The organism is Bradyrhizobium sp. 18BD (assembly GCF_054185225.1).
Genome location: NZ_JAVAYL010000003.1, coordinates 108,763 through 221,412 on the forward strand (window position 1 = coordinate 108,763; position 112,650 = coordinate 221,412).

General features: G+C 64.9%; 109 protein-coding genes and 2 pseudogenes (2 of these 111 cut by a window edge). 62 read left to right on the forward strand and 49 right to left on the reverse strand.

Annotated elements, in window-relative coordinates; all coding sequences use genetic code 11:
* A protein-coding gene (locus tag RAD16_RS06595; protein WP_458157070.1) for a hypothetical protein crosses the window boundary here: on the forward strand, positions 1-243 show its 3' portion. Its footprint begins 225 nt before the window's first position; the window shows 243 of its 468 coding nt (coding positions 226-468); its start codon lies off the left edge, out of view; its stop codon occupies positions 241-243.
* A gap of 200 nt (positions 244-443) precedes the next feature.
* Positions 444-824 carry an LmrA/YxaF family transcription factor gene (locus RAD16_RS06600; RefSeq protein ID WP_458157071.1) on the forward strand — a complete coding sequence of 127 codons (381 nt, stop codon included), beginning with the start codon at positions 444-446 and terminating at the stop codon, positions 822-824.
* 164 nt (positions 825-988) lie between these two features.
* Here the strand turns inward: RAD16_RS06600 and RAD16_RS06605 are convergent, their stop codons facing one another.
* Positions 989-1,441, reverse strand: coding sequence for a DoxX family membrane protein (locus RAD16_RS06605; RefSeq protein ID WP_458157072.1), 453 nt, complete (start codon positions 1,439-1,441; stop codon positions 989-991).
* Positions 1,442-1,801: 360 nt separating this feature from the next.
* Positions 1,802-4,114, reverse strand: coding sequence for an NADP-dependent malic enzyme (locus RAD16_RS06610; protein ID WP_458157073.1), 2,313 nt, complete (start codon positions 4,112-4,114; stop codon positions 1,802-1,804).
* Between the two features lie 246 nt (positions 4,115-4,360).
* Here RAD16_RS06610 and RAD16_RS06615 point away from each other — a divergent pair, with 246 nt between their 5' ends.
* A complete protein-coding gene (locus RAD16_RS06615; RefSeq protein WP_458157074.1) occupies positions 4,361-6,331 on the forward strand; it encodes a hypothetical protein in 1,971 nt (656 codons plus the stop codon).
* A gap of 148 nt (positions 6,332-6,479) precedes the next feature.
* Here RAD16_RS06615 and aspS read toward each other — a convergent pair whose 3' ends face one another.
* Complete coding sequence (gene aspS, locus RAD16_RS06620; RefSeq protein WP_458157075.1) at positions 6,480-8,252, reverse strand: aspartate--tRNA ligase; 1,773 nt, start codon at positions 8,250-8,252, stop codon at positions 6,480-6,482.
* Between the two features lie 209 nt (positions 8,253-8,461).
* Here aspS and RAD16_RS06625 point away from each other — a divergent pair, with 209 nt between their 5' ends.
* The 8 genes from RAD16_RS06625 (at position 8,462) to RAD16_RS06660 (ending at position 16,904) form a co-directional block, all read left to right on the forward strand.
* A complete protein-coding gene (locus RAD16_RS06625) occupies positions 8,462-9,934 on the forward strand; it encodes a protein adenylyltransferase SelO (RefSeq protein ID WP_458157076.1) in 1,473 nt (490 codons plus the stop codon).
* A gap of 197 nt (positions 9,935-10,131) precedes the next feature.
* Positions 10,132-11,163 (forward strand): helix-turn-helix domain-containing protein, encoded by a 1,032-nt coding sequence (locus tag RAD16_RS06630; RefSeq protein ID WP_458157077.1) that lies wholly within the window; start codon positions 10,132-10,134, stop codon positions 11,161-11,163.
* Positions 11,164-11,495: 332 nt separating this feature from the next.
* On the forward strand, positions 11,496-11,972 hold the full coding sequence (locus tag RAD16_RS06635) for a hypothetical protein (RefSeq protein WP_458157078.1): 477 nt from the start codon (positions 11,496-11,498) through the stop codon (positions 11,970-11,972).
* Between the two features lie 110 nt (positions 11,973-12,082).
* On the forward strand, positions 12,083-12,559 hold the full coding sequence (locus RAD16_RS06640; protein WP_458157079.1) for a hypothetical protein: 477 nt from the start codon (positions 12,083-12,085) through the stop codon (positions 12,557-12,559).
* Between the two features lie 332 nt (positions 12,560-12,891).
* Complete coding sequence (locus RAD16_RS06645) at positions 12,892-13,743, forward strand: phosphodiesterase (protein WP_458157080.1); 852 nt, start codon at positions 12,892-12,894, stop codon at positions 13,741-13,743.
* A 1-nt stretch (position 13,744) separates the two neighbouring features.
* Positions 13,745-14,695: a carbohydrate ABC transporter permease gene (locus tag RAD16_RS06650; RefSeq protein WP_458157081.1), complete on the forward strand. Its 951-nt coding sequence runs from the start codon at positions 13,745-13,747 to the stop codon at positions 14,693-14,695.
* On the forward strand, positions 14,692-15,561 hold the full coding sequence (locus RAD16_RS06655) for a carbohydrate ABC transporter permease (protein ID WP_458157082.1): 870 nt from the start codon (positions 14,692-14,694) through the stop codon (positions 15,559-15,561). The genes RAD16_RS06650 and RAD16_RS06655 overlap by 4 nt, the downstream gene beginning before the upstream one ends.
* An 11-nt stretch (positions 15,562-15,572) precedes the next feature.
* Positions 15,573-16,904, forward strand: coding sequence for an extracellular solute-binding protein (locus tag RAD16_RS06660; protein WP_458157083.1), 1,332 nt, complete (start codon positions 15,573-15,575; stop codon positions 16,902-16,904).
* A 72-nt stretch (positions 16,905-16,976) separates the two neighbouring features.
* Here the strand turns inward: RAD16_RS06660 and RAD16_RS06665 are convergent, their stop codons facing one another.
* Entirely contained in the window at positions 16,977-17,966 is a 990-nt protein-coding gene (locus RAD16_RS06665) for a zinc-dependent alcohol dehydrogenase family protein (protein WP_458157084.1), read from the reverse strand.
* A gap of 104 nt (positions 17,967-18,070) precedes the next feature.
* Between RAD16_RS06665 and RAD16_RS06670 the strand changes: the two genes are divergently transcribed.
* Together RAD16_RS06670 and rnd are read left to right on the forward strand one after the other, a co-directional pair.
* Entirely contained in the window at positions 18,071-18,970 is a 900-nt protein-coding gene (locus RAD16_RS06670) for a LysR family transcriptional regulator (protein WP_458157085.1), read from the forward strand.
* Between the two features lie 353 nt (positions 18,971-19,323).
* Complete coding sequence (gene rnd, locus RAD16_RS06675; RefSeq protein WP_458157086.1) at positions 19,324-20,472, forward strand: ribonuclease D; 1,149 nt, start codon at positions 19,324-19,326, stop codon at positions 20,470-20,472.
* A gap of 295 nt (positions 20,473-20,767) precedes the next feature.
* On the opposite strand, the gene RAD16_RS06680 is transcribed toward rnd, so the two are convergent.
* From RAD16_RS06680 to RAD16_RS06700, 5 genes are all read right to left on the reverse strand, one after another.
* The gene (locus RAD16_RS06680) at positions 20,768-22,150 is read right to left on the reverse strand and encodes an aspartate aminotransferase family protein (RefSeq protein ID WP_458157087.1); all 1,383 of its coding nucleotides are present in this window, start codon (positions 22,148-22,150) and stop codon (positions 20,768-20,770) included.
* A 185-nt stretch (positions 22,151-22,335) separates the two neighbouring features.
* Positions 22,336-22,506 carry a hypothetical protein gene (locus RAD16_RS06685; protein ID WP_458157088.1) on the reverse strand — a complete coding sequence of 57 codons (171 nt, stop codon included), beginning with the start codon at positions 22,504-22,506 and terminating at the stop codon, positions 22,336-22,338.
* A 30-nt stretch (positions 22,507-22,536) separates the two neighbouring features.
* On the reverse strand, positions 22,537-23,103 hold the full coding sequence (locus tag RAD16_RS06690; RefSeq protein ID WP_458157089.1) for an isochorismatase family protein: 567 nt from the start codon (positions 23,101-23,103) through the stop codon (positions 22,537-22,539).
* 25 nt (positions 23,104-23,128) lie between these two features.
* Complete coding sequence (locus RAD16_RS06695) at positions 23,129-23,749, reverse strand: GNAT family N-acetyltransferase (protein ID WP_458157090.1); 621 nt, start codon at positions 23,747-23,749, stop codon at positions 23,129-23,131.
* Positions 23,736-24,347 (reverse strand): hypothetical protein, encoded by a 612-nt coding sequence (locus RAD16_RS06700; protein WP_458157091.1) that lies wholly within the window; start codon positions 24,345-24,347, stop codon positions 23,736-23,738. Before RAD16_RS06700 ends, RAD16_RS06695 begins: the two co-directional genes overlap by 14 nt.
* A 77-nt stretch (positions 24,348-24,424) precedes the next feature.
* Here RAD16_RS06700 and RAD16_RS06705 point away from each other — a divergent pair, with 77 nt between their 5' ends.
* Positions 24,425-25,465 carry a LysR family transcriptional regulator gene (locus RAD16_RS06705; protein ID WP_458157092.1) on the forward strand — a complete coding sequence of 347 codons (1,041 nt, stop codon included), beginning with the start codon at positions 24,425-24,427 and terminating at the stop codon, positions 25,463-25,465.
* A gap of 116 nt (positions 25,466-25,581) precedes the next feature.
* On the opposite strand, the gene RAD16_RS06710 is transcribed toward RAD16_RS06705, so the two are convergent.
* On the reverse strand, positions 25,582-26,790 hold the full coding sequence (locus RAD16_RS06710; protein WP_458157093.1) for an autotransporter outer membrane beta-barrel domain-containing protein: 1,209 nt from the start codon (positions 26,788-26,790) through the stop codon (positions 25,582-25,584).
* A 374-nt stretch (positions 26,791-27,164) separates the two neighbouring features.
* Here RAD16_RS06710 and RAD16_RS06715 point away from each other — a divergent pair, with 374 nt between their 5' ends.
* Positions 27,165-27,371, forward strand: a complete 207-nt coding sequence (locus RAD16_RS06715; RefSeq protein WP_008129967.1) for a cold-shock protein — start codon at positions 27,165-27,167, stop codon at positions 27,369-27,371.
* A 90-nt stretch (positions 27,372-27,461) separates the two neighbouring features.
* On the opposite strand, the gene purN is transcribed toward RAD16_RS06715, so the two are convergent.
* Positions 27,462-28,115, reverse strand: a complete 654-nt coding sequence (gene purN / locus RAD16_RS06720) for a phosphoribosylglycinamide formyltransferase (protein ID WP_458157094.1) — start codon at positions 28,113-28,115, stop codon at positions 27,462-27,464.
* Positions 28,115-29,188, reverse strand: a complete 1,074-nt coding sequence (gene purM, locus RAD16_RS06725) for a phosphoribosylformylglycinamidine cyclo-ligase (protein WP_458157095.1) — start codon at positions 29,186-29,188, stop codon at positions 28,115-28,117. Before purM ends, purN begins: the two co-directional genes overlap by 1 nt.
* 156 nt (positions 29,189-29,344) lie before the next feature.
* Between purM and RAD16_RS06730 the strand changes: the two genes are divergently transcribed.
* The 4 genes from RAD16_RS06730 to ppx all read left to right on the forward strand — a co-directional run bounded on the left by RAD16_RS06730 (position 29,345) and on the right by ppx (position 34,513).
* Positions 29,345-29,887, forward strand: coding sequence for a CDP-alcohol phosphatidyltransferase family protein (locus RAD16_RS06730; protein WP_458157096.1), 543 nt, complete (start codon positions 29,345-29,347; stop codon positions 29,885-29,887).
* 95 nt (positions 29,888-29,982) lie between these two features.
* Positions 29,983-30,660, forward strand: coding sequence for a chromosomal replication initiator DnaA (locus tag RAD16_RS06735; RefSeq protein WP_458157097.1), 678 nt, complete (start codon positions 29,983-29,985; stop codon positions 30,658-30,660).
* A 145-nt stretch (positions 30,661-30,805) separates the two neighbouring features.
* A complete protein-coding gene (locus RAD16_RS06740; RefSeq protein WP_458157403.1) occupies positions 30,806-32,995 on the forward strand; it encodes an RNA degradosome polyphosphate kinase in 2,190 nt (729 codons plus the stop codon).
* A gap of 15 nt (positions 32,996-33,010) precedes the next feature.
* Positions 33,011-34,513, forward strand: a complete 1,503-nt coding sequence (ppx, locus tag RAD16_RS06745) for an exopolyphosphatase (RefSeq protein WP_458157098.1) — start codon at positions 33,011-33,013, stop codon at positions 34,511-34,513.
* An 85-nt stretch (positions 34,514-34,598) separates the two neighbouring features.
* On the opposite strand, the gene RAD16_RS06750 is transcribed toward ppx, so the two are convergent.
* The 4 genes from RAD16_RS06750 to ndk all read right to left on the reverse strand — a co-directional run bounded on the left by RAD16_RS06750 (position 34,599) and on the right by ndk (position 39,816).
* The gene (locus RAD16_RS06750; protein WP_458157099.1) at positions 34,599-35,789 is read right to left on the reverse strand and encodes a PepSY-associated TM helix domain-containing protein; all 1,191 of its coding nucleotides are present in this window, start codon (positions 35,787-35,789) and stop codon (positions 34,599-34,601) included.
* Between the two features lie 86 nt (positions 35,790-35,875).
* Positions 35,876-37,921 (reverse strand): TonB-dependent receptor, encoded by a 2,046-nt coding sequence (locus RAD16_RS06755; protein ID WP_458157100.1) that lies wholly within the window; start codon positions 37,919-37,921, stop codon positions 35,876-35,878.
* Between the two features lie 566 nt (positions 37,922-38,487).
* On the reverse strand, positions 38,488-39,348 hold the full coding sequence (locus RAD16_RS06760) for a TerC family protein (protein ID WP_458157101.1): 861 nt from the start codon (positions 39,346-39,348) through the stop codon (positions 38,488-38,490).
* A 45-nt stretch (positions 39,349-39,393) separates the two neighbouring features.
* A complete protein-coding gene (gene ndk, locus RAD16_RS06765; protein WP_458157102.1) occupies positions 39,394-39,816 on the reverse strand; it encodes a nucleoside-diphosphate kinase in 423 nt (140 codons plus the stop codon).
* Positions 39,817-40,139: 323 nt separating this feature from the next.
* Here ndk and RAD16_RS06770 point away from each other — a divergent pair, with 323 nt between their 5' ends.
* The 3 genes from RAD16_RS06770 (at position 40,140) to RAD16_RS06780 (ending at position 42,701) form a co-directional block, all read left to right on the forward strand.
* Positions 40,140-40,400 carry a sulfur globule protein precursor gene (locus tag RAD16_RS06770; protein WP_326901600.1) on the forward strand — a complete coding sequence of 87 codons (261 nt, stop codon included), beginning with the start codon at positions 40,140-40,142 and terminating at the stop codon, positions 40,398-40,400.
* Positions 40,401-40,618: 218 nt separating this feature from the next.
* Positions 40,619-40,792, forward strand: a complete 174-nt coding sequence (locus tag RAD16_RS06775; RefSeq protein ID WP_458157103.1) for a hypothetical protein — start codon at positions 40,619-40,621, stop codon at positions 40,790-40,792.
* A gap of 46 nt (positions 40,793-40,838) precedes the next feature.
* Complete coding sequence (locus RAD16_RS06780; RefSeq protein ID WP_458157104.1) at positions 40,839-42,701, forward strand: ABC-F family ATP-binding cassette domain-containing protein; 1,863 nt, start codon at positions 40,839-40,841, stop codon at positions 42,699-42,701.
* A 10-nt stretch (positions 42,702-42,711) separates the two neighbouring features.
* Here the strand turns inward: RAD16_RS06780 and RAD16_RS06785 are convergent, their stop codons facing one another.
* The 7 genes and pseudogenes from RAD16_RS06785 to RAD16_RS06815 all read right to left on the reverse strand — a co-directional run bounded on the left by RAD16_RS06785 (position 42,712) and on the right by RAD16_RS06815 (position 52,729).
* On the reverse strand, positions 42,712-44,163 hold the full coding sequence (locus RAD16_RS06785; protein ID WP_458157105.1) for an HlyD family type I secretion periplasmic adaptor subunit: 1,452 nt from the start codon (positions 44,161-44,163) through the stop codon (positions 42,712-42,714).
* Positions 44,150-46,282, reverse strand: a complete 2,133-nt coding sequence (locus RAD16_RS06790; protein ID WP_458157106.1) for a type I secretion system permease/ATPase — start codon at positions 46,280-46,282, stop codon at positions 44,150-44,152. Before RAD16_RS06790 ends, RAD16_RS06785 begins: the two co-directional genes overlap by 14 nt.
* Positions 46,283-46,437: 155 nt before the next feature.
* Positions 46,438-49,287, reverse strand: a complete 2,850-nt coding sequence (locus RAD16_RS06795) for a beta strand repeat-containing protein (protein WP_458157107.1) — start codon at positions 49,285-49,287, stop codon at positions 46,438-46,440.
* Positions 49,288-49,757: 470 nt separating this feature from the next.
* Positions 49,758-49,868: pseudogene (locus RAD16_RS06800) on the reverse strand (efflux RND transporter periplasmic adaptor subunit); the annotation flags it as partial.
* Between the two features lie 28 nt (positions 49,869-49,896).
* A complete protein-coding gene (locus RAD16_RS06805) occupies positions 49,897-50,772 on the reverse strand; it encodes a class I SAM-dependent methyltransferase (RefSeq protein ID WP_458157108.1) in 876 nt (291 codons plus the stop codon).
* A gap of 201 nt (positions 50,773-50,973) precedes the next feature.
* Positions 50,974-51,774: an SDR family NAD(P)-dependent oxidoreductase gene (locus RAD16_RS06810; RefSeq protein WP_458157109.1), complete on the reverse strand. Its 801-nt coding sequence runs from the start codon at positions 51,772-51,774 to the stop codon at positions 50,974-50,976.
* A gap of 61 nt (positions 51,775-51,835) precedes the next feature.
* Entirely contained in the window at positions 51,836-52,729 is an 894-nt protein-coding gene (locus RAD16_RS06815) for an NAD(P)/FAD-dependent oxidoreductase (protein ID WP_458157404.1), read from the reverse strand.
* Between the two features lie 211 nt (positions 52,730-52,940).
* Here RAD16_RS06815 and RAD16_RS06820 point away from each other — a divergent pair, with 211 nt between their 5' ends.
* Together RAD16_RS06820 and RAD16_RS06825 are read left to right on the forward strand one after the other, a co-directional pair.
* Complete coding sequence (locus RAD16_RS06820; RefSeq protein WP_458157110.1) at positions 52,941-53,618, forward strand: TetR/AcrR family transcriptional regulator; 678 nt, start codon at positions 52,941-52,943, stop codon at positions 53,616-53,618.
* A gap of 225 nt (positions 53,619-53,843) precedes the next feature.
* Positions 53,844-54,194, forward strand: a pseudogene (locus RAD16_RS06825) (IS5 family transposase); the annotation flags it as partial.
* Between the two features lie 155 nt (positions 54,195-54,349).
* Here RAD16_RS06825 and RAD16_RS06830 read toward each other — a convergent pair.
* From RAD16_RS06830 to RAD16_RS06840, 3 genes are all read right to left on the reverse strand, one after another.
* Complete coding sequence (locus tag RAD16_RS06830; RefSeq protein ID WP_458157111.1) at positions 54,350-54,847, reverse strand: hypothetical protein; 498 nt, start codon at positions 54,845-54,847, stop codon at positions 54,350-54,352.
* Between the two features lie 166 nt (positions 54,848-55,013).
* On the reverse strand, positions 55,014-55,466 hold the full coding sequence (locus RAD16_RS06835) for a DNA polymerase III subunit chi (protein ID WP_458157112.1): 453 nt from the start codon (positions 55,464-55,466) through the stop codon (positions 55,014-55,016).
* Between the two features lie 6 nt (positions 55,467-55,472).
* Positions 55,473-56,972 carry a leucyl aminopeptidase gene (locus RAD16_RS06840; protein ID WP_458157113.1) on the reverse strand — a complete coding sequence of 500 codons (1,500 nt, stop codon included), beginning with the start codon at positions 56,970-56,972 and terminating at the stop codon, positions 55,473-55,475.
* Between the two features lie 340 nt (positions 56,973-57,312).
* On the opposite strand from RAD16_RS06840, the gene lptF reads away from it, so the two are divergent.
* From lptF to RAD16_RS06880, 8 genes are all read left to right on the forward strand, one after another.
* Positions 57,313-58,482: an LPS export ABC transporter permease LptF gene (gene lptF, locus RAD16_RS06845; protein WP_458157114.1), complete on the forward strand. Its 1,170-nt coding sequence runs from the start codon at positions 57,313-57,315 to the stop codon at positions 58,480-58,482.
* Positions 58,479-59,576 (forward strand): LPS export ABC transporter permease LptG, encoded by a 1,098-nt coding sequence (gene lptG, locus RAD16_RS06850; RefSeq protein WP_458157115.1) that lies wholly within the window; start codon positions 58,479-58,481, stop codon positions 59,574-59,576. The genes lptF and lptG overlap by 4 nt, the downstream gene beginning before the upstream one ends.
* Complete coding sequence (locus RAD16_RS06855) at positions 59,576-62,059, forward strand: LPS-assembly protein LptD (RefSeq protein ID WP_458157116.1); 2,484 nt, start codon at positions 59,576-59,578, stop codon at positions 62,057-62,059. Before lptG ends, RAD16_RS06855 begins: the two co-directional genes overlap by 1 nt.
* Before the next feature lie 70 nt (positions 62,060-62,129).
* Positions 62,130-63,062, forward strand: coding sequence for a peptidylprolyl isomerase (locus RAD16_RS06860; protein ID WP_458157117.1), 933 nt, complete (start codon positions 62,130-62,132; stop codon positions 63,060-63,062).
* Positions 63,062-64,075 (forward strand): 4-hydroxythreonine-4-phosphate dehydrogenase PdxA, encoded by a 1,014-nt coding sequence (pdxA, locus tag RAD16_RS06865; protein WP_458157118.1) that lies wholly within the window; start codon positions 63,062-63,064, stop codon positions 64,073-64,075. Before RAD16_RS06860 ends, pdxA begins: the two co-directional genes overlap by 1 nt.
* On the forward strand, positions 64,075-64,932 hold the full coding sequence (gene rsmA, locus RAD16_RS06870) for a 16S rRNA (adenine(1518)-N(6)/adenine(1519)-N(6))-dimethyltransferase RsmA (protein WP_458157119.1): 858 nt from the start codon (positions 64,075-64,077) through the stop codon (positions 64,930-64,932). The genes pdxA and rsmA overlap by 1 nt, the downstream gene beginning before the upstream one ends.
* A 95-nt stretch (positions 64,933-65,027) precedes the next feature.
* A complete protein-coding gene (locus RAD16_RS06875) occupies positions 65,028-66,086 on the forward strand; it encodes an alcohol dehydrogenase (RefSeq protein ID WP_458157120.1) in 1,059 nt (352 codons plus the stop codon).
* 171 nt (positions 66,087-66,257) lie between these two features.
* Positions 66,258-66,488, forward strand: a complete 231-nt coding sequence (locus RAD16_RS06880; protein WP_458157405.1) for a hypothetical protein — start codon at positions 66,258-66,260, stop codon at positions 66,486-66,488.
* Positions 66,489-66,801: 313 nt separating this feature from the next.
* On the opposite strand, the gene RAD16_RS06885 is transcribed toward RAD16_RS06880, so the two are convergent.
* On the reverse strand, positions 66,802-67,041 hold the full coding sequence (locus RAD16_RS06885; RefSeq protein ID WP_458157121.1) for a hypothetical protein: 240 nt from the start codon (positions 67,039-67,041) through the stop codon (positions 66,802-66,804).
* A gap of 232 nt (positions 67,042-67,273) precedes the next feature.
* On the opposite strand from RAD16_RS06885, the gene RAD16_RS06890 reads away from it, so the two are divergent.
* The 4 genes from RAD16_RS06890 (at position 67,274) to RAD16_RS06905 (ending at position 70,335) form a co-directional block, all read left to right on the forward strand.
* Positions 67,274-67,465 carry a hypothetical protein gene (locus tag RAD16_RS06890; protein ID WP_458157122.1) on the forward strand — a complete coding sequence of 64 codons (192 nt, stop codon included), beginning with the start codon at positions 67,274-67,276 and terminating at the stop codon, positions 67,463-67,465.
* A gap of 37 nt (positions 67,466-67,502) precedes the next feature.
* Positions 67,503-67,679, forward strand: coding sequence for a hypothetical protein (locus RAD16_RS06895; protein WP_458157123.1), 177 nt, complete (start codon positions 67,503-67,505; stop codon positions 67,677-67,679).
* Between the two features lie 61 nt (positions 67,680-67,740).
* Positions 67,741-67,974 carry a hypothetical protein gene (locus tag RAD16_RS06900; RefSeq protein WP_458157124.1) on the forward strand — a complete coding sequence of 78 codons (234 nt, stop codon included), beginning with the start codon at positions 67,741-67,743 and terminating at the stop codon, positions 67,972-67,974.
* A 1,095-nt stretch (positions 67,975-69,069) separates the two neighbouring features.
* A complete protein-coding gene (locus RAD16_RS06905; RefSeq protein WP_458157125.1) occupies positions 69,070-70,335 on the forward strand; it encodes a hypothetical protein in 1,266 nt (421 codons plus the stop codon).
* On the opposite strand, the gene gmk is transcribed toward RAD16_RS06905, so the two are convergent.
* From gmk to RAD16_RS06950, 9 genes are all read right to left on the reverse strand, one after another.
* Positions 70,268-70,927 (reverse strand): guanylate kinase, encoded by a 660-nt coding sequence (gene gmk / locus RAD16_RS06910; protein WP_458157126.1) that lies wholly within the window; start codon positions 70,925-70,927, stop codon positions 70,268-70,270. The genes RAD16_RS06905 and gmk overlap by 68 nt on opposite strands.
* A 3-nt stretch (positions 70,928-70,930) precedes the next feature.
* On the reverse strand, positions 70,931-71,818 hold the full coding sequence (locus tag RAD16_RS06915) for a YicC/YloC family endoribonuclease (RefSeq protein ID WP_458157127.1): 888 nt from the start codon (positions 71,816-71,818) through the stop codon (positions 70,931-70,933).
* Positions 71,819-71,970: 152 nt separating this feature from the next.
* On the reverse strand, positions 71,971-73,245 hold the full coding sequence (gene mltG, locus RAD16_RS06920) for an endolytic transglycosylase MltG (RefSeq protein ID WP_458157128.1): 1,275 nt from the start codon (positions 73,243-73,245) through the stop codon (positions 71,971-71,973).
* Between the two features lie 125 nt (positions 73,246-73,370).
* A complete protein-coding gene (gene fabF / locus RAD16_RS06925; protein WP_458157129.1) occupies positions 73,371-74,636 on the reverse strand; it encodes a beta-ketoacyl-ACP synthase II in 1,266 nt (421 codons plus the stop codon).
* Positions 74,637-74,744: 108 nt separating this feature from the next.
* A complete protein-coding gene (locus RAD16_RS06930; RefSeq protein ID WP_008130699.1) occupies positions 74,745-74,984 on the reverse strand; it encodes an acyl carrier protein in 240 nt (79 codons plus the stop codon).
* Positions 74,985-75,296: 312 nt separating this feature from the next.
* Positions 75,297-76,034: a 3-oxoacyl-[acyl-carrier-protein] reductase gene (gene fabG / locus RAD16_RS06935; RefSeq protein WP_458157130.1), complete on the reverse strand. Its 738-nt coding sequence runs from the start codon at positions 76,032-76,034 to the stop codon at positions 75,297-75,299.
* Positions 76,035-76,046: 12 nt separating this feature from the next.
* The gene (gene fabD / locus RAD16_RS06940; protein ID WP_458157131.1) at positions 76,047-77,006 is read right to left on the reverse strand and encodes an ACP S-malonyltransferase; all 960 of its coding nucleotides are present in this window, start codon (positions 77,004-77,006) and stop codon (positions 76,047-76,049) included.
* 175 nt (positions 77,007-77,181) lie between these two features.
* The gene (locus tag RAD16_RS06945; protein WP_458157132.1) at positions 77,182-78,207 is read right to left on the reverse strand and encodes a fatty acid desaturase family protein; all 1,026 of its coding nucleotides are present in this window, start codon (positions 78,205-78,207) and stop codon (positions 77,182-77,184) included.
* A gap of 3 nt (positions 78,208-78,210) precedes the next feature.
* Positions 78,211-78,912 carry a TetR/AcrR family transcriptional regulator C-terminal domain-containing protein gene (locus tag RAD16_RS06950; RefSeq protein ID WP_458157133.1) on the reverse strand — a complete coding sequence of 234 codons (702 nt, stop codon included), beginning with the start codon at positions 78,910-78,912 and terminating at the stop codon, positions 78,211-78,213.
* 346 nt (positions 78,913-79,258) lie between these two features.
* Between RAD16_RS06950 and rpsF the strand changes: the two genes are divergently transcribed.
* Positions 79,259-79,762: a 30S ribosomal protein S6 gene (gene rpsF, locus RAD16_RS06955; RefSeq protein WP_326901663.1), complete on the forward strand. Its 504-nt coding sequence runs from the start codon at positions 79,259-79,261 to the stop codon at positions 79,760-79,762.
* A 5-nt stretch (positions 79,763-79,767) separates the two neighbouring features.
* Entirely contained in the window at positions 79,768-80,007 is a 240-nt protein-coding gene (rpsR, locus tag RAD16_RS06960; protein ID WP_007592020.1) for a 30S ribosomal protein S18, read from the forward strand.
* Between the two features lie 281 nt (positions 80,008-80,288).
* On the opposite strand, the gene rpoH is transcribed toward rpsR, so the two are convergent.
* The 3 genes from rpoH to RAD16_RS06975 form a co-directional block, all read right to left on the reverse strand.
* On the reverse strand, positions 80,289-81,251 hold the full coding sequence (gene rpoH / locus RAD16_RS06965) for an RNA polymerase sigma factor RpoH (RefSeq protein WP_458157134.1): 963 nt from the start codon (positions 81,249-81,251) through the stop codon (positions 80,289-80,291).
* A gap of 390 nt (positions 81,252-81,641) precedes the next feature.
* Positions 81,642-81,821 (reverse strand): hypothetical protein, encoded by a 180-nt coding sequence (locus tag RAD16_RS06970; protein ID WP_458157135.1) that lies wholly within the window; start codon positions 81,819-81,821, stop codon positions 81,642-81,644.
* The gene (locus tag RAD16_RS06975) at positions 81,818-82,045 is read right to left on the reverse strand and encodes a hypothetical protein (protein WP_458157136.1); all 228 of its coding nucleotides are present in this window, start codon (positions 82,043-82,045) and stop codon (positions 81,818-81,820) included. The genes RAD16_RS06970 and RAD16_RS06975 overlap by 4 nt, the downstream gene beginning before the upstream one ends.
* Before the next feature lie 327 nt (positions 82,046-82,372).
* Between RAD16_RS06975 and RAD16_RS06980 the strand changes: the two genes are divergently transcribed.
* The 5 genes from RAD16_RS06980 to rplI all read left to right on the forward strand — a co-directional run bounded on the left by RAD16_RS06980 (position 82,373) and on the right by rplI (position 86,065).
* Positions 82,373-82,834: an Hsp20 family protein gene (locus RAD16_RS06980; protein ID WP_458157137.1), complete on the forward strand. Its 462-nt coding sequence runs from the start codon at positions 82,373-82,375 to the stop codon at positions 82,832-82,834.
* Between the two features lie 83 nt (positions 82,835-82,917).
* Entirely contained in the window at positions 82,918-83,409 is a 492-nt protein-coding gene (locus RAD16_RS06985) for an Hsp20/alpha crystallin family protein (protein WP_458157138.1), read from the forward strand.
* Between the two features lie 78 nt (positions 83,410-83,487).
* On the forward strand, positions 83,488-83,814 hold the full coding sequence (locus RAD16_RS06990; RefSeq protein ID WP_458157139.1) for a hypothetical protein: 327 nt from the start codon (positions 83,488-83,490) through the stop codon (positions 83,812-83,814).
* 623 nt (positions 83,815-84,437) lie between these two features.
* Entirely contained in the window at positions 84,438-85,415 is a 978-nt protein-coding gene (locus tag RAD16_RS06995) for a hypothetical protein (protein WP_458157140.1), read from the forward strand.
* Between the two features lie 50 nt (positions 85,416-85,465).
* Positions 85,466-86,065 (forward strand): 50S ribosomal protein L9, encoded by a 600-nt coding sequence (rplI, locus tag RAD16_RS07000; protein ID WP_458157141.1) that lies wholly within the window; start codon positions 85,466-85,468, stop codon positions 86,063-86,065.
* A gap of 36 nt (positions 86,066-86,101) precedes the next feature.
* On the opposite strand, the gene RAD16_RS07005 is transcribed toward rplI, so the two are convergent.
* From RAD16_RS07005 to RAD16_RS07015, 3 genes are all read right to left on the reverse strand, one after another.
* On the reverse strand, positions 86,102-86,569 hold the full coding sequence (locus RAD16_RS07005; protein ID WP_458157142.1) for a PaaI family thioesterase: 468 nt from the start codon (positions 86,567-86,569) through the stop codon (positions 86,102-86,104).
* A gap of 14 nt (positions 86,570-86,583) precedes the next feature.
* On the reverse strand, positions 86,584-87,177 hold the full coding sequence (locus RAD16_RS07010; RefSeq protein WP_458157143.1) for a TetR/AcrR family transcriptional regulator: 594 nt from the start codon (positions 87,175-87,177) through the stop codon (positions 86,584-86,586).
* A 107-nt stretch (positions 87,178-87,284) separates the two neighbouring features.
* Positions 87,285-88,259 (reverse strand): hypothetical protein, encoded by a 975-nt coding sequence (locus RAD16_RS07015; RefSeq protein WP_458157144.1) that lies wholly within the window; start codon positions 88,257-88,259, stop codon positions 87,285-87,287.
* 279 nt (positions 88,260-88,538) lie between these two features.
* Here RAD16_RS07015 and RAD16_RS07020 point away from each other — a divergent pair, with 279 nt between their 5' ends.
* Entirely contained in the window at positions 88,539-89,789 is a 1,251-nt protein-coding gene (locus tag RAD16_RS07020; RefSeq protein WP_458157145.1) for a class I SAM-dependent methyltransferase, read from the forward strand.
* Between the two features lie 3 nt (positions 89,790-89,792).
* On the opposite strand, the gene RAD16_RS07025 is transcribed toward RAD16_RS07020, so the two are convergent.
* Complete coding sequence (locus RAD16_RS07025; RefSeq protein ID WP_458157146.1) at positions 89,793-89,999, reverse strand: transcriptional regulator; 207 nt, start codon at positions 89,997-89,999, stop codon at positions 89,793-89,795.
* 548 nt (positions 90,000-90,547) lie between these two features.
* Between RAD16_RS07025 and RAD16_RS07030 the strand changes: the two genes are divergently transcribed.
* Positions 90,548-92,059 carry a replicative DNA helicase gene (locus tag RAD16_RS07030; RefSeq protein ID WP_458157147.1) on the forward strand — a complete coding sequence of 504 codons (1,512 nt, stop codon included), beginning with the start codon at positions 90,548-90,550 and terminating at the stop codon, positions 92,057-92,059.
* A gap of 46 nt (positions 92,060-92,105) precedes the next feature.
* A complete protein-coding gene (gene alr / locus RAD16_RS07035) occupies positions 92,106-93,383 on the forward strand; it encodes an alanine racemase (RefSeq protein ID WP_458157406.1) in 1,278 nt (425 codons plus the stop codon).
* A gap of 93 nt (positions 93,384-93,476) precedes the next feature.
* On the opposite strand, the gene RAD16_RS07040 is transcribed toward alr, so the two are convergent.
* The gene (locus RAD16_RS07040) at positions 93,477-93,698 is read right to left on the reverse strand and encodes a cysteine rich repeat-containing protein (RefSeq protein WP_458157148.1); all 222 of its coding nucleotides are present in this window, start codon (positions 93,696-93,698) and stop codon (positions 93,477-93,479) included.
* A 39-nt stretch (positions 93,699-93,737) separates the two neighbouring features.
* Between RAD16_RS07040 and RAD16_RS07045 the strand changes: the two genes are divergently transcribed.
* A complete protein-coding gene (locus tag RAD16_RS07045) occupies positions 93,738-94,508 on the forward strand; it encodes an exodeoxyribonuclease III (protein WP_458157149.1) in 771 nt (256 codons plus the stop codon).
* Between the two features lie 29 nt (positions 94,509-94,537).
* Here RAD16_RS07045 and RAD16_RS07050 read toward each other — a convergent pair whose 3' ends face one another.
* The 3 genes from RAD16_RS07050 to RAD16_RS07060 all read right to left on the reverse strand — a co-directional run bounded on the left by RAD16_RS07050 (position 94,538) and on the right by RAD16_RS07060 (position 96,225).
* Positions 94,538-95,350, reverse strand: coding sequence for a DUF4886 domain-containing protein (locus RAD16_RS07050; RefSeq protein WP_458157150.1), 813 nt, complete (start codon positions 95,348-95,350; stop codon positions 94,538-94,540).
* Between the two features lie 111 nt (positions 95,351-95,461).
* Positions 95,462-95,830 carry a GFA family protein gene (locus RAD16_RS07055; protein ID WP_458157151.1) on the reverse strand — a complete coding sequence of 123 codons (369 nt, stop codon included), beginning with the start codon at positions 95,828-95,830 and terminating at the stop codon, positions 95,462-95,464.
* Positions 95,831-95,907: 77 nt separating this feature from the next.
* Positions 95,908-96,225 (reverse strand): hypothetical protein, encoded by a 318-nt coding sequence (locus tag RAD16_RS07060; RefSeq protein WP_458157152.1) that lies wholly within the window; start codon positions 96,223-96,225, stop codon positions 95,908-95,910.
* A 195-nt stretch (positions 96,226-96,420) separates the two neighbouring features.
* On the opposite strand from RAD16_RS07060, the gene RAD16_RS07065 reads away from it, so the two are divergent.
* The 9 genes from RAD16_RS07065 (at position 96,421) to RAD16_RS07105 (ending at position 103,266) form a co-directional block, all read left to right on the forward strand.
* Positions 96,421-97,158 (forward strand): FadR/GntR family transcriptional regulator, encoded by a 738-nt coding sequence (locus tag RAD16_RS07065; RefSeq protein ID WP_458157153.1) that lies wholly within the window; start codon positions 96,421-96,423, stop codon positions 97,156-97,158.
* Positions 97,159-97,164: 6 nt separating this feature from the next.
* Positions 97,165-98,112 carry an NAD(P)-dependent oxidoreductase gene (locus tag RAD16_RS07070; protein ID WP_458157407.1) on the forward strand — a complete coding sequence of 316 codons (948 nt, stop codon included), beginning with the start codon at positions 97,165-97,167 and terminating at the stop codon, positions 98,110-98,112.
* 10 nt (positions 98,113-98,122) lie between these two features.
* Complete coding sequence (locus tag RAD16_RS07075) at positions 98,123-98,806, forward strand: amino acid ABC transporter permease (protein ID WP_458157154.1); 684 nt, start codon at positions 98,123-98,125, stop codon at positions 98,804-98,806.
* Between the two features lie 7 nt (positions 98,807-98,813).
* Positions 98,814-99,482, forward strand: coding sequence for an amino acid ABC transporter permease (locus RAD16_RS07080; protein WP_458157155.1), 669 nt, complete (start codon positions 98,814-98,816; stop codon positions 99,480-99,482).
* Between the two features lies 1 nt (position 99,483).
* Positions 99,484-100,242: an amino acid ABC transporter ATP-binding protein gene (locus tag RAD16_RS07085; protein WP_458157408.1), complete on the forward strand. Its 759-nt coding sequence runs from the start codon at positions 99,484-99,486 to the stop codon at positions 100,240-100,242.
* A gap of 19 nt (positions 100,243-100,261) precedes the next feature.
* Entirely contained in the window at positions 100,262-101,056 is a 795-nt protein-coding gene (locus RAD16_RS07090) for a transporter substrate-binding domain-containing protein (RefSeq protein WP_458157156.1), read from the forward strand.
* A gap of 67 nt (positions 101,057-101,123) precedes the next feature.
* Entirely contained in the window at positions 101,124-101,570 is a 447-nt protein-coding gene (gene rpiB, locus RAD16_RS07095; protein ID WP_458157157.1) for a ribose 5-phosphate isomerase B, read from the forward strand.
* Between the two features lie 9 nt (positions 101,571-101,579).
* Complete coding sequence (locus RAD16_RS07100) at positions 101,580-102,497, forward strand: ribokinase (RefSeq protein WP_458157158.1); 918 nt, start codon at positions 101,580-101,582, stop codon at positions 102,495-102,497.
* Between the two features lie 43 nt (positions 102,498-102,540).
* Complete coding sequence (locus tag RAD16_RS07105; protein ID WP_458157159.1) at positions 102,541-103,266, forward strand: sulfite exporter TauE/SafE family protein; 726 nt, start codon at positions 102,541-102,543, stop codon at positions 103,264-103,266.
* Between the two features lie 6 nt (positions 103,267-103,272).
* On the opposite strand, the gene RAD16_RS07110 is transcribed toward RAD16_RS07105, so the two are convergent.
* Together RAD16_RS07110 and RAD16_RS07115 are read right to left on the reverse strand one after the other, a co-directional pair.
* The gene (locus RAD16_RS07110) at positions 103,273-105,333 is read right to left on the reverse strand and encodes a putative bifunctional diguanylate cyclase/phosphodiesterase (RefSeq protein WP_458157160.1); all 2,061 of its coding nucleotides are present in this window, start codon (positions 105,331-105,333) and stop codon (positions 103,273-103,275) included.
* Positions 105,333-106,490 (reverse strand): ABC transporter substrate-binding protein, encoded by a 1,158-nt coding sequence (locus RAD16_RS07115; protein ID WP_458157161.1) that lies wholly within the window; start codon positions 106,488-106,490, stop codon positions 105,333-105,335. The genes RAD16_RS07110 and RAD16_RS07115 overlap by 1 nt, the downstream gene beginning before the upstream one ends.
* A gap of 203 nt (positions 106,491-106,693) precedes the next feature.
* On the opposite strand from RAD16_RS07115, the gene radA reads away from it, so the two are divergent.
* From radA to RAD16_RS07145, 6 genes are all read left to right on the forward strand, one after another.
* Entirely contained in the window at positions 106,694-108,139 is a 1,446-nt protein-coding gene (gene radA / locus RAD16_RS07120) for a DNA repair protein RadA (protein WP_326901723.1), read from the forward strand.
* A 167-nt stretch (positions 108,140-108,306) separates the two neighbouring features.
* On the forward strand, positions 108,307-108,936 hold the full coding sequence (locus tag RAD16_RS07125) for a CvpA family protein (RefSeq protein ID WP_212286129.1): 630 nt from the start codon (positions 108,307-108,309) through the stop codon (positions 108,934-108,936).
* Between the two features lie 28 nt (positions 108,937-108,964).
* Positions 108,965-110,488, forward strand: coding sequence for an amidophosphoribosyltransferase (gene purF / locus RAD16_RS07130; RefSeq protein ID WP_458157162.1), 1,524 nt, complete (start codon positions 108,965-108,967; stop codon positions 110,486-110,488).
* 13 nt (positions 110,489-110,501) lie between these two features.
* Positions 110,502-110,642, forward strand: a complete 141-nt coding sequence (locus tag RAD16_RS07135) for a hypothetical protein (RefSeq protein WP_458157163.1) — start codon at positions 110,502-110,504, stop codon at positions 110,640-110,642.
* 66 nt (positions 110,643-110,708) lie between these two features.
* Entirely contained in the window at positions 110,709-111,449 is a 741-nt protein-coding gene (locus tag RAD16_RS07140) for an SDR family NAD(P)-dependent oxidoreductase (protein WP_458157164.1), read from the forward strand.
* 90 nt (positions 111,450-111,539) lie between these two features.
* Positions 111,540-112,650: the 5' portion of a hypothetical protein gene (locus RAD16_RS07145; RefSeq protein ID WP_458157165.1), read on the forward strand. 38 nt of this gene lie beyond the right edge of the window; only the first 1,111 of its 1,149 coding nucleotides appear in the window; it begins with the start codon at positions 111,540-111,542; its stop codon lies off the right edge, out of view.

Here is a 112,650-nt window from a genome sequence, read left to right on the forward strand (position 1 = left end):
CAGCAGGCTCTGCTGTACATCGCCACGCAATTCCACGGTGCGCCCATCCAGCGATTTTTGCCCTTGCCAATGCCACCGGCGCAAGTCTCCGGAGGAATCAATACGACGAGCGTCGAATCCCAAGTGGATTGGCTCGTCGGCCAATCCAGATTTCCGTTCGTCGTAGTCAGCACCATCACGAGCGCAAGCAACATGAATGCGTCATGCACCCTGCGCGGGGAGCTGATTGACCCCGTCCAGTGAACCGCCTGAGTTGCGGTGACAGCCATGGACTATCGCCGTGACTCCCGGCTGCCGTTGGCTTGTCGTCTGCCGGGACGTCCATCCTTTGAGATCGAATTACGGTGACACTGCACTTAATTATTCGGCTGGGCTCGAAGCGGAGCGACCAATTGAGTGCACTGTCACCGTAATTCCGTAATTCCGAACGGCTGGATGCGATCATGCGGGAGAAGCTTGACGATGAGAGGCTCGAACCGGCGGAGCGGCTAAGGTCGTATTTCGGTCGCATCTCCACAACTGCAGCCGAGGCGGAGTGGCAGCGCGGGTGCATGGTTCCTGATCTTGCCGCGGAAATCGCAGCTCATGGTGAGGCCCTCCGCGCGCGGCTCTGCATGGTGCTCGCGCAGCACTCTGCGCGGTTCGAGGCGGTCGCTCGTCTGCTCCGGCCTGGCGACGAAGACGCGGCAGCCGATCTCGGCGCCTTCCTGCTCGCGGCTTGGCACGGCACGCTGCTCAGGATGAAGGTCGAACGGAATTCGGCTGCAGTTGATCGCTTCCGCCGTATGCTCGAAAGCTTCCTCCATCCGGCTTCACAGCCATAGCCGCGCCTCATCAACGGGCTTGTGGCCCCTAGCCAACATGGCCAAGCGGGCCTTTTTTGTCTGTTGCCGATGGTCATGCGGACCGTCGTCCGGCGGGCGGATTTATGGGTAAACGCCCTAGCGGCGGCAGCGCGGACGCCGGGGCCAATCCCCCCTACGAGACCTTACACGTCCCCATAGGCCGACTCGGCCGGGCGCGTGGTGCGGCCGTAGCCGATGATCATGCAGAGCGCGCCGATGATCGAGAGGTTCTTCAGCGCGTCGACCAGCATCTTGGCGTTGTCGGGCGCTGCCATATTCCAGAAATCGTAGAACAGCACGGTCGCGACCGCGACGTAGACGATCAGCAGCATGGCGAAGAAGCGCGCGCCGATATTCAGCGCAATCATCAGGCCGGCGGTGATTTCGAGCGCCCCGACCGCGATCGCCAGCAGCTGCGGCGTGGTCATGGCGGTGGCGGTCTCGATCTGCTTGGCGTAGGGCGCGACCACATCAGGCACCACGACCTTGGTGGCGATGAAATCCGCCGTCGCCTGGATGGCGAAGAGCTTGGTGGCGCCCGTGTAGATGAACAGCACGGCGAACAGGATTCGCCCGAAAGTCACGAACGCTGGCATGATCGGCCTCTTGGCTCAGGCTTTTTGAAATCGGAACTTGGACGAAGGGACCGAGGGATTATGGAGAGTCGTGCGCCGGTTTACAAACGGGGAAATGGAGAACTGAAAGTAATTCAAAACTGGCGGCGGTGACGGCGCCCCTTCTCCCCCTTGTGGGAGAAGGTGGCATAGGCGGCCTCCAGCCGCCGTTCTTAGAAAACGCCTAAGCGAAGCTTCGGCTATGGCGCCGGATGAGGGGTATCTATCCGCGAATTCAACAAGCAGTTTCGTGCGCGGATAGATACCCCTCACCCGTCTCGCCGCTACGCGGCGAGCCACCCTCTCCCACAAGGGGGAGAGGGAAGAGCGAAGCGTCGCCCCTTACGTGAATAGCGTCGGCTGCTGCCTCGCCGCGCGCTCCTGGGCTTCGACCACCGCGACCGCCGTCATGTTCAGGATGCCGCGCGCGGTCACCGAGGGGGTCAGGATGTGGGCCGGGCGCGCCGGGCCGATCAGGATCGGGCCGACCGGCAGCGCGTCCGCCAGCGACTTGATCATCTGGTAGGCGACGTTGGCGGTGTCGAGGCTCGGCATGATCATGATGTTGGCCTCGCCCTCCAGCTTGGAGTGCGGCAGCACCATTTTTCGCGCCGCGGCCGAAAGTGCCGTGTCGCCCTGCATCTCGCCGTCGGCCTCGATCTCCGGATGCTTCTCCTTCAGCAGCTGGGTCGCCCGCCGCATCTTGCGCGAGGAATCGGTGTCGTAGCTGCCGAAATCCGAATGCGAGACGAAGGCGATCTTCGGCTTGATGTTGAAGCGCTGGACGTGGACCGCCGCGAGCGAGGCGATCTCGGCGAGCTCTTCCGCGCTCGGATTGGGCCTCACCTGCGTGTCAGCGATGAAGAACGCACCCTTGCTGGTGATCAGCAGCGCCAGCGCGGCGTAGTCGCTGATCCCAGGCGAGAAGCCGACGATCTCGCGGACATGGCGCAGATGGCTCATGTAGCGGCCCTCGACGCCGCAGAGCATCGCATCCGCCTCCCCGCGCGTCACAGCAAGCGCCGCGATGACGGTGTTGTTGGTGCGCACCACGGTGCGCGCCGCGTCCGGCGTCACGCCGCGGCGCCCGGCGACCTCGACATAGGACTGCACATAGGAGCGGTAGCGCGGATCGTCCTCGGGATTGACGAGATCGAAATCCTTGCCCGCCTTGATCGACAGACCGAAGCGCTTGATACGCGCCTCGACCACCGAGGGACGGCCGACCAGGATCGGCGTCGCCAGCTTCTCTTCCAGCACCACCTGCGTGGCGCGGAGCACGCGCTCGTCTTCGCCTTCAGCGTAGATCACGCGCACCGGCTGGGTCTTGGCCTTGGCGAACATCGGCTTCATGACGAGGCCGGAGCGGAAGGCGAAGCGCTCGAGCAGCGCGCGATACTCGTCGAAATTGGTGATGGGGCGCGTCGCGACGCCCGATTCCATCGCCGCCTTGGCTACGGCCGGCGCGATCCGGAGGATCAGCCGCGGATCAAACGGGCTCGGGATCAGCGAGCCGGGGCCGAAGCCGCCTGTCTCGCCGGTGTCCAGACTGCTCTGGGAGACCGCATCGGACGGCGCCTCGCGCGCGAGCTGCGCGATGGCCTCGACGGCGGCGTGCTTCATCTCCTCGTTGATGGCGCTGGCACCGACGTCGAGCGCGCCGCGGAAGATGAAGGGGAAGCAGAGGACGTTGTTGACCTGGTTCGGATAGTCCGAGCGGCCGGTGCAGATCATGGCGTCGGGGCGCACCTTGCGCGCCTCCTCCGGCATGATCTCCGGGGTCGGGTTGGCGAGCGCCATGATGAGCGGCTTCTCGCCCATCGCCTTGGCCATCTCCGGCTTGAGCACGCCGGGGGCCGACAGGCCGATGAAAATGTCGGCGCCGCCGATGACGTCGCCGAGGGTGCGCTTGTCGGTCTTCTGCGCATAGACCGCCTTCCAGCGGTCCATCGAGGTGTTGCGGCCCTCGTGCACGAGGCCGTCGATATCGCAGACCCAGATGTTCTTGCGCTGCGCGCCCATCGATACCAGCAGGTTGAGCGTCGCGATCGCGGCGGCCCCTGCCCCCGACGCCACGATCTTGACCTCCGACAGCTTCTTGCCGTTCAGCCGGAGGCCATTGGTGATGGCGGCGGCGACGATGATGGCGGTGCCGTGCTGGTCGTCATGGAAGACCGGGATCTTCATGCGCTCTTTCAGCCGCGCCTCGATCTCGAAGCACTCCGGTCCGCGGATGTCTTCCAGATTGATGCCGCCGAAGGTCGGCTCGAGCGCCGCTACCGTCTCGACCACGCGGTCGATGGTGTCGGCGGCGATTTCGATGTCGAACACGTCGATGCCGGCGAACTTCTTGAACAGGACGGCCTTGCCCTCCATCACCGGCTTGGACGCCAGCGGGCCGATATTACCGAGGCCGAGCACCGCGGTGCCGTTGGAGACCACGGCGACCAGATTGGCGCGGGTCGTCAGGGTCGCGGCCTCCGCCGGGTTCTTGGCGATTTCGGTGCAGGCCGCGGCGACGCCCGGAGAATAGGCAAGCGCGAGGTCGCGCTGGTTGGCAAGCGGCTTGCTCGCCTGGATCTCGAGCTTTCCGGGGCGCGGCAGTCGGTGATAGGCCAGCGCCGCCTGGTGGAGATCATCAGAATAGGACGACATGCGGTCTCTTGCCTCGCGTTACCGGCCTCAAAATGCATCATCCGGAGCGGCCATCCAAGCGGATGGTATTTCCGGGTCGTGGAAACGGGATGAAGCACGGCCGAAGGCCCGGTGGCAACATCCGATTGCGGCCCCATCAACAGGGCGGCTGGTCAAATATCTGATAGCGTTAGCTTTCCCTAGACCGCGCGACGTTTCCCGAATATGGCAGGTTGCGCAGTGCAAAACGGGCAACTGGAGCTGGGAATGAAGCGCATCCTGATCGGCCTGATCGTGGCAGCCATGCTCGCCGCGGGCGGATGGTTCGGCTTCAATTTCTACGCCAAGCACCGCGCCATCGCCGAGGTCGAGACGGCGTTCGAGCAGATGCGCGCCGGTGGTGGCAAGGCGAGCCACGGCAAGGTCGCGTTCGACCTGATGAGCCGGACGCTGACCATCGAGGACATCGCGGTCACGCCCGGCAGCCAGCCGCAAGCGCAGGTCAAGATTGCCGGCATCAAGGGCACCGGCGTTCGCCAGATCGACGACAGCAGGTTTTCCGCCGACACCATCGACATCACCGGCCTCGACGTCGCGCTGGACCAGGTCGGTCAGGCCAAGGTAAAGGCGTCCTACAAGATCCCGCAACTGACGATGCGCGACTATGCCGGCCCCCTTCACACCGGGACGGCTCCGGCGAACGGCTCCCTGATCGACCTTTACCGCTACGTGCTCGGTCAATATGCGAGCGTCACGGCAACCTCGCTCACGGCGCCGACACTGACGATGAGCTTCGATTCCGGCAACGGTCCCGGCGGCAGCGGCGAGGTCACCTATTCCGGATTGGCGATCCAGAACCTGAAGCGCGGCAAGATCGATGCGATGAAGGCGGACCGCGCCGCCGTCTCGGTCGACGTCAAGCAGCCAGGCAAGCCGGACAAGCTGACCGGCGAGCTGTCGAACGTCATCGTCAACGATTTCGACGCGACCGGGATCATCGCCGCGCTCGATCCGCAGACCAGCAGCGACGAGACCTATCATCGCGTCTACCGGCAAGTCTCGGCCGGCCCCTATGCGCTCAAATCGGCTCAGGGAATGCGTGTCGATATCGACGGCTTCGTGATGGAGAACATCGACGTGCAGCCGTCGAAATTCCGGCTGGCCGAGCTGTTTGCCGCGCTGCCGCAGGATCAATCGGCTATTCCGACGCCGGCACAGTCGCGCGAGATGCTGGAGAAGATCGCCGGAGTCTACGAGGGTCTTCGCATCGGCAAGGCCGAGGTCAGCAAGATCTCGATCGGCACGCCGCAGGGGACCGGCAAGGTCAACGCAATCAGATACCGCGAGGGCGAGTTCGCGGTCGAGGGCGTCGATACGCCGGCCCCGCAGGGACAGTTCAAGATGGAGCGTTTCGCGCTGAAGTCGTTCAGCGCAGCAAACCTGATGCGCTGGGCGGCCGGCCTCAGCAATCCCGGACAGGCGCCCTCGCCGGATCAGGTGCTCGGCCTATTCCGGGTGCTCGAAGGCGCCGAGATCAAGGGCGTGGTGTCGCCCTACAAGACCACGCGGCAGCTCGTCACCATCGACACGATCAGCCTGAACTGGGGCCAGCTGGTCGGATCGATCCCGAGCAAGGCCAACCTGGTCGTGAAGATGGTCACGCCCACCGATCCCGCCAATCCGGCGCAGCGGCCGCTGATCATGGCCGGCGTCGACAAGCTCGCGATCGATCTCGACCTTGGCGCGGCCTGGACGGAATCGTCCGGCGCGTTCGCGCTCGCGCCCGCCACCATCGATCTCGGCAATCTTGCCAGGGCGCAGGCCCGCTTCGCGCTCGCCAACGTGCCGCGCGGCCTGTTCACGACCGACCCGGTGCAGGCCATGGGCCAGGCGGCGCAGGTCGAGACCGGCGCGATCGAGCTGTCCTTGCGCGATAGCGGCGTAGTCGATCTGGTCGTGGCGCAGTTTGCCCGCCTGCAGAATGTCCGAAGCGACGCCGCGCGCAGCGCCATCGTCGAGATGATCAGGGCGCAAGGCGAGAAGATCGCGGCGTCCAATCTCGATGCCAAGGCAGCCGCGGGCGCGCTGGCCGACTTCGTCGCCACGTCAGGGCAAACGCTGAACATCAAGCTGACGCCGCTCGGCAAAGTGCCGGTGCTTCAGCTCATGGACGCCCTGAACAGCGAGCCGATCGTCGCGCTGGCGCAGTTCAGGATCGAGGCGTCGACGGGGTTGTAGGACGGGCTGCCTCGTGTCCCGGACGCGCTGCGGCACGCAGTGACGCTGCGCAGAGCCGGGACCCAGAAAGCTCACTGGTCGGGGAGACGTGGGCCCCGGCTCTGCAGCGCACCGCTAAGAAGCGCTGCGCTGCGTCCGGGGCACGAGATCACTTCTGCGGCAGGTTCACCCGCACATGCAGCTCGCGGAGCTGCTTTGTCGTCGCTTCCGACGGCGCGCCCATCAGCAGGTCCATGGCCTGCTGGTTCATCGGGAACAGCGAGATCTCGCGCAAATTCGTGGTGCCGCAGAGCAGCATCACGATGCGATCGACGCCTGCGGCCATGCCGCCATGCGGCGGCGCGCCGTACTGGAAGGCGCGGTACATGCCGCCGAAGCGATCGACCACTTCCTGCTCGCCGTAACCTGCGATCTCGAACGCCTTCACCATGGCTTCCGGCACGTGGTTGCGGATGCCGCCCGAGGCGATCTCGTAGCCGTTGCAGGTGATGTCGTACTGGAACGCCTTGATGGTCAGCGGATCCTGACCCTTGAGCGCTTCGAGGCCACCCTGCGGCATCGAGAACGGGTTGTGCGAGAAGTCGACCTTCTTGTCGTCCTCGTTGTACTCGTACATCGGGAAGTCGACGATCCAGGCGAGCTCGAACCGCTCCTTGTCGGTGAGGTTCAATTCCTCGCCGACCTTGTTGCGGGCGAGGCCCGAAAATTTCCAGAACTTGTCGGGGTCGCCGGCGACGAAGAAGGCGGCATCGCCTTCCTTGGTGCCGATCTGCGCGCGGATCGCAGCAGTGCGCTCAGGCCCGATGTTGTTCGCAAGGGGACCTGCGCCCTCGCCGCCCTCCCGCCACATGATGTAGCCGAGGCCGGGCTGGCCCTCGCCCTGCGCCCACGAGTTCATGCGGTCGCAGAACGCGCGGCTGCCGCCGCCCGGCGCCGGGATCGCCCAGACCTGGTTCTTGGGATCTTCGAGCATGCGCGCGAAGACCTTGAAGCCGGAGCCGCGGAAGTGCTCGGAGACGTCCTGCATCTCAATGGGGTTGCGAAGGTCCGGCTTGTCGCTGCCGTACTTGCGCAGCGCCTCGGCGAACGGAATGCGGCGCCAGTTCTTGCTGACCGGCTTGCCCTTGGCGAACTCCTCGAACACGCCGGTGATCACGGGCTCCATCGCCGCGAACACGTCTTCCTGCGTGACGAAGCTCATCTCGACGTCGAGCTGGTAGAACTCACCGGGCAGACGATCGGCGCGCGGGTCCTCGTCGCGGAAGCAGGGCGCGATCTGGAAGTAGCGGTCGAAGCCCGACATCATCAGCAGCTGCTTGTACTGCTGCGGCGCCTGCGGCAGCGCGTAGAACTTGCCGGGATGGATGCGCGACGGCACCAGGAAGTCGCGCGCGCCTTCCGGCGAGGACGCGGTCAGGATCGGGGTGTTGAACTCGAAGAAGCCCTGCCCCTCCATGCGCCGGCGCATCGACTTGATGATCTCGACGCGGGTCATGATGTTCTGGTGCAGCTTCTCACGGCGCAGGTCGAGGAAGCGGTACTTCAGACGGATGTCTTCGGGATATTCCTGATCGCCGAACACCGGCAGCGGCAGATCGCCGGCCGGGCCCAGCACCTCGATCTCGCTGACGTAGATCTCGATCTTGCCGGTCGGCAGATCGTCATTATCGGTGCCCTCGGGGCGGCGGCGGACCTTGCCGTCCATCTTGACCACGAATTCCGAGCGCAGCTTTTCGGCCAGCGAGAACGCCGGCGAGTCCGGGTCGACCACGCACTGGGTCAGGCCGTAATGGTCGCGCAGGTCGATGAACAGCACGCCGCCATGGTCGCGGACGCGATGGACCCAGCCCGAGAGGCGGATCGTCTCGCCGATGTTGCTGTCGCGGAGCGCGCCGCATGTGTGTGACCGGTAGCGATGCATGGTCGTCCCAAAATCAATGTCGGAGGAAGCGAATCGGACCGCCGGGAACGGCCGGTCCGAAGTTGCGGCAGGGTTTACCCGACGAGGCCCAACGCGGCAACCCAAGGCGGCAACCAAGGGAACGGCCTGTTTTGGGCTGGAAGCGCCCATTTTTGGCCGATTGGGCCCCAAGCCTTTGCCGATCCGCGTTCCCCGCCTATCTTACCTCCATGACCGTCCATTTCCCGTTCCAGAACTCGTATTCGGCGCTGCCGGACAGCTTCTTTGCCCGCGTTGCGCCGACCCCCGTCGCCGCCCCGCGGCTGATCAAGCTGAACCGGCCGCTCGCGGTCCAGCTCGGGCTCGATCCTGATCTGCTGGAGACCCCCGAGGGGGCCGAAATCCTGGCCGGCAAGACGGTTCCCGCCGGCGCCGATCCGATCGCCATGGCCTATGCCGGCCACCAGTTCGGGCACTTCGTGCCCCAGCTCGGCGACGGCCGCGCCATCCTGCTCGGCGAGGTCATCGACAGGGACGGCATCCGCCGCGACATCCAGCTCAAGGGCTCGGGCCCCACCCCGTTCTCCCGCCGCGGCGACGGCCGCGCCGCGTTGGGGCCGGTGCTGCGTGAATACATCGTCAGCGAAGCCATGTACGCGCTGGGCATCCCGACCACGCGCTCGCTCGCCGCCGTCATCACCGGAGAGCACGTCATCCGCGAGACCGCGCTGCCCGGCGCGGTGCTGACGCGCGTCGCCTCGAGCCACATCCGGGTCGGCACCTTCCAGTTCTTCGCGGTCCGCCGCGACACCGACGCGATCCGCCGGCTCGCCGACCACGTGATCACACGCCACTATCCGGACCTGCTGCATGCCGAGCGGCCCTACCACGCCCTGCTCGCCGCCGTCGTCGCGCGCCAGGCCGAGCTCATCGCGCGCTGGCTGCTGGTCGGCTTCATCCACGGCGTGATGAACACCGACAACTCCTCCATCTCCGGCGAGACCATCGACTACGGTCCGTGCGCCTTCATGGACGCCTACAATCCCGCGCAGGTGTTCTCGTCGATCGACGAGATGGGCCGCTACGCCTATGCCAACCAGCCGCGCATCGGCTTGTGGAATCTGACGCGCCTCGCCGAGTGCCTGCTGCCGCTATTTTCCGACGACCAGGAGAAGGCGGTCGCGGAAGCGCAAGATATTCTCGGCGCCTTCGGCGAGACCTTCAGCGACGCCTATCAGGCGGGCCTGCGCAGGAAGGTCGGCCTGTTCACGGAGCGCGATGGCGACGACGCGCTGATCCAGGACCTGCTCGATGCCATGGCCAAGAACCAGGCCGACTTCACCCTCGCCTTCCGCAAGCTCGGCGACGCGGCTGCTGATGAGGGCACCGACGTGCGCGCGCAGTTCATGGAGCCCGCAGCCTTCGACGAATGGGCCGGTCGCTGGCGCGCGCGCATTGCGCTGGAGTCGCAAACCGCAGCCGAGCGCAAAGCCGCGATGCACGCCGTCAACCCGATCTTCATCCCGCGCAACCACCGCGTCGAGGCCGTGATCCAGGCCGCGGTCAACAATGACGACTACGCGCCGTTCGAGGAGCTGGTGAAGGTGCTGGCGAGGCCCTACGAGGACCAGCCGGAGTATGCGGCCTACGCTGATCCGCCGCTCCCGGATCAGCGAGTGCTGCAGACGTTCTGCGGCACCTGACGGCTCGTCAGGCGCTCGGGCTCGTCGCGGACGACAACCGCATTTCTTTCCCAAGGATTCTATTTTCGTTTCTCGTATTTTCCTTTCCTGCGGGCGATCCCCATCCTGGCCCGAGTCATGCTAGGTACGTCCATGCGGAAGAACCATTTCAATCGGCAGGACACTAACTGCTACGAGCAGTTGGAATTCGTTCAGGCATGACAGAGCGCTCAGACGGCGGCATCCCCCATTCGGTCCTCGACACGCGCGGCCTCCCCCGACAGCAGGCGTTCAGCCTCTGGCAGGAGCACATAAGCCGCTACTATGACCTGCGCGCGCAACGGGAATTTGGGCAGGACTTCGACGTCCGTGCGGACTTCTGGCATCTCGGCAACGTTCTTTTCGCCGATTTTCGGGTGCCTCCTCAGGACTGGAGCCGCTCCCGCGCCTGCATCGGACGCGTCGACATGGACCTGTTCATGGTTCAGATCCTGACCAAGGGCTGGAACGGCCCACGGGACAGTGGAGTGACGGCTCGCGCCGGCGACATCATGGTTTTCGACATGTCGCAGCCAACGGACCGACGCGGTGGCGACAACCGTGCACTCACCCTGTTCCTGCCACGCAATCTGCTCGGTCCGCATCTCAAGGCATCCGACGAATCCCCGCTGCGCGTGTTGCCGGCTCACGACCCGCTCGCTGCCTTGCTCCGGGATCATCTCCTGGGCTTTCATGCGCGCTTGTCCGAGATGTCGCCGGACCAGGCCCAGGCGGTGATGCCCGCCACCGTGCAATTGACCGCCGCCGCGCTCAACGGCACGATCCGCCAGGAACAGGCTGGGGCAATACGCGTGGCTGTGGTCGAGCGGATCTGCTCCTATATCAACGCGCACCTCCTCGATCCCAGCCTCACTCCGCAAGGCATCGCCGATCGATTCGGGATGACGCGGCGCAATCTTGGCTATCTCTTCGAATCCCATGGCGGGGTTGCCGCCTACATTCGGCGCAAGCGCCTGTCTTCGATCCGAGCGGCCCTGATCCAACCGGCGCACAAGAGAGGCTCGATCGAGGCAATCGCCGAAGCACACGGCTTCAATCACTATCGCAGCTTCGCGCTCGCATTTCAGAAGCAATTCGGTCTCACACCGCGCGAGGTGCGCGCGCGGGGTCTCGAGGGCGCAGCCTTGTCGTCATCCATGCCATACGACAAGCTCGCGCAGTGGACGCACTGGCTCGAGTTCATGAAGTGATCGGCCACCGCACCTGACAGTGCCGCCAGCGATGCTGCCTGCGGCAAGCGCGACCGGAAGACGCTCACGCTTGCAGCGCGCATGTCGTTCATCGTCCTCCCCTCCTGGTGAAGCGACGCGTTTCTCTTTCCCGAAACTTCCGGTTTGGTTTCCCACCATTTCCGATTCCGAGAAAACTCGTTCCTTGTTCTGTCTTTTCGGCACGCGTTCCGCCTAAGAAGGAACATCGGCAGATTGCGCTCGCGCACGAACGCGCTGCCGTCGCCTCCAACCAGATTGCGACTGCAGTCACGTCGAACGACTACCTCCTGCTTCACCCTTTGGAGATTGAAATGCGTTTTGCGCGCCTTGCCGCATCAGCAGCTCTTGCCGTGTCAGTCGTCACGACAACACCAAGCATCGCCGCGCCTGTGACGGTCGGCACGTATTATGACGAGACTGTCAGCGCCAGCTGCGCCCCCGCAACGACCTGCCCGGTCTGGTTTTCGCAAACGCCGTCCGATATGCTGTTGTTGGTGCAGAAGGTTCATTGCGACGTTATCGGCCAACCCAATATCATAGCGGTTGCGCGGCTGATGATTGCCACGACAAAGGGTGGAACAGCTCTGCAGCGCGTTCTTCCGCTGCCGCTCGTGTCGCTGACGGCCGGCACGGCGGTCTCCGGGAGTTACTTCGAGAGCATCGATACGGACGCCCAATGGCTGATCGGCCAAGGACGATTTCCGTTCGTGCAGTTAAACGCATCGGCCACAAACAGCTACGTCAGCGGGGTGTGCACGATCAGCGGACAGCTGATCGCTCCGCCGTAAGTTGAACGACGGACCCGAGGGACGCAACCCGTTTCCAACTCCGGCGATCGACAACCGGATCGCGACTGGAGCCACACCTCCCCTACACATATTTCACGATGGAGATTGAAATGCGTTTTGCGCGCCTTGCCGCATCGGCAGCCCTTGCCGTATCACTCGTCACGACAACACCAAGCATCGCCGCGCCTGTGACGGTCGGCACGTACTACGACGAGACTGCGACTGCTGTCTGCGGCCCCGCCTTTACCTGCTCCGTCTGGTTTTCGCAAACGCCGTCCGATATGCTGCTGTTGGTGCAGAAGGTTCATTGCGGCGTTGTCGGCCAACCGAATATCATACAGATTGCGCGGTTGATGATTGCCGCAACAAAAGGTGGAACTTCCCTGCAGCGCGTTCTTCCGCTGCCGCTCGTGTCGCTGACGGGCGGCACAGCCGTCTCCGGGAGTTTCTACCAGAGCATCGACACGGACGCCCAATGGCTGATCGGCCAAGGACGATTTCCGTTCGTGCAGGTATACGCATCGGCGTCGAACGCCTCCATCAGCACGGAGTGCACGATCAGCGGACAGCTGGTCGCTCCGCAGTAGGCCGCCCCCGAAAAGTGGGGCGTTCGCAGCGCTCGTGGTCCACACCAGACAATTGGTGCCGGGCGCCCCGCCGCCCAGCCATGGCCGCGCAGCGTTGCGGTCAAACTCGTCGTTTCGATAGGGACGGCGAAAATCATTTGCCTCGGCCGAATCCGAGGCATCACGCCACCGACTGCACAGCGAGCTGACCCGGTCGTCCCCGTCTGCCGTTCTGCCCAACAATTTGCGGCGCCGGCAACCACTGTCATCAAACTGAAACACTGGCACTCTAACCGGCTGGCGGGCCGTCTTGGGGAGGCGTCCATCCTCCAACAGTCCCGACAAAGCGCGCCATGCCTTTCAAATTCATCCACATCACCGACACGCATCTGGCGAACCCCGGGCTGCAGCTCTATGGGCTCGACCCACGCGCCCGGCTCGATGCGGCAATTGCCGACATCAATGCGCACCAGTCCGATGCCGCCTTCGCGGTCGCGACCGGCGACCTCACCCATTGGGGCGAGCCGGAATCCTACGCCAATTTTGCTGACGCTATGGCCGCGCTGAAAATCCCGTACATCGCCATGGTCGGCAATCACGACAAGCGCGTCGCCTGCCTCGACGGCCTGAAAGCTGCGCCGCGCGATCCCAACGGTTTTGTCCAGGGCACCCGCACCACCGAGCACGGCCTGTTCGTTTTCCTCGATACGCTGGACGAGACCAGCCACGCCGGCGAGATGTGCGCCATGCGTTTTGACTGGCTTGCGAAGACGCTGGCCGCCGCGCCCGCCGACCAGCCCTTCGTCGTGTTCATGCACCACCCGCCCTTCCCGGTCGGCGTCCACGCGATGGACGAGATCGCGCTGAAGCAGAGCGCCGAGTTCGCCGAGGTGATCGCGCCCTATCGCTCGCGCATCCGCCACCTCTTCTTCGGCCATGTGCACCGCCCGATCTTCGGCAGCTACGGCAAGATCCCGTTCTCCACCCTGCGCGGCACCAACCACCAGGTCTGGTTCGAGCTGGACCCCGCCGCCACCGACCATCTGGCAAGCCACGAGCCGCCCGCCTACGGCGTGGTGTTGATCGACGACCAGAACCTGGTCGTGCACAGCCACGACTTCCTCGACACCAGTCTGCGGTTTCCCTTCGAACCACCTGCGGGAGTGGACGGCCGCGACTATGCACTCAACTTCCCGGCGCGATGACATGAGCCTTGCTGAACCCGCGGCTCTCCCGGTCGCGACTTCGGCGGCACCGCGTCTGCACGTCCTGAAGCGGTTCGTCAGCCGCTTCAAAGCTTCGCTGCCTGCCTATCTGCTGCTGCTGCCTTCGCTGGTCTTCCTCGCACTGTTTACTTACGGCGCGATGGGCCGCGTGTTCGTCGATGCGCTCTATCAGCGCGCGACGCCCAAGGCGCCGGTCCGTTTCGTCGGCCTGGAGAATATCAGCGCGGTGCTCGCCGACCCCGCCTTCACCGGCGCGGTCGTCAACAATCTCCTCTACGCCGTCGGCACCGCGATCCCCAGCATCGCGCTCGCGCTGCTGTTCGCGCTGGCGCTGTCACGCACCCATGCGGTCAACAGCGCGCTGCGCGCGGCGCTGTTCCTGCCGGTGCTGATCCCGATGGTCGCAGCGTCAGCGCTGTTCCTGTTCATCTTCCTGCCCAATGTCGGCCTGCTTGACCATTACATCGGCCGGCTGCTGCCGGTGCTGCCGAACTGGCTCGGCGATCCCGACATCGCCCTCTATGCGATCATGGTCATCACGATCTGGAAGAACGCCGGCTATTACATGCTGTTCTTCCTCGCCGGCCTCCAGGCCGTGCCCGAGGACGTGATGGAGGCCGCCCATCTCGACGGCGCCGGGCCGTGGCAGCGGCTTCGCCACATCATCCTGCCCGAGCTCAAGCCCACCTTTCTGTTCGTCATCGTGATCGCCACGCTCAACGCCGTGACCCAGGTCGACCACGTCTTCGTCATGACCAAAGGCGGGCCGTCCAACGCGACCAATCTCGTGCTCTTCTACATCTACCAGCAGGCGGTCGAGCATTACGACATCGGCAAGGCCTCGGCCGCAACGCTGCTGACGCTCGCCGCCCTGATGGGCCTCACCGCGCTCTCCTTCCGCACCATGGCGAACCGCGAGGGTGGGCCATGACGCTGATCGACTGGCTGCTCAAGGATGCCCCGCTCGCAACCCGCCGCGAGATCACGCCGAAGCTCGGCTTCCTGCTGACCGTGCTGCTCGCGATCGTCTGGCTCATCCCGTTCCTGTGGATGGGCGTGGCGACGCTGCGGCCTGCCTCGGATGGCATCAACGCCATGGCCGAACTGATGCCGAGCCTGAAGCCGACGCTCGACAATGTCAGGGACGCCTGGGAGATCGGGGATTTCCCACGCTATGCCCTCAACACCACGCTCATCTGCACCGGCATCCTGCTGGTGCAGTTCGTCACGATCACGCTGGCGGGCTTCGCCTTTGCGCGGCTCGATTTCGCCGGCAAGACGCTGATCTTCTACCTGTTCCTGATGCAGCTGATGCTGGTGCCGGTGCTGCTGATCGTGCCGAACCTGAAGCTCGTGGCGCAGCTCGGCCTCTACGACACGCTCACCGGCGTGATGATGCCGTTCTTCGCCTCGGCCTTCGGCACCTTCCTGATGCGCCAGGCCTTCGAGGCCATCCCGACCGAGCTGGAAGACGCCGCGTTGATCGACGGCGCCGGCCTGTTCCAGCGCATCCGCCACATCTACGTGCCGCTGTCGATGCCGAGCTTTTCGGCCTTCGCCATCATCTCCGTGACCAGCCACTGGAACGACTTCCTGTGGCCACTGATGGTGATCAATTCGCCGGACAAGCGGCCGCTCACGGTGGGCCTCTCCGTCTTCACCGCGACCGCGGAAGGCACGCAGGCCTGGGGCACCATCGCAGCAGGCACGCTGATGGTGATCGCGCCGCTGCTCATCACCTTCCTGATCTTCCAGAAGCGTTTCATCAGCTCTTTCGTCACCTCAGGCATCAAATAGGAGATTTTCCGATGCTGTTTACCCGCAGGCTCATGCTCGGCCTTGCCATGGCAGGCTCTATGGCAGGCGCCCTCGCCGTCCCCGCGATGGCTGAAGGTCCGACCGAGATCGACCTGTTCTTCCCCGTCCCCGTCGACGGCAAGCTCGCGCGCGACATGGGCACCCTGATCAAGGAGTTCAACGAAGGTCACCCGAACATCAAGGCGACCGCCGTCTACACCGGCTCCTATGACGACACGCTGATCAAGACGCGTGCCTCGATCAAGGCCGGCAAGCCGCCGGCGGCAGTGATCATGTCGGCGAACTTCCTGCTCGACATGCAGATCGAGAACGAGCTCACCAATCTCGATCCCCTGATCGCCGCCGACGGCACCACCAAGGACCAGTTCCTCGGCCAGTTCTTCCCGGCGCTGCAGGGCAACGCGGTGATCAACCGCTCGGTCTACGGCGTGCCGTTCCACAATTCGACGCCGCTGCTCTACATCAACGCCGACAAGGCCAAGGAAGCCGGCCTCGATCCGAACAAGCCGCCGCAGACCTGGGCCGAGCTCACCGACTGGGCCAAGAAGCTCACCAAGCGCGAGGGCGACAAGGTGACCCAATGGGGCATCGCGATCCCCTGCGCCTACGACTATTGCGGCTGGATGATGGAAACGCTCACCATGACCAATGGCGGGCGCTACTACAACGAGGAGTTCGGCGGCGAGGTCTATTACGACACGCCCTCGATGCTCGGCGCGCTGACCTGGTGGAACGACCTCGTCACCAAGCACAAGGTCCACGCCCCCGGCGCCACGCCGGGACCTGCCGTCAGCACCTCCTTCATCTCGGGCAATGCCGCGATGATGATGCTGTCCACGGGCTCTCTGACCTATGTGCGTGACAACGCCAAGTTCAACTACAAGGTCGCCTTCATCCCGCGCAACGTCCGCAACGCCGTGCCGATCGGCGGTGCCTCGCTGATCATTCCGGCGGGCCTCGAAGCCGACAAGCAGAAGGCCGCCTGGACGCTGATCAAGTGGATGACCTCGCCCGAGAAGAGCGCCTGGTGGAGCCGTGCGACCGGCTATTTCGCGCCCAACATGGCCGCCTACAAGACATCAGACATGGTCGACTTCCTCAACAAGAACCCGGACGCCAAGACCGCAGTCGAGCAGCTCGACGTCGCCAAGCCCTGGTTTGCGACCTACAAGACCGTGCCGGTCCGCAAGACGCTCGAGGACGAGGTGATGCTGGTCCTCAACGGCAAGAAGCAGCCGAAGGAGGCCCTCGTCGCCGCCCAGAAGGCCGCCGACGAGACGCTGAAGCCGTACAATGCGGAAACGTCGCTGAAGCTGCCGTAAGGCCAGTTGCAACGGCTAACCAACATCGGCGCTCCGTCACGCGGGGCGCCGAATTCCTTTGGAGGCGCTCGCTCAGATCGTCACCACGATCTTGCCGAACTGCGCATTCGACTCCAGGAAGCGATGCGCCTCGACGATCTCCTCGAACCGGAACGTTTTGGCGATGATCGGCTTCAACGTGCCGTCCGCCAATCCATCGAGGATGAACGCCTTGGCCCGCTCAAGGCGCGCGGGATCGCTTGTGATCTCGTGCACGAGATAGCCGCGCAGGACCAGGCTCCTGGTCAACACGTTGGGAAGCGGAAACGGCGTCGGCTCCGGGCTCAGTCCGCCATATTCGATCAGGATGCCGCCTCGTGACATCGCCGCGGTCAGCGGCTCGAAGGCGGGGCCGCCGACCGCATCCAGCACCACACGGACGCCGTTTGAACCGGCGATCGCCTCCAGCCGCGCGCGGATGTCCTCTTCCTCCGATGCGACCACGTGCGCAGCACCGGCATCGAGCAAGGCCTGCCGCTTGGCCGAGGTTCGCGTCAGGGCGACCGGGATCGCGCCGATCCGGTTCGCGATCTGAATGGCGGCAAGCCCCACGCTGCTCGATGCTGCCGTGATGGCGACGATGTCCCCTCGCCCGAGCCGGGCGATGTCGACCAGCGCGCCGTAAGCCGTCAGATATTGCATCCAGACCGCAGCCGCCGTCTCGAAGCCAAGCTCCGGCGGATGCTTCACGACGAGTCCGGCCGGAAACGTCGCGAGCTCGGCATAGGCCGGCCACCGCACTATCGAGAGCGGCGGCACGATGCTGACGGCATCGCCCGGGGCAAAGCCGGTGACACCCTCGCCGATCGCCTCGACGATGCCCGCCGCCTCCAGCCCGAGACCCGATGGAAACACCGCGGTCTCGATATAGGTCCCCCTCCGCAACAGGGCTTCCGCGCGGTTGAGGCCGAGCGCCTTGACCCGGATCTGCACCTCGCCCCGTGCAGGCGGCTCGACATCGACCGTCTCGATGCGCAGCACTTCGGGTCCGCCATATTGATCAAAACGAACGACGCGGGCCATGGACTCACTCCAAAACAATTGAACTGAATGGAGCTATGCCGATCCCTGGGAAGCGGATAAATCGCCCAAGGAAACGAACAGTCGAAACCAGGAGTTTTCAATCAATGGACCGCCTGACCAGCATGGCCGTGTTCGTCAAGGCGGTCGATCTCGGCTCGTTCGCAGCCGCAGCCGACGCCCTGGAGATGTCGGGGCCGATGGTCGGCAAGCATGTGCGCTTCCTCGAAGAGCGCCTCGGCGCCCGCCTGCTCAACCGCACCACGCGGCGCCAGAGCCTGACCGACGCAGGGCAAGCCTATTACGAGCGCTGCCGCGCCGTGCTCAACGCGGCCGAAGCGGCCGACGCCGTCGTTGCCGACGAATTGCGCGAGCCGCGCGGCAGGCTGCGCGTGACCATGCCCGCGCTGCTGGGACGGCACTGCATCGCGCCCCTGCTGATGAAGCTGGCGCGCAAACATCCGCATCTCGAGCTCGACCTCTCCTTCGGCGACCCGATCGCCGACATCGTCGAGAGCGGCTACGATCTTGCGATCCGGACCGGGGATCTCGACAACCAGTCCGGCCTGATCACGCGACGCATCGCGAGCCAGCGCATGGTAGTGTGCGGCGCGCGCTCATATCTGCGCGGCAACGGCAAGCCGAAGACGATCGACGATATCTCCGCGCATCAGGCGATCATCTATCGCCGCTCCGGGCGCGTCCGGCCGTGGCTGTTTCCGCTGGGCGATCGGCCTCCGCGCGAGATCATGCCATCAGGCCGGCTGAGGCTCGACGATCTCGAAGCCATCGCCGATGCCGCCACGCAAGGCATGGGGCTCGCCTGGTTGCCCTATTGGCTGATCCGCGAACGCCTCGACAGCGGCGCGCTGGTTGGTCTCCTCAGGGACGAGGGCGAATTCCTCTACGACTGTCACGCGCTGTGGCCCCGCTCGCCCCGGCTGCCGCCAAAGGTGCGCGCCGCCGTGGACACCCTGGCCGCGGCCCTGCCGAAGTTAATGACCTGACCGTTAGCGCCGGCCCCATTAACTCCCTGTCCACCATCCGGCCCGCCGTGCCGCCGGTAACCATTGGAATTAACAGACCGTCAACGCGACCCCGACAAATCTATCAATGTTTCTGGAGATTTCGCCGTGGATCTGCTGGTTTTCGAGTTCCTGGGGTTGGCGCTGGTTGGCATGTGTCTGATCGTGGTCGCGCTGCCCTGCGCCCGCAAATCCTCGCACCGGATCCGCTACGAATAGGGAGTTTCGGCGGAAAGGGACGATTCCGGCCCTATGCAAGCCTCGAATTTGCTTAGAGCCCCTTGACATCACAGCGCTTTCGGCAGAACGGCTGATGATCTCGTCATGGGCCGTTCATGGATTTGATTACCACCACCGCTGACCTCGCGGCTGCCTGCAGCCGGCTGGCCAAGCACCCCGTCATTACCGTCGATACCGAGTTCCTGCGCGAAACCACCTATTACCCGCTGCTGTGCGTGGTGCAGATGGCCAGCCCCGAGGAAGCGATCGTCATCGACGCCCTGGCCGAGGGCATCGACCTCAAGCCGTTCTTCGAGCTGATGGGCAACGAGGGCGTGCTGAAGGTGTTTCACGCCGCCCGCCAGGACATCGAAATCATCTGGCACCAGGCCAACATCATCCCGCACCCGGTGTTCGACACCCAGGTCGCCGCCATGGTGCTCGGCTATGGCGATAGCATCGCCTATGACGCGCTGGTCGAGAAGGTCACCGGCCACCGCCCGGACAAGACCCACCGCTTCACCGACTGGTCGCGCCGGCCGCTGACCAAGGAGCAGATGCATTACGCGGTGTCCGACGTCACGCATTTGCGCGACGTGTTCGCCGCGCTCGATGCCGACCTTAGGAAGCGCCGCCGCAGCGAATGGGTCTCCATCGAGATGGAAGTCCTGACCTCGCCCCGCACCTACGACTTCCACCCGGAGCGAGCCTGGGAGCGGCTGAAAACGCGCGTGCGCAAGCCGAAGGACCTCGCCGTCCTGATGGAGGTCGCCGCCTGGCGCGAGCAGGAAGCGCAGAGCCGCGACGTGCCGCGCGGCCGCGTGCTCCGCGATGAAGCCATCAGCGACATCGCCACGCACGCCCCGAACACACTGGAGAAGCTCGCCCATCTGCGCTCGGTGCCGAAGGGTTTTGAGAAGTCCAAATGGGGCGCGGACATCGTCGCCGCGGTCGAGCGCGGCCTGGCGCGGGATTTCTCGACGCTGCCGAAGCTGGAGAAGCCGCGCAACAACAACAACGGCGCCGCGATCGTCGAGCTGCTGAAGGTGCTGCTGCGCATGACCGCGGAGCGCCACGCGGTCGCCAGCAAGGTGATCGCGACCGTCGACGATCTCGAGGAGATCGCAGCCGACGACGAGGCCGACGTCCCCGCTTTGCGCGGCTGGCGCCGCGAGCTGTTCGGCGATGCTGCGTTGAAGCTGAAGCGCGGCGAGCTGGCACTCGCGATCGAGAAAGGTCGCGTGGTCGGGGTTCAGCGGGCTTAAGCGCTAACAACCAGTTGCCAACGCGTCAAATTGTAAGACCGTCATCCTGAGGCGCGAGCCGTGCGATGCAAAGCATCGCACGGGGAGCCTCGAAGGATAGACGCCCCACGGCCGCCAGCCGGGCCGTCGCCCTTCGAGGGCCGCTTCGCGGCCGCCTCAGGGTGACGGGAATTGATTGGGCCGTGCCGCTTCCACATCGTCATTGCGAGCGCAGCGAAGCAATCCAGAGTCTTGCCGCAGCGGCAGTCTGGATTGCTTCGTCGCTGCGCTCCTCGCAATGACGAGCGGAGAGAGCTTACGCCGGCGTCAGCTTCGCCACTTCCGCCTTCATGTCGTTCAGCACGCCCGTGATCGCCGCGACCAGATCGTCGATCTGGGCCTTGGTGACGATCAGCGGCGGGCAGATGGCGATGGCGTCGAGCATGTTGCGGGAGATCACGCCACGTTCCTGCAGCATGCGGCTGGCGATGCCGCCGACGGCGCCGGGCGTGCTGGCAGCCGTCTTGCGCCCCTTGTCGAGCACGAGCTCGATCGCCGCGATCATGCCGACGCCGCGGACCTCACCGACCAGCGGGTGGCTGGTGAGCTCGCGCAGCTTGCCCTGCATGTAGGCGCCGAGCTCGGCGGCGTGGGCGACCAGGCCGCGCTCCTCGATGATCTTGAGGTTTTCCAGCGCGATCGCCGAGCCGACCGGATGGCCGCCCGCGGTGAAGCCGTGGCCGAGCACGCCGATCTTGTTGCTCTCGTCCGCGATCGGCTCGAACATGCGGTCGTTCATCAGGATCGCCGAGAACGGGAAATAGCTCGAGGTGATCTGCTTGGAGACCACGAGCGCGTCGGGCTTGATGCCATAGGTCTGGCAGCCGAACATGTTGCCGGTACGGCCGAAGCCGCAGATCACCTCGTCGGCGACCAGCAGGATGTCGTACTTCTTCAGCACCGCCTGGATCTTGTCCCAATAGGTCGCCGGCGGCACGATGACGCCGCCCGCCCCCATCACCGGCTCGCCGAAGAAGGCGGCAATCGTATCCGGCCCTTCCTTCTGGATCAGCGCGTCGAGCTCCTCGGCCCGGCGCGTCGCGAAGGCTTCCTCGGTCTCGCCGGGCGCGCCGTCCTTGTAGAAATGCGGCGAGCCCGTGTGCAGGATGTTCGGCAGCGGCAGATCGAACGAGCGGTGATTGTTCGGCAGGCCAGTCAGGCTCGCCGAGGCGATGGTGACGCCGTGATAGGCGCGCATGCGGCTGATGATCTTCTTGCGCTGCGGCTGGCCGAGCGCATTCGAACGATAGGCGATCAGCTTGAGGACGGTGTCGTTCGCTTCCGAGCCGGAATTGGTGAAGAACACCTTGCTCATCGGCACCGGCGCCAGCGAGACCAGCTTCTCGGCGAGATCGATCGAGGGCCCGTGCGATTTGGCGGAGAACGTATGGTAGAACGGCAGCGCCAGCATCTGCTTGTGCGCGGCCTCGACCAGCCGCTTCTCGTTGAAGCCGAGGCCGACGCTCCACAGCCCGGCCATCGCCTCGAAATAGCGCTTGCCCGCCGCATCGAACACGTAAGGGCCCTCGCCGCGCTCGATCACCAGGGGACCGGCCTGCTGATGGGTGCGCGCGTTGGTGTAGGGATGGAGCTGGTAGGCCACATCGCGGGCTTCTTGCGAATTGGGCAGGATGGACATTTGCTTGGGATCCTTGCAGTCGTGACGTCGCCGGCGCGGCCAACGTCACTCCTTGGCTATTGCGACGAGGCAGAACTTGCAACGCCAATTCGTCGGCAGCAAGCGCTCAGCAGCGTTGCACAAAGCCGCACACAAATAGCTTGGAAATGGCTTGGAAACGAAATGGCTTGGAAACCTGGCGGCCCTCAAGCCGCGCCGTCGTCATCGCCATCGTCGTCGACGCGCGCGGCTTCCCGCACCTCGACGAGCGCCATCGAGAGCAGATAGACCGTCGTGGGCAAGCCGATGCGGCGCGCCGTCTCGGCGGCACGCGACAAATCGCTCGCCAGCTCCTTGAGCTCGTCTCCCCGTGACAATGTCCCACCCCATCCGCCGATCGCGGCCACCTATACCGCAACGGCGCCGCTGGTTCTGATCAGTTCGGCGCTGGACAGGATTGTAGCAAAATTCCCCGCGATATTCACTACCGCATGCTTGTAGGCGGCAGCATCGCCCGTGCCCGGCTGCCGGCAAGCGACGGCATCGGTAACCATCTGGTAGCGATGGCTGCGGTGAAACCCGTCCACGGCGGTGGCCAGAATGGTTTCGTCGAGGGAAAAGCCGATCAGCACGCAGCGCACATTGCGGATATTGGACATGTAGTCCACGAACCGCGCGGAACTGTAGGCCGACGGCAGCGGGTGCTCGAAGGTCATTTCGCCCGGCCGCGGCTTCGCCTCCGCGATCCAATCGGTCAGCCTGGATGCCGGATTGAACCAGGCCGCCTGGGCGATGCGCTTCAGATGCATCACCGGCCAGAGATTGGTGCGCCACAGCGTGAGCAGTTCCAGGCACCGCGCGGTGGCGGCCTCGCCGTCGAGGATGACGTGGCGGCGCCCGGGAGTGAGGTACTCGACCTGAAGATCCGCGCAGATCAGGATCGGCGGATCGTCATCGTGGATGGAAGCCAGCATTGTCTTGCGCAGAGCTGCACCAGTTTCAGCGGTCGGAGAGTGCGAGGTCCCGCAGCGGCGAGGTCACCGCCCGCCCCGCCGATGCGTCGAGCACGCCGGGCCGGTCCCAATCGCCCTCGGGACGGATGATCACATAGGGATCGCTGTCGAGCGTGATGGCGTCCGGCCCCGGCTCGATCTCCAGCAGCATCTCCGTGTAGGAGAAATCCGAGAAGGTGATCTTGCGGTTGTGACCGAGCGGCTTGGCGCCGAAATGGGCCCAGAAATCCACCAGCCGGTCCTGCGCCTGGCCGTAGATCTTGCGAAAGCCCTTGCGCTTCACATAGTCGACGCTGGCCTGGACCAGCTTGAACGACACGCGCGAGCGCCGGTACTGGTGCCGCACCGCGAGCCGCTCCACCTTGGCGAAATCGCCGAAGAAGCGCACCCGCAGGCAGCCCGCGGGCTCGTTGCCGACATAGCCGATGAAATGGGCAGCGACCATGTCGTTGCCGTCGAACTCCTCCTCGAACGGACAATCCTGCTCGGCGAGATACACGGCCGAGCGGATGGCGGTGACCAGCATGAGATCGCTGGGATCGCGCGCGAGGCGGATGGTGATGGCGCGGGAGTCGGGCTTGGCGAGAGGAATCCTAGTGCCGTGCATCTGCAAAACTCCTTGCTTGGATGATCGCGCCGGGCATTCGCAGCGGCTGCCGATGCCAGGGCCGCTCGTAACACCAGAGGTCGGGCTGGAAGCTCGCGATGGGCGCGAAGCCCGTCGCCTTCATGATCTCGCGTCCGGCCACGGTTGACGGCTGCGCATAGCAATCCGCGTTACGAAACCTTACCTGACGTAGATGCGCCGAGGCCTTGCCGAGACCGGCGATCCCGCGCCCCGTCGCCGCGATCGCCCAGATGTAGATTGCGGAGACGTCCTCGTCGGCCAAGGCGAGATAGCGCACCTCCGGGGCCGTCAGGCAGATCTCGTCGAGCAGCAGCGCGTCGTGGCCGTGCTCGTTGAGAAACAGGAACGCCATGCCGCCGACCAGATGGCCCTTCCGGCTGAAGGTCAGGATGCTCTCGGGATCGAGTGCATAATATCTCGCCAGATCGGCCGCTCCGATCTGCACCCCCGGCACCAGCCGCCGCGCCATTTCGGAAAGAACCGCAATTTCGGAAAATTGCGCGCAGCGGACATCGACGTCCGGGCTGAGCGGCAACGCGTCGAAATCATGTCTTGCGGCAAACGAGCCCCTTTCCATACTCTACTCGCCCCTCTATCGTTCGCGGCTTTCGTACCCCGCTATGAGGATGAGCTTAGCGGTTGGGGATCTGGAGTATGCAGCAGTTATTGCACCGGGGTGCTGCGATGATGCAGCACCGTGAGGAAGCCCTGGGCGCGTCCTGGGACGATTTGAAGCTGTTTTTAGCGTGCGCAAAATATAAAAGTTTCCGCAACGCCGCCGAAGAGCTCGGGCTCACCTCCACCACGTTGATGCGCAGGATCGACCGGCTCGAAGAGAGCATCGGCTGCAAGCTGTTCCTGCGCGACCAAAGCGGACTCACGCTCAGCGATGAAGGCACCGCGATGATCGCCGACGTTGCGCATATGGAGCGTCATGCCTTCAACGTCTTCCGCCGCGCCTCGCGCGTGTCGAACGACACGTCGGGCACCGTGCGCGTCGCGGTGACGGAAGGCCCCGGCAATTTCTGGATCCTGCCGCGGCTGATCGATTTCCAGAAGACCTATCGCAAGATCACGGTCGACCTGCGCTGCGCGATGGAGCAGTCCGACGTCGCGCGTCTGGAGTCTGATATCGCGATCCAGCTCGAGCCGCCGACCAATCCTGATTTGATCGTCGCAAAGCTCGGCCGCCTGCACATCTATCCCTTCGTCTCCAAGGAGTACGAAAATCTCTACGGCCTGCCGAATTCGCTCGCGGATCTGCAGAACCACCGCATCATCAAGCAGAGCGCGCCGCAGGTCGACGACAGCGCCTACGCCCGCGTGCTCGGGCTGAAATCGCTCGAGGGCATCGTCGGGATCAAGACCAACTCCTCGGTCGGCGTGCTCTATGCGGTGGAGCGCGGCGCCGGCATCGGCTTCCTGCCGACCGTGTCGATCGCGCTCGGCGCCCCGCTCGTTGCGGTCGATCTCGGTGTCAGCCACCATGCCGATCTCTGGCTCACCTATCACAGCGAGTTTCGCGGCTCCGAGCGCCACAAGATCGTGGTTGACTGGCTGAAGAAGATCTTCGATCCCAAGACCTATCCCTGCTTCCGCGACGAGTTCATCCATCCGAATGCGCTGGTGCCGATGATGACGTCCGCACGCGAGGGATTTGGATTGGCGGGTTACGTCGCGGCGACGCCGACCTAGAGCATGATCCGGAAAAGTGCGCAGCGGTTTTCCCTCGCGACAAACGCGGAACGCGTTTGCGCGGAGATCATGCTCAGACAACAACCTGACGCGCGACGAGATAGAGCGAGCTCAGCTTACCATCGATATTCGAAACCGAGCGTGCCCTGGTGCGAGGTCAGCTCGTTGCGGAACTTGCCGTCATAATTGATGTAGAGCCGCGCGGTGTTGGTCAGGCTGAGCGAGGCCGAGGCGCCGGCATCCATGCCGTAGCGGCTCTCGCCGATCCCGGGCACGACGATGCTCTGGGTCCCGAGGCTGACCTGCACCGATCCCAAATCCTGGTGGAAATTGTCGACGAACTTGCCGTAGGCCGACAGGTCCAGGATCTTCTGGTCGAAGATGAAATAGCGGCCGATCTCCGCGCCGATCATCACGCGCGCACGCGAGAGCACGGTCGAGCCGACATTGAGCGGATCGAGCCCGCCGGATTCCTGGAACGCTGCGCTGGTCGCACGCACATATTCGAGCGCGCCTTTGGGCACGACGCGCATCTGGTCCTTGGTCCAGTAATAGCTGATCTCGGTCAGCGCGCCGTCGACGGAGGCGCGATAGCCCGCGGTGGCCAGGCCGAAGCCGGTATCCCGGCTGGAATGGACTTTTCCGAAACCGTGCACCAATGCGAAGGCCCAGGTCCAGGGGCCCTTGTCGACCGAGCCGTTGAAGCCGATCTGCGTCAGGTCCATCGTCGCCGATTGCAGCGCCAGCGGCACGTCGACATCGGTGTGGCTCTGGTCGACCGAGAAGCCGAGATTGACGCCAGGCGCGACCCGCGCGCCGAAGCCGGCAACGCCACCAAACGTCTTGCGCTTGTCGCCGACGAAGTCTCCTTGCGGATCTGTCCGCACCGAGATGCCGTAGCCTTCGAACCAGGTGCGGTAGCGCGGGTCTTCCGTAGTCGCGGACGCCCCGCCCCCGCCGGGATTGGTGCGGAATGCGCGGTTGACGCCGCTAGATGCCTGGTTGCCCAGCCGCTCCAGAAAGTTCGAGCCGAGATTGAGCGAGGTGCTGCCGATCGACTGGTCGTAATTGATCGAGGTCGAGGTTGGGGTCGGCGACGGCGTGGGCGTGGGGGTGGGCGTTGGAGTCGGTGACGGCGTGGGCGTTGGGGTCGGAGTTGGGGTGGGCGTTGGCGTTGGGGTCGGCGTTGGCGTTTGCGCCAGGACTGGTGTCGCCGACATCATCACGGCGAATACGCACACCATCATCATGGCCGTCGCGATCCGGCGGACGCGGTCCAGCCCGATCGTCTGCCGTGTCCCGGAGAGCTGCGAGGCGCAGCGCATGACGACTAATCCCAAAGCAAAGTGACTGCGCGCAAAAATGCAACACGAGCTGCGACGCACGCTGTGCGATTTGTGCCGAACTGCCACGGAGGGTCAACCGTTTGGCGCGCCATCCTCAGGGCATTGCGCTCGATTGTGGTTCCTCTGCCACAGGTCGGAAATTGCAGGCGACCGCGCCCGGTCCGGTCTTGAAATTGGCGCTCTGCTTGCTAACGGCCGGTTTTCATGTTGCAATATTGGCCACAATCGGAATTGGCCGTGCGGCTGTGCGTTTCGCGATGATGAGACTCGAACAGACTTCCGGAAGCCCGTTTGTGGCGTGGCACGCGAAATAGCGGCCGCGTCTTTTTAGTATCTAGCGGAGGAGACTAACGATGCCACAAAAGGGCACCGTCAAATGGTTCAACCCCACCAAGGGTTACGGGTTCATCAAGCCGAACGGCAGCGATAAGGACGTCTTCGTCCATATCTCGGCCGTCGAGCGCGCCGGACTCTCGACCCTCAATGAGAACCAGGTGGTTGAATACGACCTCGTGGAGAACCGCGGCAAATCGTCCGCGGAGAACCTCAAGGTCTCCTGATTTCTCTCAAAGCTCAGCGCGAGAGATCATGACGTTGCCCCCGGCTCTGCCGGGGGATTTTGTTTGGGACGACGAAACGAGAGCCGCGCCTCAGCTCACCACCGGCGCAACCAAAAAATTCTCCGACGCGGAGCTTCCCGCCGTCTTGCAGACGTCGCCCTCGATCTTGACCTTGCCGGTCGCAAGCAGGCTCAGCGCTGCGGGATAGATGCGGTGCTCGACCTCGAGGATGCGCTCGGACAGGCTATCCACCGTGTCGTGGTCGCCGACCGGCACGGCGCCCTGCATCACGATCGGGCCGGCATCGGTCTCGGGGATCACGAAGTGAACCGTCGCGCCAGACAGTTTGACGCCAGCGCGCAAGGCCTGGCCGTGCGGGTCGAGGCCGGGGAACGACGGCAGCAGCGAAGGATGGATGTTGAGCATCCGCCCGTACCAGGCCCTGGTGAACTCGGCCGTGAACAGGCGCATGAAGCCGCCCAGACAAATCAGCTCGATGCCGTACTGATCGAGGGCCGCCTGCAGCACTTTCTCGAAACCGGCGCGGTCCTTGCCGAACGGCTTGCTCTCGATCACCAGCGTGTTCACGCCGCTCGCCCTGGCCCGTTCGAGCCCGAGCGCATCGGCCTTGTTCGAGATGACGAGCGAGATCTCGGCCGGGAAGTCCGCGGCAGCGGCAGCCTTGATCAGCGCGGCCATGTTGGAGCCGCGGCCGGAGATCAGGATGGCGACGCGTCGCTTCATCACAGCGCCAGATCGAGGTGACCGTTATAGACGACGCGGTGCTCGCCCTCGGCCGGGATCACGGTGCCGAGCTGCGCCACGGTCTCGCCGGCATCGGTGAAGACCCGCACGACCTCGTCGACCTTCTCGGGCTCGACGATCGCGATCATGCCGATGCCGCAGTTGAAGGTGCGCAGCATTTCGAGCTCGGCGATGCCGGCTTGCGCGGCCAGCCATTTGAACACCGACAGCACCGGCAGGCGTGCCAGATCGATGCCGACGCCAAGATGTGCAGGCAACACGCGCGGAATGTTGTCGGTGAAGCCACCGCCGGTGATATGGGCGAGCCCCTTCACCGCACCGGTCTCACGGATCGCGCGCAGGCAGGATTTGACGTAGAGCCGCGTCGGGGTCAGCAGCGCCCCGCCGAGCGTCATGACCGGGGCGAACGGCGCCGGCGCCTCGAAGCCGAGGCCGGACTGCTCGACGATCTTGCGCACCAGTGAGAAGCCGTTGGAGTGCACGCCTGACGAGGCAAGGCCGATCACGGCATCGCCCGCCGCGATGTCCTTGCGCGGCAGCAGCGTGCCGCGCTCGGCGGCACCGACGGCAAACCCCCCGAGGTCGTAATCGCCGTCCTTGTAGAGGCCGGGCATTTCGGCGGTCTCGCCGCCGATCAGGGCGCAGCCGGATTCGCGGCAGCCCTCGGCGACACCGGCGACGATCGAGGCCGTGGCCTCCGGATCGAGCTTGCCGCAGGCGAAATAGTCCAGGAAGAACAGCGGCTCGGCGCCCTGCACCACGAGGTCGTTGACGCTCATGGCGACGAGGTCGATGCCGATCCCGCCGTGCAGGCCGGTCTCGATCGCGATCTTGACCTTGGTTCCGACACCGTCGGTGGCGGCAACCAGGACCGGGTCCTTGAAGCCGGCCGCCTTGAGGTCGAACAGGCCGCCGAAGCCGCCGATCTCGGCGTCGGCGCCGGGGCGCGCGGTGGCGCGCACCATCGGCTTGATCAGGTCGACAAGGCGGTTGCCCGCGTCGATATCGACGCCTGAATCGGCGTAAGTGAGGCCGTTTTTGCGGTCGGTCATGCCCGATTTCCAGTGGGTTTGCGGCTGGTTACGTCGAATTCCGGGGACGCGCAATGGCAAGCGTGGCGCCCCGCCCTATACTATGTAGAGATATCAACCGGTTCAGCCTCCCAGGGGGCCGGATTCGAGGTCAGGCCGGGTGCCGGGAAGCGCCGTGTGAGTATTCCGAATATCATAACCCTGGGCCGCATCCTGCTGGTCCCGATCATCGTCTGGGCCATCGTGTCGAGCCAAATGGAGGTGGCGTTCGCCGTCTTCCTGATCGCCGGCATCAGCGACGCCGTGGACGGCTTCCTGGCCAAGCGCTTCAACATGACCAGCGAGCTCGGCGCCCTGCTCGACCCGCTCGCCGACAAGGCGCTGCTGGTGTCGATCTACCTCGCGCTCGGCATCTGGGGCGACATCCCGCGCTGGATCGTCATCCTGGTGGTGTCGCGCGACATCATGATCGTGACAGCCGTGATCGTATCCTGGCTGTTCGACAAGCCCGTCGAGATGAAGCCGTCGAAAGTATCCAAGCTAAACACAGCCGCCCAGGTCGCCTACGCCGCCCTGGTGCTGGCCTCCCTTGCCTTCGGCTTCAAGCCGGCGCCCTATGACACTGTCCTGATGGGCTTTGTCACGATCTTCACGCTCTCCTCGGTGTCGCTCTACCTCGTCGAGTGGCTGAGGCACATGAGCACGATCGAGGCCAAATGAGAGGTGATGCGGCCCTGCAAAAGGCCAAGTCCCGCTCGATGAAATCGAATCTCTTTCAACGAAGCCGGCGCGCGCCGGCATGGAGCAGAGCTAGCGTGGCAGGCCGCGTTCACCCCCGACAATTGGCGTTCTCGCTTCCGCACGCGGAAAGCCTCAGCCGGGACAATTTCCTCGAAGGCCCCGCCAATGCCGCCGGCCTTGCCCTGATCGACGGCTGGCCGGAATGGCCGAACCGGATCATGTGGCTGGCCGGCCCCGAGGGCAGCGGCAAGAGCCATCTCGCAGCGATCTGGGCCGAGGAGGCCGGGGCCCGCTCGACCACGGCCAATGCGCTGACCGCCGCAGGCGTTCCGGGCGCCCTCGCCACCGGCGCGCTGGTGGTCGAGGATCTCAAGGCAAAGGATTTTGACGAGCGCGCCCTGTTCCACCTCATGAACCTCGCCCGGGAGGACGGCGCCTACGTCCTGTTCACGGGCCGCGAGGTGCCGGCCTCGCTCGAGATCGACCTGCGCGACCTGCGCTCGCGCCTGCGCGCCCTGCCGGCGGTGGCGCTGCTGCCGCCCGACGACCAGCTCTTCCGCGGCCTGATCGTCAAATTCTGCGCCGACCGCCAGCTTTCCGTGGACGAAAGCGTGGTCAGCTACCTCGCCACCCGCCTGGAGCGATCCTCGGCGGCGGCACGGCAGGCCGTCGAACTGCTCGACGGCGAGGCCCTCAGGCTCGGCCGCCCCGTCACTCGGGCGCTGGCCGCCGAGCTGCTGCGGGACGCCTGACCCGCCTGTTCTGCCCCTAAGGGCCGCTTGACGCGGCGCGGCGGCGGAACATCAATGTCATCGAAACGTCATCGGACTAACACATGCTCCCGGCGGTTTTGCGCATAAGCCGCAAATTGGGGCGAACTGGATGGACCGACTTCTGATGGATTCCGCGCAAGCTGTTGAAACTAAAGAAAAACCCTCGGAAGTCGAGAGCCTGCCGGCGATTGCATCGAGCCCCGAGCGATTCATCAACCGCGAGCTGTCCTGGCTGCATTTCAACCGGCGCGTCCTTGAGGAATCGGTCAATCCCAGCCACCCCCTCCTGGAGCGGGTGCGTTTCCTGTCGATTTCGGCGAATAACCTCGACGAGTTCTTCATGGTCCGCGTCGCCGGCATCAAGGCCCAGGTGCGCGAGGGCATTGCCGAGCGCGCCCCCGATGGCCTGACACCGTCCGAGCAGCTCGCGCTGATCAACCGCACCGTCTCACAGCTTGCCAGCGACCAGCAGGCGATCTGGGCCGATCTGCGCGGCAGCCTCGCCGGCGCCGGCATCGTGCTGGTGGACGGCAAGGACGTCACCAAGGCGGAAAGGACCTGGATCGAGGACTACTTCCTCAACAACGTGTTCCCATTGCTGACGCCGCTGGCGATCGACCCGGCCCACCCCTTCCCGTTCATCCCGAGCCTCGGCTTCACAATCGCGCTCCAGCTCACGCGCGAGGCCGACGGCAAGCAGATGAACGCGCTGATCCGCATGCCCGGCAAGATCGACCGTTTCATCCGCCTGCCCGCCGAAGGCAAGGTCCGCCTGATCTCGCTGGAGCAGGCGACTGGCCTGTTCATCAACCGCCTGTTCCCCGGCTACAATCTCCAGGGCCAGGGCGCCTTCCGCATCATCCGCGACTCCGAGCTCGAAATCGAGGAAGAGGCCGAAGACCTCGTCCGCCTGTTCGAGACCGCGCTGAAGCGCCGCCGCCGTGGGTCGGTGATCCGGCTCGAGATCGACGCCAAGATGCCCGAGGAGCTGCGCAGTTTCGTGCAGCATGCGCTGTCGGCTGCCGACGACGAGGTGTTCCTCGTGGACGGCGTGCTCGCCATGAACGAGCTCTCGCAGCTCACCCGGCTCGACCGGCCCGATCTCGAATTCACCCCCTACGTGCCGCGTCATCCCGAGCGCGTGCGCGAGCATGGCGGCGACATTTTTGCTGCGATTCGGCAGAAGGATCTCGTCGTCCATCACCCCTATGAATCCTTCGACGTCGTCGTGCAGTTCCTGCAGCAGGCCGCGCGCGATCCCGATGTCGTCGCGATCAAGCAGACGCTCTACCGCACCTCCAACAACTCGCCGATCGTGCGTACGCTTGCGGAGGCCGCCGAAGCCGGCAAGTCCGTTACCGCTCTGATCGAGCTGAAGGCGCGCTTCGACGAAGAAGCCAACATCCGCTGGGCGCGCGACCTCGAGCGCGCCGGCGTACAGGTCGTCTACGGCTTCCTCGAGCTGAAGACGCACGCAAAACTCTCGATGGTGGTGCGTCGTGAAGGCGGCAGCCTCACGACCTACGTCCACACCGGCACTGGCAACTATCACCCGGTCACCGCGCGCATCTATACCGACCTCTCCTACTTCACCTCGGATCCGACCATCGGCCGCGACGCCGCGCGCGTGTTCAACTTCATCACCGGCTATGCCGCGCCGAGCGATCTGGAAAAGATGGCGGTGTCGCCGCTGACCTTGCGCAAGCGCATCATCGAGCACATCCAGGGCGAGACCGCGCATGCACGGCACGGCCGTGCCGGTGCGGTCTGGATGAAGATGAATGCGCTGGTCGACCCCGACATCATCGACGCGCTCTACGAGGCCTCGCAGGCCGGCGTGCAGGTCGAGCTGGTGGTGCGCGGTATCTGCTGCCTACGTCCGGGTATTCCCGGACTGTCGGAAAATATCCGCGTCAAGTCGATCATCGGGCGATTCCTGGAACACGGCCGAATCTACTGCTTCGGCATGGGCCAGGGCCTGCCGAGCGCGAAAGCGGCTGTGTATATCTCGTCGGCCGACATGATGCCGCGCAACCTCGACCGCCGCGTCGAGGTGCTGTGTCCGCTGCAAAATCCCACGGTGCATCAGCAGGTTCTCGAACAGATCATGGTCGCGAATCTGAAGGACAATGAGCAGAGCTGGCAATTGTTGCCGGACGGGTCCTCAACGCGTATGAAGGCCGCGAAGGGCGAGGAGCCTTTCAACGTGCACAACTACTTCATGACAAATCCGAGTCTGTCTGGCCGTGGAAAGTCGCTCAAGGAATCCTCGCCGCGCCGTCTCACGCGCCGTAGTGAACGTCATCCTTCCTGATCCGGGATCGTGGACGTGAAGCGGCCGCGCAAGCGTGGCGCGAGCGTCGCGGTCATCGACATCGGTTCCAACTCGGTCCGTCTCGTCGTCTACGAAGGGCTGACGCGGAGCCTCATCCCGATCTTCAACGAGAAGACGCTGTGCGGCCTCGGGCGCGAGGTGCAGAGCACGGGCCTGCTCGCGCCCGATGCCGTCGACAAGGCGCTGACGTCGCTGAAGCGTTTTCGCGCGCTGTGCCGCGTCATGCAGGTCGGCCGCGTGTTCGCGATTGCGACCGCGGCCTGCCGCGATGCCTCCAACGGCCCCGACTTCATTGCGAAGGCCGAGCGCATCTGCGCCGTGAAGATCGAGATCCTGTCAGGCCCGCGCGAGGCGCGGCTGTCGGCGCTCGGCGTGATCTCCGGCATCCATCATCCTGACGGCATCGTCGGCGATCTCGGCGGTGGCTCGCTCGAACTGATCGACGTGCGCAGGAACGCCGTGCGCAGCGGCGTGACGCTGCCGCTCGGCGGCCTCGCGCTGCAGGACCTCGCGCACAAATCGCTCAAGCGCGCCGACCGCATCGTGCGCGAGGAGATCGACGAGGTTGAGCTCCTCACCGCCGGCCGCGGCCGCACCTTCTATGCCGTCGGCGGCACCTGGCGCGCACTCGCGCGCATCCACATCATCCAGAGCGGCTATCCGCTGCAGGTGATGCATGGCTACTCGATCACAGCGGCCGAAGCGCTCGACTTCTCCCGCCGCCTGCGGCGTCTGGCGGCCGCCGGCATGCTCGCCGACATCGAGAGCGTCGCCGATGCCCGCCGCCCGCTCCTCACCTATGCGGCGCTGGTGCTCGAGCACATCATCCGCGTCGCCAAGCCGAAGACCATCGTGTTCTCGACCTTCGGCGTGCGCGAGGGCCTGCTGCACGAGAAGCTGTCGGAGTCCGAGCGCAACAAGGACGGCCTGATCTGCGCGGCGGAAGAGCTCAACGAGCTGCTGTCACGCTCGGCCAAGCACGCCCGCGAGCTGATCGCCTGGACCGATCGCCTGGTGCGCGTGGTGAAGCTGCGCGAGACCGAGGAAGACCGCCGCCTGCGCCACACCGCCTGCCTGCTCTCCGACATCGGCTGGCGCGTCCACCCCGACCATCGCGGCGAGCAGACGCTGAGCCTGGTCGTCAACGCCAATTTCGGCGCGATCACCCACACCGAGCGCGCCTTCGTCGGCCTGTCCGTGTTCTACCGCTATGCGGGCCTTTCCGAGGAAAACCAGCCGCCGGCGACCATGCAGGAACTGCTGACGCCGGCCCAGCTCGAACGCGCACGCATGCTGGGCGCAGCGTTCCGCGTCGCGCATCTGATCTCGGCGGCACGGCCGGGCGTCCTGCCCGCCACGCATTTCCGCAGCCAGGGACGCAAATTGATGCTGGTCTTCGAGCATCGCCTCGGCGACCTCGTCGCCGACCGCGTCGGCAGCCGCTTCCGCCAGCTCGCCCGCCTCGTCAGCCGCGCCGGCTCGATCGTCCGGCGCTAGAGCATGATCCGGAAAAGTGCGCAGCGGTTCTCCGGAAAGATCATGCCTAAAGCGCGATGACGATTCATCCTGATCTCATCGCGCTTTAGACGAGCGAGCTGGCCCTGATCCGCCCCGGACGCTTCTTGAGCCACACGATCCACCCGCTGATGAACAGGACAAGAGGCGCGAAGCCGGCTGCGAACACCAGCAGACGTCCCGCTAGGCCGAACGCCGCGCCGTTGTGCAGCCAGAGCTGTTCGGCCAAATAGCGATCGCCCATCGTCATGGCGCTCGAGGTGCGATCGTGCACCACCGCGCCATTCCATGGATCGAGCCAGATCGCCCCCCTTGCACGCACGGCCGGATCTGCGCCGTCGGCCCGGAACTGCACGCGCCACGTGTTGCGCGTTTCGGTCGGTGGATTCAGCATGGCGACGGCCCTGCCCGGCTTGGCCGCTTCCGCGCTTTGCATGATCGCATCAGGTGAGAGCAGCGGCGTGCCCGTGGCAGGCGGCATGTCGATGTGGGGCCCCGGGTCAGGTGTGGGCTGCGACACCAGGGCAACGATCGGACGCACGACGTCGGAAAAAATGATCCCGACACCGGTGATCGCGATCCCCGTGAGTGCCAACAGCGCCCAAAAGCCGGTCGCGGCATGGAGGTCGCAAACAAATCGAAGACGGGAAACGTCGGTGCGCACTGTTACCGATCGCCAGAATCGGCCCGACCGCGGCCACCACAGGAATAGGCCCGACAGGGCCAAGCCGAGCAGCATGAACCCGACCAGGCCAACCAGTTCCTTGCCCCACCACTCATAAAGCAGCAGCGTGTAGTGGAAACGATAGACCTTGAGCGCGAACGCGTTGACGTAGTCACGCCGCCCGAGCACCTTCCCATTCGAAGGATCAACCATGGTCGTCCAACGGTTCGGGTAGCGACCTCTCTGGGTTTCATGCGTGTGTATCACCACCCAAACCGGCCAGGTCCGATCCGGGGCCAGGATAGTGGAAATCGGCGCCGTATCCGCAGCCGCTGCCGCGCGCATCACCTCGGTCACGGTCACTCTTTGGTCCGGGCCAGCGGGTGCATAAAGCGCCGGGTTCAAAGCGACGTCGATTTCCCGGTAGAAGACGATGAAGCTTCCGGTAAGGCCTATCAGCACCACGACGGCCCCGCCGATCAATCCGAGCCATCGATGAGCCCACAGGATCGCACGCCGCACGCGTCCGGACCGCGCTTTGCAACGCGCCGGCACAGAGCCAGCCCGTCGCGGTGCCCCGATCGTTTCATCCATTCAGAGCACCCGCAGTCGGCGTTTGGTCTCAGTGACGTTCGGCACGCACAACGACAGCATTGCGCGTGCGTCGAACGCGGCCCGGCTTAGAAATCCGTGGACATCGACAAAAGCAGGGTTCGCGGAACGCCTTGCGACAAGGCGGAGAAGCTCGCCACGCCCGACCAGTAATTGGTATCGAACACGTTTTGGACCAGGGCCCGGAGCGTGACGGGCCGGTTGTTGATGCGTGTGGTGTAGCGGGCTCCGAGGTCGAGCCTAGTCCAGGCCGGAACGAGCTGCGTGTTTGCTGCATCCAGATATTGATGTCCGGTATAGATGGTGTTTGCGACCAGCGTCAGTCCGGGCGCGAACGGGGTGTCCCATTCGGCGGACAGGTTCGCCTGCACCTGGGGCACGCCGATCGGCGTCTTGCCGAGATTGGATGGCGTGCTCGACTTCGTGAGTTCAGGGTCGATCAGCGTCACGCCGCCAAGCACGCGAATGCCCGGCTGCAGTTCTCCAAACACGGTGAATTCCACGCCGCGATTGCGCTGCTCGGCATCGGCCCGGAAGACCTTGTCGGCCCCCAATTGTCCCGACGGCTTGGTGATCTCGAACAGACTGATCGTCGTGGCCAGCATGCCGAAATCGACCTTGACGCCTGCCTCGTGCTGCTTGCTGAGATAAGGCGCCTGGACTTCTCCTTGATTGGTCGCCGTCGTCGGTGCGACGTCACCCTTGCTGAGCCCTTCGATGTAGTTGGCGTACAGGGAAACGTTGCTCCAGGGTTTGACGACAAGGCCGACCATCGGCGTGAACGCAGTCTGATCGTAGGCAGCGGTAACTGCCCCTGTGGTGGTGTTGTAGTTGTTCGACTTGACGCCCTGTTGCCTGACGCCCACGGTCAGCTGAACGCGCTCCTGGAAGACCGACAACGTGTCGGCCAGTGCAAGGCCGGTCAATTCGGTGTCCGAAAGCTTCGGCACGGTCGCGGGAGCCGCAACGAGCTGTTCGGCACGGGCGATCGGCGCATAGATGTTGGACAGAACCGGCGTCCCGGACACGGAGCCTCGATACAATTGATCGGTATAGTAACTCCCCTGGAAGGTCACGACGTGACTGATCGCGGCGGTTTCGAACCGGGCGCGCACGCCGGCGTCGGCCACGTTCCTGTCGATGTCGAACTTGAAGTGTCCCGGTGTCGACGTGGTGTCTCCAGCCGCATTCAGGATCGTCGGCGTACCAAACAGACGATCGACCTGGGTCCTACCGCCACCTCCATCGGCGAACACCGTCACGGAGTCCGTCACGTCGTACTCGGCGCGCGCCAGCAGCGAATTATCGTGAACCTTGGACCATTCCCAGGCCTGGGTCACATTGCGTCGCCCGACCGGAGCGGTCGGGACAGCTACTCCCGTTGCAACCAGGAACGGCCTCGCCGGGGCATCGAATTTTTCGTCCTGATCGATGAAGTCGAGCGAGGCCCTGAACTTCTCACCGCGATAATCGAACGCGGCGGAGCCGACATGCGCTTCCCGGCTCTGGTTGTCCTGCGGAGTATCGCCATTGTGGTAGCTGCCATTGACACGAATTCCGAATTCGCGGTTCGCGCCGAACCGTCGGCTCACGTCGAGGTGCGTGCCGAACTGCGAATTCGTCGCGTAGTCGGTCGTAACCCGCGTGAGGTCGACATCCGAGGCCCGCTTCGGAACGATGTTGATGGTGCCACCGACGCTGCCGTTTGGCGCCATGCCGTAAAGCAGCGCCGTCGGGCCTTTGATGATTTCGATCCGTTCGACGTAATCGGTGAACACACGGTAGTTCGGTGCAACGCCATAGACGCCGTTGAAGGCAATCTCCCCGACATTCCCCTCGCCGATCGGAAAACCGCGAATGAAGAACGAGTCGAGAATGCCACCGGTCTGACCCGTGAAGCGGACCGAAGGATCGTTGCTGACGACGTCGGCGACCGTGCTGGCTTGTTGGTCTTCGATCTTCTTCGCCGTGTAACTCGTGATGTTGAACGGCGTGTCCATGAAATCTTTGTTGCCCAGCAGGCCGATCTGGCCTCCGCGGGCCACCTGCCCACCTGAGTAGGAGGGCGGAAGCGCGCCGCGCCGCTCGGCTGCCGGGGTCGCGTCCGCCTGCATCCTGGTCCGCTCGTTCGCGGGAGCAGTTTGGCGGCCCACCCTACGACCTAGGTTGGGACGCGGGCGTGCACGCGGCTTCGGCGCTTCGGCAGTGACTGTCACGGCCGGCAAGGTCGTCGAACTCTCCGGCGTGGCGCTTTGAGCACTGGTCCGTTGCAGGACGCCGTCGCTGAACAAGGCGATGGAAACCACAGAGGCCGCGAAAGCCGTCGGGCGAGAGCACGTCAGATGTGCTCTGAGGCGAGAGGCAAGAACAGCAAAGGGACGGCGAATGACTCTCGACGGCATCGTACCAGCTTCCGATTTGATACATGAAGATCGGAGCGACGTGCCGTGGGAGGCGTTCCCGAGTCAACGAAAACACCCTTTGTTTTCAGTAGTTTATAATGAGACAAACTCTAAATCGCGCGATGGCTGCGACGGCATGCCATCGCGTGCGACGCCTGGCCGCACCGCGTCCTATCACTCGACGGAAGGATTTGGCCTGCTGGCACGACGCACACGTCAGCAACGCGCTCGCCTCTCCTCACAGGGCGAGCGAAGCAAAGCTGATCGTGCAGTCGAGGTTACTCCGCCGACGCCTTGGCGTGGCGCTCGGAGGATTCGAGCGCGGCCTGGCTGAGGCTGCGCCGGCGCCAGATGGAGCCGACGACCAGCACGACGACGACGCCGAGCGCTGCGCAGAGATATTCGCCGCCACCGCCGCCATGACCGAACTGCGGCGGGATGCGAAGTGCGCCGAGCATGTTGTCCAGCGAGGCGCCGAACGGGCCGTCGAACAGCGTGTGCAGCTTCGGCGCAATGCCGGGATCGGTCGCGATCACCTCGCCCGCGATCCAGCCGAGCAGCGCGGCACCGGCCCACACCAGGACCGGAAGCTTTGCGAGCAGCGCCATGATCAGCGCCGCACCGGCGACGATCAGGGGCACGCTGATGGCAAGGCCGAGGATCAGCAGCGGCACGCTGCCATTGGCGGCAGCCGCGACCGCGATGACGTTGTCGAGACTCATGACGATGTCGGCGACGACGACGATCTGCACCGCCTGCCACAGATGCGAGGCGGACTCGACGCCCTCCTCGTCTTCCTGTTCGGGAACCAGAAGCTTCGCCGCGATCACGATCAGCGCGAGACCGCCGACGAGCTTGAGATACGGCAGCTCCATCAGGCTCGCGACGATGCCGGTGAAGATGATCCGCAGCAGCACGGCCGCGCCGGCACCGAAGATCATGCCCCACAGCCGATGCCGCGGCTTGAGGCCGCGGCAGGCAAGCGCAATCACCAGCGCATTGTCGCCGGAGAGGAGGATGTTGATCCAGATGATCTTGCCGACCGCAATCCAGAAGGTCGGTTCGGCCATCTCATTGCGGAACTGGGTGAAGAATGCCCCGATCATAGCGGGATCGAAGATCTGCAAGAGCCAGTTCACAATGAGTCCTTATCCCCCGTCGATATCAACTGATCGGCTGACGGATCAGCCGACGATCTCGTTGCCCGAGAAGAACTGCGCGATCTCGATCGCGGCGGTCTCCGGGGCGTCCGAACCGTGCGCAGAGTTCTCGCCGATCGACTTGGCGTAGAGCTTGCGGATGGTGCCGTCGGCCGCCTTCGACGGATCGGTCGCGCCCATGGTGTCGCGGTACTTGGCGATGGCGTCCTCGGCTTCCAGCACCTGGACCACGACCGGGCCCGAGGTCATGAACTCGACGAGCTCGCCGAAGAACGGGCGGGCCTTGTGGACGGCATAGAAGGTCTCGGCCTGTTCCTTGGTCATGCGGATGCGCTTCTGCGCGACGATGCGCAGGCCAGCCTTCTCGATCACGGCGTTGACCGCACCGGTCAGGTTACGCGCGGTCGCATCGGGCTTGATGATCGAGAAAGTGCGTTCGAGGGCCATAATCTTGTCCTTGAGAAGAAGCGGTGATTTGCGAGTTGCGGGGCTTATATCGGCGCTGCCGCCGGACGGCAAGCGACCGCCAAGCGACCGCCACGGCCCGCCCACGGGCGCTTCGCCGCAGGCGGCCCTTGCCGTACCTAGTCATGGATTACCGAGATTTCACCCAGATGAACCCAATCTGAAGCCTCCATTCAGCCTTTGGTTCAGCCTCGCTGGCGTAAGGTTGGGCCTATCGAAACCAAAGCCTCCTGGCGAGGTGGACCGTTTCGGCGGCCTTTCCATCGACGCGATAGCCCCGCGCCGGCAGTTTTGAGGAGATCACCATGTTGAGGAAACTTTCGCTTGCCGCTGTCGCCGCGGTCGCGCTGGGTGCCGCGCTGGCACCGACCTCCGCCTCCGCTCACTGGCATGGCGGCTGGGGCTGGCACGGCGGCGGTGGCGGCTGGCACCACGGTGGCTACGGCTGGGGCGGACCGCGCTTCTATGCCGCTCCCGTCTCCTACGGTTATGGCGGCTGCTACGTGCGCCGGCTGGTCCCGACCCCCTGGGGACCCCGCTGGCGGCTGATCAACCGCTGCTACTGAGCCCGACAGCACCTTATCCATAGGTACCTTTCCCCCAGGGTACCTTCCATGCGAAGCCCCGGCGTTCCCCCCTGCGCCGGGGCTTTGTATTTCGGCCGATACGACGAATTCATCCAATTTTTACTAGAATCCCCGGTGTCCCCGACAACCGGCGAAACCATTTTGGGGGCCAGGGACTTAGTATCGTGTCTTTATTTTGAGAACACGGAACCCCTGCGATGGCTGGCCCTTTTGCCAATGACAGCGAGCAGATCGACCGGCGCACCAGCCGCTCGATTTGCGATGCCGTGGGCGAACGGCTCCAGCAGAGCCTGCGCCCCGAACCCCGGCTCCCGACCCATCTGGAGCAGCTCCTCAACGAGCTGAAGCAGCGCGAGCGCGAATCGCACTGACGAAAAATCGGGTTGCGTTTGATCCCGCGTGCGGTGACAAGGCCGCATGCTGTCCATTACCGACCTCTCCATCCGCCTCGCCGGACGCCTTCTGATTGACCAGAGTTCCGTGCAGATCACGCCCGGATCGCGCGTCGGCATGGTCGGACGCAACGGCACCGGCAAATCGACCCTGTTCAAGGTGATCCGGGGCGAGCTCGCGGCCGAGCACGGCTCGGTGACGCTGCCGCCGCGCTGGCGCGTGGGGAGCCTCGCGCAGGAAGCCCCGAACGGGCCGGAAACCCTGATCTCCGTCGTGCTCAAGGCCGATCTCGAACGCGACGCGCTGCTTCACGAAGCCGAGAGCGCGACCGACCCGCACCGGATCGCCGAGATCCAGACCCGCCTCGTCGACATCGACGCCCATTCGGCGCCGAGCCGGGCGGCTGCGATCCTGTCCGGCCTCGGCTTCTCCGCCGCCGATCAGCTCCGCCCCTGCGCCGAATTCTCCGGCGGCTGGCGCATGCGCGTTGCGCTGGCCGCGACGCTGTTCGCGGCTCCCGACCTCCTGCTGCTCGACGAGCCCACCAACTATCTCGACCTCGAGGGAACGCTGTGGCTGGAGGATCACCTCGCGCATTATCCGCGCACGGTGATCGTGATCAGCCATGACCGCGATCTCCTGGAAAGCTCGGTCGACCAGATCCTGCATCTGGAGCGCGGCAAGCTCACGCTCTACAAGGGCACCTATTCCTCGTTCGAGGAGCAGCGCGCCGCGCGCGAGCTGCTCGATGCCAAGGCCGTCAAGCGCCAGGAGGCCGAGCGCGCGCGCCTGCAATCCTTCGTCGATCGCTTCAAGGCCAAGGCCTCGAAAGCCCGGCAGGCCCAATCACGCGTCAAAATGCTGGAGCGGTTGAAGCCGATCACGGCGCTGGTCACCGAGGACGTGCGCGAGATCACCTTCCCCGCGCCGGAGAAGATCCTGTCGCCGCCGATCATCGCGGTGGACAACGCCTCCGTCGGCTACGATCCGGCAACGCCGGTGCTCGGCCGCGTCACCTTGCGCATCGACAATGACGACCGCATCGCCCTCCTCGGCGCCAACGGCAACGGCAAGTCGACGCTGGTCAAACTGCTCGCCGGACGCCTCGCGCCGTTCTCCGGCAAGGTGACGCGCGCGGACAAGCTGTCGATCGCCTATTTCGCGCAGCACCAGCTCGACGAGCTGAACGAGGACGCCTCCGCCTACGACCACGTCCGCAAGCTGATGGGCGATGCGCCCGAAGCGAAAGTGCGCGGCCGCGCAGGCGCGATCGGTTTCTCCGGCAAGGCGGCCGACACCAAGGTCGGAAAGCTCTCGGGCGGCGAGAAGGCACGGCTGCTGCTGGGCCTTGCGACCTTCTTCGGCCCCAACATGATCATCCTGGACGAGCCGACCAACCATCTCGACATCGACAGCCGCGCCGCGCTCGCCGAAGCGATCAACGAATTCCCCGGCGCGGTCATCATGGTGTCGCACGATCGCTATCTGATCGAGGCCTGCGCCGACCGGCTGTGGATCGTCGCCGACCGCACCGTCACCAATTATGACGGCGATCTCGACGAATACCGTCGCCTCATTCTGTCGGCGCGCAATACCGAACCCGCCCCGCGCGAGCGCAACGCGCCGAGCGAAAAGCCGCAGCGCCCGAAGTCGGACAATCGCGGCTCGCTGAAGAAGCGCATCGCGGAAGCCGAAAGCGAGATCGCCCGCGTCACCGACATCATCGCCAAGATCGACACGGCACTCGCTTTGCCCGACATTTTTACGCGCGATCCCAAGCAAGCGGCGCAGCTCTCGAAGGCGCGTGCGAACGCCGCCGACGCACTGGCGCGGGCGGAAGAGCTGTGGCTGGAAGCCAGCACGCAGTTCGACGAAGCCGCGGGCTAACCAGCAATCCCTAGCGTTCCCGCATGATCTCGTGCCGGTAGCGCTGCAATGGCGACAACAAATAGCTCAGGATCGTGCGCGAGCCGGTCCGGATCTCCACCGTCACAGCCATGCCCGGGGACAGGCTGACGAGGCGGTCGTCCACCTGCATCTGGGTGCGGTCGAGCGCGATGCGGGCGCTGTAGCTCAGCTCCTGCCCATTGGGCTCGCTGCTGTCGCGCTGCGTCGCGGGCGCGCGATCACCACGCTCCGGGGGACGGTCGCGGATGATGGCGTCCTGCGAGACGCTCAGCACGCGTCCCTCCAAGAGGCCATAGCGGGTGAAGTTGAAGGTGTCGATCTTGATGGCGGCGCCCTGCCCGGCCTCGACAAAGCCGATATCGCGGTTGGAGATCATCGCCTCGACCTCGAGCCGTGTATCCGACGGCACAATCACGAGCAGCGACTGCGCGGGCGTGACGACGCCGCCGACGGTGTGGACCGCAAGCTGCTGCACGACACCGTCGACCGGTGACGTCAATTGCTGGAGCTTCGTCCTTTGCTGCGCCTTGATCAGATCGCGCGCGACACCATTGGCCTTCTGCTCGCTCTTGGCGAGATCGTCGGACAGGTTTTTGCGATATTCGGCCACGGCCTGGGTCCGAGTCTCGCGGATCGCCGCGACCGCCGACTCGGCCTCCTTCAGGCGGCTGCGCTGAACACCAAGCTCCTCCTGCTGCTCGATCTGGAGTTGGAGCGTCTCGTAATAGGTCAGCTTCGAGCCGATCTCCTTCTCCATCAGCGTCTTGCGGATGTCGACGCGCTGCTGGGTCACGGGGAGCAACGCATCCAGCTTGTGGATCGTCGCCGCGATGGTCTGATGCTCGGCCTCCTTCTGCGCCTCCTGGCGCGTCAGCGCAGCGAGCTTGGCGCGATGCTCGCCGACCTGGCTCGTCAGAAGCTGCCGCTGCGTCGCGACCAGCAAGGGATCGGCCTCCGCGGGCGGAACGAGATCGGTGGCCCCATCTTCGCCCGCCATCAGCGCGGCGCGGAGGCGCGCGATGTTGAGACGTTCGGCCATGAGGTCGTCGTGCAGCCGGTCGCGCTCGGCGGCATTCACGGTCGGATCGAGCTCGATCAGCACATCGCCGGATTTGACCGCCTGCCCGTCCTGCACGTGGATGGCGCGCACCACGCCGGTCTCGAACGGCTGCACCACCTTGCTGCGTCCGCTCGACACCACCTTGCCGGTCGCGGAGGCCACGATGTCGATCGTACCCAAGGCCGCCCATGCGAGCGCAGTACAGACCAGCAGCATCAGGGCGATCGCAATGGCGCGGCCGATCGGCGACGGCGGCGTCTCGGTGATCTCCAGCGCCGCCGGCAGGAAGGCGATCTCCTCCGCGCGGCGCGGCGCCGGCTTCTTGAAGGGAACGACGGTTGGCTCCGGCCGGGCGGCCTGAGCTGCGCTAGCCGACCTCATAGATCCCTCCCTGCAGACGATGCAGCGCCGCGTAGCGGCCGCCGGTCTTGATCAGCGCCTCATGGGTGCCGTCCTCGACCAGACGTCCCCGCTCCAGCGTGACGATGCGGTCGGCGCCGCGGACCGTGGAGAGACGATGCGCGATGATCAGGACGGTGCGGCCCTTCGCGATCTCCTTCATGTTGTCGTGGATGATCCGCTCGCTCTCGTAATCGAGCGCGCTGGTCGCCTCGTCGAAGATCAGGATGCGCGGATTGGTCACCAGTGCGCGGGCAATCGCGATGCGCTGACGCTGGCCGCCCGAGAGCGTCGAGCCGCGTTCGCCGACGACCGTGTCGTAGCCTTCGGGAAGCTCCAGAATGAAGTCATGCGCACCGGCGAGCTTCGCGGCGTCCATGATGCGGTCCATCGGCAGGGTCGGATCGGCGAGCGCGATGTTGTCGCGCACCGACCGGTTGAACAGCATGTTCTCCTGCAGCACCACGCCGATCTGCCGGCGCAGCCAGGCCGGGTCGGTCATGACGAGATCCATGCCGTCGATCAGCACGCGGCCGCCCTGCGGCACATAGAGCCGCTGCACCAGCTTTGCGAAGGTGCTCTTGCCCGAACCTGACGACCCGACGATGCCGACGGTCTGTCCCGCCGGAATCTCGAACGAGACGTCATGCAGGATTTCAGGCCCGTCGAGCCGGTAGCGGAACGCGACGTGCTCGAAGCGGATGTTGCCGCGGAGCGGCGGCAGCCCGGCACGGCCGGCGGAGTAAGCCGGCTCCGCCGCGCTGTTGAGGATGTCGCCGAGCCGCGCGATCGACAGCCGCGCCTGATGGAAATCCTGCCAGACCTGCGCCAGCCGCAGCACCGGCGCGGACACGCGGCCCGCAAAAATGTTGAAGGCCACGAGCTCGCCGACGGTCAATGCGTCGCCGATCACGAGCCGCGCGCCGACATAGAGGATGGCGGCGGTGACGACCTTGCTGACGAACTGCACGAGCTGGCTTGCGGTGTTGCCGAGGCTGGTGACGCCAAAGCTCGCCGAGACGTAGCCGGCGAGCTGCTCTTCCCAGCGGCGCTGCATCTGCGGCTCGACCGCCATCGCCTTCAGCGTCTCGATGCCGCTCACGCTTTCGACCAGAAACGCCTGGTTCTCGGCGCCGCGGCGGAATTTGTCTTCCAGCCTGCGGCGGAACAGCGGCGTCGCCACCGCCGAGATCGCGATGTAGAACGGGAACGAGGCCAGCACGATGCAGGTCATCAGCGGCGAATAGGCGAACATCACCGCCAGGAACACCGAGGTGAAGAACAGGTCGATCAGCAGCGTCAGCGACGATGAGGTGATGAAATTCCGGATGTTCTCGAGCTCGCGAACCCGCGCCACGGAATCGCCGACGCGCCGCGCCTGAAACCAGGCCATCGGCAGCGCCAGCAGATGATGGAACAGGCGCGCGCCCAGCTCGACGTCGATGCGGTTGGTGGTATGCGCGAACAGATAATTGCGCAGGATGCCGAGCACGGTGTCGAACAGCGAGACCACGACGAGGCCGATGACGAGGACGTCGAGCGTCGACAGTGAGCGATGCACCAGCACCTTGTCGATCACGACCTGGAAGAACAACGGCGAGACCAGCGCGAACAGCTGGAGGAAGAACGAGGCCGCCACCACTTCGCCGAACAGCCGCCGGTATTTGCCGATCGCGCCGATGAACCATGTGATGTCGAACTGCCGCCCGAGGTCCGACAGTCCGGCGCGCCGGGTCATCAGGATCAGCCCGCCGTCCCAGATCGCGCACAATTCGTCGCGCTCCATCAGCACCGGTCGCTGCGCCTGCGGCGACTGCACCAGCACCTTGTCGGCGGACGCCTTTGCGATGACCATGAAACTGCCGTCGCGCAGCATCGCGATCGCCGGCAGCGGGCTGCCCGGCAGGCGGCTCCACTGCGTGCGATAGGTTCGAGCCTTGAGCCCGAGCGACCTGGCGCAGCGGACGATGTCCGCTGCGCCGAAGCCTGCCGCACCGAGCCGGTGCCTGAGCTGGTCGCGGTCGGCGGCCACGCCTTGCAGGTGAAGCAAGGTCAGGAGAGCGTCGAGCCCCGTATCGGTCGAGACCACATTGGTCGTCATGAGCGTTCTCCAGGCCGGAGCAGCTAGGCGGAATGGCTTTTGATCAAATCGAGTTTGGCCACAGCAGCGCTCTCACCGTTCCCTCCCCCCTTGTGGGGGAGGGAACGCACCTCCGTTGGCGCGCGAGTCGAGGCCCATTCCATCTGGCCTTACGGTCAGGCGTGCTGTGGCGGAGCGAGCGTCTGGGTCTGCGCCGTATGCGGATCGGGCATGGGCATCTCGCCGTGACCGTCGCCGGCCGGGATGAGATTCGCGGCCATGGCCTGGTTGAGCAGCATCGCGGCCGCCATCGCCCCGCCCCCGTTGATGATGACGTTGTTGCCGGTGCCACCGTCGAGGACGTCCTGGCCGCCGCCGCCGATCAGCACGTCGTCACCGGCACCACCCATCAGCGTGTCGTTGCCGGGACTGCCGATCAGGACGTCGTCGCCATTGCCGCCATTGGCGACGAGCTGGATGCCGCCATGCAGGCCCGAGGCCGTGATGACATCGTCGCCGTCGAGGCCGTTGATGACGATCCTGTCGCCCGCACCGGCATCGGTGATGTTGATGTCCTGGCCGAGCCCCGACACCGTGATGATGCCGTCGTGCTCGGTCACGGTGATGACGTCGTTGCCGTCGGTTCCGTTGATCGTCACGGTATCGGCCGCGCCGTCATTGGCGCCGAGGTCGAGGTTGATCTGGTTCACGCGGGTGCCGGAGAGGTCGCCGACCGTGATGTTGTCGGCCCCGCCGAGCGCATTGAAATTGATGTGCTCGACCCCGTTGAGGTCCATCGCGATGGCAGCGACGTCGCGCGTGAACAGCACCCGGCCGCCATTGGCCGAGATGTTGATGTTCTCGCTGATGTTGGCACCGTTGAATGCCAGCGTGTCGGTGCCCTTGCCGCCTTCGACGGTGTCGCTGCCGTCGCCGGGGTTCCAGACGAAGGTGTCGTCGCCCGCGCCGAGATTGGCGACGTCGTTGCCGCGGCCGCCATTGACGAAGTCGTTGCCGGCACTGCCGGTGATGGTGTCGTTGCCGTCGCCGCCATTGAGGTTGAGGCTAATCGCCTGCCCCGCCTTGATCGCGGATGCGTCGATGACGTCGTTGCCGCCTCCGCCGTTGACGCTGAGCACGTCACCGGCATCGGCATGCGCAATCGTGACCTGCGCCGCGAGGCCGTTGACCACCACCGATCCGCCGGAGGTCACGACCGAGATGTTGTCGTCACCGGCGGTGCCGTTCACGGTCACGCGGTCCGCCGCGCCGTCGCCGCTCTGGCTGCCGGGGCCGGCGCTGAGGTCGATCGCGACCTGCGTGACGTCGGTTCCGGTCAGATCGTTGACGGTGATGTTGTCGGCGCCGCCGGCTGCCGCGATCTGCACATGCTCGATTCCGTTGAGATCCATGACGATATTGCCGACGTCACGGGTGAGAAGCGCACGGCTTCCGTTCGCCGAGATCGACATGTTCTCGGCCACGTTGGAGCCGTTGAACACCAGCGTATCCGTTCCCGTGCCGCCTTCGACGACGTCGCTGCCGTCACCGGGATTCCACGTAAAAGTGTCGTCGCCCGCACCGAGAAGCGCCACGTCATTGCCGCGTCCGCCATTGACGATGTCGTTGCCGTCACCGCCGATCAGGGTGTCGGCGCCCTGGCTGCCGGTGATGGTGTCGTTGCCCGCGCCGCCGTCGAGGGTCAGTCCGATCACCGCAGCAAGCGCGGATGCATCGATGACGTCGTTGCCGCCGAGCGCCTGGATCACCAGCCGGTCATTGGCCGCCTCGGCATTGGCAATGGTCACGACCTCAGGCAGGCCGGTCACCGTCACGGTCGTGCCCACGGCCGTGACCTCGATGTGCTGGCCTCCGTTGGTGCCGTTGACGGTCACCGTATCGGCCGCGCCGTCGCCTTGCGTGCCGCCGGGAACGGCTGCGAGATCGACCAGCACCTGCTTGACGCCGGTCCCGGTGAGATCGCCGACGGTGATGTTGTCGGCGCCGCCGCGCGCATCGAACTCGATCTGCTCGATGCTGTTGAGGTCCATGGTGATGTTGGCGACATCGCGGGTGAAGCGCACCCGGCCGCCATTGGCGGAGATGTCGATCTTCTCGCTGATGTTGGCGCCGTTAAACAACAGCTTATCGTTGCCCGATCCGCCTTCGACGGTATCGCTGCCGTCGCCAGGATTCCAGATGAAGGTGTCGTCACCGGATCCGAGCTGGGCGACGTCGTTGCCGCGCCCGCCATTGACGATGTCGTTGCCGGAGCCGCCGATCAGGAGATCGTTGCCGTCCCCACCGGTGATCGTGTCGTTGCCCGCGCCGCCATCGAGCGTCAGCGAGATCAGGCTGGCGAGCCCGTTGCCCGCAGTGATGACATCGTCGCCGCCACCGGCGTGCAGCACGAGATTCTCCGTCGTGCCGATGTCCAGCGAGAATGGCGCCGCACCCGTGCCGTCGAGCCGCACGCGCGTCCCGTTCGCAGTGATTGAGAATGTCTCGGGGTCATTGCTGCCGTTGACCTGCGCCGTATCGTTGCCGTCACCGCCCTCGAAGACGTTGCTGCCGCCGCCGGGATTCCAGATCATGAGATCGTTGCCGGCTTCGCCGAACAGCTGATTGTCGCCGCTGCCGCCGTCGAGCGTGTCGTTGCCGGCGCCGCCGAACAGCAAATCGTTGCCGCCGCCGCCCTTGATCACATCGTCGCCGGCCTGCCCGAACAGCAGGTCGTTGCCCGAGCCACCGGTGATCTTGTCATTGCCGTCGCCACCGAAGATGTGCACCGCGGGCATCGGGCCGTGGCATTCGTTGACGGTGATGGTGTCGTTACCGCTCTGACCGAAGATGTCGATCCCGCTGGTGTTATCGACGGTGGGTTCGCCGCCGACCGTCTTCACGTGCCCGTTATTGATCAGGATGCGGCCGGACTTGTCGCGGCTGATCACGACGCCGTTATTGGCGGTGTCGCCGAAAATAGTGAGCTGCCCCGTAACCGGGGAAAAAACGGAGGTAATAGACATCCAAATAATCCTTCGACCGATCTAGCCCCTCCCCTCGATGCGTAGCAGCCGCGAACATGACATTCTTGAAGCGTTGCTTGAGACACGCGTGATTATTCTGGAGATTTCCTCCAGATTTCCTCCGGGCCGGTTTTGGGAGCGACGGCTGGGAGCAGCGAGCCGCAACGATGGGAAGACTGCAGGCCCGCGCGTTCGCAGGCTGCTCGGCTTCGGCGGTCGGCTCAAAAATGAAGTTGTGACAGTAACCGGGCTTCTTCCAAGACCACTCGCCCTCCTGACGCTGATGCACGGCAACGTCGAACCCTTCGAGCGGCAGAACCTGGTTGCCGCTGAGATCAAGATTCGATATTTCAGAATTACGATTTTACCGCAATATGCATCTCTCGTGCCCCGGACGCAGCGCAGCACGACAGTGATGCGCTGCCGAGCCGGGGCCCATCATCTAGGCTGTGTACTCATTAAGCAGCTGTGCTGCGCTCCGGGGTCTCGGCGTCAAAATGCGCGGTCGCAACCACAACCGGCCGCGGCGGTTCGGCTTTTTGCGCCACGGTATCCTTGCACCCGGCCAGCGCAGCGGCCATCAAGGCCAGCGAGGCGCGTCTCCCCCTGCTAATCGCTATCAGCTTGCGCGGGATTGCGCGCCGTGACGATCCACGTCGCGCCGTCGATCATCACCGACCGCTCGCCGGGGCAGTCCGCGAAGGCAGCACGAACCGCGGCCGAGGCGCGGGCGCGGATGTCGTCGGGCTGATCAACAAGCGCGCGCGACAGCGGGCCGACCTCGAACGTCATCTTCACCGCGTCGTCGATCGCCGCGTCCCGCGTCGCGCCCTCGCCAAACGGGACGGAAGCATCGAAGGGCGCGATAGCGATATCGTTGAAGCCGGCCTCCGTCAGGATGCGCGCCACCCGCCCCCGGTCGCCGAACGAGAACGGGCCGGGCGTTTCGGGATCGGGCGGCGCGGTCGCCGGGACGATGCCCTTAATCGCGCCCATCGGCAGGCGCATCCAATCGTTCTCGGCCGCGCCACGCCAGCAGACGAAAGCGACCCGCCCGCCCGGCTTGAGCGCGCGGCGCATATGGGCGAACGCGCCTGTCGGATCGTCGAAGAACATCACCCCGAAACGCGAGAACAGGATGTCGAACGCCCCCTCGGGCAGCTCGGCGCTGCTGGCGTCGGCGACGCGGAACAGGGTTGGCGTATCCTGTGGCGCGAGCGCGCGCGCTCGGGCGATCAGCGGTTCGGATATGTCCACGCCCAGCACTTGGCCCCCCGCGCCGACGCGGGCGGCCAGAGCCAGACTCGACGCGCCCGCGCCGCAGCCGACGTCCAGCACGCGCTCGCCCGTCGCGGGCGCGGCGGCTTCGATCGCGGCCTGACCGAACACGGCCGCTATGGCGTCGAGCCGGGCCTGGTGGGCGACCCAGCGCTCCCCGCTTTGGTCATTCCAGCCGGCGGCTCGATCGGCATTGTGCTGTGCCATAACATATCCTTGTTCTCCAAACTGTCCGATGCCAAAGCGCGCATCGTCTCCAGCGAGCAGCGAGGGCGAACGGGATGAAGCGATCCATTCTCCGCTGATCCTTGAGAGGAACGACCAGATCCGGATCGAAGCTCCGTGTACATCGTCAGCCTTCAGAGCCCCCGCTTGTTCGATGAGCTCCGCACGCCAGCGCCCCTGCAGTTAACCGTCCACTATTCTTTTCAAAGTGGCCCTTTGCATTGATCGCGGCGTCAGACGATTTGAAAAGGCTGCCATCTTGTTCGCGAGGCCGGCGATCACCATGGCTTTTCCTTCCATAAGCGCCCGAACACCGCTCGCGGCGACCGGACGAGGCTTCATGGTGAGGAGGCGCAGCAAGGCCGTTGTGGCTGCGCCGGCTGCCGCATCGAAGCCCGTCGCGGTGTGCCCCGGGCAGAGAGTGGTAACAACCACACCATGCGAGCGGAGTTCGTCGTGCAGGGCCTCGCCAAGGGCGAGTACATATGCCTTGGTCGCCGCATAGGCCGCGTAGCTGGGAACGGCTTGGAAGGCCATGAGACTGGCGACGAGAAGGATATGTCCAGAGCGCCGCGCGGCCATGTCACGGCCGAACAGGTAGGTCAGCTCTGTGAGCGTCGTGATGTTGAGCTGGATCATGTCTGTCGTGCGCTCGATCGGCGTGTCCAACAAAGCGCCGTGCAAGCCGTATCCGGCATTGTTCAGCAAGATGTCGATCGTCGCCGACCTCGCATCGAGACTGCTTTTCAAGTGACTGGCGGCGCCTGGCGCGGCAAGATCGATCGCCTCGACCAGCACGTCCACCCCGTATTTGCGGCGGAGATCGGCGGCAAGCTTTTCCATCGACTCCCGCCTTCGGGCCACCAATACGAGATTGACTTTCTGCGCAGCCAGGAGATCTGCGAAGTCGAGGCCGAGGCCACTCGACGCCCCGGTGATCAGAGCCCATTTTCCGGCGAAGCTGTTCATTGGTTCTTTCGACATCGTTCTCTTCCTCAACTCCAATTCGATGGCACGCGGCAACCGGAGAAGGGAATCTGCGCTCTCAAACCACCATCGACTGCTGGGCGAAGATACCCGCCATCGCGCCCTGCGATGATGCCTGGGTGACCGAGGGCAAGAAGGGCGTGGTGAGGTCGCCGGCGGCGTAGATGCCAGGCGTGCTGGTTTGACGGCGTTCGTCGACCTTGAGGACGATGCCGGCGGGCGTAGCCACGGTGGCAAGGCCCAGTGCTTCATGCAGGCTTGCGGACGGCTTGTTGCGCGGATTGGCGAACAGGATGTCGACCGCGACATTGCGGCCGGTATCGAGATTGACGGTGGCGATATGGCCCTGGTGATGGGCGATCTCGACGATCCGGCCATCGACGAGAGGTATGTTTCGGCGCGCCAGATCGGCCTGGATATCGGGCGGAATGTCGTGACCATCGGCGAAGAGCGTCAACTTGTCAGTCCAATCGTGGAACAGCCTGACCTGATTGTGCGACTGCGGGCTGGACCAGACGAGGCCCCAATGCTGGCCGGCGACTTCAAAGCCGTCGCAATAGGGGCATGGCACGATGGACCTGCCCCAGCTTTCGGCGTAGCCCGGAACATCAGGCATCTGGTCGGCGACGCCATAGCTCAGGATCAGACGACGCGCCGCAAGGCTTTCACCATCGCCAGTAAGGACAGAGAAATTGTCGATGGCGCCGGAGACGCTGTCGGCCCGGGCACTGACAAGCTTGATCGCGGGATAACGCGCCAACTGCCGCCGCGTCTCCGCCAGGATGTCCAGCGGCGGCTTGTGATCGTGGCCGAGCAGTCCATGCGAGTGGCCGGCGAAGCGGTTGCGTGGCAGACCGGTATCGAGAACGGTGACCTTGCGGCGGGCGCGGCCGAGCTGCAAGGCGCCGGCGAGACCGGCAAAGCTGCCGCCGATGATGATGACGTCATCCATGGTGATGGGCTCCGTGTTGTGGATGGAGGGAGACGAGTTGGGCTTGGCGGTGGCCTGAGCGCGGGCGAGGCCGATGGCGGAAAGCGCAGCCAACTTCAGCAGGGCTCGTCGTTGCATCGAAGGAGTCACCCTACCCTCTGGCTTGCACATTTCAGATACTTCATGGTATCGTAATTCAAGAATTAGGATACTGTCAAGTACTGGAATTTCCGTGACCGAAAACAGCCAGGGCCGGCGCGGCCGGCCCGCCAACGAGGCGCTTGGCCAAACCATTGTCGACGCCGCAGGCGAACTCTTTGCAGAATTTGGTTTTCAAGCGACGACCTTGGACAAGGTCGCCCAGCGAGCGAAGATATCGAAGCTCAGCATTTACAGGCACTTCGAGAACAAAGAGGCGCTGTTTGGCGCGGCCTTTGCGGCCCGCTGTCAGCAGTTAATCCCACAGGCGCTTTTTGAAGGCGTCGATGGCTCGGCCGAGGGTCAGCTTATGGCGGTGGGATCATCGCTGCTTCGCACGCTGCTGCGCCCAGACGTCCGCAACGTCGAAGCCATGGTCATGGCCGACACGCCGAACCAAAAGTCGTTGAGCAAAGTCCATTACGAAGCCGGCCCCGCCCATATCGTCGCCCAAATCGAGACCCTGTTACGTCAGTTGCACGCGAAGGCGGTCCTGAACGTGCCCGATCCTCTCCGGTCCGCCCGCTTGTTCGCCGCGCTTTTCAAAGGATCCGATCTCCTGATGATCGCACGCTTCGATCAGGCGAAAGCAGAGGACGACAACGAAATCGAATCCTATTGCCGGTCGGCCGTCGCCATGTTCGTCGCCGCGCACCGTGACAACGACCAAGTGGGCGGAGATTTGCCTGCCTCAAGGTCAAAAAAAATTTGAATCGTGCGTGACCTAGTCGGCCAGCAGGTCAAGGCAGGCAGCCGATCATGAAAATTGACGAGTCGGCCGCACGGTCCGACTAACGTCCGCTTTGGGTCATTTTCGACGGACTCAACGAGGGCTGTCGGTTAGCTGAAGCTTTGCCCAGAGAGCGCCGAGCCAGGCCAGAAGCGTTGCGCTTGGACCGCCCCCCATGATTCCCCCCCCAAACTGGGGAGACGAATCATGCGCTACGAACTCGCCGACTATGAATGGCTTGCCATCAAGCCCATGCTGCCAAACAAGCCTCGTGGCGTTCCTCGGGTATACGACCGACGTGTTTTAAACGGCATCTTCTGGGTCCTGCGATCCGGGGCACCTTGGCGCGATCTGCCGGATCATTTTGGCCCTTACACGACCTGCTGTAACCGTTTCGTCCGTTGGCGGCGGGCTGGTGTCTGGGGCCGCATCATAGACGCACTTGCCACTGCTCATAATGCCGCTGTCCAGATGATCGACACATCTATTGTCCGCGCGCACCAGCATGGAGCCTGCGTTACGAGAAACCAGCGCCGATCGATGGGAAGGTCACGCGGCAGCGAACTATCTTGCTTTCGTTCAGCTCGCCTCGATCAGGCTATGGCTTCGCGTTAATGAGTCCACGTCCTAGAGAGGCTGGTCGAGAGAGCTGGGTCCCGGCTCAGCGCAGCAGCGCAAGGGCGCTGCAGCGCGTCCGGAACAAGAGCAACGCCTTAAGCCGACTTCTTCTTCGGCTTCGGCTTCGTTGCCTTCGGCGCGACGGGCGCTTCCGGCGTGCCTTCGATCGAGGACAGGCGGCCGTTGGTGAAGGTGTAGATGCCGGCGCGCGGACCGGTGGTCCAGGTCACGACGGCGACGCGGCGGCCGGCCGCATCACCGGAGAGACTGACATTCGAGGGCGCGCCGATGCCCCGCACCACGTCGCATTCGGTGTGGCCGAGCGCGACCGTGCCGCCCGTCGGCGCGGGCGCCGTCGTCGAGGCGTTGGCGTCGGCCGGTCCGGGCGGCGGCGCCATGCCGGGACAGGCGCCGTCGGCGCTGACCAGATCTGTGGCGGCAACCGGCTGGTCGGGCGTCAGCGGCGGCGATTCGATCGAGATGTTCTTGATGAAGAGGCGCCCGGGCCGTTGAAACCATTCGGCGTCCTTGGCAGACGCCAGCAGATCGGTCCCGCCCGAACAGCCCGCGACCAGCGGTGCTACGGCAGCCAACACAATTACGAGCGAGCTGGGAAGCTTTTGATGTCGCACGATAAACTAAATTCCCCGCGTGAAGGACGAGCCCTAAGCGTTTGTCCCAACATCACTTTGCGGCACGAAGGTGGCCAAAGCCAGCATCGCCCGAAAAGCGAAGATTATCATTAATTACGACCGCCCCCTAATTTCGACGCTGCCAGCGCCCCCGTTCGTCGGCCTGCCAATAGGTGACATCAAATCCCCGCGCCTTGCAATCCGTCCAAGCGCTGCGGGCGAGCGCAAGGGCATCCGGATCGTCGCCGTTGAACAGCAGCACCATGCGCTCATAGCCCTGCGCGTCCTGCGGCAGCGCGGCGTTGTCGACCAGGAAGCGGACATTGGCGCCGTTGGGATTGCCCTCCTCGACCGCCAGCACGATCGGCTGATCGGCGGCATCGTTCACCCGCCACGTCGCATGCGGCAGGAAGGAATCGTCGCGATAGGTCCATAGGTGCGCGTCGAGCGCATCGGCGCGCTCCTCCGAGGTCGACTGCACCACGACGCGCCAGCCGCGCTCGAGCGATTTCTCGAGAAGCGGCGGCAACACGTTCTCCACCGTCATGTTTTGCAGATGGTAGAACAGGACTTCAGTCATGGTGGATCATTTGCGCTCGTAATGATCGGCCACCAGGCGATCCAGCAGGCGGACGCCATAGCCGCTGCCCCAGCTCTGGTTGATGTCGGTCTTCGGCGCGCCCATGGCGGTGCCGGCGATGTCGAGATGCGCCCAGGGCGTGCCGTCGACGAAGCGTTGCAGGAACTGCGCCGCGGTGATCGAGCCGCCGTGACGGCCGCCGGTGTTCTTCATGTCGGCGAACTGGGAATCGATCAGCTTGTCGTATTCCGGGCCGAGCGGCATGCGCCAGACCTTCTCGCCGCTCTCGATACCGGCCGCGAGCAGGCGCTCGGCGAGCTCGTCATTGTTGGAGAACATGCCGGCATGCTCGGTGCCGAGCGCGACCATGATCGCGCCGGTCAGCGTCGCCAGATCCACCATGAATTTCGGCTTGGTCTTCTTGGCGACGTACCAGAGCACGTCGGCCAGAACGAGACGGCCTTCCGCGTCGGTGTTGATGATCTCGATGGTCTGACCCGACATCGAGGTGACGATGTCGCCCGGCCGCTGCGCATTGCCGTCGGGCATGTTCTCGACGAGGCCGATGGCACCGACCACGTTGGCCTTGGCCTTGCGCGCCGCAAGCGCATGCATCAGGCCGACGACGCAGGCCGCGCCCCCCATGTCGCCCTTCATGTCCTCCATGCTGCCGGCCGGCTTGATCGAAATGCCGCCGGTGTCGAAGCAGACGCCCTTGCCGACGAAGGCGACCGGTGCATCGCCCTTCTTGCCGCCGTCCCAGCGCATGATCACGGTGCGGCTCGGCCGCGCCGAGCCCTGGCCGACGCCGAGCAGCGCGCCCATGCCGAGCTTGTCCATCGCCCTGACGTCGAGCACCTCGATCTTGACGCCGAGCTTGCGGAGCTGGCCGGCGCGGCGGGCGAATTCCTCGGGGAACAGCACGTTCGGCGGCTCGTTGACGAGATCGCGCGCGATGATGACGCCGTCGACGACATGACCGGCCGAGACAAACGCCTTCTTGGCCGCGACGGCATCGCCGACCGCCAGCGAGATGTCGGCCCGCAAGGCGCCCTCCTCGCCATCTTTCTTCTTGGTCTTGTAGCGGTCGAACTTGTAGGCGCGCAGGCGCAGGCCCGAGGCGATCGCGACCGCCTGCTCGCTGGTCATGGCGCCACCGGGGAGTTCCGCCATGATGGTCATGGCGGCACCGCCGGCGGACAGCTTGCTGGCCGCCACGCCGCCGAATTTGAGAAGCTCGTTCGTCTTCAGGCTTGTCGCCTTGCCGGCCCCGATCACGACCAGGCGGGTCGCCTTCACGCCCTCCGGCGCCAGGATGTCGAGCGCCGCACCGGTTTTACCTTTGAAGCCGGCGGCGGAGGCCGCCCGCTTCACCAGATCCGTGGCGCCGCCCAGCGCCTTGGCCGTCGCCGGACCGAGCTTCAGATTGTCGTCGCAGAACACGACCATGATGCCACGGGCGGCGGCAGACAGCGGGACGAAGCCGACCTTGATGGCATCGGACATGGGTAACTCCTCAAAAACACGTGGCTTTTTGCCGCTCGGCGGTCCCGGCACAGGCCGGAGCTGAACGGCGATTCACTGGACTCGCCCTACTATGGGCCAGCGGCCCGGCAGATGCCAAGCACCGCCCGTGGCCGCCGTGCCACAACGAGGGAAATATTAACCATATATTGACGGTGCCACGGGGCAGCCATTTTGTTGACGGATCAAAGGGATGGTAGTGAGAGAGTAAACCGCTAGAAGAGTGGTTGGACGACCTTGGGGGTCCCCTGATCGGGGATTGGTCGGACGGCCGGACTTCCGGCCTGCATTGGGGCGTTGGTGGGGATTCGTGCGGTAGCGCATGGGGTCGATCGATAGGTATATTTTCCGCACGACGCTGGCGTCGTTTGCGCTCGTCCTTGTCAGCCTTACCGGCGTGATCTGGATTACGCAGGCGTTGCGCGGCATCGACCTGATGACGAGCCAGGGTCAGACCATCCTGACCTTCCTCGGCATCACCAGCCTCGTTGTGCCCGCTCTCGTGCTGATCATCTCGCCGATCGCGCTGATGATCGCGATCTCGCACACGCTGAACAAGCTTGCGACCGATTCCGAGATCATCGTGATGAATGCCGCCGGCTTCTCGCCGTTCCGGCTGTTCTATCCGTTCTTCTACGCCACCTGCGTCGTGGCGCTGCTGGTCGCGTTCATTGCGGCCTATCTCGCCCCCGACGGCATGCGCCGGATCAAGCAGTGGGACGCCGAGATCACCGCCGACGTGCTCACCAACATCCTGCAGCCCGGCCGTTTCGCCCAGCTCGACAAGAACCTCACGATCCGGATCCGCGAGCGCAAGCCCGGCGGCATTCTGGAAGGGATATTCATCGACGACCGCCGTGATCCCAATGAACGCGTCTCGATCGTCGCCGAGCAGGGCGAGGTCGTGAAGAACGAGAACGGCTCGTTCCTGGTGCTGAAGGACGGCAACCTCCAGCGCTTCGAGGCCGGCAAGCGCGATCCCGCGCTGGTGGCGTTCGGCCGCTACGGCTTCGACATGTCGAAGTTCGGCAACCAGGGTCGTGACGTCACCCTCGGCATCCGCGAGCGCTATCTCTGGGAGCTGTTCTCGCCGTCCGAGGACGATCCCGTCTACAAGCAGATTCCCGGACAATTCCGCTCGGCGCTGCATGACAGCCTGTTGGCGCCGATCTATCCGTTCGCCTTTGCGGTGCTGACCTTCGCCTTCCTCGGCGCGCCGCGCACCACCCGCCAGAGCCGCAATTTCTCGATCGGCTCCTCGATCCTCGCGGTGTTCGGCCTGCGCATGGCGGGCTTTGCCTGCTCCGTGATGGCGGTGAAATCGACGGGCCCGGTGCTGGTCCAATACGTGATGGTGTTCGGGGCCATCGCCGTCGGACTGTGGATGATCGTCGGCGGCATCGTGGTCGAGCCGCCGCCCGGCCTGATGGAAGCCATCAACAGATCGAACGCGCGGATCGCGCGGCTGTTTGGACGTCCGGCCACCGCATGAGCATGCTCACCAACACTCTCGGGCGCTATTTCGCCGGCCGTTTCGTGGTCGCGGCGCTTGGCGTGTTCGCCAGCATCTTCCTGCTGCTGGTGCTGGTCGACTACATCGAGATGGTGCGCAAGACCTCCGGCCTTGCATCCGCTTCCGCGATCATGGTGGCCGAGACCTCGCTGTTCCGGGTGCCGCAGCTTCTGGAGAAGCTGACGCCGTTCTGCATGCTGATCGGCGCCATGACCTGCTATCTCGCCCTCTCCCGCCGGCTGGAGCTCGTGGTCGCGCGCGCCGCCGGCATCTCGGCCTGGCAGTTCATCTCGCCGGCGCTCGGCAGCGCGCTGCTGATCGGGGTGATCGCCACCGTCGCCTACAATCCGATGTCGGCGAACCTGCGCGAGCTCTCCAAGCGCATGGAAGCCGAGCTGTTCGGCTCGGCGCCCGGCGGCGGCATCCAGGATGCCTCCGGCTTCTGGCTCAACCAGGTCACCAGCGACGGCCAGACCATCATCAATGCCGCGCGCAGCGAGCAGCAGGGCATTCGTCTCACCGGGCTGACGCTGTTCCGGTTTGACACAAAGCAGCACTTCCAGGAGCGCATCGAGGCGCGAGAGGCGACGCTCGAGGCCGGCCACTGGCTGTTCAAGACCGTCCGCCGCTTTACGCTGGACTCCCCGCCGGTCGATCAGGCGACGCTCGAGATTCCGACGACGCTGACCGAGGCGCAGGTCCGCAACAGCTTTTCCACACCCGAGACTGTGTCCTTTTGGCAACTACCGAGCTACATCCGCTCATCCGAAAGCTCGGGCTTCGCGACAGCAGGCTATCGACTCCAGTATCACAAGCTGTTGGCACAGCCGTTTTTGCTGGCCGCAATGGTGATGCTCGCGGCCTCGGTGTCGTTGCGTTTCTTCCGGATGGGCGGCGTGCAGAAGATGGTTTTGAGTGGCGTGGGCGCGGGCTTTCTGCTCTACGTTTTGTCGAAAGTGACTGAAGACTTGAGCAAGGCTGAGTTGATGCATCCGATCGCTGCGGCGTGGTTGCCCGTGGTGGTGGGCGGCCTCACCGGCTTTTTGGCCTTGTTGTATCAGGAGGACGGTTAGTGACTGCCGTCCATCGAGGGCTCGTGTCTCGTTTGACGCGGCGTACTGTGGTGCGCGCGAACGGGATCGGCTTGTCCATTCGCAGGCTCCTGCTGGCCGCAGCCGCCGTGGCATCGCTCGGCGCCCTGATGGATGTTGCGTTCGTGGGCCCCGCCTCCGCTCAGGGCTACACTTACAATCCGCTGCCGCCGCGCCCCAAGCCGCCGAAGGTTGCCAACGACAACCAGATGCTGGTTCAGGCGACCGAGGTCGATTACGACTACAACAATTCGCGCGTCTCCGCGGTCGGTAACGTCCAGCTGTTCTACAACGGCACCAGCGTCGAGGCCGACAGGGTCATCTACGACCAGAAGACCAAGCGGCTGCATGCCGAAGGCAACATCCGCATGACGGATGCCGACGGCAAGATCACCTATGCCGAGATCCTGGATCTCTCCGACGATTACCGCGACGGTTTCGTCGATTCGCTGCGCGTGGACACCGCCGACCAGACCCGCATGGCCGCGAGCCGCGCCGACCGCTCCAGCGGCAACTACACGGTGTTCGAGAACGGCGTCTACACGGCCTGCGCGCCGTGTAAGGACGATCCGAAGAAGCCGCCGCTCTGGCAGGTCAAGGGTGCCCGCATCATCCACGACCAGCAGGAGAAGATGCTGTATTTCGAGACGGCGCAGCTTGAGTTCTTCGGCGTGCCGCTCGCCTACATGCCCTATTTCTCGACGCCCGATCCGACCGTGAAGCGCAAGACCGGCTTCCTGATGCCGGGCTTCACCTCGAACACGCCGTTCGGCTACGGCGTCGAAGTCCCGTTCTATTGGGCGATCGCGCCCGACATGGACATGACCTTCAATCCGCGCATCACGTCCAAGCAAGGCGTGCTGTTCCAGGCCGAGTACCGCCAGCGCCTGATGGACGGCGCCTACCAGATCCGCGTCTACGGTATCGACCAGCTCGATCCGGGCGCGCTCGCCGGTCAACCCGGCGATCGCCAGTTCCGCGGCGCCGTCGACACCAAGGGCCAGTTTGCGCTGAACGACAAGTGGGTCTGGGGTTGGGACGGCGTCCTGATGTCCGACTACTATTTCTTCTCGGACTACCGGCTGTCGCAGTACCGCGATCCGCTGGGCGCGTTCCTGTACCTGCCGACCGACGCGCTGTCGCAGCTCTATCTGACCGGCGTCGGCAATCGCAGCTTCTTCGACGCGCGCACGATGTACTGGCTGAGCTACTCGGGCAACCAGAGCCAGGTGCCGATCGTCTACCCCGTGATCGACTACTCGAACGTGCTGAACTATCCGGTGTTCGGCGGCGAGTTCAGCTACAAGGTCAATTTCACCAACCTGTCGCGTGACGCGGCCGCGTTCGATCCGATCACGACGCTGGCCAACACCGCCGGCCTGTGCACGACGACGTCGGCCGATCCGCTCGCCCGCACGCCGTCGCAGTGCAACCTGCGCGGCGTCCCCGGCACCTACACCCGCCTGACCGCGGAAGCGCAGTGGCGCAAGTCCTTCACCGACCCGTTCGGCGAGATCTGGACGCCGTTCGCGATCCTGCGCGCCGACGCGGTCAACGCCTCGATCTCCAACCAGCCGGGCGTGTCGAACTTCCTGCCCGTCGGCGACACCCAGGCGCTGCGCCTGATGCCGACCGTGGGCCTGGAATACCGCTACCCCTTCATCAACGTTCAGCCCTGGGGCTCGACCACCGTCGAGCCGATCGCGCAGATCATCATCCGGCCGAACGAGACCTATGCCGGCAGGTTCCCGAACGAGGACGCCCAGAGCATGGTGTTCGACGCCTCGAACCTGTTCAGCGTCGACAAGTTCTCCGGCTACGACCGCGTCGAGGGCGGCGGCCGCGCCAATGTCGGCGTGCAGGCCACAACCCAGTTCGACCGGGGCGGCGCGGTCAAGGTGCTGTTCGGCCAGTCCTACCAGCTGTTCGGCCTGAACTCCTTCGCGGTCCAGGACACCATCAACACCGGCATCGATTCCGGCCTCGACAAGCCGCGCTCCGATTACGTGGCGAGCGCCGCCTACTCGCCCAACAGCACTTATACGTTCAGCGTCCGCTCTCGCATGGACGAGCAGACCTGGAACATCCAGCGCTTCGAGGCGGAAGGCCGCGCCAACTTCAATCGCTGGTCGGTCAGCATGATGTACGGCAATTACGCGGCGCAGCCGGAGCTCGGCTATCTGACGCGCCGCGAGGGCATCCTGACCTCAGGCTCGCTGAAGGTCGCCGCCAACTGGGTGGTGACGGGCTCGGCACGCTGGGACCTCGAGGCCAACAAGATCAACCAGTATGTGGTCGGCGCCGGCTACGTCGACGATTGCTTCGTGCTGGCGGCGAACTATGTAACTTCGTATAGCTACTCCGCGGGCTCGACGCCGCCCGTGCTGAGCCACGCGTTCATGTTCCAGATCGGGCTGCGCACGCTGGCGACCACGACCGGGGCCAGCTCATCCGGCATCCAGTGACACCCGTTTGAACTGCCGGCCGCCTGATCCCGATCGCAGGATCATTTCGGCTGACATGCGAGCGACAACCATGACGACCCCATTGCCTGTGTTCCGCCTCCTCCTTCTCGCACTGGCCTCCGTGCTGGTTCTGGCCGGTACGCCCGCGCGCGCGCAGAACATCGTCGTCATGGTCAACGGCGACCCGATCACCGATTTCGACATCGACCAGCGCTCCAAGCTCGACACGCTGACGACGCAGAAGACCCCCAGCCGGCAGGAGGTCATCAACGAGCTGATCGACGACAAGGTGAAGATGAAGGAGGGCAAGAAGTACGGGGTCGACCCCGGCGTCTCCGACATCAACCAGTCCTACGAGGGCATGGCGCAGCGCATGCGCCTCTCGCCGGACCAGCTCACCAAGTCGCTCGAAAGCAAGGGTGTCCGCCCCGAGACGTTGAAGGCCCGCATGAAGTCCGAGATGGTTTGGACCAGCCTCGTCCGCGGCCGCTACAAGGAGAAGCTGATGGTCGGCGAGCGCGACGTCGCGCAGGCCGTGCAGGCCCAGACCGGCGACAAGCTCCAGATCGAGGGCACCGAGTACAAGATGCAGCCGATCGTGCTGATCGTGCCGCGCGGCTCGTCCCAGGCCTTCCTGGAAACCCGGCACAAGGAGGCCGAGCAATATCGCTCGCGCGTCGGAAGCTGCGAGGAAGCCAATTCGCTGTTCCGCTCGACGCCGAACGCCACCATCCGCGAGACCGTCACCAAGACCACCGCCGACCTGCCCGAGGCGCTGCGCAAGGTGCTGGACGACACGCCGATCGGCCATCTGACCGCGCCTGAGGTGACCAAGGCAGGCATCGAAATGGTGGTGCTGTGCTCGCGGAAGCCGACCATGATCGACACGCCGAAGAAGCGCGAGGTCCGCGAGAAGATGTATCAGGAGAAGTACGAGAAGACCCAGAAGGCCTATCTCGAAGAGCTCCGCAAGGCGGCGATGATCGAATATCGCAACCGCTGATGGCCAACGACGCGCTAAAGCCCCTCGCCCTGACCCTGGGAGAGCCCGCCGGCATCGGCCCCGACATCACGATCGCAGCCTGGCTCCGGCGCCGTGAGCTGAACCTGCCCGCCTTCTATCTGCTCGGCGACGAGGCCTTCGTCGCCCGCCGCGCCAGGGCGCTCGGCGCCGATATCCGCATCGCCTCCGTGACATCGGGCGAGGCCGCAGCCGCCTTCATCGACGCGCTGCCCGTGGTCGCAACGGGCGAGCGCGCGGCGGCTGGGCCCGGCAAGCCCGATGACACGAGCGCGCCGGCCGCACTCGCCTCGATCCGCCAGGCGGTCAGTGACGTTCGCGCGGGCCGCGCCGGCGCCGTCGTCACCAATCCGATCGCCAAGAGCGTGCTCTACCGCGCCGGCTTCCGCCATCCCGGTCACACCGAATTCCTCGCCGAGCTCGCAAGCACCGACGGCCGCGTGCCGCAGCCGGTGATGATGCTGTGGTCGCCGCGGCTCGCCGTGGTGCCCGTGACCATCCACGTCTCCTTGCGTGATGCGCTGGCCCAGCTCAGCAGCGAATTGATCGTCTCGACCGTGCGCATCGTCGCGACCGAGCTGAAATCCCGCTTCGGCATCGCGAACCCGCGCATCGCGATCTCCGGCCTCAACCCGCATGCCGGCGAGGACGGCTCGCTCGGCCACGAGGAGCAGACGGTGATCGCGCCGGCGCTCAAGGCTCTGCGCAATGACGGCATCGAGGCCAGGGGGCCGCTGCCCGCCGACACCATGTTCCACGAGGCCGCGCGCGCGACCTATGACTGCGCGGTCTGCATGTATCACGACCAGGCGCTGATCCCGATCAAGACGGTGGCGTTCGACGATGCCGTCAACGTCACGCTCGGCCTGCCCTTCATCCGGACCTCGCCCGATCACGGCACCGCCTTCGACATCGCCGGCACCGGCAAGGCCAATCCGGCCAGCCTGATCGCGGCCTTGAAGCTTGCCAGCCGCATGGCGGCTGCGAAAAGCTGATGAGTGCGATCGACGACCTCCCGCCGCTGCGCGAGGTCATTCGCCAGCACGCGCTGTCGGCCCGCAAATCGCTCGGCCAGAATTTCCTGCTCGACCTCAATCTCACCGCGCGCATCGCCCGCGCGGCCGCACCACTGGAAGACTCCACCATCGTCGAGATCGGCCCGGGCCCGGGCGGACTGACCCGCGCCTTGCTCGCGCTCGGCGCCAGGCGCGTCATCGCCATCGAGCATGACGAACGCGCGATCCCGGCCTTGCAGGATATTTCCGCGCGCTATCCTGACAGGCTCGAGATTGTGCATGGCGATGCCATGGCCTTCGATCCGCGTCCGCTGCTCGCGGGCGAACGCGCCAAGATCGTCGCCAACCTGCCCTACAACATCGCGACCCAGCTGCTGATCAACTGGCTCACCACCGAGCCCTGGCCGCCCTGGTACGACATGATGGTGCTGATGTTTCAGCGCGAGGTCGGCGAGCGTATCGTCGCGCACGAGGACGAGGAGGCCTATGGCCGGCTCGGCGTGCTCGCCAACTGGCGCTGCGAAACAAAAATCCTGTTCGACATTTCGCCGTCCGCCTTCGTGCCGCCGCCGAAGGTCACCTCCTCCGTCGTGCGCCTCGTTCCGCGCGCGGAGCCGCTGCCCTGCGACCGGAAAATGCTCGAGCAGGTCGCCGCCGCAGCCTTCGGCCAGCGCCGCAAAATGCTGCGCCAGAGCCTGAAATCACTCGGTGTTGATCCCGCACGGCTCGCGAGCGCTGCCGGCGTCGATGCGACGCGGCGCGCCGAGACCATTCCCATCTCCGGCTTTGTTGCCATGGCGCGTGAATTGGCGGATATACGCAGCGAAGAAGCATGATCCGGAAAAGTGTGAAGCGGTTTTCTGAAAGAGATCATGCTCAAATAACGAGCTAAAGCGCCCAGCGCTTTAGCGGAAATTCCGGAGGAAAGAAAATGGCGTTGATGCGTCGGCAGTCCCTGGTCAAGTTCGATGCGCCCCTGTGCGAGACCATCGTCGATACGCCGAAGCCGCAGGGACGCGAGGTGCTGGTGCGCATCGAGCGTTGCGGCCTCTGCCATTCCGACCTGCACATCCAGGACGGCTACGCCGATCTGGGCGGCGGCAAGAAGCTCGACACCACGCGCGGCATGACGCTGCCCTTCACGCTCGGCCACGAGATCGCCGGCGTCGTCGACGAAGTCGGCTCCGACGTGCCGTCGAGCCTCGTCGGAAGTAAGAAAGCCGTGTTCCCGTGGATCGGCTGCGGCCAGTGCCGCGACTGCGCCAATGGGGATGAGAACCTCTGCGCCAAGCAGCGTTTCCTCGGCGTCTCCATCGACGGCGGCTTCGCCACCCACGTGCTGGTGCCCGACGCGAAGTATCTGCTCGACTACGATCCCCTGCCCGTCAACCAGGCCGCGACGCTGATGTGCTCGGGCGTCACCGCCTATGGCGCGCTCAAGCGCCTGGTCGACCGTCCGCGCCAGCGCAATTTGCTGCTGATCGGCCTCGGCGGCGTCGGCATGATGGGCCTGTCGTTCGCGCAGGCGATGTTCAAGCAGCCGATCACGGTTGCCGACCTCTCTCCCGCCGCGCGTGAGACCGCGCTGAAGAACGGCGCCGCCAACGCCTACGATCCGTCCGAGCCCGACGTGATCAAGCGCATCCTGAAGGAAACCGAAGGCGGCTTTGACGAGATCGTCGATTTCGCCGGCAACGAGAAGTCGATGGCCTTTGCCGTCGCGGTCGCCGCGCGCGGCGGCAAGGTCGTGGTCTCCGGCCTGATGGGCGGTCAGTTCACGCTGCCGATGGTGCAATGGGTCTACAAGCGCCTCACCGTCGAGGGCTTCATGGTCGGCACGCTCGCGGAAGGCAAGGAGCTGATGGCGCTCGCACGCGCCGGCAAGATCAAGCCGACGCCGATGCGCGAAGAGCCGATGGGCGATGTCCAGAAATGGATCGACGAGCTGCGCGCCGGCAAGGTCGTCGGCCGCATCGTGCTGAAGAACTGATACACGCGAGGCGGCGAGATGGCTCTCGCCGCCACACTCTCTCCGGAGCAATCAACCCGGAAGAGGCGCAAAAGCTGGTTCCGCATACCTCGCTCAAATAGCGCGCTGCACACTTCGCCGCGACACGTGCCGTCACGCGGAACGCCGGCGCCGGCGCCGCGTTGGCAGCACATGTCCATTCGCTGCACCGTCGAGAACGCGTTCTTCATCGCCTGGAGTTTTCTGGAGGGCAGCGGCGAGCTCGGCCCTCCGGACGAGACCGCGAACTTTCTTCTCGACTCCATCGAAGCGCAGCTCAGGCGCGGTGAACGCCGCCATTTGATGCTCGCCAACAAGGCGATCGACGCCTGGCGCGCGCACGCCGGCAGACGCCAGCCGTCGCAGCAAGCGCGCTTCGGATGATAGCAGATGCCCCTCGGATCCGCCGGCCCGGCGGCGTTCAAGCGGGGCATGGGTGGGCGGTCGTCGGGCCAAGCGTACGCGGTTACGGCGCTTCGCAAGCGAGTAGCGTCGTTTGCGCGCGAGGAACATTTTCCGGCAGGCCGCATTGCCCGACATGCCGCGGTACTTCTTTCGAGGGGCGAAAGCCCTACACCGACCCGAGCCGGTGTTCGCGCTGGCGATGGTGACGCGGCGATTTCGCTAGGCGTACTGCACGCTCACAGGCTGCCCAGCAGGGACATCTGCAAGCGCCGCCAGCAAAAACTGCGACCGATCAATACAGCCGCGAGCCGTCGCCCTTGCGAACGACCACATCATGCCCCTTGGCCGTCATGCACTGCTTGTAGGCATAACCTTGCGCATAGGTCGCCTTGCGGGCCGAGAAGATCGCCTCCGTGGTGCCCGCCTGTGCCAGGCAGGTTGCCCGCGCGCTGGCATAGCTTTCCTTGCCGGCCGCCTGAGCCGACGAGATCGCGAGACAAACGAGCCCTGCTGCGATGATCGCACGTTTCATGTCGATATTTCCCCCAAATTGTTCGCCGCATGATGGGCAATCCATCCAAGCCGGCAGGCCGAACAAGCCGCTCCCGCCAGCCCGCAACCCATAGACCACAAGCGGCGCAAAACGGCGTGATGTAAATCACGGAAGAACAAGACCATCGCCCGATCACGTCGAGCCAAAAGTTGGAACGTCATACGCATACAGCGGTTTGTCTCTCGTGAAGGCAATGACGGAGTCAGAGCTGATGACAAAGCCGCTGACAAAAACAGTGCAACCCGTTCCCGAAGACAACCAGAGCCACAAGGGCGCCGGCAGCGCACCGACGGTTCCGGTCGACACGACGAAGGGTCATCGCGACGACGAGAAGCAGAACATTCGCGAGCAAGCCGCGCACGGCAATCTCACCCAGAACACCAGCAACAGGCGCATGGGATAGGCGCTCAAACGGCGGGGGATCAAGAGGAGACACGAACTTGTTCACTTTCGGCAAGTGGTACGACCCCATCTCGGAACGCTGGGTCGCACCGCGCGAACCCCGCCTCGAAGCAGCAAATTCCAATGCGACCGAGAACCACGTCCTCGAGCTTGAACAGACCATCGAAGTCCAGCGCATCTGGCGCGCGTTGGTCGACTGCTGCGCGCGCGACTGACGCTTTTGCGCGGCCGCGACGGCGCAGGAACGCGCCCTCGGTCTCATTGTTGTAACCCCGCATGACCGATCCCGCATCACCCGCAAGATCACGCGCGAGGCCGATCGCAATCGCGATCCGCTATCTCGCAATCGCCGTCGGCTGCGCCTGCCTGCTGCTGGCCGCCATCTGTTTCGCCATCGCCTGCCAGGTCTTCATCCAGACCGGCGTGTTCGCGCAGTCCTATGCGATGGTGTGCCTCATCAGTGCGGTGATGGGGTGTCTGGCGCTGACGCTGGCGCGGGTGTGGAAGTAGCCGTCCGACGTGCAGTCCATAGGATGGGTAGAGCCCTTGCGAAATCCATCTCACGCTAACGCCGTTCTCCGTAGTCATTATCCCGCGGATTTCGTTCCGGCGGTCTCATGACGATGCAACGATGCCGGCTCCTCCTCGTCATTGCGAGCGCAGCGAAGCAATCCAGGCTGCCGCTGCAGAAGGACTCTGGACTGCTTCGCTGCGCTCGCAATGACGGTGTGGCTAAGGGCCCTGCCTGGGCCATCCGACCGCGCGTGGCCACCGCCGCGCTTCCCGTCGGGCAAAACACCCCGTCAATCCCCTCTCGCAAAAATATTCTACTTTCCAGAATTTCGGATTTGTGGCATACACCCGTCATCCCGGCCCTGCCAAAGGGGCGTTCGCGACCGTCACGAGATGCGGGCTGGGCTTGCGGTGGACGCGGCAGCGCCGGCGCGGGTCAGCGTGACGACAGGGCGGGCAACCGTGAGTCTCACGCGACGCGGTACGACACGGTGCGGTCACAGCGGGCTTGTCGATTATCAGGGGTGAGCACGCGCCAGCCCCGGACGATCAGGCAAAACCGTCCGCGGACGGAGAAGTCGTGTGGTCCTGACGCCCGGGGTCTGTGCGTCAAGTCTCGCAGTGGTGCTGCAGCCCAACCGGGCGCGCGCATCAGTCATCGGTGAGGCGACGGGGGCAATAGTGCATCGCTCCCCGGGGAGAGCACGAAGGACACCGTTAAAACCATCCGCGCAGGGAGGGCCGGGCGACCGGCATCACCTGTGGTCCACCCCGTGTGCACTTCTGTAGCGCACGGATCGCGGGTGCCAGCCGGCGCCCGGCCTTCCCTGCGCCCTTTGGCTTCCATCGGGCGGCGAACGACAGCAAGGCTCGGGCAGAACCTGCCGCGGGAACGCGAAGCCATGGTCCCTCGCCCGTCGATACGCACCGCGGCGGAACCCGGACCCGGCCAAGCAATAATCGTCAGGAAAATGCCTGATTTGCCATCGGAACGAACGCCGTGCAGGCCTGATTCAAGCCACATCCTCTCCGGATTTGCGGCTCATTGCCACCCAAGTCTTTGATGACAAAGGGCCGGTAAAGAGTTGCGTCATGCGTAAACGGGAGACCAGGATGGGCAACCGCACCGCAAAATTCGTATCCGCGCTTGTCGGCAGCATCATTGCCGGTGCGCCGCTGGCCGCCGTGTCGCAGAACGCACCGGCTGCATCGACAACGGCCACCGCACCGACAACGGCCAATGCTGCGAGCGACTGTCTCGCCTCGCCGAAAGGGGCTGCACCGCAGGGCCAGCACTGGTTCTATCGCCTCGATCGCGCGACCAAGCGGCAATGCTGGTACCTGCGTGCCGAAGGCGCCAAGACAACGCAGAGCGCGCAAGCGATGGCCGACATGCAAAATACGGATTCCGCCGGGCCGCCATCGGTGCAGAATGCGCGCGCCGAATACGTCGCGCCGCAGACCGGCACTGCATCGACCGCGCCCGCGCCGGCTGCAGCGGCGACGCCGCCGGCCGCGCAGCAGCCCACCAACAACGACACGCAGCAGCCCGCTGTCGCCACGCGCTGGCCCGATGCCTCCGCGACCGCTGCTGCTCCCGCGCCCGCTCCTGCCGCAGCAACCGTGCAGCCGAGCGCGAAGCCGGCAAAGCCCGCAACTCCGGTGGCGCTCGCCGCGGCTGAAATTCCCGCCGACAAGCCGACCGGCTCGCTACCGACGCTGCTGCTCGTGATCGGCGGCGCGCTGGCGCTCGCCGGTGTGCTCGCCAGCATCATCTACCGCTTCGCCGGCGGACGCGGCCGCGCCCAGCCAGCAGGCGACCACCGCCGCGTGAACTGGGATGATTTCGAGCCGCACGATCATGAAGACAGCCGCGCGCCCTGGCTCAATGCCACGCCGGCCGAGACGCGACAGCCGCGCCCGGTGGATTTCGACGCCGCACGTCAGCAAGTCCTGCGTCCGCAGGCGCCGCAGATCGCCGCCTTCAGCAACGAGATCGGCCGGATCGCGGCGCAATCCCGCGCGCCTCGTAACGAGATCGCAGATCTCGACGAGGCCGACATATTCGACGGAGAGTTCGAGATCGAGACGTCGGCGCCGCGGCTCGCGGCCAACGACACGCACGACGAAGAGACCGTCGAGGAAAAGCCGGCCGATCGCGATGAGGCTAAGCAAGCCGAGGACGGCGTCGACATCGACGTCATCACGGCGATGCTGGAACGGCTGGCGCAGGAAGGACCGCGGCTGTCGCAGCCGAGCGTCGACTCCAGGCCTGACGCTAGCCCTGACTCTAGCCCTGGAGCTGTCCTTGTAGACCTCGCACGAAGCCCACGAGGCCAGTCCGCCGCTCGCGCTTGAGGCGTTCGGCTTTCAGGATCGACTGCACCTCGGCGAAGGCGTCATCGACATTGTGGTTGATGACGATGTAGTCGTACTCGGCCCAGTGGCTCATCTCGTGACTGGCGCGGCTCATGCGCTTGCGGATCACCTCGTCGGAATCCTGCGCGCGCGAATGCAGGCGCTTCTCGAGATCAGCGGCCGAGGGCGGCAGGATGAAGACGCGAACCACGTCGACGCTGGCTTTCTGGTGCAGTTGCTGTGTGCCCTGCCAGTCGATGTCGAAGAGCACGTCCTGCCCGGCCGACAGTGCCGCCTCAACCGGAGCACGCGGCGTCCCGTAGAGATTGTCGAACACGGTCGCCCATTCGAGCAGGTCGCCCTGCTTGATCATCGTCTCAAACGTGGGCTTGCTGACGAAGAAATAGTCGCGCCCCTCGACCTCTCCCGGGCGCATCTGACGCGTGGTCGCCGACACCGACATCTTCAGGCCGGGCTCCCGCTCGAGCAACATCCGCGACAGCGTCGTCTTGCCCGCGCCCGAGGGCGAGGACAGGACGAACATCAATCCGCGCCGCTCGACACCGTCAGTTCCGTGACCGCTTGTCGTCATCGATCACTCCAGATTCTGGACCTGCTCGCGGAATTGCTCGACCACGTTCTTCATGGCGAGCCCGGTATTGGTCAACTCGATGTCGTTCGACTTCGAGCAGCAGGTGTTGACCTCGCGGTGAAACTCCTGCGCCAGGAAGTCGAGCTTGCGGCCGATCGGGCCGCCCTTGCCGATCAGCTCGCGCGCCTGCGCGATGTGCGAGGCGATGCGGTCGAGCTCCTCGCGGATGTCGGCCCTGGTGGCGATCAGGATCGCCTCCTGCATCAGGCGGTCGGAATCGAAACGGTCGGAGGTGTCGAGCAGCGCGGCGATCTGCTCGGCGAGCTTCGCCTTGATCGCCTCCGGCTTGCGGCCGGGCGCGGCTTCCGCCTTCTTCGCGAGTTGCTCGACCTCGTCGACCCGCTGGGTCAGGATCTGGCCGAGCGAGGTCCCCTCGCGCTTGCGCATCGCGACGAGCTCGTCGAGCGCCTTGTCGAAGGCTTCGGCTGCAGCAGCGCGCGCGGCCTTGTCCTCCTCCTCGTCGCCCTCGGGCTCGGCGACCTCGACGACGCCCTTGATGGCGAGCAGGCCGTCGATGCTCGGCGCAACCGCGTCGACCTTGCCGGCGATCACGGCGGCAGCCTTGAGCACGGCATTGAGCACGTCCTCGTTGACGCGGACGGAGGCGGCCGCGTTGGCGCGCTTGACGTTGAGATTGGCGTAGATAGTGCCGCGCGAGAGCAGCTCGGCGGCGCGCTTCTTGGCGTGAGCCTCGAGCTCGTCGAATCCCTGCGGCAGCCGCACCCTGAGGTCAAAGCCCTTGGCGTTGACCGACTTCAACTCCCATTCGAATGTGTACGGCCCGCTAGCGCCGTGGCTTCGGGCAAAGCCGGTCATGGACGACAGCGCCATCAGGTCAAATTCTCCGACAAACATGAGATTCGCGAGGCCATCAGGCCACGCGAATCTTAAGACTATTTTGCAGGAAAGTGGAATCCGCAAAGTCCCGTAGCAGGTCTGCGCAGGGGCTGACGCTGGACCCAAGCCTCGCGCTGAAGCCAAGCCTAGCGCTGGATCACCTGCGGCGTCGGCTGGACCGCGCCCTGCCGGGCCGGCGCAGGATTGGCCGGCCGCGCGGCCGGCGGCTTCTTCTGCTGGTTCGGCCGCGCCGGCGTGGTCGCCGTCGGCGCCGTATCGGCGGCGGGCGCGGCAGCCGCCGGTGCCTGCGCGTCGTCGGCCGGCTCGACCGTGTCGTTCTGGATCTGCTTCTCCATCGCGCGCAGCTTGGCGACATTCTTCTGGTGCGCGTCGTAGGTCTCGGTGAAGGCATGCCCGCCGGTGCCGTCGGCGACGAAATAGAGGTCGCGGGTACGGGCCGGGTTGGCGGCCGCTTCCAGCGAGGCACGGCCAGGATTGGAGATCGGGCCCGGCGGCAGGCCCTCGATCACATAGGTGTTGTAGGGCGAGGGCTGCGTGATCTCGCTGCGCTTGATCGGGCGGCCGAGCGTGCCCTTGCCGCCGACGAGACCGTAGATGATGGTCGGGTCGGACTGCAGCTTGATCTTCTGCCTCAGGCGGTTGGTGAAGACGGCAGCGACGCGGCTGCGCTCGTCAGGCTTGCCGGTCTCCTTCTCCACGATCGAGGCGAGTGTCACCAGTTGCTCCGGCGTCTTGACCGGGACGTCCTGGCTGCGGCGCTCCCAGATCTCGGCGAGCACACGCTTGTGCGCCTGCTGCATACGCTGGATCACTTGATCGCGCGGGGTCCCACGCGGGAACTTGTAGGTCTCGGGCAGCAGCGTGCCCTCGCGCGGAAGCTCGCGCACGCTGCCAGTGAAGATGTCGTTGTCGGACAGGCGCGCCACGATCTGCTCGGAGGTCAGGCCTTCCGGGATCGTGACCGAATGCTGCACCACCTTGCCCTCGACGATGGTGCCGATGACGTCGCGCAGCGAGGCGTTCTTCTGGAACGAATATTCACCCGGCTTCAGGTCCGAACTCGCCTTCAGCGCGGCCACGCTGGCGATGAACACCCACGGATTGACGTCGGTGACGCCTTCCTTGTTCAGCGTCTCGGCGATGTCGCGCTTGCCGGCCCGCTGCGGGATGTTGACGATCTTGTCTTCCTTCAGCGGCCCCGGCGCCTCGAGCACCTGCCGGCCGTAGTAATAGACACCGCCGGCGCCGAGCATGGCGATCAGCAGCAGTGTGATGATGGCGTTGCCGACGATCACGAAGGGATTGCGCGCGCGGTCCGATCGCTTCGGCGGCGGCGGGACCTGCTCGGGCTCGAGCGCTGCCCGCGGACTCCGGGGCGAAATGGGCGGCCTTTCACTCATCGAAGCAAACCTGAATCCTGCCGGTTCAATCGCGGCCCGACGATCGCTCGTCCGGCCAAATACATGCGCCCACGTCCATGACTATCGCCGAATACGGCAAAACGGTGGATTCGTCGCAACACAAACTATTGGACCAGGCGCCGGACGATCACCGACGCATTGGTACCGCCAAAACCAAAAGAATTCGACAAAGCGATATTGACCTCGCGCTTCTTCGCGGTGTGAGGCACGAGATCGATCGCGGTCTCGATCGATGGACTGTCGAGGTTGATCGTCGGCGGCACGACATTATCGCGAATCGCGAGAATGGCGAAGATCGCCTCGATCGCGCCGGCCGCACCCAGCAGATGGCCGGTCGACGATTTGGTCGAGGACATCGCGACCTTGGAGGCGGCGTTGCCGAGCAGACGCTCGACCGCGCCGAGCTCGATCTCGTCGCCGAGCGGCGTCGAGGTGCCGTGCGCGTTGATGTAGTCGAGATCGGATGCCGTGAGGCCGGCACGCTTGAGCGCAGCCGACATGCTGCGGAAACCGCCATCGCCATCGGGCGACGGCGACGTAATGTGATAGGCGTCACCCGACAGACCGTAGCCGACCACCTCGGCATAGATCCTGGCGCCGCGGCGCTGGGCATGCTCGAGCTCCTCAAGGACCAGGACGCCGGCGCCCTCGCCCATCACGAAGCCGTCGCGGTCCTTGTCGTAGGGACGCGAGGCCTTCTCGGGCGTGTCGTTGAAGCCGGTCGAGAGCGCGCGCGCGGCGTTGAAGCCGGCAATGCCGATGCGGCTGATCGGCGACTCGGCGCCGCCGGCCACCATCACGTCGGCATCGCCGAGCGCGATCAGGCGGGCGGCATCGCCGACCGCATGTGCACCGGTCGAGCAGGCCGTCACCACCGAGTGGTTCGGCCCCTTCAGCCCGTGCGCGATCGAGACGTAGCCGGAGGCAAGATTGATCAGGCGGCCGGGAATGAAGAACGGCGACACCCGGCGTGGTCCGCGCTCCTTGAGGAGGATCGCGGTGTCGGCAATACCGGTGAGGCCGCCGATGCCGGAACCGATCATGGTGCCGGTCGCGCATTTGTCCTCTTCGGTCTCGGGATGCCAGTTGGCATCGTCGAGCGCCTGGCCGGCCGCGGCCATGCCGAAGATGATGAAGTCGTCGACCTTGCGCTGGTCCTTCGGCTCCATCCACTTGTCGGGATTGAAGGTGTCGTTGCTGCCGTCGCCGCGCACGACCGTGCAGGCGTATCTGGTCTGCAGATCGGAGACATCGAAGCTCTCGATCTTGCGCGCACCGCTCTCGCCGTTGAGGATACGTTTCCAGGTCGGCTCGACGCCGCAGCCGAGTGGCGACACCATGCCGAGACCAGTGACGACAACCCGCCTCATATCCGAAAACTCCGCATCGAAAGATTCACGGCCAATAACAAGAAACCGGCTGACCGCTGGGAAGCGGCCCGTCCGGTTTCAATGTTGTCCCCGCGAAAATGAAGAGCCTTAGCTCTTCGCGTTCTTCTCGAGAAACTTCGTGGCGTCGCCGACGGTGAGAATCGTCTCCGCGGCGTCGTCCGGAATCTCGCAACCGAATTCTTCTTCGAACGCCATCACCAGCTCGACGGTGTCCAGACTGTCGGCGCCGAGGTCATCGATGAAGCTCGCTGCGTCGACAACCTTCTCGGGTTCAACACCAAGGTGTTCGACCACGATCTTCTTAACCCGCTCGCCAATGTCACTCATTGCATAACCTCGTGTTGTTCCCTGTAGACCCGACCCCCCGGGACGATACGAGCCGTCGTGGTCGTTGACTGCCTTCGCTTACGAACTTTGATTTGGTCCCACCCTAACCAATGCAGGACCCGGCGAACGACGGCCAAGGCTCCGCATCGCCAATATACAGGGTTTCAAAAACCTGCAATGGCGTTCTTTGCCCATCCGTTGAGCGTCCGGTTATCATACTTCAACTGCCTTGACTACACGCCTCATTTCGCTCCGGAAACGGCCGTTTGCCGCATCCCGCACTGCGCTTGTGGGCAGTGCGAAACGAGGGCTTCAGATCATGGCCATGCCGCCGTTGACGTGGATGGTCTGGCCGGTGACGTAGGCCGCTTCGTTCGAACTCAGGTAGACGGCCGCGGCCGCAATGTCCTCAGGCGTTCCGAGGCGCGCAGCCGGAACCTTGGTCAGGATCGTCTCGCGCTGCTTGTCGTTCAGCGCATCGGTCATCGGCGTCTTGATGAAGCCGGGCGCGATGCAGTTCGCGGTAACGCCGCGCTTGGCGTATTCGGCACCGAGCGTCTTGATCATGCCGATCAGGCCCGCCTTGGACGCGGTGTAGTTGCCCTGCCCGGGATTCCCGGTAACGCCGACCACCGAGGTGATGGCGATGATGCGACCGAAGCGCTTGCGCATCATCAATTTGGTGGCGGCGCGTGCGAGGCGGAAGGTCGAGGTCAGATTGATGTTGATGACCTCCTCCCAATCCTCGTCGCGAAGCTGTACGAAGAGATTGTCGCGGGTGATGCCGGCATTGGCGACGAGGATGTCGACCTGGCCCATCGCCGCTTCCGCGGCGGGCACCAGCGCCTCGACCTCGTCGGCCTTGGAGAGATTGCAGGACAGCACATGGGTGCGCTCGCCGAGCTTGCCGGCAAGCTCATCCAGCACTTCCTTGCGCGTTCCCGAGATCGAAACGGTGGCGCCCTGCGCATGCAGCGCCTGCGCGATCGCCCCGCCGATGCCGCCGGTCGCGCCGGTGACGAGCGCCTTTTTGCCAGTCAGATCGAACATTGAAAAACTCCTCTAGGCCTGCTTCGCAGCGGCCAATGCATCCTTGGCGGTGGCAATGTCGTTGGGACCGCCGACCGAAACGCCGACAGCACCGTCCGCAATGCGCTTGACGAGACCGGACAGCACCTTGCCTGCCCCGATCTCGAAGAAGCGGGTGACACCCTGCCCTGCCATATAGGCAACCGACTCGCGCCAGCGCACCGTGCCCGTGACCTGCTCGACCAGACGGCGGCGAATCTCGTCGGGATCGGTGATGGCGCTTGCCAGCACGTTCGACACCAGCGGCGCCGCCGGCGCCTTGATCGTGACCTTCGACAGCGCCTCGGCCATCGCGTCGGCGGCGGGCTGCATCAGCTTGCAATGAAACGGTGCGGACACCGGCAGCAACATTGCGCGCTTGGCGCCCTTGGTCTTGGCGATTTCGACGGCGCGATCGACCGCAACCTTGTCGCCGGAGACGACCACCTGGCCGCCACCGTTGTCATTGGCGGCCTGGCAGACCTGGCCCTGGGCCGCCTCCTTGGCGACCTCCATGGCCGCGTCGTAATCGAGGCCGAGCAGCGCGGCCATGGCGCCGGCACCAACCGGGACGGCCTTTTGCATTGCGAGACCGCGGGTGCGAAGCAGCCGCGCGCTGTCGGACACCGTCAGACTGCCGGCAGCGGCGAGTGCCGAATATTCACCGAGCGAGTGGCCGGCGACGAAGGCCGCATCCCGCCCGACGGAAAAACCGGCTTCAGCCTCCAGCACGCGCAAAGTGGCGACAGACACCGCCATGAGCGCCGGCTGGGCGTTCTCGGTGAGCTGAAGGGTCTCGGCCGGGCCATCCCAGATGGTCGCCGTTAGCTTCTCCCCAAGCGCGGCATCGATCTCGTCGAACACGGCGCGCGCCACCGGAAAAGCGTCGGCCAAGGCCTTGCCCATGCCAACCGCCTGGGAACCCTGCCCCGGAAATGTGAATGCTGCCGTCATCGGCGCTCCCCTGGATCGCTCGAGCCTTATGCTTCGAGAACCCGGCAGCCGATTACGTCCGGCCCGAGCCTTGGTTCCCGACCATGCCCCGAAAGGGGCCGTAGACACTGTCCGGGGCCGGAATGTCAAGCCAAGATAGGAACTTCCGCGGGCATTCAACCGGGGATGCGGCCCCCTAGAACCCACCATTGGTCTGGTTCGTATCGACCGCCGCCCCTGCCTGTGCGCGCCGCGCGCTGTTCGCCAACTGGCCCGGCCGGTCGTCGCGGTTCGGCTTGGCCGTGGCGAGCCGCAGCACGGCGGCGTAGCTCGGCTGCACTTCCATCCGACCGGCATGCCGGCTCTCGCTGAGCAGGCGATGCACCTTCGGCAGATTGTAGCAGGGAACGTAGAACAGCAGATGATGCTCGAGGTGATAGTTCACGTAGTACGGCGCGATGAACAGCCGCTCGAGAAAACCGGCATGCGTCGTGCGGGTGTTGCGCAGGGGATCGCTGCTGTCAGGCACGACGGCGTGCTCGGCGATGTTGCGGATACGGGTGATGACCATCATCCAGGTGAGCAGCGGCACCAGCCATAGCAGCGGATAGGCCCACCACACACCGGCCGCGGCACACGCCGCGAACATGACGGCGTTGACGAGGCATTGCGGGCCGAGCTTCTCCCAGAAATGCGCCAGACGCTGTCGCCACGGCCAATCGTTCGGACCGAGCGCGTTGAGCAGTTGCGCCTTGCGCTGCTGGTAACCGGTCTGCCCGGTGATGTCGCGAATGAACTTGCGGCGGTAGCTCAGCTTGGTGATCGGAAACGGCGCCGACAGCACGAGGTCAGGATCGTCCTCCTGCTGGGTGCGCGCGTGATGCTGCAGATGATAGCGCCGGTAGCTGCGCGTCTCCGCAAAGATCGGATAGGCGCAGAACCACTGGCTCAGCATCAGGTTGGTCCGCTCGTCAGCGGAGAGGCAACCGTGCGCACCGTCATGCATAAGGATCGCAAGGCCGAGCTGGCGCGAGCCGATGATGGCGACGGCGAGAACATAGGTGACCGGATTGGGCCACCATGCGACCAGCGCAATCGCGCCTGATATCAGCGCCCAGGCATGCGCGATCAGCGCGACGCCCCTCCAGGTCACGCGCTGGCGCACATCGGCCAATTGATCGTCGGTCAGGAAATCGCGGGCACGCATGCGAAGTGCGGTCATGGCCTAGCCCTCCTCGTTCGATTGGCTCGATGAATCGCGCTCGTCGACGAGACGCAGGCGCGCTGTGTCGCCGGTGGATTTCGCCTGCTCGCCGAGCACGCGCAGCATCTCCGCGCAGAGTGCCTCGGGCGAGCGGCCCATGGCATGGCCCTCGAGGATGACGCCGATGGCGACGGCCCAGAACCGCCGCGAACTCTCGTCGGGCGCACGCAGGGAACGCCAGCCATGCCGCGCCACTTGGCCCGCATAGGCCCGCGCGCCTTCGCTGTGCAGACGCTCGATGGTGCGCTCGACCAGCGGCGCGAGATCCTGGCGACGCCGGGTCAGAGTCAGGGCTTCGGCGAAGAAAGCGATCGAATCACTCGCCGTCACCGTCTCGGCCAGAGCGTGGGTGTAGTCGCGCGGCGTGCGGGCTTTCAGGGCGGCCTGCTCGGTCGCGCGCGCCAGGTACAGCAGATCACGGCAGGCGCATTCGACGAACAGCGCCTCCTTGGTGCGGAAGTAATAGGTGATCTGGCTCGGGAACGCGTCCGCGGCGGCCGCGATGTCGGCGATCGCCGTGCCCGACAGCCCCCGCTCCCGGAACAACGGGCTCGCCGCGTCCAGCAGCAGCGACCGCATCTTGCGGCCTGCCGAGCGCGTGGCACGTGCCGCATGCTTGGGGTCAGCCGCCTCAAACGGCTCAGGAACCGACTTTTCCGGCATCGGGATCGCCTCCGTTGATTTATTTGTATGACATACAAACAAATAGATCAAGCCGGATGTGGTATGAGAAGACCGGTCCCGATCGCTCGCACCGGAACCATTCGGGCCGAAAAGGCGGCCCCAAACCTTGCAAAGCCGGTCAAAATCCGTATAAGGCGCGCATCCGCAGACCCCGGCCGGGAGCTGAACGGACGGCCTCAGCAAATCCTTCGTGATTTTGGTGTGGCAGGGCCAGTCGGCCCGTCGTCCCGTGTTTCCGCCTTCTGAGCTTAATCCCAGAGTCCTTTCCGAAGGCCTCTTAAGGGCTTGACGCCGGGCGATGCGCCAACATGAGGAAAGGACCACCATGGCTCTTTATGAGCATGTTTTTCTCGCGCGTCAGGACGCGAGCCCGCAGCAGGTCGAAGAGCTGACTGCGCAGATGACCGGCATCGTCGAAGGTCTCGGCGGCAAGGTCACCAAGACCGAGAACTGGGGCGTTCGCTCCCTCACCTACCGCATGAACAAGAACCGCAAGGCGCACTTCGTGCTGCTCAACATCGACGCGCCGTCCGCGGCGATCGCCGAGATCGAGCGCCAGGAGCGCATCAGCGAGGACGTGATCCGCTATCTCAGCGTCCGCGTCGAAGAACTCGAGGAAGGCCCGTCCGCGATGATGCGCAAGGCCGATCGCGATCGCGAGCGTGACGATCGTGGCGGCGGCTTCCGCGGCGAGCGTGAAGGCGGCTTCCGTGGCGACCGCGAAGGCGGTTTCCGTGGCGGCGATCGTGACGGTGGTGGCTTCCGCGGTGATCGCGGCCCGCGCCGTCCGCGCGAAGAAGCTGAAACCACCACGACGGATGGGGAGTAAGAACAATGGCTGAAGCTGGTGCACGCCGTCCGTTTTTCCGTCGTCGCAAGAGCTGCCCGTTCACGGGCGCCAATGCTCCGAAGATCGACTACAAGGACTCCAAGCTGCTGATGCGTTACGTCTCGGAGCGCGGCAAGATCGTGCCGAGCCGCATCACCGCGGTGTCCGCGAAGAAGCAGCGTGAACTCGCCCGCGCCATCAAGCGCGCGCGGTTCCTGGGCCTGCTGCCCTACGTCATTCGCTAAGACGAATTCGGCCGGCGGCCTCATCGCCGCCGGTCGCTCGATCTGATTTCATAAGGCTTCCGGGTCGTCCGATCGCCGATGGTTGGGGCGAAATGCCTCTAACTGCTCGCGCTCAGGCCGCCGTGGCAGCCGCGATCGAGGCCCACGAACGCGCACTTGCCACTATGCCGGCGCAGAGGCTGATCTGAAGGCTGCCCGTGCCTTGCTCGACGAAGTCGAAAGAGAGGTAGCAGCGGCGTCGCCGGCTGACCACGGTCCCCATTCCGTACGGATCGACTCCGCTAAGAGGCGCGTCGGCGTGCCCGAGCAGCCCGGGCTGGACTGGACCTCACCTCCTCCGCAATCCCGTGTGCGGCCGGTCCCGACGCTGCGGCCATCTCAGAGTTCATCGCCATCCGGAGCTTCTCCAACGCACGCTGCTCGAGCTGCCGGACCCGCTCGCGCGAGATGCCGAACTCGGCCGCGAGTTCGTCCAGCGTCTTCGCATCCTCAGCCATGAATCGCGCGGCAACGATGCGGCGCTCGCGGTCCGGCAGAGCGACCAAACCCCTGCCCAGCGCCTCGCGGCGGCGTTCGCGCTCCTGGACGTCAGCCAGCGTCGTTTCCGGATCGCCGGAGCCGTCCGCCAGCAGGTCGATCATCTCCTCTGAAGAGCCGTCGTCGGTGACCGGAACGTTCAGTGAGAGGTCGCCCCGCAGACGGCCGTTCATCTCGTACACGTCGCGACGCTCGACGGAGAGGTGAGCCGCGATCTCTTCGGCTTGGCTCGAGGAGAGGTCTCCATCCTCGCCGGCGCCCAGGCGCGCCTTCAGCTTCCGGAGGTTGAAGAAGAGCTTCTTCTGCGCAGGCGTCGTGCCCAGCCTGACCAGCGACCAGGATCTCAGGACGTATTCCTGAACCGTCGCCTTGATCCACCATACGGCGTAGGTGGCGAGGCGGAAGCCCTTGTCGGGATCGAACTTCCGGACGGCCACCATGAGGCCCACGTTCGCTTCCGAAATCAGGTCCGCGACGGGCAGACCGTAGCCGCGGTAGCGCATGGCTATCTTGGCGGCGAGCCTGAGGTGGCTGGTGACCAGGCGATAGGCGGCCTCTCGGTCGCCGTGTTCGCGCCAGCACCGCGCATACGCTGCTTCCTCAGCCGCCTCGAGCAGCGGAAACTTGCGTATGTTCGTCAGATACCGGGACAGCCCCGCTTCAGACGTTACGACGGGAAGCGATGAAAAAAGCGAGAGAGTGCTCATGGCCGATCCTCCTGGGAGCAATTCAGTTGAGCTCCCGCCGACGAAGTCCTTGGCCCTTGAAATGGCGCCTGCGGCACATTGTGTCGGCGGCGACGACCATTGAATGGCGGGGAAGCCCAACCGTTCCACGCGCGACGGTGGAACGGTGCAGACTTCCCGACGTTCAATGGTCCGAAATCGACTTGCAACCTTCCTGCGATGAACGACTACCGAGATCTCGTTGCCTCGGCGCTGACTCTTGCCTGCGCCGGAGCCATGCTAGTGGCCGGCCTGCTCTACCTGGAGCTACACGACGCCGCCCCACGTCCCGTCCAGGACATCAGAAGTCCGTCGGCACCCATCGTGTCGACGGACCGTGAAGGTCGGCCGCAGCGACGCAGCTGAGACCCCTCACGCCGCCAAGCGGCGCAGCACGCCGTCCCGGAGCTGATCGAGCAGGCGCTGCTCGCGCTCGATGCGGCTTTCGTAAAGACGCCGTTCGACCTCGTTCTTCGCGCCGGCGAGCAGGATGCGGTAATGACCGATCACCTTCTCGCTGCCGCGGATCAGGAGTTCGCGCACGTCGCTCATCGCCCGCCCCCCAGCGCGGCGGAAGCCGTCCGAACTTCCGGTCGGGTCAGCACCAGAGGGAACCTCTCCGTGGTCAAGGTCGCGAGCGCGGCGCGCTCTTCGCGAAGGCGCCGCTCGAGGTATTCGCGCTCCAGCTCGGACAGTTTCGTCCGCAGCAGCCGGCGATAGCGGTCGATATTGTTGCTGTGGGCCCGGATGCGGGCAAAGTCCTGGTCAAGCATCATCGTCACTCCCGACGGTCTTCTCAGTCCTTCTCGAAAATTCGGAAGAAACGCATCTTCCGCTGCGGAAAAATATTCGGGCCGGAGACGCTGTCAAGTCCGACCCGCCGCGCCTGGGGAGTCCTTGCCGGCGCCCCCTCTCGCCTTCAAAAAAAATCCGGCGCCGCCCCCTTGAAAGACCCTTGCGCCCTTCTAATTCGTTTCTCGCCGCGAGAGCGGTGTGCCGGGCGCCTTCCAGGGTCCGGTACGGGCGCCGGGCCGGGAGAGGACCCGCTCTGACACCTGCCCTGCGCTCCTTGTGTCCATCTTGCTCTTCAGGAGGACTTGGAGATGAGGACTACACTCGACTTCGCGCCGCTTTGGCGCTCCACCATCGGCTTCGACCACCTGGCCGGCCTCGTCGACACTGCGCTGCGCCAGACGAACGAGGACAACTACCCCCCCTACAACATCGAACGCTCCGGCGAAGACCACTACCGGATCACGCTGGCCGTGGCCGGCTTCGGCGCCGACGACATCTCCGTCGTGGCCGAGCAGAACGCGCTGACCATCGAAGGCAAGAAGCCCGAGAAGGCGGCCGGCGAGTACCTCTACCAGGGCATCGCCGCGCGTCCGTTCCGGCGCATCTTCAACCTCGCCGACTACGTCCAAGTCAAGGAGGCCTCGTTCCGCGACGGTCTTCTGATCATCGACCTAGTCCGCGAAGTGCCGGAGGCCATGAAGCCGCGCCGCATCCAGATCGGAAGCGGCGGAAGCTTCCCCTCGCAGATCGAGCAGAAGAGGGCCGCCTGAGGCCGCTTGAACGTTCGACGGCGGAACGTGGCGCGCGCGAGCGTGACCGCGCTCCCCGCCTGCTGCACGAAAGGAGATGGAAAATGGCAATGCGTGACCTTATTCCCTGGACGAAGAGCCCCGAGCTCGTCCCGTCCCGAAGCGGCTACGACCCGTTCGTGACGCTTCACCGCCAGATGAACCGCCTGTTCGACGACGTCTTCCAGAGCTTCGCCGGAGCGGGCCTGTCCCCGCTCATGGAAGAGCGGTTCGGTTGGCCGAAGATCGAACTCAGCGACACCGACAAGGCGCTGACGGTCTCGGCTGAGCTTCCCGGCATGAGCGAGAAGGATGTCCAGATCGAAATCGCGAACGGCATCCTCACCATCCGCGGCGAGAAGAAGAGCGAGCGGAAGGATGAAGGCCGATACTTCAGCGAGCGGTTCTACGGCTCCTTCGAACGCCGGATCCAGCTCGACGACGTCGACGAGGACAAGGCGCAGGCCTCCTTCAAGGACGGCGTCCTGACGATCTCGCTGCCGAAGACCGACAGCCCGAAGGCTGGCGTCAAGCGCATCGCCGTCAACACGCAGTGAGAACGACGGGCGACGGCTCCGGCCGTCGCCCGTCACCGATCCCGATCCCGATCGAAAGGAGAGTACAGGGAGGCTAAGATGACCAAGGCCAACACCAACAGCGGCAACCTTCACCCCCTCTTCCACCCGGCGGCGCACTACGCCTCTCCGGACGACGTCCTCGACGACAGCGGGCTGTCGGCGCCGGAAAAGCGCATCATCCTGTCGTCCTGGGCGTCCGACATGTATGCAGTCGAATCCTGTCCGGCCTTGCGCGAGATCCCCGGCATGGGACACACGATCCGCCTCGTCGACATCCTCACGGCGCTGCGGAAGCTGGACGGCGACGACGACCCGCCGCGCGGCGGCGGCGTGCCTCTGCGGCTACGGCGGCCCTGGGCCGCCGCATGGCGGCGGCCCGCATGATGTTCACTCAAGCAATCTTGTCGATGATACTGATCAACGGTGCCGCGGCCGCCTGGACCATCCCGTTCATCGCGCTCGCAGCTCTTCAGGCCGAACGACGACGCCCGGATTGAACCCGCCCTTAATGCGGTCGCGCAAGCCTCGGAAGAGCACGTACAGCGCGGGAATGACGAAGACACCGATGACGCAAGCCTCCAGCATGCCGCCGAACACGGGCTTCGCGACGTCGCGGAAGGCGAGGCGGGATGCTCCGGATGCGATGACGACCCTGGACGGCGGTCTGGAGGTGAAGGTGCCCTAGTTATCGCGGTGCTCGGGGACCCCGAGCCATCTTACGCAGTGACTCCTTAAAACTTCTCGCCCGGAACCGGCTAGCGACTTACCACCACGTCGGCCTGGAACCTTCTTCGCATTATTTGGCGTTGAATATGGGGTCCAGATTGGCTAGAAGGCCGGCACTGGTTTGCGGCTCCCTCGGGGGCCGCATTCGTTTTGGAGTTGGGCGAGCTGAGGTTTCTGCTACGGTTTCTGCTACAGAGCATAAGCCGAATGCCATAAATCTCTGATAACACTAGCGATTTTGCTGGTCTCGCTCTAACCGCTCGAAGGGAGCGGGACAGCTGATGTTGGCATTTGGACTGATAGCCCTGATCGCCGGCGCTGCGTCGGCCTTGATGTTCGCCTCGATCGTTTCGGGCGCGCTGATCTCGCTTGTCCTGTTCTATCTCGCACCGCTGCCGCTGATGGTCGCCGCGATCGGCTGGGGACCGCTCTGCGCGAGCGTCGGCGGCATCGCCGCCGCGATCGGCCTCGGCGCCCTGTTCGGCCTGCCCTACTGCATCGCTTTTGCCGTCACCGTCGCGCTGCCGGCCTGGTGGCTCGGCCATCTCGTCCTGCTCAGCCGGCGCGTCGTCCCCGTCACACCGGATGGCGCGAGCGAGCCTGCGGCCGAGCCCGAGCTCGAATGGTATCCGGTCGGCCGCCTCCTGCTGTGGATCGCGGGCTTCGCCGCGCTGACCACGATCGCCGCCCTGCTCACGCTCGGCACCGACGCCGAGACCATCATCGGAACGCTGCGTCGCGGCCTGATGCGCCTGCTCCGCTCCGCCGATCCGCAAACGTCCGGCGAAGCCGGCCAGTTCGTCGATGCCATGGTGCGCATCGCACCGGCCGCCGCGACCCTCGTCGCCATGATGACGCTCACCCTCAATCTGTGGCTCAGCGCCAAGGTGACGGCGACGTCGGGCCGGCTGCGGCGCCCCTGGCCGGACATGATGACCGCGGAGCTGCCGCCGATGACACTGGTCGGGCTCTGCGTTGCGCTAGCCTTCTGCTTCACCGGCGGATTGCTCGCGATCGTCGCGCAGATCATCGCGGCGGCGCTGATGATGGGCTACGCGTTCACCGGTTTCGCCGTGCTGCATACGCTGACACTGGCGCTGAAGAGCCGCACCTTCTGGCTCGGCTCGACCTACATCGTCGTCCTCATATTCGGCTGGCCCGTGATCGCGATGGTGATCCTTGGCATGGCTGATGCCGTGTTCGGCTTCCGCGAACGCTTCATGCGCACGCGGCAGCCGCCGCCGCTGCCGACCCCCTGAGTTCAAGTCCGAAGATCCAACTCACTCAACACTTCAAAAGGAGAACGAATATGGAAGTCATTTTGCTGGAACGCGTCAACAAGCTCGGCCAGATGGGCGAAGTCGTGAAGGTTCGCGACGGCTATGCCCGTAATTTCCTGCTCAAGCGCGGCAAGGCGCTGCGCGCCACCGCCGACAACCGCGCCAAGTACGATGGCATGAAGGCCGATCTCGAGGCCCGCAACCTCGCCTCCAAGGCCGAGGCGTCCAAGGTCGCCGAGAAGATCGAGGGCAAGAACATCGTCGTGATCCGTCAGGCATCGGAAGCCGGCCAGCTGTTCGGCTCGGTCAACGTCCGTGACATCGTCGTCGCGTTCGAAGCCGACGGCGTTTCGCTGGCTCGCCCGCAGATCCAGCTCGACGCGCCGATCAAGACCATCGGCAAGCACAGCATCACCGTCGCTGTCCACCCCGAGGTCGAGGTCGAGATCACCGTCACGGTTGCACGCAGCCAGGACGAGGCCGAGCGCATCAACCGCGGCGAGGACATCTCGACCCGCAACGAGGACCGCGATGCGGCCGCCGAGGCGATCGCCGCCGCCGGCGAATTCTTCGATCCGGAAGCGCAGCACGACGACGTCGAGCCGGCCCCGGCTGCGGAAGAGAAGTAAGCCTCGCATTCGTCTGCGAAGCGAAGCCCGGTCGCCTCAGGCGGCCGGGCTTTTCGTTTGGGCGGCGACGTCTTCGCTGAGCATCGCGATCGAGGCGAGCGCCGTTGCGGTATGTTTCTCGACGCCGTCGCTGACACAGAAGACGTCGGCGGCAACGACGGAGACCTGGCGGCCCGGCTTGATCACCCGGGCGCGGCAGATCAACTTCTCGCCGACCGCGGGTGACAATAGGTTGAGCTTGTACTCCGCCGTCAGCGCCGGCTGGCCGCGCGAGGTCGCGGCCGCAATCGTCGTGGCATTGTCGACCAGGAAGGCGGTGACGCCGCCATGGAAGAAGCCATGCTGCTGCAGCAGCTCCGGCCGGCGCACCACCGCGATCGTGCAGGTGCCGCGCGACAATTCGGACAGCTCGGCGCCGACCAGATTCATAAAACCCTGCCGGCCGACATTGGTGTGGATGCGCTCGGCGATGGGAGCGAATTCGGGATCTGCTTCGTGATCCATGCGGCCTCTCCTTGTTACGTCCTGATGCGATCGTGCGGCCGCAGCGCGCGGATGGCGCAGGCGACAAGCGTATCGGCCTCGCCGCGCGGATCGGCGCGGTCGCGCCCCGACAGGAAGGCGCGGCAGAAAATCTGCGCCGGACCGATCAGCTGGCTGACGAACATCACGGGCGTCATCGGCAACAGCTCGCCGCTGGCGACGAGCGGCGCGCGCCAGCGTTCAATGCCTTCGGCAAGGCGCGCGTTCTGCGCACGCTGGGCGTCGCGGACATCCTCGCTCCATTCGCTGCGTGAGATCTCGAAGAGATAACGCGCCTCGCGCCGGCTGGTGACGACCCAGTCGAGATGCGCCCGGATCAGGCGATCGATCCCCTGCTCCGCATCCGGAGCCGGATCGAGCGCGGCCAGCATGGCGGCGTGATAGTGCCTGAGCACCTTCAGGAACAGCGCGCCGGCCAGCTCCTTCTTCGATCCGAAGACGTGAAAGAAGCTGCCATTCGACGCGCGCGCTCTGGTGCGGATTGCCGCCACAGTCGCAGCTTCGAAGCCGACGCGGTCGAACACGGCAAGTCCGGCCGCCAACAGATCGTCACGCACGCTCGCGGTCATCGCGCCTCCTAGAGTTATACTCTAGAGTAGTGCTCTAGTCGCGGTCAAGACGATGCGGAGGCCGCAATGCGCGCGGCCTCCGCAGGTTGATCAGAAAATGTTGGCTGTTACCGCGAGATCGGCGGCGCGGGCGGTCCTGAGGATTCCGCCGGCGCCGGAGCCGCGGCGGTTGCGGGCGGCGCCGCTTCCTGCGGCTTGGCCACGGGTTCGGAGCTGGTGGCGGGCGCGGCAGGCTTGGGCGCCGCCTCTTCCACCGGCTTAGGCGCGGCCGGCTCGGCGGGCTTCGCAGCGGCGGCCGGCGGAGCGGGCGTCACCTGCGGCACCGGATCGGGCCGTAGCGCCGGAGCCTCGCTGCCGCGCGGCTCGACCTTGGCGCTGCTGTCAGGTTTGGCCTCAGCGGGCTTCTCCGGAGCGGGATTGGCCTCGGGCTTGGCTTCGGGCTCGACCTTGGCGCTCTCGGGCTTGGACTCGGCTTTCGGCTCGCTTTTCTTCTCTTCCGTGGTCGGCGCGGCGGCATCAACCTTCGGCGCTTCCTCGGTGCCGGGCTTAGCGCGACGCTTGCCCTTGCGCCCCTCGGGTGCTGCCTGGCCCTCGGGCTTCACGCCTTCCCTGGCGCCCTCCCCAGCCGGCCGCGCCGCGCGCTTCTGGCGTGCACCTTCGGCAGCGGGCGCAGCAGCCTCGCCTTCCGGCTTGGCGGCGTCCTGACGCTGGCGGCGGCCCTGATGCTCGGGCGTCTGGCCGGGAGCGGTAGCGGCCTCCTTCTCCTTGGCGCCGTCCTTCTTGCCGTCCTTGGCCTGATAGCGCGTGTCGGTCGCGCCGTTGGAAACGAGGTAGGAGGCGAGCACGCCGGCCATGTCGGGGCTGGTCGTATAGTGCTGACGGAGGAAGCCCGGCAGCGAGCCCGGTGCCACGGTCTTCAACAGCCCGCGCGGACTCTTGTGGCAAGCATTGCAGGTCTGCGCGAAAAGCTGGGATGGGGCCTTGCCGGCCTCGAGGTTCGTCGCCTGCGCAAGAACGGTATCGGCCGCGCCGAAGCCGATCAGAAGCAATACCGTCGCGAGGCTGAGCGCTCGGCTCGACATTCCCATCATCTCCGTTGAATTTCCGCGAACGCAGCCGGCATCGGCGCGGCGGCGGTCACCTTTTAGCGGATTGAGCCGCGAATGGAAGCAGCCCGCACGCGCAAGGATGTGATTAAGCGCTTTTGGAATATCCGCTTTGAACACAGCGCAATAGCGGGATCGACGCCTCCTCCCCAGATTTAGATGCAAACGCATAGGAACCAGAGCAGGACCCTGAGCGTCGGATGTGAAGGCCGGGTTAGTCGCATCTCTTCGGGTTCGCTCGAGAGGAAGGTGTCGATGGACCGCTTGTTGCGCAGATTCTTGTCTCAATTTATCCGCCGCGGGTCGATGACGGTGACCAGCGCCAGCGGATCGAAGTTCACCGTCGGCGACGGCTCGGGCGAGCCGGTTGCGGTGCGCTTCGTCACCGCGGACGCCGAGCGGAAGATTCTCGTCAATCCCGAGCTCGGGCTCGGCGAGGCCTATATGGACGGCGAGTTCGTCGTCGAGCGCGGCAGCATAGCTGATGCCCTCGCGATCCTGCTCGGTCAACCCGACCTATTGCCGCAATGGGCAAAGCCCTGGTGGCATCTGCGCTATCTGACGCGGCGCCTGAAGCAATTCAATCCGCGCTCGCGCTCCCGCGCCAACGTCGCGCACCATTACGATCTCGATGCGCGGCTCTATTCGCTCTTCCTCGACGCCGACAAGCAATATAGCTGCGCCTATTTCGAGACCCCGGAGACGACGCTCGACGACGCACAGCTCGCCAAGAAGCGGCACGTCACCGCAAAGCTGCACGTCAAGCGCGGCCAGCGCGTGCTCGACATCGGCTCGGGCTGGGGCGGGCTCGGGCTCTATCTCGCCGAGATCGCTGGCGCCGATGTCACCGGCATCACGCTGTCGACCGAGCAGTTGCAGGTCGCCAATGCGCGCGCAACCGAGAAGGGCCTGACCGGATCGGCCAGATTCCTGCTCCAGGACTATCGCGACATCGAAGGCCCGTTCGACCGTATCGTCTCGGTCGGCATGTTCGAGCATGTCGGCGCGCGGTTTTACGATGCCTACTTCCAGCGCTGTGCCGAATTGCTGAGCGATGACGGCGTCATGGTTTTGCACTCGATCGGACGTTCGCAAGGCCCGGATTCGACTAATCCCTGGATTGCCAAATACATCTTCCCCGGCGGTTACATCCCCGCATTATCCGAGGTGCTGCCGGCGATCGAGCGCGCTGGCCTTCTGGTCTGCGACATCGAGATCCTGCGCCTGCACTATGCCGAGACGCTGAAGGCCTGGCGCGAGCGCTTCATGGCGCGGCGCGAGGAAGCGGTGCAGCTCTACGACGAGCGCTTCGCGCTGATGTGGGAATTTTACCTCGCGGCCTGCGAGATGACGTTCCGCAAGCAGGCGATGATGAACTTCCAGATCCAGCTCACCAAGCGCCAAGGCGTAGTGCCGATCACCCGCGACTACATCGCGCGCGAGGAAACCCGGCTGCGGGCGCTGGAAGGCGGCGCCAAGCCCAAGCTGAAACTGGCTGGTGAATGAGGTCTAATGACGCAGGGTCGAGATCGGAGACGACTGGTAAGAGGTCGTTAACGCCAGTTGCGCCCGCACTTCCGCGATAACCTCGGGCGCGACCGGCTGGCGGCGGATTTCGGGCCGCTCGGCATGCTTCATGGCGGCGATCAGGCCGGTCAGCCAAGCCCTGCTGGCTGCCTCGCTTCGCCGAATCTGGTGCTGCCGTTCTGGCCGCATCGCTTGCCTCGTTCCCTGTCGGCAGGTCGCGGGAGACAATACCATACCCCGCCTGCTTGTTCCGGAGTTACCCCGAAAGAATCCGGGAAGATGTGATCTGCTTCACATTCCTCTCGTCGGCGCTGGCTTAGACCGTCGCCATGAGCAAAGAGACCCGAACCTCATTCGACGTGCAGGACGACCTCCGCACCGATTACGCCCTGATCGCCACCGGCGTCGGAGCGGCCCTGGTAGCGCTGGTCTACCTCCTGCTGGTCTGACCCGAGCCGAAAGCTCCCGGCGTGCCTCGTTCGGCACGCGTTTAAATACGTCTGCGACCCACCCCATCAGGTTCACCTCATCCGGATTTTTGCGGGACGCGGCTGCGACCGCCGCCGGGCGGGAGCGTAGTTCCGCAAAATTCGTCAAGCACGGCGCATGCTGCGGCTGCTAATCATCCACCGCTTTTAAGATCGGTTGATAGCGGCCAGCTTTTGCTTCCGCTTTGGCCTGGGTCGGCGCTTTATCCCGGCCCCGCATCCGCCCCAGAAAATTGCTATCGCTCGACCATGGCCCTGACTGATTCGAACGTCCTCAAACTCGCGCCCGAGCCCGGAACTCCCGCCTATCGGAGCGCGCCGCATAATATCGAGGCGGAACAGAGCCTTCTGGGCGCGATCCTGGTCAACAACGACGCTTTCTACCGTGTCTCCGACTTCCTGGAGCCGAAGCATTATTTCGAGCCGCTGCACCAGACCATCTACGAGACAGCCGGCAGCCTGATCCGGATGGGCAAGATTGCCACGCCCGTGACGCTGAAGACGTTCCTGCCCGCCGATACCGACGTCGGCGGCATGACCATCGGCCAATATCTGGCGCGGCTCGCGGCGGAAGCGACCACCATCATCAACGCCCAGGACTACGGCCGCACCATCTACGACCTTGCGCTGCGCCGCGACCTGATCGGCATCGGCGAGGACATGGTCAATGTCGCCTATGACGCGCCGGTCGATTTCGCGCCGCGGGCGCAGATCGAGGATGCCGAGCGCCGCCTCTACGAGCTTGCCGAATCCGGCCGCTATGACGGCGGCTTCCAGAAATTCTCGCAGGCGTTGGCGGTCGCGGTCGATCTCGCGGCAAAAGCGTTCCAGCGCGACGGCAAGCTGTCCGGCATCTCGACGGGCATGCGCGACCTCGACACCAAGATGGGTGGCCTGCAGCACTCCGATCTCATCATCGTGGCCGGACGCCCGGGCATGGGCAAGACGTCGCTGGCGACCAACATCGCCTACAACGTCGCCAAGGCCTATGTTCCTGAGGTCCAGGCGGACGGCACCACGAAGGCCGCCAATGGCGGCGTGATCGGCTTCTTCTCGTGCGAAATGTCGGCCGACCAGCTCGCCACGCGTATCGTGGCCGAGCGCACCGGCGTTCCCTCCTCCCACATCCGCCGCGGCGGCATCTCGGAAGCCGATTTCGACAAGATCCGGGAGGTCTCGATCGAGCTGCAATCGCTGCCGTTCTATGTCGACGCGACCGGTGGCCTGTCGATCGCGCAGCTGATGGCACGCGCGCGCCGGCTGAAGCGCCAGAAGGGCCTCGACCTCCTCGTGATCGACTACATCCAGCTGCTGTCAGGCTCAGGCAAGCGCGCCAGCGACAGCCGCGTGCAGGAAATCACGGAGATCACGACCAGCCTGAAGGCGCTCGCCAAGGAACTCAACGTTCCCGTGATCGCGCTGTCCCAGCTCTCACGCCAAGTTGAATCCCGCGACGACAAGCGGCCGCAGCTCTCCGACTTGCGTGAATCCGGATCAATCGAGCAGGACGCCGACGTCGTGCTGTTCGTTTATCGCGAGGAATATTACCTCGCGATGAAGGAGCCCCGCCCAGGCACGCCTGAACACGAGAAGTGGCAGCTTGACATGAGTCTTGCGCACGGAAAGGCCGAGGTCATCATCGGCAAGCAGCGCCACGGCCCGACCGGCACCGTCGATTTGGCGTTCGAAGCCTCGGTCACGCGGTTCGGCGACCTCGCGCCTGACAGCCAGATGCCGGCTCGCAGCAGCAACGACTACTGAGTTCCTTGAACCAGAGCGGCCTCTTGCGTAAAACGGCGCCATGACAATGGCGTCCGACCCGAAAATGATCCCGCAATCCGGCCTCCTCTCAGCGGAGGCCAATCAGGCTGCCGCGCTCGCTGCCTATGGCGGCGTGCTCACCGTCGATCTCGACGCCATCATCGCCAATTGGCGCAAGCTCGAGAAGACGGCGGTGCCGGCCGAATGCTCGGCGGTGATCAAGGCCGACGCTTATGGCTGCGGCGCCGCGCAGGTCGCACGCGCCCTCAGCAAGGCCGGCTGCAAGACCTTCTTCGTCGCCACCATCGAGGAAGCGCGCAAGGTGCGCGAAGCCGTGCCGGAGACCACGATCTACGTGCTCGGCGGCTATTTCCAGAACACCGGCGAGCACTACGCCAAGATCAATTGCCGTCCCGTGATCGGCGATCTCAACGAACTCGCCGAATGGGACGTGTTCTGCCGCCGCACCGGCTGGAACGGCGGGGCCGCGATCCATATCGACACCGGCATGAACCGGCTCGGGCTGACGCTGTCCGAGGCGCAGGCCATCATCCCCCGCATCAATGCCGGCGATCACGGCATCACGCTGGTGATGAGCCATCTGGTCTCGGCCGAGCAGCTCAACAGCCAGATCAACGCCAGGCAGCTTGCGGCCTTCCGCGGCATCGCCAGTGAATTCTCCGGCGTGCCGGCGGCGCTCGCCAATTCCTCCGGCATCTTCCTCGGCGCGCCCTTCCAGTTCGACCTGGTGCGGCCGGGCGCGGCGCTCTACGGCGTCAACCCGACGCTGGAGGCCGACAATCCGATGCAGCCGGTGGTCGACCTCAAGGCGCGCATCGTGCAGACCCGCAATGTCGAGCGCGGCGACACCGTGGGCTATGGCGGCACCTGGAGCGCACGGCGGCCGACGAAACTGGCGATCATCGCGGTCGGCTATGCCGACGGCTATTTCCGCGCCGCCAGCTCCAATGACGGCACCCGCGGCGCCGAGGTGATCGTCGCCGGCAAACGCTGCCCGGTCGCGGGCCGCGTCTCGATGGATCTGATCGCGATCGACATCACCGACCTGCCGCCGAACGCGGCACGGCGCGGCCACATGGTGACGCTGCTCGGCGAAGGCATCACCGTCGACGAGCTCGCACATCATTTCGGCACCATCGGCTACGAGGTGCTGACCAGCCTCGGCCACCGCTACGCCCGCGTCTACAAGGGCGGCAATGTGGTGGAGCCGTTGGTCAAGCCGGAGCCAGCGCCGACGGCCGAGCAGCCGCCCTCCCCGCCGCCGATCGAGCAGCCCGCGAGCCCGCCGCCGCTGCCGTCCTAGCCAGCACTCACATGCGCCGGACACAACGCCGTAAGCGCGTTCACGCGCGTCTTCGGCGCGCTATGGCGCTGCGCCGCGTCCGGGACACCAAGCTTACTTCTTCTTCTGGCTGTCCAGCGCCGCCTTGCAGGTCGCGCTGAGCTGGTCGCGCTTGGCGCTGAGGCAGGCGACGATCTTGCCGCTACCGGGCGCAATGCCGGCGCAGAATTTGTCGTAGTCCACCTTGCACGCACCGCGCTGATCGGACGATTGTGCCGGCGCGACACCGGAGAATGCGACGGCGACGACGATAGCGGCAAAGCTCAACTTGGACATTGTATCTCCGGTACGGAAGGCAGAAGCCGGTAGCTCTACATGAAGATCGCGACATTCAACATCAACAACATCAATCGCCGCCTGCCCAATCTGTTGGCATGGCTACGCGCGGCGAAGCCCGATGTCGTCGCGCTTCAGGAGTTGAAGGCAAGTGATGGCGAATTTCCGGCAGCGGCCATCGAAAAAGCCGGCTATGGCGCGGTGTGGCGCGGACAGAAGACCTGGAACGGCGTCGCCATCCTCGCCCGCAACGCCGAGCCCATTCTCACCCGCGACCGTCTGCCGGGAAAGCCCGGCGATCTCGAAGCCCGCTACATCGAGGCCGCCGTACGCGGAATCATCGTCACCAGCATCTATCTGCCCAACGGCAATCCGCAGCCGGGGCCGAAATTCGACTACAAGCTCGACTGGTTCGCGCGGCTCAAGCGCCACGCTAGGACCTTCATCAAGCAGGGCCTGCCCGTGGTGCTCGCGGGCGACTACAACGTCGCGCCCACCGAAATCGACATCTATCCGACGCGCTCATGGGACAAGGATGCGCTGATCCAGCCGAAGAGCCGCGCGGCGTTTGCGTCACTCGTCGAACAGGGCTGGTGCGATGCGATCCGCAAGCTGAATCCGGAAAAGCGCGTCTACACATTCTGGGACTACAAGCGAAACCGCTGGCCGCGCGATGCGGGCCTGCGGCTCGATCATCTGCTGCTGAGCCCTGCCCTCGCCTCGCGGCTGGCGAAGGCCGGTGTCGACAAGAAGGTTCGCGGCAAGGATGGCGCGAGCGATCACGCGCCGGCGTGGGTGGTGCTGAAATAAGCGCGGTGCCGTAGAAAGAGCGCCGTGGGTCAGCGCCCGTAATACTCCTGCACGGTGTCCCACGCCGCCTTCTGCAGCAATTGCGTCGTCTCCGTATCGAGCCCCATCGTGTAGGAATTGCCTACCGGTGACCGCCCCGTCAGCGCGGCCAGCGTCACGCAGGTCGCCAGATACGTGCCGGCGGGGCTCGGATGCCGCTTGTCCGGCGCATACAGATTGAGCTCGGGCTGCAGCTTGCGCACGCGCGCAAAAGCGAGGCCTGCGGGAATGACCAGCGCATCGTTGGCGTTGCCGGCGATCGTATAGGCCTCGGCCAATTGCTCCGTCATCTCCGGCTTGTCGGCATAGGCCCAGGACATGAACAGCACCGGCCGCATGCCATGGGCGCGGACGATGTCGCTGTCCTTCTTGGCGAAGGTCGCGAACGCGCCCTTCAATTGCGAATGGATCGGGCACTGGCTGCAATCCATCATGACCACGGCGTCGAACTGCTTGCCGGGCTTGTTGAAGATGACGACGTTCTGCTCGTCGAAGGAATAACCGCCGATGCCGCCCGGCCGCAGCAGATTGTCCATGTCGTGCCAGTCGAGGCCGGAGCCGCCGATCGTGGCCATGGTGTTGCGATATACCGCCTTGTTCTCGGGATCGGCCGCCCGCTCCATGAAGGAGAGATGCCCGGGCATGCCGTTGTTGTAGTAGAAGAAGCTGTTGCCGACGAAGAGCGCGGCCTTGGGGAAGTCAGGGCCTGCGGTCGTGACCTTCGGCTTCGTCTGCGCCTGTGTATTGGCTCCGAATGCAACGGCCAGACACATTGCGAGCATCATTCGCGCAAAAAGACGCATCGTGGCTTCCTCCCATTTTATCGGGCCGGAACCAAATCAGCTTTTCAGAATGGCCTCAAGAGCGCGAAGGTGCGGCAGACATGCGTGAGCATGAATGCTCACCACAGATGCTCACCAGAGATTCTTGCCGTCGATCATGTTCACCGGCACGGCCTCGAGATCGAAATCGTCGAACAAACGCGCGTTCACGGCGACCTTGGGATTGTCGAAATCGGGCTTGCCGCTCGACCAGTCCGGCGACTCCGAATAGGTGCTGCAGCCGCCGCTCGCGCAAAAATGATGTTTGACCGTCCGGCTGCCCCAGAGATAGGTCGCGACGTTGTCCGCCGGTGACAGCAGCCGAAACTGCGCCGGGGTGTAATAGGCCCACAGCGCACCGCGCTTGGCACAGAGCGAGCAGGTGCAGCGCGTCACGTTCGAAGGCGCCTCCGTCACCTCGAACACCGTCTCACCGCAATGACAGCTTGCCTCGATCGGCATGACCCGCTCCCCTTTTTGTCAGGAGATGGTCGTAGCCGGCCCCTGCTGCCAACATGCTGTCAGCAGCGAGAGTTCCGTCAGGGAGCCTGGTTCGCCGACAGCCGCTTGGCATTCGCGGCGACGTGCTCGCGATAGCGCTGGACGATCGCCGCCGGCGTGGCACCGCCGAGCAGGCTGACGGTGGCCTCGACGGCCGCCGCGATCTTCTCGCTCACCATCAGAAAGGCCTCCTGCCCCGCAGCCGCGTCGCCATGGCTCAGCTTCTCGCAGCGCAGACGCACGACCTCGCCGGCTTCGACGGCGAGCATCGCGCCCGCATACCAGGGGAAACCATTGTCGGAGCCGCCGAGCACCGCATGGCGGTCGAGGGCGGAGAAGGAGTGATGATCGGGCATTCCGGGCCTCAAATTCTTTGAGCGAACGTTCTTTCAGCGAACGCTCCAAGCAATACGCTTCAAATTCTAAGGATCCGGCCGGGGAACCGGTCGGATTGGCGACTGGGGTATCACCGGCGATTAACCAAGCCCCTTGACGCGCCTCCTCTGGTTATCATACTGGTCTGACCAAGATCAGACCAAGACGAGACCGGAATGGAGCTCAAGCGGGCCGCCGAAGGGGAAAAAGGGTTCGAGAAGGTGTTCGCCTTCCTGCGCGAGCGCCTGCTCGCGGGCTCGCTCAAGCCCGGCGATCGCCTGATTTCCGAGCGTGAGCTGGCGACCCTGCTTGGCGTCAGCCGGCCGATCGTCCGCGAGGCGCTGCGCGCCCTCACCGTGCTCGGCATCGTCGAGATCCGCGACCGCATCGGCACCGTGGTAACCCGGCCGGACGTCTCGGTGCTGAACGACTTCTTCACCTTCGCGCTTGCCCAGCAGGCGGACATGCTCGACGACGTCATGCAGGCGCGCGTCGCAATCGAATGCCAGGCCATCCGGCTCGCCTGCGAGCGCGCCAACATCGCCGATTTCGAACGCCTGCAGCGCGCTCTCGCGAAGATCGGGGAGACGATCGACGAGGCCGATGCCGGCGGCATGGCCGACTTCGAATTCCACCGCGCCATCGTCGTCGCCGCTCATTCGGAGACGCTGACCGTCTTGCACGGTTCGCTGGCAGGTCTGCTGACGCATTCGCACCGCAGCCGCCGCGAGCTGGTGCAGGCCTTCCCCTCGATGAAGACCTATCTGATCGACGAACACCGCCGCATCTTCGAAGCGGTGATCGCGCGCGATCCCGAGCGCGCTGACGCGACGTTGCGGAAGCATTTTGCCATCGGCGACGAATATCGGAGACGCGCCATTGTCGGCGACCTCGACAAGAGCGCCTCAGGCTGATCGCAGATCAGTCGACCGAGAAGCCAACAATCAACCAAGAAACGGACTGACAACATGGGACGGAATGACAAGGGCAGCGTCGGATTCATCGGCATCGGCACCATGGGCCGGGAGATGGTGCGTAACCTGCTGATGGCCGGCCACGCGGTTCGCATCTTCGATCTCAACGAAACCGCCTTGGCCGACAGCGTCAAGGAGGGAGCGACACGAGCCAACAGCCCCGCCGATGCCGCGCAAGGCGCCGACATCGTCATCACCATGCTGCCCGACACGCCCCATGTCGAGGCGACCATCTATGGCGAACAGGGCCTGCTGAAGTCGCCGCCATCCGGCAAGCTGGTCGTCGACATGAGCACGATCTCGCCGGTTGCGGTGCGCCGCATCCATGCTGACCTGCAAAAGGTCGGTGTCAGCTTCATCGACGCACCTGTCTCGGGCGGACCGGTCGGCGCCAAGAACGGCGCGCTCTCGATCATGGCCGGCGGCGATGCGGACGCATTCGCACAGGCCGAGCCGTTCTTCCGCGCGATGGGCACGACCATCACGCATGTCGGCGCCTCCGGCGCCGGCCAGACTGTCAAGCTCTGCAACCAACTGATCTGCGGCATCAACATCCAGGCGATCTGCGAAGCCCTCGCGCTCGGACGCGCCTCGGGTATCGACCTCAACCTGCTGCGCCGGGTCCTGCTCGGCGGCTCCGCCGCCTCCTGGATGCTCGACAAGCTCGGCCCCGCGATGATCGCGGGCGACGTCTCCGCCGGCTTTCGCATCGACCTGCAGCTCAAGGACCTCCGCCTGGTGCAGGAGCACGCGCAGGCGCTGAGCGTGCCCCTGCCCGGCACCGCGCTCGTCACCAGCCAGTATGTCGATGCGCGCGCTCACGGCGAAGGCAGCAACGGCAACCAGGCGCTGTTCCGCGTCTATGACCGCATGACCAATCAGACCACCGGCTGAACCTGACACGATGAGCCTCCAACTCGACTTTCCCGCAGTGCTGGAGCGTTGGCCAAGTTTCCTGGCCGGCGCCGCGCTGACGCTCGAGTTGGCGTTCTTTGCGACCGTGCTCGGCGCTCTGATCGGCACGCTCGCAGCTGTCGGCCGCGGCTCGCGAAGCGCGCCGATCGCCAGCGCCTGCAAGGTCTATGTCGAGGCGATCCGCAACACGCCGCTGCTGGTGCAGATCTTCCTGGTCTATTTCGGCCTCGCCAGCTTGGGGCTGAAATTCTCCGCGTTCACCGTGGCCGTCGCCGCGCTGACGATCAATGTCGGCGCCTACACCGCCGAGATCATGCGCGCCGGCTTCGAAGCAATCCCGCGCGGCCAGATCGAGGCCGCCGAAGGCCTGGCGCTGTCGCGCCTGCAGATCTACTGGCACATCATCCTGCTGCCGGCGATCGAGAAGGTCTATCCGGCGCTCACCAGCCAGTTCGTGCTGTTGATGCTGGCCTCCTCGGTCTGCTCGCAGATCTCGGCGGAAGAGCTCACGGCGGTCGCGAACTACATCCAGTCGGACACCTATCGCGCGTTCGAGACCTACATCATCGTCGCCGTGCTCTACGTCATCCTGTCGCTGGTGATGCGCGCGGGCTTCTGGGGCCTCGGCCTCGTGCTGTTTCCGCGCCGCCGCCGGCTCGGCACGCCGTTGTGAGATGACCATGGGCGGACATCTCAACATCAACCACCTGATGTTCCTCGGTCAGGGCGCGCTGTGGACCGTTGGCCTGTCCGTGATCGCGCTGATCGGCGGCGGCATTGTCGGCTTCGTGATCGCGCTGGCGCGCATCTCGCCGCTCAAATCGGTACGGATCGCCAGCGCCATCTATGTCCAGCTGATCCAGGGCACGCCGCTGCTCGTGATCCTGTTCCTCGGTTATTTTGGCCTGGCCGCCATCGGCCTCAAGGTCTCGCCCCTCGCTGCCGCCGGCGCTTCACTGACGCTCTATGTTGCCGCCTATCTCGGCGAGATCTGGCGCGGCTGCATCCAGTCGGTGCCGAAGCCGCAATGGGAAGCTGCCGAAGGTCTCGCGCTGAGCCGGACCCAGCGCATGCTGAAGGTGATCCTGCCTCAGGCGATCCGCATCGCGACGCCACCAACCGTCGGCTTCATGGTGCAGATCATCAAGAACACCTCGCTCGCCTCCGTCGTCGGTTTCGTCGAGCTGATGCGCTCGGGCCAGATCGTCAACAACTCGCTGTTCGAGCCTTTCGCCATCTACGCCATCATCGCCGTCACCTATTTCGCCATGTGCTATCCCCTCTCCCTGTCCAGCCAGAGGCTGGAGAAGCGGATGGGGCGTGGCAGGTCCAACCTCGCGCCAGCCTGACATGCAGCAAAACCTTTCCGCCTCCGAACCGATCGTGTCGCTCCGCGACGTGCAGAAGAGCTTTGGTCCGCTGCGAGTGCTCGACGGCGTCTCCTTTGCCGTTCAGCGCGGCGAAGTGCTGGCGCTGATCGGCCGCTCCGGCTCCGGCAAGAGCACGGCGCTACGCTGCATCGACCGTTTCGAGAAGGTCGACGGCGGCGAGATCGTCGTCTGCGGGCATCGCGTCGATCGTCCCGACGTCGATTTGCGCGCGCTCCGCCAGGACGTCGGCATCGTTTTCCAGAGCTATAATCTGTTTCCGCACCTCACGATCGAGCAGAACATCACGCTTGCGCCCTGCACTGTGAAAGGCATGCCGACGTCGCAAGCCAAGGATCTCGCGCGAAAAGTGCTGGCGCAGGTCGGGCTCGAGGAGAAGCTGCACGCTTACCCCGAGCAGCTTTCGGGCGGCCAGCAGCAGCGCGCCGCGATCGCACGCTCGCTCGCGATGCAGCCGAAGGTGATGCTGTTCGACGAGGTCACCTCGGCGCTCGACCCCGAGCTCACCGCCGAAGTGCTGAAGGTGATCGAGCAATTGGCGGCTGACGGTATGACCATGGTGATGGTCACCCACGAGATGGGCTTTGCCAAAGGCATCGCCGACCGGATCGTGTTCATGCACCGCGGCAAGGTCCACGAGACGGGCCCCGCCTCGATCCTGACGTCGCCGGCGACACCCGAACTCACGCAATTCGTGGGCACTGGAAATCTAAAATCATAACAAGGAGAGGAGACCAAGGATGACTAAGGAAAAACTGCTGGGAGCCGCAGCTGCGCTGTGCGGCTTCGTCATGCTGGCTGCAACGCCTGCGTCTGCCGATTTGCTCGACGACATCATGCAGGCCAAGAAGATCCGTATCTCGACCGACCTCGCCATCCCGCCCTCAGGCATGATGGACAGCAACATGAAGCCCACCGGCTCCGACGTCGAGGTGGCACAACTGCTCGCCAAGGATTGGGGGCTTGAGCTCGAGTTCATTCAGACCACCGGCGCGACCCGCATCCCGAACGTGCTGACCGGCAAGGCCGATATCATCATCTCGACCCTGTCTGTGACGCCCGACCGCGCCAAGGTGATCGACTTCACCAAGCGCTATGCGACGCTGCAATCCGACGTCGGCTGCCTGAAGTCCTCGATCGTCAAGGACTGGCCGGACCTGAAGGACAAATCGATCGGCGTCTCGCGCGGCACCACGCAGGACACCACCCTGTCCAACATGAAGGACAAGGATCTGAAGATCGCTCGCTATGACGACGACGCCACCATGGTGACAGCGGCAGTTTCCGGCCAGGTCGACTGCGTCGCCTCGTCCGCAACGATCATCAACCAGATCGGCGTGAAGAACCCCTCGCGCGTCTTCGAATCCCGGATACCGCTGGCGACCTTCGATCTCGCCATCGGCCTGAAGAAGGGCGAGCAGCGCCTGATGGACAAGCTAAACGCCTGGATCACCGAGAACGTCAAGAACGGCAAGCTCAACGCGATCTACAAGAAGTTCCACGGGGTCGAGTTGCCGGCCGACATGCGCAGCTAACACCAGAACGATCGTGACAGCCGCTCGGCGGCTGTCACGGCCCCTGCAAAATCAAGAAGGACATCACATGCGTCTCGTTATCGGATCCGACCACGCCGGCTGGCCGCTCAAGCAGACCGTCATCGACCACATCCGCAAGCTTGGCCACGACGTCGTCGATGTCGGCTCCCATGACGACAAGCCGGTAGATTTCCCCGATATCGCGCGGGCTGTCGCCCAGAAGGTGACGTCGGGTGAAGCCGCCCGCGGCATCATGGTGTGCGGCACCGGCGTCGGCGCCTCGATCGCCGCCAACAAGATGAAGGGCATCCGCGCCGCGGTGTGCCACGACGTCCATTCCGCCCATCAGAGCGTCGAACATGACGACGTCAACGTGATGTGCATCGGCGCGCAGATCGTCGGCGCCTGGCTCGCCGTCGATCTGGTCTCGTCCTATCTTTCCGCCGAATTCTCCACCGACGAGGATTTCCGCCGCCGCGTGGAGAAGCTGCGCATCATGGACGAGCAAGGCTGACGGCCTGCCATGATCCTGGTGTTCGGCTCGCTCAACATCGATCTGGTCGCGCAGGTGCCTGTCATTCCTGGTCCTGGCCGGACCGTGCTCGCACCGTCTTACCAGACCCATTTCGGCGGCAAGGGCGCCAACCAGGCCGTCGCCGCCGCGCGGATCGCGGGACCCGGGCAAGTGCGCATGGCCGGTCGTGTCGGCTTAGACGGATTTGGCGACCGCGCGATCGAGAACCTTCGCACAAACGATGTCGACATCGATCTCGTCATCAGGACAAGCGAGCCGACCGGCTGCGCCTTCATCACGGTCGATCAAGCCGGCGAGAATGCCATCACGGTCGCGAGCGGCGCCAACATGGCCGCGATCGCGAGTGACCTTCCCGCCGCGCTGTTTGGTCCCGACACGGTGCTGGTGCTCCAGATGGAGGTGCCGTTCGCGCAGGCAGTCGAGGCTGCGCGCCGGACAGCATCCGCTTCCGGCACCGTCATATGGAACCTCGCACCGGTTCCGGAAAAGATGACGCGTGAGATGGTTACAGAGCTTCTCGCCGTGACCGATCATCTCATCGTCAACGAACACGAGGCGCTGGATGCGGCCGCGGCGGTCGGCCTCGCCCCGTCCGATTACACGACTGCAGCCACGGAGCTCGCCAGGATCGGCGACCTCACCTGTACCGTGACTGCCGGCGCGCAAGGCGCTCTGGCTGTCGCAGCCGACGGGACCTGCTGGCGTGCGCCCGCCCCGCGCATCACGCCGGTCGACACGACCGGGGCTGGCGACACCTTTGTCGGTGCCTTCGCAGCGATGATCCACGAGAGGGTTCCGCTGCAAACCGCACTCCAGGTCGGATGCGACGCGGCGGCCCGGAAGTGCCTCGCGCCGGGTGCGCAGGGGGGCATGCCGATGCGGGCGAAGATTCCGTCTCTCGCTTAGCGTCGTCCGCGGTTACAGTGCTCCGATTCCCGGAGCCCTGCCCTTGGCCTTCCTCTTCGTCCTCATCGTCGGCCTCATCGCCGGAACCATTTCAGGCATCGTCGGCACGGGCTCGTCGATCATGCTGATGCCGGTGCTGGTCTACGCCTATGGGCCGAAGGAAGCCGTGCCAGTCATGGCGGTTGCCTCCGTGATGGCGAATTTTTCGCGGATCCTGGCCTGGTGGCGCGAGGTCGACTGGCGCGCCTGCGCAGCCTATTCGGTGACAGGCATTCCGGCCGCAGTCCTCGGCGCGCGCACGCTGCTGGCGCTGCCCTCGCACGCCGTCGATCTGGCCATCGGTATCTTCCTGATCGCGATGGTGCCGACCCGGCACTGGCTGGCCCGGCACGACCTCAAGGCCAATCTCTGGCACCTCGCAATCGGCGGCGCGGTCATCGGTTATCTCACCGGCATCGTGGTCTCGACCGGCCCGCTCAGCGTGCCGCTGTTCCTGTTCTATGGCCTGTCCAGGGGCGCCTTCCTCGCAACCGAGGCCGCCGCCTCGCTCGGCCTCTACTTCGCGAAGTCCGTGACCTTCGAACGGTTCGGCGCCCTGACGCAGGAGGTGTTCATCAAGGGTCTGATCGCGGGATCCTCGCTGATGGCCGGCGCCTTCATCGCAAAACGTTTCGTGCTTCACCTGAAACCGGACATGTTCCGCCTGGTGATGGACGCGATCATGATCGCAGCCGGGCTCTCGATGCTCTGGAACGCGACGCAGCCGTAACTGCGCTCAAGCCGCGAATTCAGGCGCAATCGGCGGGCTGTCGACACGGATGCGACCTTCACGGGGCTGCCCTTCGAGCCATTGCAGCACGGCCTCGAGCGGTTGCGGCCGCTGGTAGAGATAGCCCTGCCCGAACCTCACGCCCATCTCGCGCATGGCCTCGGCCTGCTCGGCCCGCTCGATGCCTTCGGCGACCAGGGTCAGCCCTAGCGTGCCGGCGAGCGAGGCAATGACACCGACGATCGCCTTGTCTTCCGCGCTGCCGGGAATCTCGCTGATGAAGGCCTTGTCGATCTTGACCTTGTCCAGCGGGAAACGCCTGAGATGCGCGAGCGAGCTATAGCCCGTGCCGAAATCGTCGAGCGCGACGGTGGCACCGAGGCGCCGCAGGCGATGCAGCGTCTCGGATGCGCTGGCAATGTTGTTGATCAGCGAACCCTCGGTGATCTCGAGTTCCAGCAATGATGCCGCGACATTGAAGTTCTTGCAGATCGCGCGCAGCTCGGCGGCGAGCGAGTGGTCGGCGAGTTCGGACGGCGGCAGATTGATCGCGATCCGGATATTCGGCCTGCCGACGGCCGCCAGACGCTGCAGCGCGCGACAGGCGTCGGTCAGCACGTAGCGCGTCAGCCTTGCGTTGTTGCCGCTGCGCTCGATCAGCGGCAGGAATTCGCCGGGGCCGATCACGCCATGTTCGGGATGGCGCCAGCGGATCAGCGCTTCGAGACCGACGACAGCCTGGCTCTCCAGGTCGACCTGGCTCTGATACCAGACCTCGAACTGTCCCTCGGCAAAGCCCGTGGGAATCGCGAGCTCCAGATCCCTGCGGCGGCGATAGTCGCGCTGCAGCGCCTCGTCCAGCACGGCGACGGTGCCGGGCGCCTTGCTCTTGGCATGGTAGAGCGCGATGTCGGCGAGTGCCGGCAGGTGAGACAGCTCGGGATCGCCGGCGCGACGCACGGCAAGACCGATACTGGCGCGCGGCACGACCTGCTTGTCGTGGAGCCGGATCGGTTCGGAAATCGCATCCAGCAAGTGGCGCGCGAACGCCTGCGCGGTCGCCTGGTTGCTGACCTCGGGGCGGATCACGACGAACTCGTCGCCGCCGAGCCGCGCGACCCAATCCTGCGGCTCGACCGCCTCGCGAAGACGTTCGGAGATGTGGACCAGGAACTTGTCGCCGGCATCATGACCGAAGGTGTCGTTGATGCCCTTGAAATCGTCGAGGTCGATGAAGCAGAACGCGATCAAGGAGTCCGGCGAGCCGGCATCGTTGCTTAAGGTCACCAGCTGTTCGGAGAGCGAGCGGCGATTGGGCAGGCCCGTGAGCGGGTCGTGCGCGGCCATATGGCCGAGCCGGTCGAGCGCGCCCGATGTCGTGTGCTGCATGGCGTTGAAGGCACGCGCGAGCTGGCCGAACTCATTCAGCGACTTGATGTCGGCCGGATAGGCCCGCCCGTCCTGCTTGCTGCGCTGGATCGCCGACATGATCGCGGCGAGCGGCTTGCCGATGAAGATGTTCGCCGAGATCCGCATCGCGATGAGCGTCGCAAACGTCGCGAGCAGACCGACGACCAACAGAAGCATCAGCCGGCTGCCGGTATCCGCATAGACGGTCGCATAGGAATAGGCGATCACGATGCGCCCGGCCTGTACCGCGATGTTGCCGTTAGCGTAGCTGATCGGACGCGAGACTTCCGAGACCGCCTGATCCGCCGGACGCGCCACGACGCGCGCGATCGCAACGCCGGTGTCGTCATAGACGGCCGCGGCGGCGATGGTCTCGTCGTGCATGATCTCGTTGAGCACGTTCGTGACCTGGTCGTAGCGCATCTTCCACAGAGGCTCGGCGATCAGCTCGGCGCGGCTCTCGGCCGTGCGGGCGATACGGGCGTCGAGCTGCCTGATCTGCGACCAGAAGCTGGAGACCTCGACACCGGCGGAGGCGAGCAACTGCACCAGCAGCAGCACCGGCACGGTGGCCCAGATCATCGCGCGGACCACCGAACGCGAAGGCGCCGCCTGCGCACCGCGCTTCGGATCGGTCATGTCGTCAGCATTTCGCATCAGTCAGCAGCACCTTCGAGCGGCGCCAATGACGAGATGAGCGCGTCCATGGAGAAATCGTATTGGCCGCAGCGTCCCGCCTTCGCCCTGAACCGCGCGAAATCGATCTGGTCAAACGTACGGCTCTTGATGAGGTCGCCGATCGAGGCGAGGTTTGCGCGGGTGATCGCCGATGTCTTGACCTCGACATGGGACGACGTCGCCGCGAAATCGCAGCCATCCGCATAGTCGCGGAGCAACACGATCGACCACCCGCCGAGCAGGAAGTGGCCGCCATCGGTGAGAAGCAGCCGCCCCGCCCTGATCGCGCGCAGCGCATCCTCCGACCAGTTGAGGCCGACCACCTGGATGTCCTCGCCGGGCACGAGCCCTGCCGTCGAGATCGCCTTGATGGCCCCGAGCGCCATCGGATCGTTGCCGGCCCAGACGCCCGCGGGCCGGATTCCCTTGCGCTGGGCCCAGCCCAGATAATTCGCCGTGACCTGCTCGGCCTCCGACTGCGTCCAGTTCGCAAACAGCATCCGGTCCACCACCACGTCGGGCGCGGCGTTCGCGGCGAGCTGAAGGCCGGCGTTGCGAGCGATCGAGGCCGGCGTGATCTCGTCGCCGCCGATGCCGAGAATGTGGATCTTGCCGTCCGGGCTCTGCCATTTCTCGGCGCGCGCCGTGCTGATCAGCGCGTTGGCCATCCGCGCGCCCGCGGTCTCAAGATCGGTCGTGATGTCGCCGAGCCAGGTCTGGAGCTTCTGGCGCGGCGGCCCGAGACGCGCGGCATCCTCGCCGATCAGCGTGTTCGACAGCAGCAGCGTCTTGACGCCGGCAGCCTCGGCCGCCTCCAGGACCGGAACGGCGGCGGATTCCTCGTTCGACAGGATGAGGAAATCGGGCTTGTCGGGGCGAGCCACCACACCGAACCCGAGCTCCTGCATGGTGCGGTAATTGCGCTCGCTGGTCAGCACCTCGACATACGCATCGAGCTTGCGGCCCGCGGCCTGCATGGTCTGCGCGACCATGTCCCAATAGACCTCGCCGGTCTTGCCGGGATTGACGAAAACGATATGGAGGGGCTTGGCGTCGGCCGCGACGACGGGGCCGGCTGGCGCCACAACGCCGCACGCCACGCCAACGGCGAGCAATATGCGCAAAAACATCGTCATTCTTTTCGCCACCCCGTATCGGTTCCGAACCTGGACCCATGTCCGCTAACATTTGGCAAAGTCCGGCGCGGCGCGGCGGCCTAGAGCTAACAAAGGGTGTACTGGTTGCGTTGAATTGCGATATTGGGCGCGCGCGTGGCCGGCGGCACAGCCCGCCATTCCGTGCTATCAGCAGACCTCAAGCCCTCCGACCCGATCATCCCATGGCCAAGAACACGCTTTCCTTCGTCTGCCAGAACTGCGGCGCGGCCTATAACCGCTGGCAGGGCAAGTGCGAGTCCTGCGGCGAGTGGAATACGCTCGCCGAGGAAGACACCAGCGGCAGCGTGCCGGTCTCGATCCGCTCCAAGCGCAAGGGGCGGACGTTCGCGCTGGAGAGCCTTGCCGGAAAGAGCCCGGATGCGCCGCGCCTGTCGTCCGGGATGACCGAGCTCGACCGCGTCACCGGCGGCGGCTTCGTCCGCGGTTCGGTGCTGCTGGTCGGCGGCGATCCCGGCATCGGCAAGTCGACGCTGCTGACGCAGGCCACCAGCATGATGGCGCGCGCCGGCCATCGCATTGTCTACATCTCCGGCGAAGAAGCGGTCGCCCAGGTGCGGCTGCGCGCCGAGCGGCTCGGGCTGTCGGATGCGCCGGTGCAGCTCGCCGCCGAGACCTCGGTCGAGGACATCGTCTCGACGCTGTCGGAAGGCGCGGTGCCGCGGCTGATCGTAATCGACTCGATCCAGACGATGTGGACAGACACGGTGGAATCGGCCCCCGGCACCGTCACCCAGGTCCGCGCCTCGGCGCAGGCGCTCATTCGCTTCGCCAAGAAGACCGGCTCGGCCATCATCCTGGTCGGCCACGTCACCAAGGATGGCCAGATCGCCGGCCCGCGCGTGGTCGAGCACATGGTCGATGCGGTGCTGTCGTTCGAGGGCGAAGGCTCGCAGCAATTCCGCATCCTGCGCGCCGTGAAGAACCGCTTCGGGCCGACCGACGAGATCGGCGTGTTCGAGATGACGGGGCTTGGCCTGCGCGAGGTCACCAACCCCTCCGAGCTGTTCCTGTCCGAGCGCGACCTCGGTACGCCCGGTACCGCAGTCTTCGCGGGCATCGAGGGCACGCGGCCCGTTCTGGTCGAATTGCAGGCGCTGGTGGCTCCGACCTCGCTCGGCACCCCGCGCCGCGCCGTGGTCGGCTGGGATCAGAGCCGGCTCTCCATGGTGCTGGCGGTGCTGGAGGCCCATTGCGGGGTCAAGCTGTCCGGCCACGACGTCTATCTGAACGTCGCGGGCGGCCTGCGCATTCACGAGCCGGCCGCCGACATGGCCGCCGCGGCCGCGCTGGTGTCGTCCCTGGTTAATGCGCAGTTACCCACCGATGCGGTCTATTTCGGCGAGATTTCGCTCTCTGGCGTGATCCGCCCGGTGGCGCAGACGCCGGCCCGGCTCAAGGAAGCGGTCAAGCTCGGCTTCAAGCGCGCCGTGCTGCCCGAATCGGCCCGGGGCGATTCCGGCGGTGACGCCGGACTGTCCCTGAATGCGGTCAACAGCCTCACGACTTTGGTGGCCGAAATCGCCGCCAAGGGCTCCCGCCGCGGCGATCAGAGCCCGCCGGCGGAGAAAAATGCCACACCGGCAAGATTCCGCCGTGGAGAGGGTTAGCTGGAGGTGACGTTTCCGGCCCCTACCGCTATACAGCCGTCACAAAAGCAGCATGGGATTGCGTGGTTGCGGCCTTGCCGGGAACGCCGTCTGGCCCTCACTTAGGGCCACGGCCAAGCACCGATTCGCTGAGCATCTTTGAGAGTACGAGCGGACCAGACCAGCCGATGCCAGTAACACTCCTCGACCTGATCCTGCTCGGTGTGATGCTGATCTCGGGCCTGCTTGCCATGGTCCGCGGCTTCATGCGCGAAATCCTCTCGATCGCGGCCTGGGGCGCCGCCGCGATCGTGACGCTCTACTCGTTCTCGAAGCTGCTGCCGACCGCCAAGACCTATTTCAACAACGACACCGTCGCGAGCGTGGTCGTGGTCGCCGGCGTGTTCGTCGGTACCCTGGTCGTGGTTTCCGTGATCACGGTCCGGATCTCCGACATGATCCTGGATTCGCGCATCGGCGCGCTGGACCGCACTCTGGGCTTCCTGTTTGGCCTCGCTCGCGGGCTTTTGATCGTCGTGGTCGCGTTCCTGTTCTTCACCTGGCTGGTGCCGGACAAGCAGCGCCCGGACTGGGTCACGGGGGCGAAATCCCGCGTGGTGCTCCAGGGAACCGGGGATTGGCTGATGGCCCTCTTGCCTGACGACCCCGAGAACACCATCTTGAAGAGATTCAAGAAAAACAAACCAGATGATGATCAAGCTGATTCCGAGCAGCAGCCTTCGGGCAGTGGCGACGGATACAGTAAATCTGCTCGTGACGGCATGAAGAAGCTGATCGAGAAACCTGCGGCGCGTTGATAGAGCCCTAGAGAGAGGCGCGGACGAGATGCGACACCCTGACCAGGACGCCCAACTTGATCTCGATCCCAAGGCCGGTTTGAACCCGGCTGCGCTAGAGGTTCAGGACGACCTGGAGGGGGATACGCTGCGCGAGGAATGCGGCGTGTTCGGCATCTACGGACACCCCGACGCCGCCGCCATCACCGCGCTCGGCCTCCACGCCCTTCAGCATCGCGGCCAGGAGGCCGCCGGCATTGTCTCCTACGACGGCAGCCGCTTTCACAGTGAACGCCGCCTCGGCCTCGTCGGCGACACCTTCTCCCGCCGCGAGGTGATCGACCGCCTGCCCGGCAACATGGCGGTCGGCCATGTCCGCTATTCCACCACCGGCGCAACCATCCTGCGCAACGTGCAGCCGCTGTTCGCCGAGCTCAACGCCGGCGGCCTCGCGGTCGCCCACAACGGCAATCTCACCAACGGCCTGACGCTGCGCCGCGAGCTCGTGAGGCACGGCGCGATGATGCAGTCGACCACCGACACCGAGGTGATCCTGCATCTGGTCGCGCGCTCCAGGCGCGCCCGCTTCATCGAGCGCTATATCGACGCGCTGCGCGAGATCGAAGGTGCCTATGCGCTGGTCTCGCTCACCAACAAGAAGCTGGTTGGCGCGCGCGATCCGCGCGGCATCCGTCCGCTGGTGCTCGGCGAGCTCGACGGCTGTCCGATCCTGACCTCCGAGACCTGCGCGCTCGACATCATCGGCGCGCGCTTCGTGCGCGACATCGAGCCCGGCGAAGTCATCGTGTTCGACGAGAACGGCCAGGACATTCACAAGCCGTTCCCTCCGATGGCGCCGCGTCCCTGCATCTTCGAGTACATCTACTTCTCCCGGCCGGATTCCATCGTTCACGGCCGCTCGGTCTACGAGGTGCGCAAGGCCTTCGGCGCGCAGCTCGCGCGCGAGAGCCATGTGCCGATCGACGTCGTCGTGCCGGTGCCGGATTCCGGCGTGCCCGCCGCGGTCGGCTACAGCCAGTATTCCGGCGTGCCATTCGAGCTCGGCATCATCCGCAACCATTACGTCGGCCGCACCTTCATCCAGCCGACGCAGGCGATCCGCGAGTCCGGCGTGCGCATGAAGCATTCGGCGAACCGCGCGGCGATCGAAGGCAAGCGCATCATCCTGATCGACGACTCGCTGGTGCGCGGCACCACCTCGAAGAAGATCGTGCGCATGATGCGCGATGCCGGCGCGAAGGAAGTGCACTTCCGCCTCGCGTCACCCCCGATCCTCTACCCCGATTATTACGGCATCGACCTGCCCGACCGCGGCGGCCTCTTGGCCGCGACGCATTCGCTGGAGGAGATGCGCGAGATCATCGGCGCCGACTCGCTCGCCTTCCTGTCGATCGACGGCATGTATCGCGCCATGGGCGAGCCCGGCCGCGACCCCGCCAATCCGAAATTCTCGGATCACTGCTTCACCGGGGCCTATCCGACCCACCTCACCGACCAGACCCAGACCGAACAGCAGCCGCGACAGCTGTCGCTGCTGGCGGAGGCGAGCTGACGCGAGCGCGCCGATGCAGCTGGCCATCGCCATTCTCTGCGGAGGGCTGTTGGTCGGCTTCGTCGTCTTCGCCTTCAGGCAGGGTATGAAGGTAACGCCCGACAGCTCGGGAAACGGAACCAACAGCGACAACATGCAGTCCGGCGGTAGCTAGGCTCGCAGGCCCAAATTCCGTCATGGCCGGGCTTGTCCCGGCTATCCATGCCTGTAAAACCCCGCCATGACAAAAGCCCTCGCCAACCGCATCGCTCTCGTCACCGGCGCCTCGCGCGGCATCGGTTTTGCCACGGCACTCGCGCTGGCGAAGGCCGGTGCGCATATCGTCGCCACGGCGCGCACCCAGGGCGGGCTCGAGGAGCTCGACGACGAGATCCGGAAACTGGGCGGCAGCGCCACGCTGGTGCCGCTCAACCTCACCGATTCCGACGGCATCGCACGGCTAGGAGCCGGCCTGCACGAGCGTTATGGCAAGCTCGACATCCTCGTCGGCAATGCCGGCGTGCTCGGCCCCTCCTCGCCGATCGGTCATATCGAGCTCAAGACGTTCAACGACGTCATGGCCGTCAACGTCTCCGCGAACTTCCAGCTGATCCGCTGCATGGAGCCGCTGCTCAAGCAATCCGACGCCGGCCGCGCCGTATTCATCACCTCGGGCGCCGCCAACAAGGCGACCGCCTATGTCAGCCCCTATGCCGCCTCCAAGGCCGCGCTGGAGACGCTGGCGCGCGCCTGGGCGCAAGAGACCGCGAACACGCCGCTCCGCGTCAACCTGTTCAACCCCGGCCCGATCCGCACCCGCATGCGCGCCACGCTGATGCCGGGCGAAGACCCCGCGACGCTCGACACGCCCGAGCAGGTCGCCGAATTCATCGTGCCGATGTGCGCGCCCGGCTGGACCGACACCGGCAAGTTCTACGACTACAGGACCCGCAGCCTGATGAGCTTCCGCGCGCCTGCGTAATCGCCTTGCCTGATTGACTTGGGCCCCTCCCCGCGATTGACTGCCCGCGCTCAAGCGGCGGCAAGCCGTAAGCCAAAAAGGGAGGTCGCCATGACACCATGGCATGATCGCGCAGGCCTTTCGCGTGCGCTCGCACGCGTTTCTCACGCCTTCTCCGTCCTGATTGCAGCCATCGCGCTCGTGCTTCCGGGCACAGCGACTGCCGGCGACGTCCCGACCTTCGCGGTCGATCCCTCCTGGCCAAAGCCGCTGCCGAACAACTGGATCCTCGGCCAGGTCGGCGGCATCACCGTCGACTGGCAGGGCCACATCTGGGTGATCCATCGCCCACGCTCACTTACCGACGACGAGAAAGGCGCGAGCCTCAATCCGCCGCGCTCCAAATGCTGCGTCTCGGCACCGCCCGTGCTGGAGTTCGACAGCGACGGCAATCTGCTGCGGTCCTGGGGCGGACCGGGCGAAGGCTATGAATGGGTCGGCCGCGAGCACGGCATCGAGGTCGACGAGCGCGGCTTCGTCTGGATCGGCGGCAATGCCGACAATGACAACGCGATCCTGAAATTCTCGCTCGACGGCAAGTTCGTCTCCCAGATCGGCAAGATCGCGCCAAGCCTCGGCAGCAACGACACGACGCAGCTCGGCAAGCCCGCCGAGACCGCACTCGACAAGGAGGCGAACGAGATCTACGTCGCCGACGGTTACGGCAACCGGCGCGTCATCGTGTTCGACGCAACGACGCTCGCCTACAAGCGGCACTGGGGCGCCTACGGCAACAAGCCTGATGATGCCAAGCAGGCGGCCTATGATCCCACGGCGCCGGTGTCGCAGCAATTCGGAAATCCCGTGCACTGCGTGAAGCTCGCCAATGACGGGCAGGTCTACGTCTGCGACCGCATCAACAACCGGATCCAGGTCTTCAAGAAGGACGGCACCTTCGTGAAGGAGTTCTTCTTCGAGAAGAACACGCTCGGCAACGGCGCGGTCTGGGACATCGCGATCTGGCCGGATCCGAAGCAGACCTACCTGCTCAGCGCCGACGGCGAGAACAACGAGATCCGGATCATCAAGCGTGACGACGGCAGTGTGGTTGGCAGCTTCGGTCGCAACGGCCGCAACGCCGGCCAATTCCACTGGGTCCATGCCATGGCCATCGACGCCAAGGGTAACGTCTATACCGCCGAGGTCGATACCGGAAAGCGCA

Excerpts from the sequence above, each read along its gene's own strand:
- RAD16_RS06600 (WP_458157071.1), top strand. The coding sequence starts at position 444 with ATGCGGGAGAAGCTTGACGATGAGAGGCTCGAACCGGCGGAGCGGCTA.
- RAD16_RS06605 (WP_458157072.1), bottom strand. The coding sequence starts at position 1,441 with ATGCCAGCGTTCGTGACTTTCGGGCGAATCCTGTTCGCCGTGCTGTTC.
- RAD16_RS06610 (WP_458157073.1), bottom strand. The coding sequence starts at position 4,114 with ATGTCGTCCTATTCTGATGATCTCCACCAGGCGGCGCTGGCCTATCAC.
- RAD16_RS06615 (WP_458157074.1), top strand. The coding sequence starts at position 4,361 with ATGAAGCGCATCCTGATCGGCCTGATCGTGGCAGCCATGCTCGCCGCG.
- aspS (WP_458157075.1), bottom strand. The coding sequence starts at position 8,252 with ATGCATCGCTACCGGTCACACACATGCGGCGCGCTCCGCGACAGCAAC.
- RAD16_RS06625 (WP_458157076.1), top strand. The coding sequence starts at position 8,462 with ATGACCGTCCATTTCCCGTTCCAGAACTCGTATTCGGCGCTGCCGGAC.
- RAD16_RS06630 (WP_458157077.1), top strand. The coding sequence starts at position 10,132 with ATGACAGAGCGCTCAGACGGCGGCATCCCCCATTCGGTCCTCGACACG.
- RAD16_RS06635 (WP_458157078.1), top strand. The coding sequence starts at position 11,496 with ATGCGTTTTGCGCGCCTTGCCGCATCAGCAGCTCTTGCCGTGTCAGTC.
- RAD16_RS06640 (WP_458157079.1), top strand. The coding sequence starts at position 12,083 with ATGCGTTTTGCGCGCCTTGCCGCATCGGCAGCCCTTGCCGTATCACTC.
- RAD16_RS06645 (WP_458157080.1), top strand. The coding sequence starts at position 12,892 with ATGCCTTTCAAATTCATCCACATCACCGACACGCATCTGGCGAACCCC.
- RAD16_RS06650 (WP_458157081.1), top strand. The coding sequence starts at position 13,745 with ATGAGCCTTGCTGAACCCGCGGCTCTCCCGGTCGCGACTTCGGCGGCA.
- RAD16_RS06655 (WP_458157082.1), top strand. The coding sequence starts at position 14,692 with ATGACGCTGATCGACTGGCTGCTCAAGGATGCCCCGCTCGCAACCCGC.
- RAD16_RS06660 (WP_458157083.1), top strand. The coding sequence starts at position 15,573 with ATGCTGTTTACCCGCAGGCTCATGCTCGGCCTTGCCATGGCAGGCTCT.
- RAD16_RS06665 (WP_458157084.1), bottom strand. The coding sequence starts at position 17,966 with ATGGCCCGCGTCGTTCGTTTTGATCAATATGGCGGACCCGAAGTGCTG.
- RAD16_RS06670 (WP_458157085.1), top strand. The coding sequence starts at position 18,071 with ATGGACCGCCTGACCAGCATGGCCGTGTTCGTCAAGGCGGTCGATCTC.
- rnd (WP_458157086.1), top strand. The coding sequence starts at position 19,324 with ATGGATTTGATTACCACCACCGCTGACCTCGCGGCTGCCTGCAGCCGG.
- RAD16_RS06680 (WP_458157087.1), bottom strand. The coding sequence starts at position 22,150 with ATGTCCATCCTGCCCAATTCGCAAGAAGCCCGCGATGTGGCCTACCAG.
- RAD16_RS06690 (WP_458157089.1), bottom strand. The coding sequence starts at position 23,103 with ATGCTGGCTTCCATCCACGATGACGATCCGCCGATCCTGATCTGCGCG.
- RAD16_RS06695 (WP_458157090.1), bottom strand. The coding sequence starts at position 23,749 with ATGCACGGCACTAGGATTCCTCTCGCCAAGCCCGACTCCCGCGCCATC.
- RAD16_RS06700 (WP_458157091.1), bottom strand. The coding sequence starts at position 24,347 with ATGGAAAGGGGCTCGTTTGCCGCAAGACATGATTTCGACGCGTTGCCG.
- RAD16_RS06705 (WP_458157092.1), top strand. The coding sequence starts at position 24,425 with ATGCAGCAGTTATTGCACCGGGGTGCTGCGATGATGCAGCACCGTGAG.
- RAD16_RS06710 (WP_458157093.1), bottom strand. The coding sequence starts at position 26,790 with ATGCGCTGCGCCTCGCAGCTCTCCGGGACACGGCAGACGATCGGGCTG.
- RAD16_RS06715 (WP_008129967.1), top strand. The coding sequence starts at position 27,165 with ATGCCACAAAAGGGCACCGTCAAATGGTTCAACCCCACCAAGGGTTAC.
- purN (WP_458157094.1), bottom strand. The coding sequence starts at position 28,115 with ATGAAGCGACGCGTCGCCATCCTGATCTCCGGCCGCGGCTCCAACATG.
- purM (WP_458157095.1), bottom strand. The coding sequence starts at position 29,188 with ATGACCGACCGCAAAAACGGCCTCACTTACGCCGATTCAGGCGTCGAT.
- RAD16_RS06740 (WP_458157403.1), top strand. The coding sequence starts at position 30,806 with ATGGATTCCGCGCAAGCTGTTGAAACTAAAGAAAAACCCTCGGAAGTC.
- RAD16_RS06750 (WP_458157099.1), bottom strand. The coding sequence starts at position 35,789 with ATGGATGAAACGATCGGGGCACCGCGACGGGCTGGCTCTGTGCCGGCG.
- RAD16_RS06755 (WP_458157100.1), bottom strand. The coding sequence starts at position 37,921 with ATGCAGGCGGACGCGACCCCGGCAGCCGAGCGGCGCGGCGCGCTTCCG.
- ndk (WP_458157102.1), bottom strand. The coding sequence starts at position 39,816 with ATGGCCCTCGAACGCACTTTCTCGATCATCAAGCCCGATGCGACCGCG.
- RAD16_RS06770 (WP_326901600.1), top strand. The coding sequence starts at position 40,140 with ATGTTGAGGAAACTTTCGCTTGCCGCTGTCGCCGCGGTCGCGCTGGGT.
- RAD16_RS06775 (WP_458157103.1), top strand. The coding sequence starts at position 40,619 with ATGGCTGGCCCTTTTGCCAATGACAGCGAGCAGATCGACCGGCGCACC.
- RAD16_RS06780 (WP_458157104.1), top strand. The coding sequence starts at position 40,839 with ATGCTGTCCATTACCGACCTCTCCATCCGCCTCGCCGGACGCCTTCTG.
- RAD16_RS06785 (WP_458157105.1), bottom strand. The coding sequence starts at position 44,163 with ATGAGGTCGGCTAGCGCAGCTCAGGCCGCCCGGCCGGAGCCAACCGTC.
- RAD16_RS06790 (WP_458157106.1), bottom strand. The coding sequence starts at position 46,282 with ATGACGACCAATGTGGTCTCGACCGATACGGGGCTCGACGCTCTCCTG.
- RAD16_RS06795 (WP_458157107.1), bottom strand. The coding sequence starts at position 49,287 with ATGTCTATTACCTCCGTTTTTTCCCCGGTTACGGGGCAGCTCACTATT.
- RAD16_RS06805 (WP_458157108.1), bottom strand. The coding sequence starts at position 50,772 with ATGGCACAGCACAATGCCGATCGAGCCGCCGGCTGGAATGACCAAAGC.
- RAD16_RS06810 (WP_458157109.1), bottom strand. The coding sequence starts at position 51,774 with ATGTCGAAAGAACCAATGAACAGCTTCGCCGGAAAATGGGCTCTGATC.
- RAD16_RS06815 (WP_458157404.1), bottom strand. The coding sequence starts at position 52,729 with ATGGATGACGTCATCATCATCGGCGGCAGCTTTGCCGGTCTCGCCGGC.
- RAD16_RS06835 (WP_458157112.1), bottom strand. The coding sequence starts at position 55,466 with ATGACTGAAGTCCTGTTCTACCATCTGCAAAACATGACGGTGGAGAAC.
- RAD16_RS06840 (WP_458157113.1), bottom strand. The coding sequence starts at position 56,972 with ATGTCCGATGCCATCAAGGTCGGCTTCGTCCCGCTGTCTGCCGCCGCC.
- lptF (WP_458157114.1), top strand. The coding sequence starts at position 57,313 with ATGGGGTCGATCGATAGGTATATTTTCCGCACGACGCTGGCGTCGTTT.
- lptG (WP_458157115.1), top strand. The coding sequence starts at position 58,479 with ATGAGCATGCTCACCAACACTCTCGGGCGCTATTTCGCCGGCCGTTTC.
- RAD16_RS06860 (WP_458157117.1), top strand. The coding sequence starts at position 62,130 with ATGACGACCCCATTGCCTGTGTTCCGCCTCCTCCTTCTCGCACTGGCC.
- pdxA (WP_458157118.1), top strand. The coding sequence starts at position 63,062 with ATGGCCAACGACGCGCTAAAGCCCCTCGCCCTGACCCTGGGAGAGCCC.
- rsmA (WP_458157119.1), top strand. The coding sequence starts at position 64,075 with ATGAGTGCGATCGACGACCTCCCGCCGCTGCGCGAGGTCATTCGCCAG.
- RAD16_RS06875 (WP_458157120.1), top strand. The coding sequence starts at position 65,028 with ATGGCGTTGATGCGTCGGCAGTCCCTGGTCAAGTTCGATGCGCCCCTG.
- RAD16_RS06880 (WP_458157405.1), top strand. The coding sequence starts at position 66,258 with ATGTCCATTCGCTGCACCGTCGAGAACGCGTTCTTCATCGCCTGGAGT.
- RAD16_RS06885 (WP_458157121.1), bottom strand. The coding sequence starts at position 67,041 with ATGAAACGTGCGATCATCGCAGCAGGGCTCGTTTGTCTCGCGATCTCG.
- RAD16_RS06890 (WP_458157122.1), top strand. The coding sequence starts at position 67,274 with ATGACAAAGCCGCTGACAAAAACAGTGCAACCCGTTCCCGAAGACAAC.
- RAD16_RS06900 (WP_458157124.1), top strand. The coding sequence starts at position 67,741 with ATGACCGATCCCGCATCACCCGCAAGATCACGCGCGAGGCCGATCGCA.
- RAD16_RS06905 (WP_458157125.1), top strand. The coding sequence starts at position 69,070 with ATGCGTAAACGGGAGACCAGGATGGGCAACCGCACCGCAAAATTCGTA.
- gmk (WP_458157126.1), bottom strand. The coding sequence starts at position 70,927 with ATGACGACAAGCGGTCACGGAACTGACGGTGTCGAGCGGCGCGGATTG.
- RAD16_RS06915 (WP_458157127.1), bottom strand. The coding sequence starts at position 71,818 with ATGGCGCTGTCGTCCATGACCGGCTTTGCCCGAAGCCACGGCGCTAGC.
- mltG (WP_458157128.1), bottom strand. The coding sequence starts at position 73,245 with ATGAGTGAAAGGCCGCCCATTTCGCCCCGGAGTCCGCGGGCAGCGCTC.
- fabF (WP_458157129.1), bottom strand. The coding sequence starts at position 74,636 with ATGAGGCGGGTTGTCGTCACTGGTCTCGGCATGGTGTCGCCACTCGGC.
- RAD16_RS06930 (WP_008130699.1), bottom strand. The coding sequence starts at position 74,984 with ATGAGTGACATTGGCGAGCGGGTTAAGAAGATCGTGGTCGAACACCTT.
- fabG (WP_458157130.1), bottom strand. The coding sequence starts at position 76,034 with ATGTTCGATCTGACTGGCAAAAAGGCGCTCGTCACCGGCGCGACCGGC.
- fabD (WP_458157131.1), bottom strand. The coding sequence starts at position 77,006 with ATGACGGCAGCATTCACATTTCCGGGGCAGGGTTCCCAGGCGGTTGGC.
- RAD16_RS06945 (WP_458157132.1), bottom strand. The coding sequence starts at position 78,207 with ATGACCGCACTTCGCATGCGTGCCCGCGATTTCCTGACCGACGATCAA.
- RAD16_RS06950 (WP_458157133.1), bottom strand. The coding sequence starts at position 78,912 with ATGCCGGAAAAGTCGGTTCCTGAGCCGTTTGAGGCGGCTGACCCCAAG.
- rpsF (WP_326901663.1), top strand. The coding sequence starts at position 79,259 with ATGGCTCTTTATGAGCATGTTTTTCTCGCGCGTCAGGACGCGAGCCCG.
- rpsR (WP_007592020.1), top strand. The coding sequence starts at position 79,768 with ATGGCTGAAGCTGGTGCACGCCGTCCGTTTTTCCGTCGTCGCAAGAGC.
- rpoH (WP_458157134.1), bottom strand. The coding sequence starts at position 81,251 with ATGAGCACTCTCTCGCTTTTTTCATCGCTTCCCGTCGTAACGTCTGAA.
- RAD16_RS06970 (WP_458157135.1), bottom strand. The coding sequence starts at position 81,821 with ATGAGCGACGTGCGCGAACTCCTGATCCGCGGCAGCGAGAAGGTGATC.
- RAD16_RS06975 (WP_458157136.1), bottom strand. The coding sequence starts at position 82,045 with ATGATGCTTGACCAGGACTTTGCCCGCATCCGGGCCCACAGCAACAAT.
- RAD16_RS06980 (WP_458157137.1), top strand. The coding sequence starts at position 82,373 with ATGAGGACTACACTCGACTTCGCGCCGCTTTGGCGCTCCACCATCGGC.
- RAD16_RS06985 (WP_458157138.1), top strand. The coding sequence starts at position 82,918 with ATGGCAATGCGTGACCTTATTCCCTGGACGAAGAGCCCCGAGCTCGTC.
- RAD16_RS06990 (WP_458157139.1), top strand. The coding sequence starts at position 83,488 with ATGACCAAGGCCAACACCAACAGCGGCAACCTTCACCCCCTCTTCCAC.
- RAD16_RS06995 (WP_458157140.1), top strand. The coding sequence starts at position 84,438 with ATGTTGGCATTTGGACTGATAGCCCTGATCGCCGGCGCTGCGTCGGCC.
- rplI (WP_458157141.1), top strand. The coding sequence starts at position 85,466 with ATGGAAGTCATTTTGCTGGAACGCGTCAACAAGCTCGGCCAGATGGGC.
- RAD16_RS07005 (WP_458157142.1), bottom strand. The coding sequence starts at position 86,569 with ATGGATCACGAAGCAGATCCCGAATTCGCTCCCATCGCCGAGCGCATC.
- RAD16_RS07010 (WP_458157143.1), bottom strand. The coding sequence starts at position 87,177 with ATGACCGCGAGCGTGCGTGACGATCTGTTGGCGGCCGGACTTGCCGTG.
- RAD16_RS07015 (WP_458157144.1), bottom strand. The coding sequence starts at position 88,259 with ATGTCGAGCCGAGCGCTCAGCCTCGCGACGGTATTGCTTCTGATCGGC.
- RAD16_RS07020 (WP_458157145.1), top strand. The coding sequence starts at position 88,539 with ATGGACCGCTTGTTGCGCAGATTCTTGTCTCAATTTATCCGCCGCGGG.
- RAD16_RS07025 (WP_458157146.1), bottom strand. The coding sequence starts at position 89,999 with ATGCGGCCAGAACGGCAGCACCAGATTCGGCGAAGCGAGGCAGCCAGC.
- RAD16_RS07030 (WP_458157147.1), top strand. The coding sequence starts at position 90,548 with ATGGCCCTGACTGATTCGAACGTCCTCAAACTCGCGCCCGAGCCCGGA.
- alr (WP_458157406.1), top strand. The coding sequence starts at position 92,106 with ATGGCGTCCGACCCGAAAATGATCCCGCAATCCGGCCTCCTCTCAGCG.
- RAD16_RS07040 (WP_458157148.1), bottom strand. The coding sequence starts at position 93,698 with ATGTCCAAGTTGAGCTTTGCCGCTATCGTCGTCGCCGTCGCATTCTCC.
- RAD16_RS07045 (WP_458157149.1), top strand. The coding sequence starts at position 93,738 with ATGAAGATCGCGACATTCAACATCAACAACATCAATCGCCGCCTGCCC.
- RAD16_RS07050 (WP_458157150.1), bottom strand. The coding sequence starts at position 95,350 with ATGCGTCTTTTTGCGCGAATGATGCTCGCAATGTGTCTGGCCGTTGCA.
- RAD16_RS07055 (WP_458157151.1), bottom strand. The coding sequence starts at position 95,830 with ATGCCGATCGAGGCAAGCTGTCATTGCGGTGAGACGGTGTTCGAGGTG.
- RAD16_RS07060 (WP_458157152.1), bottom strand. The coding sequence starts at position 96,225 with ATGCCCGATCATCACTCCTTCTCCGCCCTCGACCGCCATGCGGTGCTC.
- RAD16_RS07065 (WP_458157153.1), top strand. The coding sequence starts at position 96,421 with ATGGAGCTCAAGCGGGCCGCCGAAGGGGAAAAAGGGTTCGAGAAGGTG.
- RAD16_RS07075 (WP_458157154.1), top strand. The coding sequence starts at position 98,123 with ATGAGCCTCCAACTCGACTTTCCCGCAGTGCTGGAGCGTTGGCCAAGT.
- RAD16_RS07080 (WP_458157155.1), top strand. The coding sequence starts at position 98,814 with ATGGGCGGACATCTCAACATCAACCACCTGATGTTCCTCGGTCAGGGC.
- RAD16_RS07085 (WP_458157408.1), top strand. The coding sequence starts at position 99,484 with ATGCAGCAAAACCTTTCCGCCTCCGAACCGATCGTGTCGCTCCGCGAC.
- RAD16_RS07090 (WP_458157156.1), top strand. The coding sequence starts at position 100,262 with ATGACTAAGGAAAAACTGCTGGGAGCCGCAGCTGCGCTGTGCGGCTTC.
- rpiB (WP_458157157.1), top strand. The coding sequence starts at position 101,124 with ATGCGTCTCGTTATCGGATCCGACCACGCCGGCTGGCCGCTCAAGCAG.
- RAD16_RS07100 (WP_458157158.1), top strand. The coding sequence starts at position 101,580 with ATGATCCTGGTGTTCGGCTCGCTCAACATCGATCTGGTCGCGCAGGTG.
- RAD16_RS07110 (WP_458157160.1), bottom strand. The coding sequence starts at position 105,333 with ATGCGAAATGCTGACGACATGACCGATCCGAAGCGCGGTGCGCAGGCG.
- RAD16_RS07115 (WP_458157161.1), bottom strand. The coding sequence starts at position 106,490 with ATGACGATGTTTTTGCGCATATTGCTCGCCGTTGGCGTGGCGTGCGGC.
- radA (WP_326901723.1), top strand. The coding sequence starts at position 106,694 with ATGGCCAAGAACACGCTTTCCTTCGTCTGCCAGAACTGCGGCGCGGCC.
- RAD16_RS07125 (WP_212286129.1), top strand. The coding sequence starts at position 108,307 with ATGCCAGTAACACTCCTCGACCTGATCCTGCTCGGTGTGATGCTGATC.
- purF (WP_458157162.1), top strand. The coding sequence starts at position 108,965 with ATGCGACACCCTGACCAGGACGCCCAACTTGATCTCGATCCCAAGGCC.
- RAD16_RS07135 (WP_458157163.1), top strand. The coding sequence starts at position 110,502 with ATGCAGCTGGCCATCGCCATTCTCTGCGGAGGGCTGTTGGTCGGCTTC.
- RAD16_RS07140 (WP_458157164.1), top strand. The coding sequence starts at position 110,709 with ATGACAAAAGCCCTCGCCAACCGCATCGCTCTCGTCACCGGCGCCTCG.